The 115,343-nt window shown below is 68.8% G+C and carries 103 protein-coding genes, 2 tRNA genes and 1 pseudogene (1 of these 106 running past the window's edge); 50 read left to right on the forward strand and 56 right to left on the reverse strand.

The features are described from left to right. Positions 1-687: 687 nt before the first annotated feature. Positions 688-1,974: a hypothetical protein gene (locus D5S19_RS02475; RefSeq protein ID WP_233573676.1), complete on the reverse strand. Its 1,287-nt coding sequence runs from the start codon at positions 1,972-1,974 to the stop codon at positions 688-690. Positions 1,975-2,065: 91 nt separating this feature from the next. Here D5S19_RS02475 and D5S19_RS02480 point away from each other — a divergent pair, with 91 nt between their 5' ends. Next, a complete protein-coding gene (locus D5S19_RS02480) occupies positions 2,066-2,386 on the forward strand; it encodes a nucleotide pyrophosphohydrolase (protein ID WP_120021693.1) in 321 nt (106 codons plus the stop codon). On the opposite strand, the gene D5S19_RS02485 is transcribed toward D5S19_RS02480, so the two are convergent. Further along, positions 2,375-3,916 carry a 3'-5' exonuclease gene (locus D5S19_RS02485; protein WP_120021694.1) on the reverse strand — a complete coding sequence of 514 codons (1,542 nt, stop codon included), beginning with the start codon at positions 3,914-3,916 and terminating at the stop codon, positions 2,375-2,377. The two genes, D5S19_RS02480 and D5S19_RS02485, sit on opposite strands and share 12 nt — an antisense overlap. Before the next feature lie 219 nt (positions 3,917-4,135). Between D5S19_RS02485 and D5S19_RS02490 the strand changes: the two genes are divergently transcribed. Continuing rightward, positions 4,136-4,942, forward strand: a complete 807-nt coding sequence (locus D5S19_RS02490) for a thermonuclease family protein (protein ID WP_120021695.1) — start codon at positions 4,136-4,138, stop codon at positions 4,940-4,942. Positions 4,943-4,984: 42 nt separating this feature from the next. Here the strand turns inward: D5S19_RS02490 and D5S19_RS02495 are convergent, their stop codons facing one another. After that, the gene (locus D5S19_RS02495) at positions 4,985-5,836 is read right to left on the reverse strand and encodes a hypothetical protein (RefSeq protein WP_120021696.1); all 852 of its coding nucleotides are present in this window, start codon (positions 5,834-5,836) and stop codon (positions 4,985-4,987) included. Next, entirely contained in the window at positions 5,836-9,876 is a 4,041-nt protein-coding gene (locus tag D5S19_RS02500) for an AAA domain-containing protein (RefSeq protein ID WP_120021697.1), read from the reverse strand. Before D5S19_RS02500 ends, D5S19_RS02495 begins: the two co-directional genes overlap by 1 nt. 305 nt (positions 9,877-10,181) lie before the next feature. Between D5S19_RS02500 and D5S19_RS02505 the strand changes: the two genes are divergently transcribed. Together D5S19_RS02505 and D5S19_RS02510 are read left to right on the forward strand one after the other, a co-directional pair. Continuing rightward, positions 10,182-10,808 (forward strand): response regulator, encoded by a 627-nt coding sequence (locus D5S19_RS02505; RefSeq protein WP_120021698.1) that lies wholly within the window; start codon positions 10,182-10,184, stop codon positions 10,806-10,808. A gap of 27 nt (positions 10,809-10,835) precedes the next feature. Then, positions 10,836-12,368: a hypothetical protein gene (locus D5S19_RS02510; RefSeq protein WP_120021699.1), complete on the forward strand. Its 1,533-nt coding sequence runs from the start codon at positions 10,836-10,838 to the stop codon at positions 12,366-12,368. Here the strand turns inward: D5S19_RS02510 and D5S19_RS02515 are convergent. From D5S19_RS02515 to cutA, 6 genes are all read right to left on the reverse strand, one after another. Further along, positions 12,356-14,515: a hypothetical protein gene (locus tag D5S19_RS02515; protein WP_120021700.1), complete on the reverse strand. Its 2,160-nt coding sequence runs from the start codon at positions 14,513-14,515 to the stop codon at positions 12,356-12,358. The genes D5S19_RS02510 and D5S19_RS02515 overlap by 13 nt on opposite strands. 257 nt (positions 14,516-14,772) lie before the next feature. After that, positions 14,773-16,185 carry a GAF domain-containing sensor histidine kinase gene (locus tag D5S19_RS02520; protein ID WP_120021701.1) on the reverse strand — a complete coding sequence of 471 codons (1,413 nt, stop codon included), beginning with the start codon at positions 16,183-16,185 and terminating at the stop codon, positions 14,773-14,775. A 70-nt stretch (positions 16,186-16,255) separates the two neighbouring features. Further along, positions 16,256-19,516: a thiol reductant ABC exporter subunit CydD gene (gene cydD, locus D5S19_RS02525; protein WP_120021702.1), complete on the reverse strand. Its 3,261-nt coding sequence runs from the start codon at positions 19,514-19,516 to the stop codon at positions 16,256-16,258. 44 nt (positions 19,517-19,560) lie between these two features. After that, complete coding sequence (gene cydB / locus D5S19_RS02530) at positions 19,561-20,568, reverse strand: cytochrome d ubiquinol oxidase subunit II (RefSeq protein ID WP_120021703.1); 1,008 nt, start codon at positions 20,566-20,568, stop codon at positions 19,561-19,563. Between the two features lie 270 nt (positions 20,569-20,838). Continuing rightward, complete coding sequence (locus tag D5S19_RS02535; protein WP_120021798.1) at positions 20,839-22,326, reverse strand: cytochrome ubiquinol oxidase subunit I; 1,488 nt, start codon at positions 22,324-22,326, stop codon at positions 20,839-20,841. Positions 22,327-22,518: 192 nt separating this feature from the next. Next, positions 22,519-22,839, reverse strand: coding sequence for a divalent-cation tolerance protein CutA (gene cutA, locus D5S19_RS02540; protein ID WP_120021799.1), 321 nt, complete (start codon positions 22,837-22,839; stop codon positions 22,519-22,521). Positions 22,840-23,009: 170 nt separating this feature from the next. Here cutA and D5S19_RS02545 point away from each other — a divergent pair, with 170 nt between their 5' ends. Both D5S19_RS02545 and D5S19_RS02550 read left to right on the forward strand, forming a co-directional pair. Continuing rightward, complete coding sequence (locus D5S19_RS02545; RefSeq protein WP_199730294.1) at positions 23,010-23,609, forward strand: TMEM165/GDT1 family protein; 600 nt, start codon at positions 23,010-23,012, stop codon at positions 23,607-23,609. A gap of 121 nt (positions 23,610-23,730) precedes the next feature. Further along, on the forward strand, positions 23,731-24,399 hold the full coding sequence (locus D5S19_RS02550; RefSeq protein WP_233573677.1) for a DUF998 domain-containing protein: 669 nt from the start codon (positions 23,731-23,733) through the stop codon (positions 24,397-24,399). On the opposite strand, the gene D5S19_RS02555 is transcribed toward D5S19_RS02550, so the two are convergent. Further along, entirely contained in the window at positions 24,396-25,034 is a 639-nt protein-coding gene (locus D5S19_RS02555) for an IclR family transcriptional regulator (RefSeq protein ID WP_120021705.1), read from the reverse strand. The two genes, D5S19_RS02550 and D5S19_RS02555, sit on opposite strands and share 4 nt — an antisense overlap. Further along, the gene (locus tag D5S19_RS02560) at positions 25,031-25,885 is read right to left on the reverse strand and encodes a hypothetical protein (protein WP_267901061.1); all 855 of its coding nucleotides are present in this window, start codon (positions 25,883-25,885) and stop codon (positions 25,031-25,033) included. The genes D5S19_RS02555 and D5S19_RS02560 overlap by 4 nt, the downstream gene beginning before the upstream one ends. A gap of 211 nt (positions 25,886-26,096) precedes the next feature. On the opposite strand from D5S19_RS02560, the gene D5S19_RS02565 reads away from it, so the two are divergent. Further along, on the forward strand, positions 26,097-26,897 hold the full coding sequence (locus tag D5S19_RS02565; RefSeq protein WP_120021707.1) for a DUF2470 domain-containing protein: 801 nt from the start codon (positions 26,097-26,099) through the stop codon (positions 26,895-26,897). Here the strand turns inward: D5S19_RS02565 and D5S19_RS02570 are convergent, their stop codons facing one another. Next, positions 26,898-27,365: a PPOX class F420-dependent oxidoreductase gene (locus tag D5S19_RS02570; protein ID WP_120021802.1), complete on the reverse strand. Its 468-nt coding sequence runs from the start codon at positions 27,363-27,365 to the stop codon at positions 26,898-26,900. Between the two features lie 22 nt (positions 27,366-27,387). Between D5S19_RS02570 and D5S19_RS02575 the strand changes: the two genes are divergently transcribed. The 3 genes from D5S19_RS02575 to D5S19_RS02585 all read left to right on the forward strand — a co-directional run bounded on the left by D5S19_RS02575 (position 27,388) and on the right by D5S19_RS02585 (position 30,154). Further along, on the forward strand, positions 27,388-28,212 hold the full coding sequence (locus D5S19_RS02575; RefSeq protein WP_120021708.1) for a CPBP family intramembrane glutamic endopeptidase: 825 nt from the start codon (positions 27,388-27,390) through the stop codon (positions 28,210-28,212). 50 nt (positions 28,213-28,262) lie between these two features. After that, positions 28,263-29,486: an arginine deiminase gene (locus D5S19_RS02580; protein WP_199730311.1), complete on the forward strand. Its 1,224-nt coding sequence runs from the start codon at positions 28,263-28,265 to the stop codon at positions 29,484-29,486. A gap of 113 nt (positions 29,487-29,599) precedes the next feature. Then, positions 29,600-30,154: a ferritin gene (locus tag D5S19_RS02585; protein WP_199730295.1), complete on the forward strand. Its 555-nt coding sequence runs from the start codon at positions 29,600-29,602 to the stop codon at positions 30,152-30,154. Between the two features lie 425 nt (positions 30,155-30,579). Here D5S19_RS02585 and D5S19_RS02590 read toward each other — a convergent pair whose 3' ends face one another. The 4 genes from D5S19_RS02590 to D5S19_RS02605 all read right to left on the reverse strand — a co-directional run bounded on the left by D5S19_RS02590 (position 30,580) and on the right by D5S19_RS02605 (position 33,502). Further along, positions 30,580-31,419 carry a hypothetical protein gene (locus D5S19_RS02590; protein WP_120021711.1) on the reverse strand — a complete coding sequence of 280 codons (840 nt, stop codon included), beginning with the start codon at positions 31,417-31,419 and terminating at the stop codon, positions 30,580-30,582. Then, on the reverse strand, positions 31,416-31,976 hold the full coding sequence (locus tag D5S19_RS02595; protein ID WP_233573678.1) for a SigE family RNA polymerase sigma factor: 561 nt from the start codon (positions 31,974-31,976) through the stop codon (positions 31,416-31,418). Before D5S19_RS02595 ends, D5S19_RS02590 begins: the two co-directional genes overlap by 4 nt. 122 nt (positions 31,977-32,098) lie before the next feature. After that, positions 32,099-32,452: a DUF952 domain-containing protein gene (locus tag D5S19_RS02600; RefSeq protein WP_199730313.1), complete on the reverse strand. Its 354-nt coding sequence runs from the start codon at positions 32,450-32,452 to the stop codon at positions 32,099-32,101. Positions 32,453-32,626: 174 nt separating this feature from the next. Continuing rightward, the gene (locus D5S19_RS02605) at positions 32,627-33,502 is read right to left on the reverse strand and encodes a DUF5926 family protein (RefSeq protein ID WP_120021713.1); all 876 of its coding nucleotides are present in this window, start codon (positions 33,500-33,502) and stop codon (positions 32,627-32,629) included. Positions 33,503-33,579: 77 nt separating this feature from the next. On the opposite strand from D5S19_RS02605, the gene D5S19_RS02610 reads away from it, so the two are divergent. Then, a complete protein-coding gene (locus tag D5S19_RS02610; protein WP_120021714.1) occupies positions 33,580-34,734 on the forward strand; it encodes a cytochrome P450 in 1,155 nt (384 codons plus the stop codon). Positions 34,735-34,744: 10 nt separating this feature from the next. Here the strand turns inward: D5S19_RS02610 and D5S19_RS02615 are convergent, their stop codons facing one another. The 10 genes from D5S19_RS02615 to D5S19_RS02660 all read right to left on the reverse strand — a co-directional run bounded on the left by D5S19_RS02615 (position 34,745) and on the right by D5S19_RS02660 (position 45,680). After that, complete coding sequence (locus tag D5S19_RS02615; RefSeq protein WP_120021715.1) at positions 34,745-35,743, reverse strand: DUF4328 domain-containing protein; 999 nt, start codon at positions 35,741-35,743, stop codon at positions 34,745-34,747. A gap of 234 nt (positions 35,744-35,977) precedes the next feature. Further along, positions 35,978-36,328, reverse strand: a complete 351-nt coding sequence (locus D5S19_RS02620) for a rhodanese-like domain-containing protein (RefSeq protein WP_120021716.1) — start codon at positions 36,326-36,328, stop codon at positions 35,978-35,980. A 394-nt stretch (positions 36,329-36,722) separates the two neighbouring features. Next, entirely contained in the window at positions 36,723-38,516 is a 1,794-nt protein-coding gene (locus D5S19_RS02625) for a sodium/solute symporter (RefSeq protein WP_120021717.1), read from the reverse strand. A 69-nt stretch (positions 38,517-38,585) separates the two neighbouring features. Continuing rightward, positions 38,586-39,095 (reverse strand): hypothetical protein, encoded by a 510-nt coding sequence (locus D5S19_RS02630; protein WP_456061896.1) that lies wholly within the window; start codon positions 39,093-39,095, stop codon positions 38,586-38,588. Positions 39,096-39,098: 3 nt separating this feature from the next. Continuing rightward, a complete protein-coding gene (locus D5S19_RS02635; RefSeq protein WP_199730296.1) occupies positions 39,099-39,932 on the reverse strand; it encodes a LytR/AlgR family response regulator transcription factor in 834 nt (277 codons plus the stop codon). Positions 39,933-39,973: 41 nt separating this feature from the next. Beyond that, positions 39,974-40,819 (reverse strand): S49 family peptidase, encoded by an 846-nt coding sequence (locus D5S19_RS02640; protein WP_120021718.1) that lies wholly within the window; start codon positions 40,817-40,819, stop codon positions 39,974-39,976. 18 nt (positions 40,820-40,837) lie between these two features. Continuing rightward, positions 40,838-42,148: a sensor histidine kinase gene (locus D5S19_RS02645; protein ID WP_120021719.1), complete on the reverse strand. Its 1,311-nt coding sequence runs from the start codon at positions 42,146-42,148 to the stop codon at positions 40,838-40,840. A gap of 578 nt (positions 42,149-42,726) precedes the next feature. Beyond that, positions 42,727-43,587: an Fpg/Nei family DNA glycosylase gene (locus D5S19_RS02650; RefSeq protein WP_120021720.1), complete on the reverse strand. Its 861-nt coding sequence runs from the start codon at positions 43,585-43,587 to the stop codon at positions 42,727-42,729. A 38-nt stretch (positions 43,588-43,625) separates the two neighbouring features. Next, the gene (locus D5S19_RS02655; protein WP_120021721.1) at positions 43,626-44,066 is read right to left on the reverse strand and encodes a DUF983 domain-containing protein; all 441 of its coding nucleotides are present in this window, start codon (positions 44,064-44,066) and stop codon (positions 43,626-43,628) included. Between the two features lie 108 nt (positions 44,067-44,174). Beyond that, positions 44,175-45,680, reverse strand: a complete 1,506-nt coding sequence (locus tag D5S19_RS02660; RefSeq protein WP_120021722.1) for a sigma-70 family RNA polymerase sigma factor — start codon at positions 45,678-45,680, stop codon at positions 44,175-44,177. Positions 45,681-45,889: 209 nt separating this feature from the next. Here D5S19_RS02660 and D5S19_RS02665 point away from each other — a divergent pair. Then, positions 45,890-45,962 (forward strand) — tRNA-Gly (locus tag D5S19_RS02665). Positions 45,963-46,585: 623 nt separating this feature from the next. Here D5S19_RS02665 and D5S19_RS02670 read toward each other — a convergent pair. The 5 genes from D5S19_RS02670 to D5S19_RS32290 all read right to left on the reverse strand — a co-directional run bounded on the left by D5S19_RS02670 (position 46,586) and on the right by D5S19_RS32290 (position 49,622). Beyond that, positions 46,586-46,987: an immunity 7 family protein gene (locus tag D5S19_RS02670; protein ID WP_120021723.1), complete on the reverse strand. Its 402-nt coding sequence runs from the start codon at positions 46,985-46,987 to the stop codon at positions 46,586-46,588. 25 nt (positions 46,988-47,012) lie between these two features. Beyond that, positions 47,013-47,522, reverse strand: coding sequence for a DUF2716 domain-containing protein (locus D5S19_RS02675; RefSeq protein WP_199730315.1), 510 nt, complete (start codon positions 47,520-47,522; stop codon positions 47,013-47,015). A 168-nt stretch (positions 47,523-47,690) separates the two neighbouring features. After that, on the reverse strand, positions 47,691-47,990 hold the full coding sequence (locus D5S19_RS02680; protein WP_233573679.1) for a hypothetical protein: 300 nt from the start codon (positions 47,988-47,990) through the stop codon (positions 47,691-47,693). A gap of 58 nt (positions 47,991-48,048) precedes the next feature. After that, positions 48,049-48,519, reverse strand: coding sequence for a hypothetical protein (locus D5S19_RS02685; protein WP_120021725.1), 471 nt, complete (start codon positions 48,517-48,519; stop codon positions 48,049-48,051). Between the two features lie 452 nt (positions 48,520-48,971). After that, positions 48,972-49,622: a hypothetical protein gene (locus tag D5S19_RS32290; RefSeq protein ID WP_199730297.1), complete on the reverse strand. Its 651-nt coding sequence runs from the start codon at positions 49,620-49,622 to the stop codon at positions 48,972-48,974. Positions 49,623-50,031: 409 nt separating this feature from the next. On the opposite strand from D5S19_RS32290, the gene D5S19_RS32295 reads away from it, so the two are divergent. From D5S19_RS32295 to D5S19_RS02700, 3 genes are all read left to right on the forward strand, one after another. Further along, positions 50,032-50,955, forward strand: coding sequence for a flagellar basal body-associated FliL family protein (locus D5S19_RS32295; RefSeq protein ID WP_199730299.1), 924 nt, complete (start codon positions 50,032-50,034; stop codon positions 50,953-50,955). Positions 50,956-51,089: 134 nt separating this feature from the next. After that, on the forward strand, positions 51,090-52,244 hold the full coding sequence (locus D5S19_RS02695; RefSeq protein ID WP_120021727.1) for a hypothetical protein: 1,155 nt from the start codon (positions 51,090-51,092) through the stop codon (positions 52,242-52,244). Beyond that, positions 52,237-55,926 carry an FkbM family methyltransferase gene (locus D5S19_RS02700; protein WP_120021728.1) on the forward strand — a complete coding sequence of 1,230 codons (3,690 nt, stop codon included), beginning with the start codon at positions 52,237-52,239 and terminating at the stop codon, positions 55,924-55,926. Before D5S19_RS02695 ends, D5S19_RS02700 begins: the two co-directional genes overlap by 8 nt. 22 nt (positions 55,927-55,948) lie before the next feature. On the opposite strand, the gene D5S19_RS02705 is transcribed toward D5S19_RS02700, so the two are convergent. Continuing rightward, a complete protein-coding gene (locus D5S19_RS02705; RefSeq protein WP_120021729.1) occupies positions 55,949-57,088 on the reverse strand; it encodes a hypothetical protein in 1,140 nt (379 codons plus the stop codon). Positions 57,089-57,253: 165 nt separating this feature from the next. On the opposite strand from D5S19_RS02705, the gene D5S19_RS02710 reads away from it, so the two are divergent. Beyond that, entirely contained in the window at positions 57,254-58,786 is a 1,533-nt protein-coding gene (locus D5S19_RS02710) for an acyltransferase family protein (RefSeq protein WP_233573680.1), read from the forward strand. A gap of 93 nt (positions 58,787-58,879) precedes the next feature. Here D5S19_RS02710 and D5S19_RS02715 read toward each other — a convergent pair whose 3' ends face one another. From D5S19_RS02715 to D5S19_RS02725, 3 genes are all read right to left on the reverse strand, one after another. Further along, positions 58,880-59,548 carry a response regulator gene (locus D5S19_RS02715; RefSeq protein WP_120021731.1) on the reverse strand — a complete coding sequence of 223 codons (669 nt, stop codon included), beginning with the start codon at positions 59,546-59,548 and terminating at the stop codon, positions 58,880-58,882. Further along, positions 59,545-60,666, reverse strand: coding sequence for a sensor histidine kinase (locus tag D5S19_RS02720; RefSeq protein ID WP_120021732.1), 1,122 nt, complete (start codon positions 60,664-60,666; stop codon positions 59,545-59,547). Before D5S19_RS02720 ends, D5S19_RS02715 begins: the two co-directional genes overlap by 4 nt. Positions 60,667-60,751: 85 nt before the next feature. Next, positions 60,752-61,600 (reverse strand): helix-turn-helix transcriptional regulator, encoded by an 849-nt coding sequence (locus D5S19_RS02725; RefSeq protein WP_199730301.1) that lies wholly within the window; start codon positions 61,598-61,600, stop codon positions 60,752-60,754. Positions 61,601-61,703: 103 nt separating this feature from the next. On the opposite strand from D5S19_RS02725, the gene D5S19_RS02730 reads away from it, so the two are divergent. The 4 genes from D5S19_RS02730 to D5S19_RS02745 are packed head-to-tail and all read left to right on the forward strand — an operon-like array spanning position 61,704 to position 65,016. Beyond that, positions 61,704-63,146 carry an MFS transporter gene (locus D5S19_RS02730; protein WP_120021808.1) on the forward strand — a complete coding sequence of 481 codons (1,443 nt, stop codon included), beginning with the start codon at positions 61,704-61,706 and terminating at the stop codon, positions 63,144-63,146. A 44-nt stretch (positions 63,147-63,190) separates the two neighbouring features. Next, a complete protein-coding gene (locus D5S19_RS02735) occupies positions 63,191-63,709 on the forward strand; it encodes an RNA polymerase sigma factor (protein ID WP_120021734.1) in 519 nt (172 codons plus the stop codon). Beyond that, on the forward strand, positions 63,702-64,568 hold the full coding sequence (locus D5S19_RS02740) for a VOC family protein (protein ID WP_120021735.1): 867 nt from the start codon (positions 63,702-63,704) through the stop codon (positions 64,566-64,568). Before D5S19_RS02735 ends, D5S19_RS02740 begins: the two co-directional genes overlap by 8 nt. A 52-nt stretch (positions 64,569-64,620) precedes the next feature. Then, complete coding sequence (locus D5S19_RS02745) at positions 64,621-65,016, forward strand: hypothetical protein (RefSeq protein WP_120021736.1); 396 nt, start codon at positions 64,621-64,623, stop codon at positions 65,014-65,016. A gap of 153 nt (positions 65,017-65,169) precedes the next feature. On the opposite strand, the gene D5S19_RS02750 is transcribed toward D5S19_RS02745, so the two are convergent. Next, positions 65,170-66,489, reverse strand: coding sequence for a UDP-glucose dehydrogenase family protein (locus D5S19_RS02750; RefSeq protein WP_120021737.1), 1,320 nt, complete (start codon positions 66,487-66,489; stop codon positions 65,170-65,172). Positions 66,490-66,645: 156 nt separating this feature from the next. Between D5S19_RS02750 and D5S19_RS02755 the strand changes: the two genes are divergently transcribed. Beyond that, entirely contained in the window at positions 66,646-67,404 is a 759-nt protein-coding gene (locus D5S19_RS02755) for an SDR family NAD(P)-dependent oxidoreductase (RefSeq protein WP_120021738.1), read from the forward strand. A gap of 70 nt (positions 67,405-67,474) precedes the next feature. On the opposite strand, the gene D5S19_RS02760 is transcribed toward D5S19_RS02755, so the two are convergent. Continuing rightward, positions 67,475-69,121 carry a TM0106 family RecB-like putative nuclease gene (locus D5S19_RS02760; protein ID WP_199730302.1) on the reverse strand — a complete coding sequence of 549 codons (1,647 nt, stop codon included), beginning with the start codon at positions 69,119-69,121 and terminating at the stop codon, positions 67,475-67,477. Between the two features lie 88 nt (positions 69,122-69,209). Between D5S19_RS02760 and D5S19_RS02765 the strand changes: the two genes are divergently transcribed. Continuing rightward, complete coding sequence (locus D5S19_RS02765) at positions 69,210-69,674, forward strand: DUF6474 family protein (RefSeq protein ID WP_120021740.1); 465 nt, start codon at positions 69,210-69,212, stop codon at positions 69,672-69,674. Positions 69,675-69,736: 62 nt separating this feature from the next. Here D5S19_RS02765 and D5S19_RS02770 read toward each other — a convergent pair whose 3' ends face one another. From D5S19_RS02770 to D5S19_RS02785, 4 genes are read right to left on the reverse strand one after another with little or no spacing between them, the layout of a single operon-like run. Further along, positions 69,737-70,708, reverse strand: coding sequence for a glycine betaine ABC transporter substrate-binding protein (locus tag D5S19_RS02770; RefSeq protein ID WP_120021741.1), 972 nt, complete (start codon positions 70,706-70,708; stop codon positions 69,737-69,739). Continuing rightward, entirely contained in the window at positions 70,708-71,487 is a 780-nt protein-coding gene (locus tag D5S19_RS02775; protein WP_120021742.1) for an ABC transporter permease, read from the reverse strand. Before D5S19_RS02775 ends, D5S19_RS02770 begins: the two co-directional genes overlap by 1 nt. Then, entirely contained in the window at positions 71,484-72,689 is a 1,206-nt protein-coding gene (locus D5S19_RS02780) for an ABC transporter ATP-binding protein (protein ID WP_120021743.1), read from the reverse strand. Before D5S19_RS02780 ends, D5S19_RS02775 begins: the two co-directional genes overlap by 4 nt. Beyond that, complete coding sequence (locus tag D5S19_RS02785) at positions 72,682-73,329, reverse strand: ABC transporter permease (RefSeq protein WP_120021744.1); 648 nt, start codon at positions 73,327-73,329, stop codon at positions 72,682-72,684. The genes D5S19_RS02780 and D5S19_RS02785 overlap by 8 nt, the downstream gene beginning before the upstream one ends. A 276-nt stretch (positions 73,330-73,605) precedes the next feature. On the opposite strand from D5S19_RS02785, the gene D5S19_RS02790 reads away from it, so the two are divergent. From D5S19_RS02790 to D5S19_RS02805, 4 genes are all read left to right on the forward strand, one after another. Continuing rightward, positions 73,606-74,148 carry a hypothetical protein gene (locus tag D5S19_RS02790; RefSeq protein ID WP_120021745.1) on the forward strand — a complete coding sequence of 181 codons (543 nt, stop codon included), beginning with the start codon at positions 73,606-73,608 and terminating at the stop codon, positions 74,146-74,148. Between the two features lie 94 nt (positions 74,149-74,242). Further along, positions 74,243-74,983: a YcnI family copper-binding membrane protein gene (locus tag D5S19_RS02795; RefSeq protein WP_120021746.1), complete on the forward strand. Its 741-nt coding sequence runs from the start codon at positions 74,243-74,245 to the stop codon at positions 74,981-74,983. Beyond that, positions 74,983-75,543: a copper resistance CopC family protein gene (locus D5S19_RS02800; RefSeq protein ID WP_199730303.1), complete on the forward strand. Its 561-nt coding sequence runs from the start codon at positions 74,983-74,985 to the stop codon at positions 75,541-75,543. The genes D5S19_RS02795 and D5S19_RS02800 overlap by 1 nt, the downstream gene beginning before the upstream one ends. Continuing rightward, a complete protein-coding gene (locus D5S19_RS02805; RefSeq protein ID WP_120021747.1) occupies positions 75,540-76,568 on the forward strand; it encodes a copper resistance D family protein in 1,029 nt (342 codons plus the stop codon). The genes D5S19_RS02800 and D5S19_RS02805 overlap by 4 nt, the downstream gene beginning before the upstream one ends. A 171-nt stretch (positions 76,569-76,739) precedes the next feature. On the opposite strand, the gene D5S19_RS02810 is transcribed toward D5S19_RS02805, so the two are convergent. Together D5S19_RS02810 and D5S19_RS02815 are read right to left on the reverse strand one after the other, a co-directional pair. Next, complete coding sequence (locus tag D5S19_RS02810) at positions 76,740-77,630, reverse strand: phosphotransferase enzyme family protein (protein ID WP_120021748.1); 891 nt, start codon at positions 77,628-77,630, stop codon at positions 76,740-76,742. Between the two features lie 22 nt (positions 77,631-77,652). After that, positions 77,653-79,053: a helix-turn-helix domain-containing protein gene (locus tag D5S19_RS02815; protein ID WP_120021749.1), complete on the reverse strand. Its 1,401-nt coding sequence runs from the start codon at positions 79,051-79,053 to the stop codon at positions 77,653-77,655. 320 nt (positions 79,054-79,373) lie between these two features. On the opposite strand from D5S19_RS02815, the gene D5S19_RS02820 reads away from it, so the two are divergent. Continuing rightward, positions 79,374-79,715, forward strand: coding sequence for a hypothetical protein (locus tag D5S19_RS02820; protein ID WP_120021750.1), 342 nt, complete (start codon positions 79,374-79,376; stop codon positions 79,713-79,715). Between the two features lie 14 nt (positions 79,716-79,729). Further along, on the forward strand, positions 79,730-80,149 hold the full coding sequence (locus tag D5S19_RS02825) for a hypothetical protein (protein ID WP_098514929.1): 420 nt from the start codon (positions 79,730-79,732) through the stop codon (positions 80,147-80,149). 634 nt (positions 80,150-80,783) lie between these two features. Here the strand turns inward: D5S19_RS02825 and D5S19_RS02830 are convergent. Together D5S19_RS02830 and D5S19_RS02835 are read right to left on the reverse strand one after the other, a co-directional pair. After that, on the reverse strand, positions 80,784-82,043 hold the full coding sequence (locus D5S19_RS02830) for an MFS transporter (RefSeq protein WP_120021751.1): 1,260 nt from the start codon (positions 82,041-82,043) through the stop codon (positions 80,784-80,786). Further along, complete coding sequence (locus D5S19_RS02835; protein WP_120021752.1) at positions 82,036-83,358, reverse strand: GH1 family beta-glucosidase; 1,323 nt, start codon at positions 83,356-83,358, stop codon at positions 82,036-82,038. The genes D5S19_RS02830 and D5S19_RS02835 overlap by 8 nt, the downstream gene beginning before the upstream one ends. Positions 83,359-83,505: 147 nt before the next feature. Here D5S19_RS02835 and D5S19_RS02840 point away from each other — a divergent pair, with 147 nt between their 5' ends. After that, complete coding sequence (locus tag D5S19_RS02840; protein ID WP_199730304.1) at positions 83,506-84,132, forward strand: TetR/AcrR family transcriptional regulator; 627 nt, start codon at positions 83,506-83,508, stop codon at positions 84,130-84,132. A gap of 34 nt (positions 84,133-84,166) precedes the next feature. Here the strand turns inward: D5S19_RS02840 and D5S19_RS02845 are convergent, their stop codons facing one another. Beyond that, positions 84,167-85,354 (reverse strand): amino acid deaminase/aldolase, encoded by a 1,188-nt coding sequence (locus tag D5S19_RS02845; RefSeq protein ID WP_120021753.1) that lies wholly within the window; start codon positions 85,352-85,354, stop codon positions 84,167-84,169. Between the two features lie 102 nt (positions 85,355-85,456). On the opposite strand from D5S19_RS02845, the gene D5S19_RS02850 reads away from it, so the two are divergent. Beyond that, on the forward strand, positions 85,457-86,761 hold the full coding sequence (locus tag D5S19_RS02850) for a D-arabinono-1,4-lactone oxidase (RefSeq protein ID WP_120021754.1): 1,305 nt from the start codon (positions 85,457-85,459) through the stop codon (positions 86,759-86,761). A 53-nt stretch (positions 86,762-86,814) separates the two neighbouring features. Here D5S19_RS02850 and D5S19_RS02855 read toward each other — a convergent pair whose 3' ends face one another. Genes D5S19_RS02855 through D5S19_RS02865 form a run of 3 tightly spaced genes read right to left on the reverse strand, consistent with a single transcriptional unit; the run spans position 86,815 to position 89,114 of the window. Next, complete coding sequence (locus tag D5S19_RS02855; protein WP_120021755.1) at positions 86,815-87,759, reverse strand: ribose-phosphate diphosphokinase; 945 nt, start codon at positions 87,757-87,759, stop codon at positions 86,815-86,817. Positions 87,760-87,769: 10 nt separating this feature from the next. After that, positions 87,770-88,420 carry an SDR family oxidoreductase gene (locus D5S19_RS02860; protein WP_120021756.1) on the reverse strand — a complete coding sequence of 217 codons (651 nt, stop codon included), beginning with the start codon at positions 88,418-88,420 and terminating at the stop codon, positions 87,770-87,772. A 40-nt stretch (positions 88,421-88,460) separates the two neighbouring features. Next, positions 88,461-89,114 carry a hypothetical protein gene (locus D5S19_RS02865; protein WP_120021757.1) on the reverse strand — a complete coding sequence of 218 codons (654 nt, stop codon included), beginning with the start codon at positions 89,112-89,114 and terminating at the stop codon, positions 88,461-88,463. Between the two features lie 425 nt (positions 89,115-89,539). On the opposite strand from D5S19_RS02865, the gene D5S19_RS02870 reads away from it, so the two are divergent. The 7 genes from D5S19_RS02870 to D5S19_RS02895 all read left to right on the forward strand — a co-directional run bounded on the left by D5S19_RS02870 (position 89,540) and on the right by D5S19_RS02895 (position 94,679). Continuing rightward, the gene (locus D5S19_RS02870; RefSeq protein ID WP_120021758.1) at positions 89,540-90,400 is read left to right on the forward strand and encodes an HpcH/HpaI aldolase/citrate lyase family protein; all 861 of its coding nucleotides are present in this window, start codon (positions 89,540-89,542) and stop codon (positions 90,398-90,400) included. 669 nt (positions 90,401-91,069) lie between these two features. Then, positions 91,070-91,249 carry a hypothetical protein gene (locus D5S19_RS32300; protein ID WP_199730305.1) on the forward strand — a complete coding sequence of 60 codons (180 nt, stop codon included), beginning with the start codon at positions 91,070-91,072 and terminating at the stop codon, positions 91,247-91,249. After that, the gene (locus D5S19_RS31915; RefSeq protein WP_158605479.1) at positions 91,246-91,419 is read left to right on the forward strand and encodes a hypothetical protein; all 174 of its coding nucleotides are present in this window, start codon (positions 91,246-91,248) and stop codon (positions 91,417-91,419) included. Before D5S19_RS32300 ends, D5S19_RS31915 begins: the two co-directional genes overlap by 4 nt. A 178-nt stretch (positions 91,420-91,597) precedes the next feature. Further along, a complete protein-coding gene (locus D5S19_RS02880) occupies positions 91,598-92,077 on the forward strand; it encodes a PE domain-containing protein (protein WP_120021759.1) in 480 nt (159 codons plus the stop codon). Further along, positions 92,070-92,693 (forward strand): DUF3558 domain-containing protein, encoded by a 624-nt coding sequence (locus D5S19_RS02885; RefSeq protein WP_120021760.1) that lies wholly within the window; start codon positions 92,070-92,072, stop codon positions 92,691-92,693. Before D5S19_RS02880 ends, D5S19_RS02885 begins: the two co-directional genes overlap by 8 nt. After that, the gene (locus D5S19_RS02890; RefSeq protein WP_120021761.1) at positions 92,693-93,952 is read left to right on the forward strand and encodes a WXG100 family type VII secretion target; all 1,260 of its coding nucleotides are present in this window, start codon (positions 92,693-92,695) and stop codon (positions 93,950-93,952) included. The genes D5S19_RS02885 and D5S19_RS02890 overlap by 1 nt, the downstream gene beginning before the upstream one ends. Positions 93,953-93,956: 4 nt before the next feature. After that, a complete protein-coding gene (locus D5S19_RS02895; RefSeq protein WP_158605480.1) occupies positions 93,957-94,679 on the forward strand; it encodes an ESX secretion-associated protein EspG in 723 nt (240 codons plus the stop codon). 95 nt (positions 94,680-94,774) lie between these two features. Here D5S19_RS02895 and D5S19_RS02900 read toward each other — a convergent pair whose 3' ends face one another. Then, on the reverse strand, positions 94,775-95,806 hold the full coding sequence (locus D5S19_RS02900; protein ID WP_120021763.1) for a trans-sulfuration enzyme family protein: 1,032 nt from the start codon (positions 95,804-95,806) through the stop codon (positions 94,775-94,777). 59 nt (positions 95,807-95,865) lie between these two features. Further along, positions 95,866-98,706: a penicillin acylase family protein gene (locus D5S19_RS02905; RefSeq protein ID WP_199730306.1), complete on the reverse strand. Its 2,841-nt coding sequence runs from the start codon at positions 98,704-98,706 to the stop codon at positions 95,866-95,868. A 149-nt stretch (positions 98,707-98,855) separates the two neighbouring features. On the opposite strand from D5S19_RS02905, the gene D5S19_RS02910 reads away from it, so the two are divergent. From D5S19_RS02910 to D5S19_RS02935, 6 genes are all read left to right on the forward strand, one after another. Further along, entirely contained in the window at positions 98,856-99,230 is a 375-nt protein-coding gene (locus D5S19_RS02910; protein ID WP_120021764.1) for an FKBP-type peptidyl-prolyl cis-trans isomerase, read from the forward strand. A gap of 125 nt (positions 99,231-99,355) precedes the next feature. Further along, positions 99,356-100,111, forward strand: coding sequence for a S1 family peptidase (locus D5S19_RS02915; protein ID WP_120021765.1), 756 nt, complete (start codon positions 99,356-99,358; stop codon positions 100,109-100,111). A gap of 132 nt (positions 100,112-100,243) precedes the next feature. Continuing rightward, complete coding sequence (locus tag D5S19_RS02920; protein ID WP_120021766.1) at positions 100,244-100,990, forward strand: S1 family peptidase; 747 nt, start codon at positions 100,244-100,246, stop codon at positions 100,988-100,990. A 37-nt stretch (positions 100,991-101,027) separates the two neighbouring features. Further along, the gene (locus tag D5S19_RS02925; RefSeq protein ID WP_120021767.1) at positions 101,028-101,363 is read left to right on the forward strand and encodes a hypothetical protein; all 336 of its coding nucleotides are present in this window, start codon (positions 101,028-101,030) and stop codon (positions 101,361-101,363) included. Positions 101,364-101,397: 34 nt separating this feature from the next. Beyond that, the gene (locus tag D5S19_RS02930) at positions 101,398-101,835 is read left to right on the forward strand and encodes a hypothetical protein (RefSeq protein WP_147397313.1); all 438 of its coding nucleotides are present in this window, start codon (positions 101,398-101,400) and stop codon (positions 101,833-101,835) included. Further along, positions 101,835-103,043: a hypothetical protein gene (locus D5S19_RS02935; RefSeq protein ID WP_120021769.1), complete on the forward strand. Its 1,209-nt coding sequence runs from the start codon at positions 101,835-101,837 to the stop codon at positions 103,041-103,043. The genes D5S19_RS02930 and D5S19_RS02935 overlap by 1 nt, the downstream gene beginning before the upstream one ends. Here D5S19_RS02935 and D5S19_RS02940 read toward each other — a convergent pair. The 4 genes and pseudogenes from D5S19_RS02940 to D5S19_RS02945 all read right to left on the reverse strand — a co-directional run bounded on the left by D5S19_RS02940 (position 103,006) and on the right by D5S19_RS02945 (position 106,711). Continuing rightward, complete coding sequence (locus D5S19_RS02940) at positions 103,006-104,985, reverse strand: hypothetical protein (protein ID WP_120021770.1); 1,980 nt, start codon at positions 104,983-104,985, stop codon at positions 103,006-103,008. The genes D5S19_RS02935 and D5S19_RS02940 overlap by 38 nt on opposite strands. 267 nt (positions 104,986-105,252) lie before the next feature. Then, positions 105,253-105,357, reverse strand: a pseudogene (locus D5S19_RS34295) (IS30 family transposase); the annotation flags it as partial. A 437-nt stretch (positions 105,358-105,794) separates the two neighbouring features. Further along, positions 105,795-106,286 (reverse strand): hypothetical protein, encoded by a 492-nt coding sequence (locus D5S19_RS31560; protein ID WP_147397314.1) that lies wholly within the window; start codon positions 106,284-106,286, stop codon positions 105,795-105,797. Between the two features lie 342 nt (positions 106,287-106,628). Further along, a tRNA-Leu gene (locus tag D5S19_RS02945) sits at positions 106,629-106,711 on the reverse strand. Positions 106,712-106,841: 130 nt separating this feature from the next. Between D5S19_RS02945 and D5S19_RS02950 the strand changes: the two genes are divergently transcribed. The 7 genes from D5S19_RS02950 to pknB all read left to right on the forward strand — a co-directional run. Then, positions 106,842-108,104, forward strand: coding sequence for an FhaA domain-containing protein (locus D5S19_RS02950; protein WP_120021771.1), 1,263 nt, complete (start codon positions 106,842-106,844; stop codon positions 108,102-108,104). Between the two features lie 102 nt (positions 108,105-108,206). After that, positions 108,207-108,668: an FHA domain-containing protein FhaB/FipA gene (locus tag D5S19_RS02955; protein ID WP_120021772.1), complete on the forward strand. Its 462-nt coding sequence runs from the start codon at positions 108,207-108,209 to the stop codon at positions 108,666-108,668. Next, positions 108,665-110,044, forward strand: coding sequence for a PP2C family protein-serine/threonine phosphatase (locus D5S19_RS02960; protein WP_120021773.1), 1,380 nt, complete (start codon positions 108,665-108,667; stop codon positions 110,042-110,044). Before D5S19_RS02955 ends, D5S19_RS02960 begins: the two co-directional genes overlap by 4 nt. Next, positions 110,044-111,534 carry an FtsW/RodA/SpoVE family cell cycle protein gene (locus D5S19_RS02965; RefSeq protein ID WP_120021774.1) on the forward strand — a complete coding sequence of 497 codons (1,491 nt, stop codon included), beginning with the start codon at positions 110,044-110,046 and terminating at the stop codon, positions 111,532-111,534. The genes D5S19_RS02960 and D5S19_RS02965 overlap by 1 nt, the downstream gene beginning before the upstream one ends. Continuing rightward, positions 111,531-112,997, forward strand: coding sequence for a peptidoglycan D,D-transpeptidase FtsI family protein (locus D5S19_RS02970; RefSeq protein WP_120021775.1), 1,467 nt, complete (start codon positions 111,531-111,533; stop codon positions 112,995-112,997). Before D5S19_RS02965 ends, D5S19_RS02970 begins: the two co-directional genes overlap by 4 nt. A gap of 3 nt (positions 112,998-113,000) precedes the next feature. Next, the gene (locus tag D5S19_RS02975; RefSeq protein WP_120021776.1) at positions 113,001-114,227 is read left to right on the forward strand and encodes a serine/threonine-protein kinase; all 1,227 of its coding nucleotides are present in this window, start codon (positions 113,001-113,003) and stop codon (positions 114,225-114,227) included. Next, on the forward strand, positions 114,224-115,343 hold the 5' portion of the coding sequence (gene pknB / locus D5S19_RS02980; protein ID WP_120021777.1) for a Stk1 family PASTA domain-containing Ser/Thr kinase. 887 nt of this gene lie beyond the right edge of the window; 1,120 of the gene's 2,007 nt are visible here — the first part of the coding sequence; the start codon lies at positions 114,224-114,226; its stop codon lies beyond the right edge, outside the window. Before D5S19_RS02975 ends, pknB begins: the two co-directional genes overlap by 4 nt.

A 115,343-nucleotide genomic window follows, 5' to 3' on the forward strand; every position in this document is an offset into this window, starting at 1 on the left:
TGGAGTGGGTTTCCCGGTTCCGGCGGCTGGCACGCCGCTACGAGCGCAAGGCCGCCCATTTCCTGGGTTTCACCCAGCTGGCCTGCGCAGTGATCTGCTACCGCCGAGCCGTCAAGCTGGATCTTGTGACCCACAACAACCCCAAATGAGATGTGGTCTTAGCCGGACGGCCCGGGTATCCCGTTCTCGCGGGGACCCGGGCCGTCTACTGTGGACATAGGGGTCGTCCGAACCGGACAACCTGTACCGCAGCAGCTCTGCCCGCGACGTCGGCCATGCTCCTGCTCTCCGCGCCGAGCCTGCTCCCGCTTGGGGTATCCCGCGCCCTGATCAAGGCCTCCGCCAGGCCTGGCCCCTCGGACGGCCCGAATACCCCGCTCTCACGGGGACCCGGGCCGCGACTCCAGCCCTACTCCTACCTGCGGCGCCGCAGCCTGCTCGCATTTGGGACCCGCGCGGCCCCAGCCCCGGTCAGGGTCTCCCTCAGGCGTTGACCCCTCGGTTTCGCCGGACGGCCCGGGTACCCCGTTCTCACGGGGATCCGGGCCGTCTACTGTGGACGCAGCGGTCGCCCGGCCGGAAAACCTGTACCTCAGTCGTCCTACCCGCGACTTCGGCCCTACTCCCGCCTGCGGCGCCGATCCTGCTTGGCCATCCCCCGGGTCAACGCCTCAGCCCCTTCAGCCGTCAAGCCGTCGCTTTCGGCAGCGCGATCCGGGCCGCCCGGATCTCCGCGACCAGCCGCGTCTTGCGCCGGTGCACGGTCACCAACTCGGCCATGTACCCGGTGAACTCCTCCGCCGTCCCGGTCCGTTTGTGCAAGCTGCGCAGCTTTTTCAGATGCTTGGCCGCCTCACGGTAGGCCTGTGGGTCCTTCTGCTCGATGAGGTACTCGATCCGGTTGCGGTACACCGGGATCACCTCGTCCGGATGCGTGCCCTCCCGCACCGCGGCCAGTTCCAGCCGGCATTCGGGGGACGCGCCGAACCGCTGCCACGCCCGCCAGGCCTCGTCCGGCCGGTCCTCGGCAAGCAACGCTCGGACGAGTTCGCCGGCCCGTTCCTCGCCGTCGGTCGCGCGTTCCCGCAAGCGAGCCACCGCGGAAACCCGTTGCGCGGCCCAGACTCCGGCCTCCATCGCCACAGACCGCAAGGCCGCGTACGTCTCCGGGCCAGGATGTTCGTCGAACTCCTTGCGCCGCAACAGGACCACGTCCGCCACCGGATCCGGTTTGTGCGGGGTGAGCGCACGAGCCGCGTACGCGATGGCCTCGCTGTGCCGTCCCGCCGCCCGCAGCACCCGCACGATCTTCAGGCTGACCTCGACCCGCGGCGGTTTCGCGGAGAGGATCGCGACCAGCCCGTCGACGTCGCCGCTTACCTCCGCGACCTCCTCCTGGAGCCGCTGCGCAACGGCCAACCGGTGCCCGGCAGGCGCCCCGGCGAGCACCTCGTCCACAGTGGACTTGATCCGGGCGGTACCGGCTTCGCCGAGCGCGCCGGAGAAGTCGGCCAGCTCGATCACCAGCCGCCCTTCGAAGGAGACTTCGAGAATCCAGTCGGCGAGCTGCTCGGGATCAGGCGGCCGCGCCGCGCACGCCCGCGCGTACAGCGCGACCGCTCGCTCCAGCCGTTCCCCGAGGTCGCCGGAGGGATCACCGTGCCGCTCCAGCATCCCGGCGATGTCCTCGACCGCACGACGGGCGAGCGGCGCGAGATCCGCCCGGCTCCCGGCGTCCAGCAACCGGGCCACGGTATCCAGCACGGCCCCGGTTTTGGCCGCGTAGTCCGGATCGGATCCCGCCGCATCCAGTAACCGATGTGCCTCGCTCACGTCTCCGGACTGGGTCGCCGCCCGCAACTCGAGCGAATGCCGTAGCTCAGGGTCACGCCGAGTCTGCGCGTACAGCAGGTCGGCAAGCGTCCCCACGTCCAAGCCACGCAGGTAGGACCTCAAATCGGGGGGACCGCTCACAGCACCAGTCTGCCGTATCGGCCCGAGCGCGCGTGTGGGCCAACGGCGTAGTCTTTTCGGCCCAGCCGCACACCCGTGGTAGTCAGATCCGGTGACTCTCGACGATCTGACCCAGCGCCTCCGTGACTTCGCCGCCGCCCGCGACTGGGAGCCCTTCCACACCCCGAAGAACTTGACCATGGCGCTTTCCGGCGAAGTCGGTGAACTGATCGCCCTGTTCCAGTGGCTGACCCCGGAGGAATCCGCGGCCTGGCGCACCGACCCGGCCCGCGAGTTCAACGTCGAAGACGAGATCGCCGACGTCACGCTGTATCTGCTCCGCCTCGCCGACGTGCTCGGCATCGACCTCATCGCCGCCGCGAACGCCAAGGTCGACCGCAACGAGAAGCGGTTCCCGCCGTTACCGCGGTGAGCTGCGGAACCGGGCCTCCTCCGCCATATACCAGCCACCGACCAAGCTCCCCACACCGATGATCGCGACGACGATCCCGCCTGCGAGGCTCGAGCCGCCGAACAGCGCCAGCACTGTGACGAACATCAGGACCAGGCCCAAAGTCATCATCACGCGACCGCCGAGAACACCCCTCGGCACGGTCTGTAGCGTGCCGGGGGGTACTTCCGCGACCGAGAACGTCCCTGTTGTGAGCTCGGCGTGCCCCGGAGCAGGCAGCTCTGCTTGCACCGTGTCGGGCTGGATTCTCGGTGCAGGCTGGTCCATCGCCCCGGTGGGCGCCAAGCCGAGCGCCGCCGGGGCAGCCGCGATCTCAAGTACCTGAGCGCCCAGCTCGGCTGCGCGGGGGATCCGCGAGTCGGCCGGCTGCACGCTCGCGTCATAAACCAGGTGTGTCACCGAAGCGGTGAGCCGCTTGGCGAGTTGGACGCCTTCTGCCAGCACCCCCGCCCGCAGCCGGTCCGCACCAGCGCTCGTGCCGAGCACCAGCACCCGGGTCGCCTTGCGCCCGGAGCCGGTCGGCCGCAGGTCCGCAATCACCTCCGAAACTCCGAGCGCATCGGCGACTTGACGCAGCTCACGATGCTCGTCGGCAGTGACCACATCATCGGCCTCCGCAACTGCCCGCACTGCGGCAACGAACTCGACATGCAGCCGTCGCACCTCCGCTTCGGGCATCCCGGCCTCCGCCGCCAGCCCGGCGAGCGCCCGCGCCTCTTCCGCGGAGAGGAACTGATCTCCCACCGCTTCGGCAAGCAGGTCGAGATACACCTCGGCGGCCGGAGCGCCGATGCCGTGCGGATCGGCCATCACCCGGTCCACAACCCCTGCCATCCAGCCCTCTCCGGTTGCATCCTCGTCCGGACGGCGTTTGATCGGCCCAGCTGCGGCGAATCGTGGCAACGACGGGAACCGAGGTGCCATCGCGAAACCCAGCTCATGCGCGCCTGCCAGCGCGATCATCGCCTCGGCACACACTCGCACGGAGGGCGCTGCCAAATAGCCCGCGAAATCCTCGATGCCAAACGCGCGAGCAATGGTGGTGAGACGGTAGTTGGGCAACCGAAGAGCCACCCGGGCGGCGTTGACGAGCGAGACACCGGGTAACGCGGGCAGCACAACCCCGAGCCTGGCAGTTTCGGAAGCAAGAGAACCACTCGTCAGCGGGAGATCCCGCGCGACCACCACAGCGTCTCGGCACAGGTCCATCAGCGGTCCGAGAATGTCCCCGAACGCCGGCGCACCGTCCAGCTGCGCACCAGTGATCCGATGCGGGCCACGCCATCCGGTCGCCAGCCCTTCCCGCGGATCGACCAGGGTCGAGAACTCCCCGAGCAACGTCCCGTCACCCCGGTACCGCACGACTCCGGCTTCGACGATCCGCCCGGTCCGCAGTCCCGTCGTTTTCACCTCGATCGCGGCGAATTCGACCTCATGTGCGGGCACCTGGCCGCGCAGGGTCAAGGACAGTTCTTCGATCAACTCGGCCATCGTGCTCGCGTTTCCTCTCCGGAGACTCCGGAAGACATCGTCGAAGGCGGCCTCTTTGTCACCACAGTAAGTCCGAAACCGGATTTTGTGACGACTTCGTGACCACATTCCTCGGCTGTTCAGGTGATGATGGACAGTTGCGCGCTTCGGGCGTAACGCCGATCCGGTTCTCCGCGAGAACCCTTTGGCATATCACACCCAGGAACGAGGAATTCCGCCATGCACCCGACTCCGGACCACCCGGCGCGCCCCCGGAAGACGATGCCGAAGTGGTTGATGATCACACTCGGTGTTTTCGCGATTCTCTTCGTCCTGGGCGCAATCTTCGGCAAGGCACCGGAACCGGCGCCGCAGGCAGTGGCCGCACCAGCCACTTCGTCCACATCTGGCCCCGTCAGCACCTCGACGAAACCGCCGGCCACCTATCTGGTGAGCCAGGTAACAGATGGCGCCACTGTCGAGATTTCCGGAAGCGACGGGTCTCATCGCACCGCGCATGTCCTCGGCATCGCGGTCGCGACCGGCAGCAACTGTTACGCCAGCGAAACCGTCACGTGGGCAACCTCGAAGCTGCTCGGCTCGGCAATCCACATCACCACTGATCTTGCCAACGGCATTGCATTCACCTTGCCCGATGGCACCGACTACGCCACTACCGCCCTGCAAAGCGGCTACGCCCAGGTCGCCACTGACGCCGCCTCGACCGCCCTGCACAGCGCAGAAACGACCGCCCGTCAAGCGGCCACCGGTTTGTGGTCAGCACCCTGCAAGGGCGTGATCACCGCGCCCACTCCACAGGCCCTTCCCGCTCCACCGGCCCCGGCCACCCCCGAGCCTTCGGCACCTCCGAAGAGGACCACGACGCACGCAGCTCCCCCGCCTCGCACAACCGAGGAGGCACCGGCACATTCCTACTACAAGAACTGCGACGCCGCGCGGGCCGCAGGAGTCGCTCCGCTCCACGCCGGCGAACCTGGTTACAGCCGCAAACTCGACCGCGATGGTGACGGGATCGCCTGCGAATAGCATTGCTGGTGGCGCCGGTCTGCACCGGCGCCACCGGGTTGCCTACAACGGAGCGAGATTCTCCTCGAGATCGTTCAAGAGCGCATGCATCGGGCCCCAGCAGAGCATCACGCTGTCTCGATCGAACCGAGGCTGTTCCGACAACTCTTTACGCGGGTGTACGAAATTACGAAAATCACGCACAGTGTCCACGAACTTGGCGGCATCGAGCTGAATCCAGTCCTTGCCGTGCGCGATATCAATCAGCTCCTTGAGAGTGACCCGCCTTGCGTCTTTGCGCCCACCTTTCCCGCGGGGGTCCGGGAAACCCTTGTCACGCAGTTCCTCGTCGCGTTCCAGCAACAGCTGCAGCAGCAGTCCCTCGACCAGGCTGCCGATTCCGATCACAGCCATCGTGTAAGCACCCCCGGACTCACAGATCCGGGTCTCGTCCAGACGGCGCACCAGCATGTCGACCGTCACCGGATCAGCGAACAGCCGTTCCAGCCGGTCGCGGAAGTCCGCGGGTTCGGTGAACGTCGGCCGGTTCCCGTCCTTGGTCAGCTGCCCGATGACCGGCCGGCCGGATACATAGGTGACCACCAAATCCTCCGGTGCCAGCTTTTCGTTGACCGCCGACCGGAACTGTTCGGCGACCGCCGCACCACCGTCGTACTCGATCGGATCACAGACCCGGCACAGCAATCGTTCGGTCTCTGCACGGTTGTACCGCCGATCCTCGAGCTGTTCCCGCAGCCAAGGAATCCGCGGCGACCCGTCGTACTCCGGCGGATCCGCCCAGCCGGCGTTCGCCAACAGGTCCGCCAGTTCCGAGCCCCGGCGTTCGTAGGGACCCCCGAGGTCGGCGATCGTCTCCGCCAGCTTTCCGATCGTGCGCGGGTCGAGCGGGAACATCAATTCTCCTTCTTGGTCACATGATGCTGAGCGATCTCGATGGCCCGGGTGAGACGAGTGAGGATCTTCTGCCCACGCCGTTTGAACCCCAGTTCGGTCATCGCCTGCTGTAGACGGACATCCCGGTCGAGCAGCAATCGATCGGACATCAGCCAGACGCAGAGCCCGATCAGCTGCGTCTCGCTGTAGTCCTGAATGGACAGACCGGCCGGCACATCCGGTCGCGGCCCACGCTCGGTGGCGGCCGCGGAAGGCACGGCAACAGGCTGGAGCGGCACCTCCTCGACCGGCCCGACGTCCAGCTCGGCCATCGCCTGCTCCCAAGCCTTCACGATGCGATCGGTTTCGGCGCCCGGGTCTGCGAACCAAGCCGAGGACCACAGCCGATGGAACCGCCAGCCGAGATGCTCGAGGTGCGCCTGCCGAAGCCGATCCCGGTCCCGCGCACTCTCCGACCGGTGATAGCGGTCGCCGTCGGCCTCCACCGCAAGCACCATGCGGCCCGGCTCATCGCGGTGGGCGAGCGCAAAGTCGATGCGGTAGCCGGAAAAGCCCCACTGTGGGTGCACCGGAACACCGCGTTCGCGCAGCGCGGCCTCAATCGCCCGCTCGAACCCGTTGAGCTCGATCCGCTCGGTCCGGCCGACCTCGTCGATCCGTCCGTTCACGGCAGCGAACTCCAAGTACCTCCGCAGCAGCTCGGTCCCGGTGACCCGGTCCACGGGTTCGAGGTCTTGCGCGGTGAAGGACGACACCACGGTCATCCGTCGCTTGGCCCGGGTGACCGCGACGTTGAGCCGTCGTTCACTTCCGTCGTAGTTGAGCACACCGAAGCCGGTCCGGTTCACCTTTCCGGTCACGTCCCTGGCAACACCTACGCTGAGAATGATCGCGTCCCGCTCGTCTCCTTGCACGCTTTCCAGGTTCTTGATGAAGAACCGGCGGCCGACCGGGACCTCGGCGGAGAAGAACCCGGCCAGTTCCGGGTACTGCCCCCGAGCCTCCCGCAGCGCCCGTTCGATCCGAGCCTGATGGTTGACCCCGGGAGTGATCACGCCAAGGCTCTCCGCCGGCCTCGAGCGCGCGTGCTCGAGCACGAGTTCCACTACCCTGGCCACTTCGGCCGGGGCCGAACCGTGCTGCCCGGGGGAAGCCTCGCCGTGCACTACTTCAAGGGTGACCGGACTGTCCTGATGCGCGCCGGGAAAGGTGACCAGACGGTCGCCGTAGATCTCCCGGTTGGAGAAGGCGATGAGCCGCTCGTCAGCGCTGCGGTAGTGCCAGCGCAGCATCTGACTGTTCGGGATGACCGGACGCAGTGCGGTGAGCACCGACTCGTAGTCCGAGAGCTCGGCGGTATCCGCCGCGTCCTCCCCGGATTCCTCCTCGACCAGCACTTTGTCGAAGAAGTTGCTCGGTGGCAGCTGTCGCTCGTCGCCGGCGACCACCAGCCGATGACCCCGCATGATCGAAGTGATCGCATCGTGCGGCCGGATCTGGCTGGCCTCATCGAAAACCACCAGGTCAAACAAACGTTCGGCAGGTAGCATCCGACTGACCACCAGGGGTGACATCGCCCAGCACGGCCGGACGGCGAGCAGCACGTCCGACGCCTGCTCGACGAGCTTGCGGATGGGCAGGTGCCGGGAGCGCAGGCTCGCCTGCCGCTTGAGCACTTGGGCCTGGGCCGGGAAGCTGTCCCGCGCTTCCATTGCCTGCCGGGCCACCTGCCGCCGCACCCGGGCAGCGGACAGCCGCAGGTGTACCCGGTCGGATTCCCGGAAATCCGCCAGCGCACGGGTCTGCTCGTCGGCCATGAATTCGCGCAATGCAGGCACGGTCAACCTGAGTTCGTCCTCGATCGACTCCAGCCAAACCCGTTCGAACGCCACCCACGCGTGGTCCGGGCTGAGCCGCTGACCGGCGATCTGCTGTATCAGGCCGAGGAGTCCGAGCCGCCCGAACTCCTCGGCCAATGCGGTCAGAGTCGGCATCTGGATAAGCGTCTTGCGGTCTTCGTGCAGTTGCGACACCTCCCGCTCGATGTCCGGAGTGGAGCCAGTCTCCAGAACCGGGTTACAGGCCGAGGCCGCGACCGCGGCGAGCTGGCGACGCAGCTCGGTGTACTGCTCCATCATGTCAGCCAAGCCGGTCACGTGTGCGGGCTGCGTGTGCACGCCGCCCAATTCACGCCAGCGTTGTCGTTGCTGGACCACCTGGCGCAGCCGCGCGTGCAGATCAGCACGTTTCCGGAGACCTTGGGCGGACATCTCGCGTAGTTGTCTCAGGAACGCTCGCCGCTGCTTCCACGGCATTTTTCGCGGGTCCCTCACCCGGGTGGCTCGATCCGCGGTCGCGAACCAGAACGCATCGAGCTCGGTGCCGAAGATGTCCGGCCCGAACGCCTGCACCGTGCCGGAGACCTGGTCAAGCAGCTCGAGCACCACCTGCCAGCCGGAAATGTCCCTCGGCTCGGCCAATCCGGTCCTGCCCAGCAGGGCGCGCATGCCGTCCTTGCCCTGCCGCAGCGTCTTCCCGGCGAGTTCGTCGAGTTCCACGAGCACCCGCCGCACGTCGTCCTCGGACCGGATGTTCGCCTTGTGCCAGGGCGTTTCCCCATTGACCACGCTGAGTCCGCCGAGGCTGACATACCGCCGCAGCTTCTCCTCAAGGCCGAGCACGACGTCCCGGTCCAGCAGCTGGAGCTGTGCGCCGCGAAACCCTCCTTTTATCACCGGACCCGGACCGAGTGCCAGCAGCCGTTCGCGGACCTGGTAGGCGGACAAAGCCCACGGCTCGCGCATTTTGTGCAGTTCATCCGCATGTTCGAGCAGGTGGCAGCGCGACCGGACCAACCGGTCGTGAAGGTCCCCGGCGTCCACCTTCCCTTGCTGAGCCAGCCGTTCGAGGCTTTCCCCGAGCTGCCTCGCGACCTCTCGTTTCGTGGCCCGTTGCTGATGCAGATCGAGCACCAGGCCGTCCAGGTCGACCTCGGCCAGCCGATTCACCACTGCCTCGATGGCCGCCTGTTTCTCCGCGACGAACAGCACCTTCTTCCCCGTCGCAGCAGCTCCGGCGATGATGTTCGCGATGGTCTGGCTCTTCCCGGTGCCCGGTGGGCCCTCGATGAAGACATGCCGCCCGGCCAGTGCGGTGGCAATCGCTCGATGTTGTGAAGAATCGGCATCCTGAACGAGGAATTCCTCGGTCGGGTGTAGCCGGTCGGTAGATGGCGGCACGAAGGCTGCGGATTCCTGGGCCAGTTCCACGGCCGCTTGCCGATCGCCCGCCAGCGCGGCAACCAACTCGTGGCTCGCCAGCAGTTCGGTCGCCGCAGCCAGATCCTCGACCATCGGCAGCTTGGCGTAGTTGAAAACGCCGAGGACTACGGCCTTCTCCAAAGTCAGCTCGATGCCCTGGTCCGCCGCGGTCCGGGCAAGCTCACCGAACACCGCTTCGACCTGGGCATCCAGGTCAGCCTTCGCGACGAAGACCTTCTCGACGTGGGCAGCGAACTGCTCCGGCTCGATCGCGACCCCGTACTCTTCGTTGAGCACATGCAACAAGATCGGGTTGACCTCGATGTCGTCGGTGGCTTCGAGGGTGAAATCGCTCTCGGAAGCAGTCCGCGGCCGGACCGCCATCGGACGCAAGAGCAGTGGCGCGCGGAGCCGGAGCACCGGCTTCGCCCCTTTATGCTGTTCAGGGGACGTACGTACGAAACCGGACGCCAGCCGGCCTACCTCGACACCCTGTTCTTCCTCGAATAACTGGATCTTCCGGCTGAGCGCACGCGCACGTACGCAGGCCTCGCGGTGCCGTTCTTGATCCGGGAAGAGCCTGCGCAACGGCACCTTTTCGCCGGCCACGACCGCGGCGACCACGTCCGGAGCAGCCTCGGTAAGGTCGAGACAGCCTTGCTTCGTGTTCCTGAAGGCAAGCATCGTATTGGACGTGGTGAAGTCGATCAGTCTCTTGCGCCACCCGTCGGCGGCTTCCGTTACCAGCTGGAGCCGCCGTGGATCGATCTCCACCGTCATTCACTTTCCCCTCGGCAGAACTGTTGTCGGACCTGGCGTCGCCAGTGCCCGTCATTCTGCGACGAGCCGTACAGAATGGCAGAAGGGTGTGCCCGGCGAAAGAGCCACCCCGGCACACCATTCGGCGGCGCTGAGGGAAAGGATCGTCGAAGCGAGCGGATTCGTGTCCGCAACCGGACCTGATCCACTCGAACGGCCGCGTTCGACCGCAACGAGAAGCGGTTCCCGCCGTTACCGCGGTGAGCTGCCGGTGGCCTACGGCACCACCGGCGGACGCATGGCCCCGCCCCCCGTAACCTGGAGATATGCCGATCCAGGTGCTGCTCGTCGATGATCACGAACTGGTCCGGAGGGGGTTGCGCGACCTCCTCGGGGACGAGGCGGACATCGAGGTCGTCGCCGAGGCCGGGGGTGTCGAAGAGGCGCTCGCGGTGGCCATGCACCTGGAGCCGGATGTCGCCGTGGTCGATGTGCGGCTCGGGGACGGGGACGGCATCACCCTGTGCCGGGAGCTGCGGTCCAAGCCGAACCCACCAGCCTGCCTGATGCTGACCGCGTTCGACGACGAGGAGGCGATGGTCGGCGCGATCATGGCCGGCGCCTCGGGTTACCTGCTCAAGCAGGTCCGCGGCCAGGACGTGGTCAACGCCGTGCGCGAGGTGGCCGCCGGCCGATCGCTGCTCGACCCGGTGAGCACCGCCCGCGTGCTGGACAAGCTGCGCCACCCGCCCACCGACGAGCTGTCCGCGCTCACCGACCGCGAACGCGACGTGCTGGAGCTGATCGGCCAGGGCCTGTCCAACCGTGAGATCGCCGAACGCCTGTTCCTCGCGGAGAAAACGGTCAAGAACTACGTCACCTCGGTACTGGCCAAGCTCGGTATGCAACGTCGCACCCAGGCCGCCGCGTGGATCGCCCGCCGCGGCAAGTGATGGCCGAAAACGGCACCCCCCCCCCCGTTGTTCCGGCGAAAAGTACCGGTCGATCGCGATTACGACCACTGGCTCACCTACCAGGTACAGCGCCGCGTCCTGGTGGTCGCACGCACGGTCACCACGCTGACCCGGCTGCTCGACATCCACTCCTTGTTCGAGGACGACCACCGGGTGCAGGTCGCATTCACCTTCGACGACCGCAGCCGGGCGATCTTCGGCGCCGGTCTCGAGGAATTCCTCGCCACGCTGGAGGCCACGCTGCTGCCGTGGGAGCAGGCCGTGGATACGCCGTTCGACCTAGCCGTGGCCGCCAGCGAAAATGACGCGCTGGACAAGCTGAACTGCCCGGTTCTGCTCGTCCCGCACGGGATCGGCCACCAGAAGTTCTACCCGGACAGCACCACTGTCTCCGGCCTCAACCCGGACCGGCTGCGCGGCGAACACGTGCGCGTCGGCCTGTCACACGCCAACCAGCTGGACCGCCTCGAACCCGCCGCGGCCGCGCGGGCCGTCGTGATCGGCGATCCCTGCCATGACCGGATGCTGGCGAGCGCGCACCGGGTGCCGCACTTCCGGCGGGTACTCGGCATCGGCACCCGCAAGCACGTGGTACTCGTGTCAACCTGGGGACCGCAGTCCTTGATCGGTACCGATCCACTTCTGCCGCAACGGTTTCTGTCCGAACTTCCGCTGGACGAGTACCAGGTGAGCCTGGTCCTGCATCCAGGAGTCTGGTCGGCGCACAGTCCACATCAGATCCGGGCGAACCTGGCCACCGCGATACGTGCCGGACTCATCGTGATTCCCCCGCAACACGGCTGGCAGGCAACCATCCTGGCGGCCGACGTCTGCGTCGCAGACTGCGGATCGATGCCGCTTTACGCGACGGCCGCACGGGTTCCGGTGATTCTTGGCAGCCCGGTCGCGGATACCGTGGTCCCCGGCTCACCGCTGGCAAACCTGATTGCGGTGGCGCCCCAGCTCGGGCCTGCCCCGCTCTCCGATCAGCTCGACAACGCGATCGCCGCCGGGCCGATCGAGGACGTGGCCGGGCAGGCGGTGGAATACCCGGGCAAGTGCGCGGAAATCCTGCGGCCACTGCTGTACGAAACGCTCGACCTCCCCGCACCACAGTGGCCTGCGGTGTTCCCGCCCGTCGCCGATCCGGCGCCGGAGCGTCAGCCGGTCGCCGCGTTCCGCGTCGGAGTCGCTGCCGACGGCCACACCGTGGCCCGCTTCCCCGCCGCCGTCCCCGGTCCACCACTACCCGGCCAGCACGTCGTCGCGCACGCCGAACTCGCCACACTGTCCGAATTGGAGAGTGCGAGCGTGGTGTACCGGGAAGCCGCCGACGACTTCCTGTCCTGGGCACAGGCAACCGCGCGGCAACGTCCGCACGCCCGGCTCATCGCCGAGACCGCACCCGGCATCTGTCGCTTGTGGACAAAAGATCAGGTGGTGGAACTCCCTGGCCCCGAGCCACTGGTCACCGCGTCGCGAGCGCACTGGCGGGTCGTGCGCCGCTTGCCGTTGACCGGCGAGGTTCAGATCCCGTAGTAGAGCTTGTGATACAGCCGGGCCGCCCGCGGATGCCGGGAAAGCTGGTATCGCCGCCAGACCCCGGACCAGTACTGCCGAGCCTGGGCCGGATCGCCCGCCCGCCAAGCCGCGTCGCCGAGCGCTTCACCGATCTCAAGGTCGTACTGGTCGCTGCGAGCTTGGTTCGCCAGTCGCCAGACCTCCGGCAACAGCCCCAGCGCCTCGGCCGCCTGTCCGGTCTCCGCGAACGCCTTGGCCCGCACGAGCCAGACCTGGGCGACGTTGCGAGTGTCATCGTCCTTTGTGTTCTCTTCGGCTTCCCTCAGCAGACCGAGCGCTTCCGGCGCCCGGCGCAGCCCGACGAGCACATTGGCCAGCATCCGGGCGCTCAACCCACGCCCACGATGCGGTATCCCGGGTATACTCAGCTCGCGAGTGAGCAGGAGCGCGCGGTGATAGCGCTCCGCCGCCTCCGCGAGCTGCCCTTGCTCCCGATGGAACAGCCCGCGGAACTCCTCGACCGACGCGGCCAGCTGCCGGTGGCGAGCCGTGCCGGGGTCAGGAATCCGGCGCAGCTGCTCGGCAGCGCGGTCGAAGTCCTGCGCGGCCAGCGCGAACTCGCCCAGCAGGGACAACACCCGGCCGTGCTGGCTGACCATCCTGGCAAGCAAGGCCGGATCGGTCGTCACGGCGATGCCGCACCGGAGGATCTCCTCGAACTCACGATGCACATTGCGGTGCAGTGGCACGATTTCAAGCGCACCGCACAGCTGCTTCAGCTCGTCGTGAAAGCCCCGCTGGTAAGCCGCCACGGCGAGCGCACGAAACACCGGCATCTCGGCGGCGAGCCAGTCGACTTCCGGAACAACGACGTCCGTACTGACGGGCACCGTCGTGTCGTAGACCCGGAACCGGTCCGGCTTCCGCAGATCGGCCTGGACGGCCCGGGCGGTGTAGGACCTGAGCAGGCGAGCGAACGCCGCATCGGTACCGGTGGTGTTCCCGGTGCGCGAGACAGCCTGGCGGGCTTGGCTGCCGAGCCGCAACCAACCGTCCGGATCCGCGGTGACCAGTACGTGCGCATGGAGTTCCGCCAGCGCTTTGCCGCTCTCCCGTCCGAAGAGGACATTCGCCGTCTCGGGAGTGAAGCTGGGCCCGGGAATTGCGGTGAGCAGACGGCACAGCTCGCCGGCTTCCGGGCCGAGCCCGGCCACCAGCTCGTCGTAGGCCTGGCTCACCTTGTCCGGCCCGGCACCGTTCGCGAATTCCTTCGCCACGACGGCAAACGGCTGCGGAGTGAAGCCTGCCCGCTGCCGGACCGCTTCGCCCGCGGCCACCAGCAACGGTGGCACCCGGTCGCACTGCGCGAGCAGTGCTTCGACGCCCTGTGGATCCCGCGCGAGCAGCTCGGCTCCGCAGATCGCTTCGAGCAGCTGCCGATCGGTGCCCGGTTCGAGCTGCCCCAGCGGGATGTGCGGAGCGAAGTCGAAGACGAAATCCTCGGCCGGCCCGCAGGTGAGCGCGAGGATCAGGCTCATCGGCGCCGGTGGCACCAGGCCGTGCAGCTCTTCGGCGCTCTCGGCCTGGTCGAACACGAGCAGCAGCCGCAACGGTTCGAGGGCCGCCTCGTACTGCGCGGCCAGCTCTTCGGTGGTGGCCGCGACGATGGCGATGCCGAGCCTGGACAGCACGTAGGTCATGATCCTGGCCCGCGCCAACGGCATTCCCGGACCGTCGCGGAAGCGGTCGAGATCCACGAGCAGCGCACCGTCGGGGTAGGCACCGCCGGCGCCAGTGGTCTCCGTGGCCAACTGGCGGATCAGCGCGGTCTTGCCGATCCCCGGCGGGCCGGACAGCACAGCGGTACCGGTGCGCCCGGCCAGCTGCCGCCAGGCCTCGTGCCGGTCGACGAACGGGCCGGAATGGGCCACGATCCGTGGTTTCGAGAGGCCGGAGGGCAGCTCGCCGGCCAGTAGCTCACGCAGTTCGCGGGCCGCTTCGGGATCCTCGTCGAGCAGCCGGCGCACGGCACGCTCCAGCTCGGCGGGCGAGGCCCGCACCCGGCCGGTGAACCGTTTCCACAAGTAGTCGGCGACTTTCCCGGTCGCAGTGAACGCCATCGCGACGCACTGCTTGACGAACTCCGCTCGCCACTCCTCACTCACGTACTTCCCCCTCGTGCTTGATGTTCGCCATCCACGCTAGCAGCGCGCATGAGGGGCGTCACGGTCCGTGAACCGGTCGGTGGAAATCCGCCGGACGGCCGTTGCGGCTTCATGGCCCGCCACCAGCCGTTCGACGGGAGCCCTGCCAGGTTCACCCCATCGAGAGTCGAATGTATGTTCGATCCTCCAGTATCATCGGAGAGGTGGCGGAAAGGAGCCGTGACAGCTGGCCCATCTGATTTCTTCGGAAGAACCGTTCAGTCCACAGGAAGATCGAACGCGACGAGCGTACCGAGACTGGGAGAGGAGTTGATGTAGAACCGGCCACCGGCAGCATCGGCGCGCTCGGCCAAGTGGCGCAGTCCGCGGGTCGCAACCCCTTGGGGCACACCGGATCCGTTGTCCCGCACGCGGAGCTTGACCCCCTCCACGTCGCGCGTGAGCGTCACCCGCGTCTCGCTCGCACCGGAATGGCGGACCACATTGGACAGTGCCTCTCGCAGGGCGGCGCGGATGTGATCGCCCCGTTCCGCCGGGATGTCCGCGAACTCACCGGAGAGTTCGAGGGTGGGCGGATAGCCGAGCAGCTCCCCGGCAATGCGCACCTCACCCCGCGCGGATTCGGCCAGATCCGTTGGCGTGCCCGGGTCGTGGCGCGGTTCCGGCGAGCGGAGGGCACGCACCGTGCCGCGAATCTCCTCGATGGTCTGGTCCAGCTGGTCGATCGCGTCGGACAGCCGGGCTCCGTCGGCCTGGGCAAACCGCTTGCGCATATTGCGCCGTACGCGGTCCAGTTGCATGCCCGTGCCGTAGAGCCGCTGCACTATCACGTCGTGCAGCTCGCGGGCGATCCGCTCACGCTCTTGGTAGAGCGTGACACGATGCCGCGCGTTGGCGCCCTCCGCGAGCGCGAGCACGACACCCGCCTGCGCCGCGAACGCTGCAAGCATTTCCACCGTGCCTGCGGAAAACGGCTCCCGCCCCTGTCGCCGATACACCGTCAACGCACCGAGCACCCGTCCACCAGACCCGAACGGAGCAGCAGCGAACGGTCCGTACCCCCGCAACTCGTCCGGCACGTACGGTGCCGTCCGCGGATCCACCAGAAAGTCCACCGCGGACACCGGTGCCCCACCCCGCGCCACCCAGCCGGCCGCCGAGTCCGCCTGCAACGTCAACCCACGCAACTCCCCGACCGGCCCCGCCGCCCCCACGTCAGCCCGTTCCGCCCGCCCGGATTCACCAGCACGCCCAGCTACACCACCGGAGGCACCAACGCTCGCAACCCCACAGTCATCGACACCAGCACCGGCGCGGCCGCTGTCCTCGGCACCACCACTCGCACGGCTACTCTCGTCGGCACCCTCACTCGCACGGCCACCGTCCTCAGCACCAGCACCCGCGCGGCCACTCTCACCAGCACCAGCATCAGCACCCTCAGCCGTCACGCCGGACTGGTCACCGTCATAACCGGTCAGCCGGTAAGCCGCCTCGACGACGACCCGGCCGTCGTCGGCGCTCACCATGGCCAGGCCGAGGTCGGCTTCGGCGAGTTCGGCAGCCCTGGCCACGACCGTTTCCAGCACCCCTTCCGGATCATCTCCGGACAACGCGGTGCTGGTGATCTCGGTGGCGGCGGACAAGGCGCGCGCGGCGAGTGTCGGGTCCATGAGCAACCTTGACCCTAGCGCGTGCCGCCACCCGGCACCCGTAATCGTGACCGTCACCAAAGGCTCCTCGTCAGGCTGTAACCAGCGGCGCGACGCGGCGCACAACACGACCGTCACGCACCTCGAACACGACGTCGGCCTGGACTTCTTCTTCCGCGCTGTGCGTCACATGCACAACCGTGCGGCCGGCCAGTCCGGAACGAAGCGCCGCTCGCAACGCACGCGCGGTCGGCTCGTCGAGCTGGGACGTCGGCTCGTCCAGCAAGACCAGATCTGCCGCGGGCGCGGCCAGCAGTGCCCGCGCGACGGAGACCCGCTGCGCCTGCCCACCGGACAACCCGGCACCCGCGCTGTCGAGCACTGTCGCCAAGTCAAGATTGGGCGACTGCGCTTGATCGAGGACCCGCCGCAGCTGGTCAGGATCCGCATGAGGATCCGCGAGCCGCAGATTCTCCGCGACCGTGGTCGAAACCAGCATCGGCTCCTGAGGCGCCCACGCCACCCGGCCCGGAGCGACGACCTCCCCCGCCCGAGGCGTGAGGAATCCCAGCAAAGCCGCGACCAACGTCGATTTTCCTGCCCCGCTCGCCCCAACCACCGCGACGTACGCCCCGGCCGGCACCTCCAGATCGACACCTTCCAGCACCGCCGGTCTCCCCGGCCAGCCCAGCTCGGCCCCGCGAAGCCGCACTACCGGCACGCTCTCGTCCCGGCCTGCCGCATCGGTTCCATCCACAGCGTGTTCAGCCAAGCTGTCCACATGTGGATGACCGTCCGTGAATGTGTCCACAGCGGCCAAGCGGATCCGGGCTGTGCGCAAGGTGTCCCCATGCGCTGCCGATTGTGGAAGCATCGCCAAAACCTCGGCCAGCGCCAAGGGAACCAACGCCAGCAACGGCGCCATTACCCCAGCGAGTTGACCCGCGGTAACGGCCTGCGCAGCCAACATCGCGCTCACCACCGCAGCCGCGCCCATGACGAGTGTGATCAACGCTTCCCCCGCGCCGGCACCGAGAGCCTGCCGCCGGATGGCGGTCGTCAGCCGAGTGTCGGTGTCGCCCAGCGTTCGGCGGCGAGTGGCCGCCGATCCGTACGCGAGAAGCTCCGCGGCGGAAGAGAACAGCACCAGCACCTGGACGCCAACATCACGCCGTCCAGCTGCCAATGTCGAAGTCGCACGGCGCTCCACTCGCACTGCGACAAGTGGCGCGGCCAGCCCGACCAGCACTGCCACGGCAAGCACCAAACCGGCCGAGGGCAACACGGCCGTCTGCACGGCAATCGCTCCGATAGCGACCAATCCGACCACGATCGGCGGGGAAACCACCCTGGGCAAGAGGTCACGCACCGTATCGACGTCAGTCACCAACCGCCGTTGACTCTCGCCTGCGCTGAGGCTTCGCGCCGGACCTTGGCGTACCAGCGCGTTCCACAGCCGAACCCGCAGCCGCGCTGCGATCCGAAACGCGGCATCGTGCGTCACAAGGCGTTCTGCATAGCGGAGACCAGCTCGGCCCAGGCCAAACGCGCGCACACCCACGACGGCAACGGTGAGCGTGAGGATCGGCGGCTGCAGCGACGCCTTGGCGATCAACCACCCGGACGTCGCGGTGAGCGCGATTCCGGCCAGCAAGGCGACCGCGCCGAGGACAGCGCCGCCGAGCAATCGACGATCCATCACCAGCCGCCACGGCAACGGCTTCTGCCCTGGCAATTCATCCACAGGGTTTTCCACAGCACGTAACGGCTTTTCATCCACAACCGTGACGGCTGTGGACCGTTCGTGGGCGGCAATCACCGCGGCTGCCCCGTTCGCGACCGCCTTGTCCACAGCGTCGAGAACCCGGCGGGCATTGGCTTCGTCGAGGTGCGCAGTCGGCTCGTCCAGCAAGAGCAGCCATGCCCCGGAACGCACTCGCAGCAGCGCCCGTGCCACTGCAACGCGCTGCCGCTGGCCGAGAGAAAGCTGGTCTACCGCACGGTCCGCAAGGCCGGATAATCCCAGGTCAGCGAGCACTTCACCGATGTCTGCACCGGTGACGGCCAGCTCTTCACGCACGGTGCCGCCAGTAAAGACCGGCGACTGCGGCACCCAAGCGACGTCTGCGCGCCACCGTGCAAGATCGACGTCCGCAAGGGGAACGCCGCCGATGTGCACCAAGCCGGCATAGGACGGCACGAACCCCAGCAACGTCGCCAAAGTGGTCGATTTTCCGCCACCGCTGGGCGCGCGCAACCACACGATCTCCCCTCGCTGTACCGAAAAGCTCTCGCCGTCGGGAGCAAAACCCTGGCGTCGAGCGACTTTCAGGTCCGCGACGACCAACGATCCCTCGGGCGCGATCCGGTTTCCCGCGGGCGGAGCCGGTTCCGCGAGCACCGCGCTCACCCGGCGGACCGCTTCCACGCCGTCCTCACTCGCGTGGAACGCCGCGCCGACCGCACGGATCGGCTGGTAGCACTCGGGTGCCAGGATCAGCACGGCCAGCCCGACAGCCAGCGGCAACGATCCCGACACGAGCCGGACACCGATCACCACTGCGACGAGCGCGACCGACAACGTGGCCGCCAGTTCGAGCACGAAAGCCGAGGAAAACGCCACTCGTAACGTTTTCAACGTCGCACGCCGGTGGCGTTCGGACAGCTTCCGGACGGTCTCCGCCTGCGCGCCGGCCCGCCGGAACGCCGTGAGAACCGGCAGCGCACGCACCAATTCGAGCAGGAGGCCGGACATCCGGTGCACCGCATCCGTCGCCCCGGAAACCCGGTCCGAGGTGAACTTCCCTACCAGCACGGCGAAAAACGGCAACAGCGGAACAGTGCCGGCGATGATCACCGCGGACGGCCAATCGGTCCACAGGATCGCCACGCCGGTAGCGAGAGGGACCACCGCAGCGGTAATCAGCGCCGGGAGGTACTCACGGAAGTAGGCGTCGAGTGCGTCGAGACCGCGGGTGACGAGCGTGGTGAGTTCGCCGTGCCCGCGCCGGGCGAGCCATTCCGGGCCGAGACTAAGTGCGTGGTCCACCACGCGGGCACGCAAGTCCCGCTGTGCCGTGGCAGCGGCGCGGGCCGACACTACGCGCACCGCCCAGCCGGCCAACGCTCGTCCGGCGACGAGCCCGAACAGCGCGGCCAACTGGACGGTACGACCCCCAGTACCGGAAGAGACAATGGATGCGAGCACGTCGGCCAGTAGAATTGCTTGCGCTACAACGAAAGCTGCATTCAGCAGCGAGAGCAGCGCAACGAGGATCAGCGCTCGGCGCGCGGCCGGCCCGAGTGCCGGGAGCGCGCCGAGCGGACCCTTGCCCGGCCGCACTGGGTCCACTGTGGACCACGTGGCGGAAAGGGGTGCGCGGCCGGGAAGCGTGGTCACGGTGCGTGCACCGCCGGGATGTGCTGCACACCAATGCGCTTGCGGAACACCCAATAGGTCCAACCCTGGTAGATCAGCACCACCGGGGCACCGAACGCGCCGACCCAGGTGATCACCTTCAGCGCGTACGGGCTGGCTGCCGCGTGCGCGATGGTCAGCGAGTTCGCCGGGTCACCGGTGGACGGGAGGACGTCCGGGTACAGCGCCCCGAAGAACGTGACCGCCGCCGCGGCGATCAGCACCCCGAGCGCGGCGAACGCCTGGCCGTCCCGGTCGGCGTACAGCCGCAGCCAGGCCACGACTCCGGCAAGGACGCTGACCACAAGTGAGATGAGTGTCCACAGCGCACCTTGGCGGGCCTGCACGACGATGAGGAACGCGAGCATCGGCAGCAGCCCGATCGGCAGTATCCGCATGGCCAGCTTCCTTGCGCGGGCACGCAGTTCGCCGGTGGTCTTGAGAGTGAGGAACGCCGCGCCGTGCACGAGCGAGAACCCGACCACGGCGAGCGCGCCGAGCAGGGTGTCCCACCGCACCGCTTCGAAGGCCGAGCCCACCCGGTTGCCTTGCGGATCGAGCGGCAACCCGAGCACGGTCGTGGCCAGCAGGAGCCCGATTCCCAGCGGCGGCACCCAGGAGCCGATCATGATCACGCGGTCCCAGGTCCGGCGCCAGCGCTCGGAATCCACCTTGCCGCGATACTCGAAGGCGACCCCGCGCCCGATCAGCGCGAGCAGAACGAGCAGCAGTGGAAGGTACGCCCCGGAGAACAGCGAGGCATACCAACCGGGGAACGCGGCGAACGTCGCCCCCGCGGCCACGATCAGCCAGACCTCGTTTCCGTCCCAGACCGGGCCGATGGTGTTGACCATGACCCGCCGCTCGGTGTTGCTCCGGCCGAGTACCGGCAGCAGCATCCCCACCCCGAAGTCGAACCCTTCGAGGAACAGATACCCCAGCCAGAACACCGCGATGATCGCGAACCAGACCGTTTCGAGCGTCATCGCCCAGCACCTCCCCGAACCACGTCGCACGGAGTTATCCACAACCCGGCAGGTTGTCCACAGATTCGCTGTGGGTAACCCGTGAGAGCAATCACCCGACTACACTGGGTGCGGGGCCGTCCCCCGGGACGGGTGGGGGCTGCGTTGGGAGCGGCGGCGCCATCGGAGCCAGCAGCGGCGGCACCAGAGGCGAAACCCGGCCGACCCGGCAATGCCCCGATCGAGAAGGTGGCCGGTGAGGTGGGTCGCACCCATCCCCACCCCACCGGGTCAGTAGGCGAACGAAAGGGCATCGTCATCGGAGTCTTCCTTCGAGGAGGACGAGGTGGGTGGCATGACCGCGTCGACGCCGCCGCGGACGTACTTGCGCATGAGGTACAGCTCGACCACGCCCAGGACCAGGTAAAGCGCGGTCAGCGCGATCAGTGAGGTCAGCACCTCACCGGCGGTCAGCTTCGAGACCGCCTGCGCGGTGAACATCCACATGCCCTCCACGCCGGTCGGGTTGGGCGCGACCACGAACGGCTGACGACCCATCTCGGTGAAGATCCAGCCGGCGCTGTTGCCGATGAACGGGGTCGCGATGCCGCCCAACATGAGCAGCGGGAACCACCGGTTGCCCGGGATCCGGCCGCGGCGGGTGAGCCACAGCGCCAGCACGCCGATCCCGGCCGAGATCGCGCCGAAGCCGATCATCACGCGGAATCCCCAGTAGGTCGCCGGCAGGTTCGGCACGTAGTCGATCGGTTTTCCGGCCAGCGGGCCGAGATCCGGGTCGTTCGGATAGTTCGTGCCGTACTTCGCCTGGTACTCGCCGATGAGGTTCTCCACCCCCTTGACCTCGGTGGAGAAGTCGTTGTGCGCGAGGAACGACAGCAACGCCGGCACGGTGAAGGTCTTGACGTCCTCGCAGTTCGCGTTCGCCACGTCGCCGATCGCGAGAATCGAGAAGCTCGCCGGTTTTTCCGTGTGGCACAACGCTTCCGCCGAAGCCATCTTCATCGGCTGCTGCTCGAACATCAGTTTGCCCTGGGTATCGCCGGTGATCGCCAGCACGGCGAACGCGACAACCCCGACCCAGCCACCCAGCCGCAGCGAGGAACGCCACACGTCGCGGTGCTCGTCCGACGCGGTGCGCTTGCGCCACAGGTGCCAGCCGGCGACCCCGACCAGGAACGCCGCCGCCACCGAGAAGGCACCGGCCAGCGTGTGCGGGATCGCAGCCAGTGCGGTGTTATTCGTGAGTACAGCGCCGATCGAGTTCATCGTCGGCTTGCCGTTCACGAATTCGACACCCACCGGATGCTGCATCCACGAATTCGCAGCCAGGATGAAGTAGGCCGAGGCCACCGTCGCCAGCGAGAACGCCCACGCGCACGCCAGGTGCACCTTCTTGGGCAGCCGGTCCCAGCCGAATATCCACAGGCCGAGGAAGGTCGACTCGACGAAGAAGGCGACCAGCCCCTCCATCGCCAGCGGCGCGCCGAAGACATCGCCGACGAACCGCGAGTAGGCGCTCCAGGTCATGCCGAACTGGAACTCCTGCACGATGCCGGTGACCACGCCCATCGCGAAGTTGATCAGCAGCAGCTTGCCCCAGAACTTCGTCATCTTGAGGTGCCGCGATTTCCCGGTGCGCACCCACGCGGTCTGCATGGCCGCGACAAGCACCGAGAGTCCGATGGTCAGCGGGACCATCAGGAAGTGGTAGACGGTGGTGATGCCGAACTGCCACCGCGCGAGCTCCAGGACATCCACGTGTCCGATCCTGCGCGCGAGCCCGTTCCCGAGCCAGTTCAACACGTCCTGAGCCGTGCGGGACCAACGTCCCGCACCACCATCCGCAGCAGAACCCGGACATGTCGCCCGACCAGGGCGCCACCCCAGGGTGGTGCCCAACCAGGACCGGTTGGGGACAACTCGTAGATACGCCCGATCAGGTGGCGAGGCTCAGCGGGTCTCGTCCACCAGCCACCCCAGATACCGCGGGCTGCCGCCGCTGATCGGCATGACCACCACCTCGGGCAGGTCGTAGGTGTGGCGCACGTTGAGGAACTCCTCCAGCGCACCCGCCCGATCCGCCGGCGTCTTGCACTCGATCCGCCACTCGGTCCCGGTCTGCACCTCACCCTCCCACCGGAAAACGCTGGTGATCGGGCCGACGATCTGGGCACATGCGGCGAGCCGGGCCTCGACCGCGCTTGCGGCGAGCGTGCGGGCAGCGGCCTCGGAGTCGACCGTCGTGAGGACGACGACGTGGTCAGCAGGCATGGCCGCACCGTACCGCACCCGGATTCCGGAATTCGGTGCGCCGAAAAAAATAATCAGCCGGCCCTGCACGGCCTATTCACGCGGACGTATCCGGCAATTCGAGAAACCCATCAGCTTGCCCCATTCTGAACCCGTCCTTTATCGTTGCAGCGAAAGGGGGTGTCACGCTCATGTCTTCCGCTCTGATAGCGCTTGCCAGCGCGTTCGGCCTGGTCCTCGCTGTCGAACTGCCGGACAAGACGCTCGTTGCCACCCTGGTGCTGACGACCCGATTCCGCGCCTGGCCGGTATTCGCCGGGGTCTGCGCGGCATTCGCTCTGCAATGTGTTATCGCGGTCGCATTCGGCAGTATGCTCACCCTGCTTCCGGACGCGTTGGTTTCAGTGCTGGTCGCTGTGATGTTCGGCATCGGCTCGTTCATGTTGCTGCGCGAAGGCTTCCGCGAAGGCGACGAAGCAGGCGAAGACGCTTCGCGCTCAGGCCCGACCCAGCTGTCCTTCCTCCGCTCCGCGCTGACGTCGTTCGGAGTGCTGTTCGCAGCGGAGTGGGGAGACGCCTCACAGCTTGCGACAGCCGGCCTCGTCGCGCGCATCGGCAACCCCGTCGCGGTCGGCATGGGCGCCTTCGTCGCGCTGGTGTCCGTCGCCGGGCTCGCAGTGTTCCTCGGCGCCAAGATCCGCAGCCGGATCCGGCCGAAGCTGATCCAGCGCGTCGCCGGGTTCGTCTTCGCCGGCTTCGCAGTGTTCGCGTTGGCCCAGTTGATGTGGTGACCGCTCTACGGTGGTTTCACAGGAACAGCAGCTAACCTCTGCACAACCCATGGATGAGGGCAAGGTGAACCGGCGATGAAGCCGGGCCTTGCCCTTTGCCATGATCGCAGAGGAGCAACCCGTGCCGACATCCGCGATCCCGCGTACGGCCGTGTCCCCCGTACACGGCCGGCTCGCGCTCGTGGGTATTGGTGTCGCCGTAGTGATCGCAGCCGACCTACACCTGCGGCTGTCGACGCAAGTCAGCCCGGTGTGGCAGACGCTGTCCGAGTACGTCTACGGCCGGCTCGGCGACCGCTCGGCGGCACCGCTGTTCGGCACCATGTGCCTAGCGCTCGCCCTGGGATCACTCGCGCTGCTCGCCGGGCTGGTGCGGGCACGGCGTTCCCCCGCCGTCGTCGTGCTGCTTGGCGTGTGGTGCGCGGGCCTCACAGTGTGTGCGACGGTCCCGGTCGATCCAGACGGACAAGCGCGCACCTTCGACGGACAGCTGCACAACGTCGCCGCGCTCACCGCATTCCTGGCACTGCCGACAGCCGCCTTGCTACTCACCCGTCGCGGCCAGTTGACCTGTCCGTGGGAACAGCGCCGTACGGCAATCCGCTGTCTGGCCCTGGGTAGCTTCGCGAGCGTCGCAGTGGTTCTCGGCGGATTCGTGCTGACGCTGCTCACCGACCCGACGCAGCAAGAGGTGACGCTCGGCCTGTTCGAGCGCCTGCTGTTCACCGTCGACCTGGCGCTGCTACTCACCATGGTGCGGCCACTGCTCGCCGTCTCCCGGAAGGCTTAAGCCTCGACGCGCAGTACCTCGGCAAGCTTCTTCGCCGCGGCCACGACCCGCGGCCCGACGACGCTGCTGTCGAACTGTTCCAACGAGACGACGCCAACGCTCGCGCGTAGCCCAGCGACGCCGCGGACCGGCGCAGCCACGCCCGACGCACCGGCTTCGAGTTCGCCGGTGGAGCTGACCCAGCCGTCGCCGCCAGGTCGCAACGCCATCGCACGCCCTGCCGCGCCCACGTTGAGCGAGTGACGGCTGCCCACGCGGTAGGCAACGTGGTAGTTCGTCCAAGACGGCTCCACCACGGCGACAGCCTGCGCCTGATCGCCCTGCGCCACCGTCAGGTGCGCTGTCGCACCGACAGCCTCCGCAAGCTCGCGAAGCACCGGACGAGCTGCTTCGCGAAGCTGAGGGAGCACCTGTCCGGCGAGACGCAGTACGCCGATGCCCAACCGCACCTTCGCGCCGTCGCGCCAGATCAGGCCACGCTCGGTCAACGGAACCAGCAGCCGGTACACCGCTGCCCGGCTGGCACCGATCGTGACCGCCAGTTCGGAGATGGTCGCCGCCTGATCTCCCGAGTCGGCCACCGCCTGCAACAGCGCCAGCCCCCGATCGAGGGTCAGCGACCCCTCCCGGCTCACAACAGCTCGAGTTCGCCCAGATCGGCTACCGGCTCGTCGAACGAAGCCGCCGCGTACGACGCGAAGAGCTCTCGAACCGACTTCGCAGCCGGCTCGGGCAACGAGCGTGCTTCGTCGGCCAGCGACTGACCGTCCGTCGATTCCAGCGCTTCGCGCACGTCGCCGCCCGACAGGCAGCGCGCGGCAGCGACGAGGATGTTGAGGAAGCCGTGGTGGGTGAAGCCGCTATCCGGGTCGACGTGCCGGACCGCGCGGTGCAGGCTGTTCGTCGCCTTGAACGACGCTCCGGGCGCGCCGCTGACCACCGACAGGAAGTCCGCGACCTCGTCCACGCTGGGGAAGTTCTCACCCGCCTGTCCGCCACAGCGGATCTTCGGCCAGCTGCCGTGCTCGATCACCTTGCGTACGCCGTCCAGCCAGCCGACGCCGCGACGCGGCTCGACCACCCGGATGACGTCCTCGGGCACGAATTCCGAGACCCGCTCCAGCCACACCTCGTCGACGTCCGACGGCGCGGGCATCTCCACCATCCGCAGCGACAGCAGCTCACTGCGCGACTCGACGATCGAGATGGCCTTCGGCACGCCGCCGAGGCCGGTATCGATGATCAGGGACAGCGGCAACGGCTCCTTCGGCTTGATCTTGATCAGCTCGGTGATCAACTCGGGCAACCGGGAAGCCTGGCAGAGGAAAACTCCGAGCACCCCCGCGTGTTCTCCGGTGCGCGAAGCGAAGTGCGCACGGAGAGCGTCGGGCATGGCGGCGTCCGCGGGCGGGAACAACGCCGAGTCATCGACGAGCCGCGCGAACAGGGGCGGAATTCCACGAGGGCCGGGGGGCGTGAGTTCCACAGCGCTTGACACGACTGACACGCTAGTAGCGTACGACATGAGGACAAAATCGTTCGCTCTGCGGACACCCTCAGCGAGCCCCGAAGCCAGGCATCCAGGCCTCCCGTGGCGGACCCAACCACAGCTCGTACCCCCTGAGTGAACCCCTCGGGATCCACCCTTCCCAAGACCGGGATAGTCAGGTTAGGCTCACCTAAGTAGGAGGTGAGCCGTGACCGAGGCCCCGACATCCGTCCGCCGCCCGCCCGCGCCGAACCCCGCCGAGCGGGCCAAGACGATCGCGACGCGAAACGGTCCGGCGACGATCATCCCGACCGTCGAACGCGCCGGCTGCGACGTCGAACGTGTGACCCCCGTGTTGCATCACGTGCACCACAGCGGCAGCGTCAGCATTCTTCTGCCGGATGAGCACCCGATGGTGCAGGCATCCCGGCAGTCTCAGCGCGGCGAGCTCGCCGTCATGGTCGAGCTCGCCGACCACGCCCCGGTACCGCTGCGGGAACCGATCCGCGGCCTGCTGTGGATAACCGGGTGGCTCCGGCCACTGACCGCGGTCTCGGCGCGGGCCCGCGCGATCGCGATCGCCGACGAGCGACCGGACTACCGGCTGCTCGACGTCGGCCACGGCGTCACCCTGCTCCGGCTGACCCCGGCGTCCCTCGTGCTGGCGGACGCGGAGGGCACGCACTCGCTGCGCCCGCACATGTTCAGCGCGGCCCCACCGGACCCGTTCCACGATTACGAGGCCGAGTGGTTGCGGCACTTGGAAAGCGACCACCCCGACGTCGTGGACCAGCTCGCCCGCCACCTGCCTCCGCAGCTGCACGGCGGGCGCATCCGCCCGCTCGGCCTCGACCGCTTCGGCCTGCGTCTGCGCGTCGAATCCGCGACCGGCGACCACGACGTTCGCTTGGCGTTCTCCCGGACGGTCGAAGGCCCTCCGCAGCTGGCTGCGGAACTCCGCCGTCTGCTCGGCTGCCCGTTCCTGCACCACCGGCATTCCAGCGGCTGATCAGCCGTCCCCAAGCTCCGGCGGGAAACCACCGGTCGCCAACGGCCCCCAGCGTTCGATGGTGATGCGGATCAGGCTCTTCCCCTGCGTCCGCATGGCCTCGCGGTACTCGTCCCAGTCCGGGTGCTCGCCCGAGATCGCGCGGAAGTACTCCACCAGCGGCTCGACCGAATCCGGGAGATCGAGCACCTCCGCGGTGCCGTCCACCTGGACCCACGGACCGTTCCACTCATCGGACAGCACGCACACCGAGACCTTCGGCTCGCGGCGGAGATTGACGACCTTCGCCCGCTTCGGGTAGGTCGCGATGACGATCCGGCCCCGGTCGTCGACCCCGCAGGTGTTCGGCGACAGCTGCGGACGGCCGTCGGCGCGGGTGGTGACCAGGATCGCGCGGTGGCGGGACTTGAGGAACTCGACGAGTTCGGCCCGCTCGACCTTCGTGTTGGTGGCGATAGTCCTCGGCATAACCCGACGGTAGCGTGCGGTCATGAGCACCACAGAGCGATCGGGCCTGCGCTCCTGGCTTCGGCCCGCGCTGCCGGATTTCCCGGCGCAGGTCACCGACCCCGGGCAGCGCCGGGCGATCAAGGTCGAACTGGTGCTCGTCTTCGGCATCACCCTCGGCCTGTCCGGGGCGCGCAGCCTGCTGTCCCTTATGGACTCTCTGCTCCGACCGGTCCCGCTGGCACAGCAGCAGGCCCAGCTGAACGTCCCGCGGGCCGCGGCCAGCCTGCTGGACCTGCTCCAGCAGCTGCTCAACGCGGCGCAGCTGATCGGCTGGGGCGGGCTCGGCCTGTACCTGCTCTGGCGGGCCGGGGTGAAGCTGCGCGACCTCGGCCTCGACCGCCGCAGCCCGCGTTTCGACACCCTGGTCACGATCGGTATCGCCGCGGTGATCGGGATTCCCGGCCTCGGCCTGTACTTTCTCTCGTACCATCTCGGCTTCAGCCTGGCGGTCCAGCCCTCCACTTTGGACAGCAGCTGGTGGCGGCCGATCGCGCTGACCGCCTCCGCCTTCGGCAACGCGTTCGCCGAGGAGGTGCTCGTCGTCGGGTACCTGCTGACCAGGTTGCGCCAGCTCGGCGTCCGCGAGAACGCCTCGCTGCTCGGCGCGGCCGTGCTGCGCGGGTCGTATCACCTCTACCAGGGCTTCGGCGGATTCGCCGGAAACCTGGTGATGGGACTGGTTTTCGGCCGGGTCTGGCAGCGCACCAACCGGCTGTGGCCGCTGGTGGCCGCGCACACCCTGTTCGACATCGTGTCTTTCGTCGGGTATTCGCTGTTGAAAGGCCACGTTTCCTGGCTCCCGTGACGCGCGCTCATTAGGCTCGCCTGGTGAGCGAGATGACAGCACCACCACGAGTGGACAGCGAAGTCGGGCCTCTCCGTGCGGTTCTGCTGCACCGACCGGGTAACGAGCTCAAAAGGCTGACCCCGCGCAACAACGACCAGCTGCTGTTCGACTCGATCCCCTGGGTGGATCGGGCACAGCAGGAGCACGACGCATTCGCCGAGGTATTGCGCAGCCGCGGCGTCGAGGTCCTGTTGCTCTCCGACACGCTCCGGACCGCGCTCGAAGATCCCCGGGCGCACGCCGCGGGCGTGCACGCGGCGGTGGACGACCGCCGGCTGGGCACCGATCTGGCGGACTCGCTGAGGTCGCACCTGGCGTGCGTCGACGCGCGCAGCCTCGCCGAAGTGCTGATGGCCGGGATGACCTTCGAGGAGCTGCCTTCGGCGGAAGGCGCGTCGCTGGTGCGGATGATGCACGGCCCGCGCGACTTCGCCGTCGACCCCCTGCCGAATCTGCTATTCACGCGCGATTCGTCAGCGTGGATCGGAGACCGTGTCGCCATCTCGTCGCTGACCATGCCCGCTCGGATGCGGGAGACGGCGGTGCTGGATCTCGTGTACGCCTACCACCCGCGGTTCCGGCATGCGGCACGCGCGTACGGCGCGCATTCCGCACCGATCGAGGGCGGCGACGTGATGCTGCTGGCGCCCGGAGTTTTGGCCATCGGCGTCGGTGAACGCACCACTCCGGCCGGCGCGGAATCATTGGCGCGCTCCGTTTTCGCAGACGGTCTCGCACATACTGTCGTCGCGGTGCCGATCGAACAATCCCGCGCGACAATGCATCTCGACACCGTATGCACAATGGTCGATACCGACGCCGTGGTGATGTATCCGCTCGCGCGCGATTCCCTCACCGCTTTCACTATCCGGCCGACTGGCGACGGCGGGGTAAAAGTAGCCGGCCCCGCGCCATTTCTCGACGCGGCCGCCGAAGCAATGGGGATCGAACGGCTGCGCGTGATCGATACCGGCCTCGACCCGGTCACCGCCGAGCGCGAACAATGGGACGACGGCAACAACACACTCGCACTCGCGCCCGGCGTGGTCGTAGGGTACGAACGGAACGTGGAGACCAACGAGCGGCTGACCGCGGCGGGCATCGAGGTGCTGCCGATCACCGGCTCCGAACTCGGCTCCGGCCGGGGCGGGCCGCGGTGCATGTCCTGTCCGGTCCGGCGGGATACCGGCACCACCCAAGTTAGCCTTTCCTCATCAATCCTCAATCATTAAGGGAAGGCTAACCGAAATAATCACCGTGGCTCATTAGGAATGGTAAACCTAATAGGGTGGAGATCACCAGATCACAGTGGAAAACAATGGCTCCGTGTCGTACCGTGATGGACATGGCCGTCACGAAGAAAGAACCCCGCTCGAAGTTCTACGAACTGCTGCAGGCGCAGATCCACAACGAGTTCAACGCCGCCCAGCAGTACATCGCGCTGGCCGTCTGGTTCGACAACGAGGATCTGCCCCAGCTCGCGAAGCACTTCTACCAGCAGTCGGTGGAGGAGCGTAATCACGCGATGGCGCTCGTCCAGTACATGCTCGACCGCGACCACCACGTCGAGATCCCCGGCACCAGCGAGGTCCGCAACGAGTTCTCCGCGCCGATCGAGCTGATCGAACTCGCCCTGGAGCAGGAGAAGGAGGTGGCCGCGGACATCTCGGCGATGGCGCGGGCCGCCCGGGCCGAGGAGGACTACATCAGCGAGCAGTTCACGCAGTGGTTCCTCAAGGAGCAGGTGGAGGAGATCTCGCAGATGTCCACGCTGCTCACCGTCGCCCGCCGCGCGGGTGAGAACGTGTACGAGATCGAGAAGTTCCTGCACCGCGAATCCGTCGGCGACAGCGGCGCCGCCGATGCCGCCATGCCCCCGGTCGCCGGTGGCGCACTGTAAGCAGCACAGACTCCGGAGCCCGGGTTGTCCACATGTGGACAACCCGGGCTCTTGTCATGACGGGATTTGTCCACCTGTGGATGCCGCACTGCGATTCTGGGGATGGCCGGGGCGAGCCGACGTGCCCATCCCCAGCACGGGATGGGCACGCCAGGTGGCCAGACCAGGTGATCGCACCGGGGTCTCACCGGATGCTCAGACCAGATGGCCACACCGGGGTCTCACCGGATGTTCAAACCAGATGACCACACGGGATGTCACGCCGGACGTTCAAACCAGATGACCACACCAGATGGTCGCACTGGACGTTCAACCAGATGACCGCATCGGATGCTCAGAGCAGGTGATCGCAGTGTGGTCGCGCCAGGTGGCCACACGACGGATGATCACGCCAGATGGTAACGCCAGGTGATCAGAGCCGGGGGTCAGTTCAGGCAGGACTGCGCCGCCGTGCGGACCTCGACGCTTTGCACCGCCCCGTTCGAGCTGAGGGTGAACCGGTAGGTGCCTTGATCGCCGGTCGGAGAGACCAGGGCGCCCGAGGCTTCCGACGTACCGGGATACGCGGCGGCGACGTCGTCCTTCGTCGAACCGTCGCCGACGCCTTCCGGAGTGTGCGCGGCGCCGACCGGCTTCACCGCGACCACGCCTTTACCGGAGGACACCACCGCGGTCGCCGCGGGAACACCTGCACCGGTGACGTCGTAGTACTTGCAGCCCGAGGATTCCTTCACCTGTGTGAGGGTGACGCCCTTGTCCGCCAGCTGTTGCTCGCTCATCCCCAGTTGCACAGCGCCGAGACCGCTGGCTGTCACCAACGCGCCGGACAACGCCGGGACGGTCGTTCGGCCGGGCGAGGGCTTCGACGTCCCTGGCTTCGACGGTTCGAGCGAAGAGTGCATCTCGGCTGACGGAGGCGGCACCGCGACCGCCGACGACGACGGTTCGGGCTCCTTCGACGTGGTCGACGGGGGTGCCGACGATGAAGTCGGTGCCGCAGACGCGCCACTGGCCGCCGCCGGCGGGGCGGACACCGCGACACCGGTGTCCTGCGTGCGCAGCTGGAACGCGACGAGGCCGCCGGCACCGATCGTGAGCACGCACACCACGCCCGCGGCCGCGTTCAGCATCCGCCGGTGACGACGGCGACGGGCCACACCCGCCACGATCACCGACGTGGCGTCATCGGCCGGTTCGACGGCGAGGCGTTCGTCGGCGAAGAGGGTGCGCAGCCGCTGGTCCAGCTCGTCTTCGGGTCCGGTCACCCCGCCTCGCTCCCTTCCTGTTGCCCCAGCTTCCCCCGCAACGACGCGATCGCCTTGCTCGCCTGGCTTTTCACCGTCCCCTGGCTGATGCCCAGCGCCTCGGCAATCTCCACTTCGGACAGTCCCTCGTAGTAACGCAGCACCAGCACCGTGCGTTGCCGTGGCGGCAGATTCCGCAGCGCCTGCCACAACGGCTCGTGCTCGAAGGGATCCTTCGGCGCGCACGGGCTGGTCTCCGGCGGATCCGCGACGAGACTTTCCCGCCGCGTCCGTCTCCACCGGCTGACGTGCGCGTTCGCCATGGACCGCCGCACGTAGGCGATCGGGTCGCCGGTCTTCTGGTAGACGTTGGCCCAGCGGGTGCCGATCTTTTCGAGCACGGTCTGGACGAGGTCCGCGGCGTCGTGCGGATTGCCGGTCAGCGCGTGGCCATACCGGAGCAGGCCGGGCAGCGCGGCCCGCACGAAGTCGGCGAAGTCGGCCTGCCGCGCCCCGTCGACCTCGCGCTCCGTCCACACCTGGCCACCACCCGCGACGAGCGATGCGGCTGCCGTCACCGTATCGCCCCCTCCCCGGATGGCCTTGCCGGACGGCGGTTCCCCGTCATCCTCAGCACGCATGGGCGCCCCCGCAGGTTGTCCACACCCGCGTATTACTTTCCGTACACTGGAGATGACTCTCAGCGCAGCGAAAGCGACGCGGGCAGCTTCCGCAAACCGTTCGGCTCAGTTGGGAAATCGTGGACCGCGACCACAGCGTTTCGCGGAACGGGCCCGTAAATGTGCGGAAACCAGATTCCGTCCGGGTGCGGCGGGGCGCCGTCCTCCCAGCGGACCGGTGCAGGCACCAGCGCTGGATCGATTTCGAGGAGCACCAGATCGGTGCGATCCCGGTAGATCCGGTTGGCTGGCAGAACGGCGGTGCCCGGGTCTGAACAGTGGATGAACCCGACGTCATCGAGGGACGGCGCACGATATTCGCCGCCGGCGGGCACCGCCGCCCATTCGTCCCGGCTGCAGATGTGGAGGATCACGGACCAATCGTCGCATCGCATTGCCCGCATCGAGTTGTCCACCGGTGGACAACTCCGTACGGCGTCGATTACTTCGGGTGCAAAAGCTGTGAAGGGACCCTTCACAGCCTCAGAGTCCGTGAAGGTCCCTTCACAGACCAGCCGGGGGGCGGTTCGGCTTAGCTGGCCGAGGGGTCAGCGGATGGTGAGCTGCCGTCCGATCAACCCGTCGCGGGCCCGGCGTTCGGTGGCGTTCAGTGGTTCGGCGTCGAGCGACTTGAGGGCCTCTTGGAGGCGGGCGCCGAGCTGGTCCTTCGGCTCCGCCCACTCGCGTGCGTGGGCCTCGGGGTCGAGGTCCCAGACCGGAACCAGCAGGCCGTGCGCCCGGAACGAACCGGCGTAGCGGGTGCCCTCGCCGAGGCCGAGCGTGCCGCCCGCGGACAGGCGTGCAAGCGCTTGCAGCAGCAGGTTCTCCGGTTCGGGCCGGACCCAGCGCAGGTGCGCCTTCTCCCCGGCGAGCACCCAGTAGGCGCCGGCGCCGAGCCGTTCGGTCGGCATGATCGCCGCGTTGGCGCGTTCGAGGGAGACCGCGACGTCACCGCTGGCGTCCGCGTCGTCCGGGAGCCACCAGCCGAAGTCGGTGTGCAGGGCCACTTCCAGCTCAGCGCTGGGCGTGAGCAAGTCCTGAAGCCGGCTGTGCTCGTCGGGGTCGGTCGGCGTCGTCGTGTCCGGTACGGACAGCACCGCGCCCGGCTCGGCATCCTGCAACCAGCGCAGCGCACGGCCGAGGTCCCGGCTGATGTCCGACGAACGAGTCTGCACCTGAAGCCCGAGGTAACGCTCCCCGTCGGACCGGACGAACGCCGCCGCGGCCATGGGCAGCACCGTGCCGAGAGTAACGTCGCCGCCGTCGGCGAGGGTCAGCTTCGCCGTGGCCGACGGGACGAACTCGCGTAGCGCGATCAGCTCCGGTTCGGCCGCCAGGCCCTCGAAGGGCTGGCCGACGAAGACGTCGCGCACCTTCGGCTTGCGGTCCTGCTTAGGACCCTTCTTACGCGCGCCCTTACCCACTGCAGCCTCCTCAAAGCTTCGACGCCCGACGCTATCGAAGCGGCCGCGTACGGAGGCGCGCGGGTTAGAGTCGGCCAGTGTTCGACCCTCGCGATCCTGCGTTCCTCGCCGACCCGTACCCAGCCTTCGCCGCGTTGCGCGCAGAAGCAGACGTACACCACCACGGAGGCCTGAACCTGGCGATCGCGGTTTCGCACGCGGCCTCGGCGGCAGTACTACGGCATCGCGGGCTCGGCCGGATCTGGACCGACGCCCAACCGCTGGAGCGGTTCGCCTCGTTCAACCTCCTGCACCGCAATTCCCTCCTGGAGAACGAACCTCCAGCGCACACCCGGTTACGCCGGGTGATTGCCGGCGAGTTCGGCCGGGGTCACGTGCAGCGGCTGCGGCCGATGGTCACCGACCTCGCCGAGTCCATGGTGGACACGCTGGCCGGCAAGATCGCCGCGGACGGAAGCGCCGACCTGCTCGAACATCTCGCGCAGCCGCTGCCGGTAGCGGTGATCGCGGAGCTGCTCGGTGTGCCGATCGAGGCCGGGCCGCAGCTCGTGGCCTGGAGCAACGCCATCGTGAAGATGTACGAGTACGGCCTGCCGGAGTTCGGGCGCGACGAAGCCGAGCAGGCCGCCGCCGAATTCGTCGACTACCTGCGTGACGTCGTGCGCAACGGACCTGGCGGCATCGTGCGGGATCTGACGGCCGGCGAGCTGAGCGCGGACGAGGTGGTCGCGACGGCGGTCCTGCTGCTGATGGCGGGCCACGAGGCGACTGTGAACGTGATCGGCAACGGCGTGACGGCTTTGCTCACTTACCGTGACCAGTGGGAGCGGCTGAAGTCCGCGCCCGCGCTGCTCGACTCGGCCGTGGAAGAGCTGATCCGCTTCGACGCGCCGCTCCAGCTGTTCGAACGCACCGCGACCGAAGACGTGGAGATCGCGGGTTTCCGGGTGTCCAAGGACGAGAAGATCGGCGCGCTGCTCGGCGCCGCGGCGCGGGATCCGAAGGTGTTCGACGAGCCGGACCGGCTGGACATCGGCCGGTCGCCGAACGCGCACCTCGGCTTCGGCATGGGAATCCACTATTGCGTCGGCGCGCCGCTGGCCAGGGTCGAGATCGCCGCGGCGCTCACCGCGCTGACCACCCGGCTGCCCGGACTTCGCCTGGCCGCGATGCCGCAACGGCGACCGGAATTCGTCATCCGAGGCTTGCGGACGCTGCCGGTGACCGTCTGACGGAGTGGCTTCAGCGCGCAGCACCCACCGGACGTGCGGTGCGCAGCTGCGGCTCGGGTGCCCCATCGACCTTGAGGACGCGCATCTCGCGCAGCCGGTCCGTGGCGATCGGGATCAGCAGGCGGGAAAGCCGGCGGATGACCAGTGCCGTGGCGATCGCCAGGCCGGCCGCAGCCAGATCGGTCAGCGCGACCAGGACCACGCTGTCGGCCATCGCCTGGACACCGGAGTGGGTGCGCCAGATGATCGTCGCGGCGAGCAGGACCCAGTTCACCAGCCACACGGCCCACCACACCAGCACCAGCCGGCTCGGCTTCGGACGCTCGTCGCGGGGGCGGCGCAGGACGCTGTGCTCCAATTCGCCGACCACCGACAGTGCGAGCGGCAGGTTCGCGAGCGGCACCAGTATCCCGACGAGTACCTGCCAGACCGGACGGGCCGGACGCTCGTCGGCCTGTTCGGCAGCGGCCTGCCGGGCGACCAGCAGCCACCAGACCGACAGGCCCGCGGGCAGCAGCGACATGATCGTGGTGAGCAGGCCCGCCGTGACGACGAACGCGTCGGAAAAGGCGACCACGTCCGTGTTCAGCGCGGAGTTTCGGCTCTGCACAAGGAGCACATAACGCCAGATCTCGGCCCCGGCAGCGATCACCGCGAGAGCCGCGAACGTCCAGAGGATCGTGGCGAGGCTCTGCGCGAGGACCGGGATGCGCTCGATCGGCCGGACCCTGCCGGAAGCCGTCCCCGGCACGGTGGTCGGCCGGCGCCACACGAGATTCGGGAATCCCCAGCGCGGCGTCGTCGGGTACGACGGCGGGCCGGCGTACGGCGTCACTGGCACCGCGCGGCGCAGACGAACCGCTCCCGGCGGCGGCGAGGCGACCCAGCGCAACCGGGCCGCCGTCCGACGCTGCGGCGTCTGCGGGGCGGCGGAGCGGTACACGTGGCCCTGCGGCGCGGCCGTGAACGGGTGCGGATAGCCAGGTGACTCGGTGAATGACGACGTCATCCCAGTGATCGGCGCACGTGCAGCGGTCACGTGATCTTCTCGCCCAGCGTAGGCGGTTTGTGGAGCTGCCTGCCCCGGCAAGCCGGGGTGGGCGAGATCCGGCCGACCTGCGGACGGGCCGCCGGACGCCGGCGGACGACCGGCGGCACCATCGCCACCTGGGCTCAACGGCCTCGCGGCCTCGCCGTTGGCGGGGTCGGGGGCTCTGCCGGGCTCAGAGGGCGAGGACATCCGTCAGAGGACCTCGGGGGTCGCATCGGGGTTTTCGGCCACCATGTGGCGGCCTTCCCGGGCCCAGGCACCCATGCCACCGGCTACGTTGACCGCGTCCCAGCCGGTGGCGTTCAGCCAGGCCGCAGCGCGGGCCGAGCGGCCCCCACTGCGGCAGATCACGTACACCGGCTGGTCCTCGGGCAGCTTGTCCAGCTCGCCCACCCTCGACGGGAGTTCGCCGAGCGGGATGTGCAATGCGGCCGGGGCGTGCCCGGCGGCCCATTCGTCGTCCTCGCGGACGTCGAGCAGGGCCAGGCCGTCTTTGGGCAGGTCGCGGACCTCGGAGGTCGGCAGTTCGGCGGGACTCACCACAGTTCCATGCTCCCATGTCGTGACGTTGTGCGCGTGTGAGGAACGCTAACGCTCGTGCTCCGCGCGCAACCGTCCGGCCGGCGCGTCCAGCCGATGACGCGCGTCCCTACCCGGAGGCTGTGAAGGGAACCTTCACAGCCTCCGATTCCAGGGTGTCGGCAAAGTCGGTCGGGGACCCGGCAGTGGGCGATGCGGAGGTGTGTGCGACCACCTCGTGGCGTGCGCCGGACCGGTTTCGGGTCTGTGAAGGGAACCTTCACAGACTCAGAGTCCGTGAAGGGTCCCTTCACAGACCTCTACACCGACTTTGCCGGAACCCTGACCCGGAAGGCTGTGAAGGGAACCTTCACAGCGCTGTAACCTCCGCTACCACCGCCGGTCGGGTGAGGCGGCGCTACGCCTTGCGGTGCCGTCCCCGGCCGGTGCGGGCCTTGTCGTCCACCTGCCCGAACCGCGCGACCACCCGGTCCTGCACCAGACCGAGCGGATCCGGTGCGTGCAGCCGCAGCATGATGTCGTTCACCAGCTCCGGCCGTCCGGACCGGGTCAGCCTGCTCACCACATAGGTCACCAGGAAAGCGGCGGGCACCGAGATCAGCGCGGGCTGCACGGTCCACCACGGCGGCACCGTCCCGGTGTATCCGCACACGGTGTCGTAGATCAGCGCGGCGAGCACCGAACCACCGCCGGCGATCATCCCGGCCATCGCGCCCGGCCAGCTGAGTTTGCGCCACCAGATGCCCAGCAGCAGCAACGGGCTGAACGTCGAGGCGGCCAGCGCGAACGTAATCCCGATCGAGAGCGAGAGATCCTCGGTGCGGACCAGGAAGGTCAGCGCGAGCGGGCAGAGCGCGACGAGCACCGTGGCCACCCGGAAATCCCGGATCCGGCCCGGCAGCAGATCGGTGAACACCACCCCGGCCACGCTCATCAGCAGGCCCGAGGAACTCGACAGGAAGGCCGCGAACGCCCCGGCCGCCACGATTGCGCCGAGGAGTTGACCCGGCAACCCGGGCAGCAGCGCACTCGGGAGCATCAGCACCGCGGCGTCCGTATCGCCGGTGACCAGTAGTTGCGGCACGTACATCCGGGCGAGCGCACCGAGCATCGTCGGGAACAAGTAGAACAGGCCCAGTAGCAACAGCACGTGCACAGTGGTGCGACGCGCGGACCTGCCGTCCGGGTTCGTATAGAAGCGCACGAGCACGTGCGGCAGGCCCATGGTGCCGAGGAACAGCGCGAAGATGAGCGAATATGTCTGCAGCAGGTCAGTGATCTTGCCAGATGCCGGATGTAGCCAGGTGTCGTTGGTCGCTGGTATGTCACTCACGACCGGCACCGGCGTGCCCGCGGCGAATTTCAGCGTGGTGCCCGAGGCGACCTTGTGCGGCACGGCCGGTGACCAATGCGCCGCACCGCGCGCCGGGCCGTCGTCGATCTCACCGTAGGCGTAGAAGTAGGTCTCGGTGTTGACCTTCACCGTCACGTTCGTCTTGACCGAGACGGTGGTGTCCTTCGGGAAGACGGGCGGCGCCGGCGCGCCGAGCGAACGCATCCCGGCTGGGCCGCCGCCGGCGAAGAAGACCATGCACAGCACGAAAGTCGGCACGGCGATCGCGAACAGCTTGAGCCAGTACTGGAATGCCTGCACCAGGGTGATCGCCCGCATCCCGCCGAACATCACGTTCGCCCCGACGAGCACCGTCACCACGACTGCGCCGGCCCAGGCGGGCGCTCCCGGCACGATCTCACCGAGGGTGAGCCCGGCGCCCTGCAGCTGGGGCACCATGTAGAGGATGCCGATGAACACCGCGAACGCCGTCGCGAAGCGGCGCAGGCCGAGCGAGCCGAGCCGCATCTCCACGAAGTCCGGCAGGGTGTAGGCGCCGGACCGGCGCAGCGGCGCGGCGACGAACAGCATCAGCGCGAGATAGCCGGCGGTGAACCCGATCGGGTACCAGGTGGCGTCCGCCCCGTCCTTGAGCACGATGCCCGCGACGCCGAGGAAAGAGGCCGCGGACAGATACTCACCGGAGATGGCGGCGGCATTTCGGCGCGATCGCACTGTGCGCCGGGCGACCAGGAAATCGTGCGTGCTGGTGGCCGAACGCGACGAGTGGTGCCCGAGGTAGTAGGTCACCAAGGCGACCAGCACGAGGCCGGCCACCGCCCACGGGTTCAGCTCCACGGCTGGAATCCTCGCACGAGTACCCGGTTCGGCAATGCCCCGCCACCGGGGACTTTTCGCCGGTGGGCCTCAGTTCTCGATCATGTCCACGAAATCCCGTTCGTGCCCTTCGGCCAGCCGGTTGTACCAGAGGCCGACGGCGAAGAGGAACGGAAACGGCAGCAGCCCCAGCAGGATCCACGGAACCGGGATGCCGATCACGGTGAACCGGGCGAAGCCGGGCAGCAGGAAGAACAGCACCGGCAGCGCGCCGAGCACCCCGACCACCAGCACCGCCAGCAGCACCGAGGTCCGCAGCTGGGCCTTCACCAGGTCGCCGACCAGCCGTTTTCCCCAGCTGGTCTGCTCCTCCAGTTCGATCCGGCCCCGCATCCGACCCGGGACCTGCCGGGCGTCGGCGAGCACCACCCGCTCCCGTTTCGGCCGCACATGCGCCGGTTCCCCGGCCCGCAGCGGCTCCGGAGCCGGCGGCACCGGCTCCACGATCGCGCGCTCCTCCTGGCGCGTGCCCAGCGTCGGGTCCGGTTTGCGGACGCCGTTCGCCAGGCGGTGGTAGGGGTCTTCGGAGGAGGTCACCACGGGCTAGCCACCCCGCCCGGTGCCGACCAGGCGGTCCTTCAGTGCGCGGGTGTGCCGTCTGCTGACCGGCAGGACCTTCTCCTCGTTGCCGATCACCACCTGGTAGCCGCCCTGCCCCATCCGCAGCTCGGTGATCAGCGGCAGCGCGACCAGGAAGGACCGGTGGATCCGCACGAAACCGGCTTTCTCCCAGCGTTCTTCCAGCTGGGCGAGCGGGATGCGGACCAGGTGGCTGCCCTCGGTGGTGAACAGCCGCGCGTAGTCGCCCTGCGCCTCCACCCAGCGCACCGAGGAGCGCGGGATCAGCTTCGTGGTGCCGGCCAGCTCGACCGGGATCACCTCGTCGTCGTTCTTCACCGGCTCGGCGCCCGCGCCCGGGGCCGGTGCACCGGCCAAGGCTGCGAGCTTCTCGCGCACCCGCGAGACCGACCGGTCGAGCCGGTCCTGCTGGAACGGCTTGAGCACGTAGTCGACCGCGCCGAGGTCGAAGGCGTTCACCGCCTCCTCCGCGTTCCCGGTGACGAAGACCAGGATCGGCGACGGGTTCATCGCGGCGATCACCCGCGACATCTCCATCCCGGACAGCCCGGGCATGTTGATGTCCGCGAAGACCGCGTCGACGGTCGGCAGCCCACGGGCCCGGCGAGCGACCAGCTCCGGATCGTCATGCGAGAACAACCGCAGCGCGTCGGAGGCGTCGGAGGCGCTGAACACCCGGTGCACGTGCGGGTTGTTCTGCAGGCCGTGGGTCAATACGTCCAGCCCCTTCAGCTCATCGTCCACAGCGAGGACGATGAGCTGCCGGGTGTCTTCGTGAGCACTCACAGTGAAATGCATCCTGCCGACAGCCGAGTGCAATGTCCAGCCCCCGACTGGCTCTACAAGCCGTACCGCGACCACGCCGCCTTGGTGCTCACCGCGTCGAGCACCGCGCTCGCCGCCGCCGGCGCACCCAGCCCGAGCCGGGCCAGCAGTGGTTTCTTGGGCTCCGCCACGGCGATCTCCGCGTCCGGGTACCGCTGCTCGATGACCTGCCGCAGCGAGCCCAGTCCGTCGATCAACCCGAGGTCGAGGGCCTTCTGCCCGAGCCAGACGTCGCCGGTGAACAGATCCTCGGAGTCGGTGAGCCGTTCGCCGCGGCGCTCCCGGACCCAGGCGACGAAGAGTTCGTGCAGCTGGCCGTGCATTTTCTTCAGCCACTCGACGTCTTCGGGCTTCTCCGGGCTGAACGGGTCGAGCCGGGACTTGTTCGCGCCCGCGGTGTGCAGCCTGCGCTCGATGCCGAATCGCTCCAGCAGCCCGGTGAACCCGAACCCGCCGCTGATCACGCCGATCGAGCCGACCATGGACGTGCGGTGCGCGAAGATCTCGTCGGCCGCGCAGGCCAGCCAGTACCCGCCGGAGGCCGCGAGATCCTCGGCGAAGGCGAGCACCGGCACGTTCTTCTCGTCGGCCAGCCCGCGGATCCGCTCGGCGACCAGGCCGGACTGGGTCGGCGCGCCACCCGGCGAGTTGATCTGCAGGGCGACCGCCTTGAGCCGCTCGTGGCCGAACGCGCGGGTGAGCGCCGATTCGAGCCCGGCCAGGTTGATCGAGCCGCGGGCCAGGGGCGACGGCGTCGGGGTGATCACGCCGTGCAGCTTCACCACGGCGACCACGTCCTTGCGCTCGCCGCGATCACCGAGCACGGGCAGGCGGGCGGTCAGTTTGTCGGCAACGCTCATCTGCCAAGGCTAACCAGTTCAGTGGGTGGGCAGCATGCCCGAACGCGAGCCGTGCACGGAGTCGTGCTCCTCCTCCGCCTGCGGCTGAGGTTGCGGCGCGGGCTGCGGTGGCACGTCCGCGGAGTAGTCCGGCATGTTCGGCCGCACCCCGAGCTTGAACTTCGGCACGCGCAGGGTCACCTTCATCCCGGCGCCGGGCGCGGTGTCCACGGTGAGCGCGTAGTCCTCGCCGAACACCTGGCGCATGCGCTGGTTGATGTTGCCGAGACCGACGTGCGCACCGGTGCGGTGCGCGTTCTTCAGGTCGGTCAGCTGCCGCGGGTCCATGCCGATGCCGTCGTCCTCGACGCTGATCACCGCCTCCTGGCCGCGGTCCTCGGCGATCACCGTGACGCATCCGCCGCTGGGCTTGCTGGCCAGCCCGTGCTTGACCGCGTTCTCCACCAGCGGCTGGATGATCAGAAACGGCACCACGACGCTGAGCACCTCGGGCGCGATCTTCATCCGCACCTCGAGCCGGCCGCCGAACCGGGCGTTCTCGATGGTCAGGTAGCGGTCGATGTTGCGCAGCTCCTCGGCGAGCGTGGTGTACATGCCGGAGCTGCGGAACGAGTAGCGGGTGAAGTCGGCGAAGTCCTGCAGCAGTTCGCGGGCCTCTTCGGGATCGGTGCGGATGAGCGCGGAGATCGTGTTCAATGCGTTGTAGACGAAGTGCGGTGAGATCTGCGCGCGCAGCGCCTTGATCTCCGCCTGCTGCAACTGGTTTCGCGATTCCTCCAGCCGCGCGAGCTCGAACTGCGTGCAGACGAACTGGCCGACCGCTTCGGCCATCTGCACCAGCTTGTCGCGCGTGCGGCCGACCACGATCAGCGTCGCCTCCGCCTCGCCCTCGACAAGAATCGGCACGATCGCGGCGGTCTTCATCTTGCAGGTGCCGCGGTGGTTGCACGGCATCTTGTTGTGATCGGCGACGGCCCGGCGGTGCTTGCGCAGCGCGGTGCCGACGTCTTCCACGAGGTCGAGGTAGTGGTCGGTCGCCTCGCCGGCCCAGGACAGCAGCGTGCCCTCACTGTCGGTGATCCCGACGGCGAGACAGTCGAGCACCTCCAGCAGCTCGGCGGTCATCCGGTTGGCCGCGTCCTCTTCGAGCCCGGCCCGCAGGTTCGGCGTCGCCTTGGACATCCGGTGCACGGCCTGCAGCACCGCGTCCTGGATGACCCCCTTGGGCCGGCGCGCCTTGAAGACGAGGGCCAGCACCACGATCACCAGGATGCCGACCAGTGCCCAGGGCACGACCTGCGCGAGAGGGAAAGCGGACACGCCGTCCATGCTCTGCGCTCGACCGACCGGGTGCAAGGTTTGCTTCCCACTTTCTGCCCGGGTGCTGTCCAGGCGCGATGACCGAGCGTGGACAAACCCTACCGTCGCTCCCGGTTAGCGTGAGGACCTTGCACCGACTGGGTGACTGACCTGGCCCTGGGTCACCGTCAGACGGAGGCCCGGTCCCGATGCCGACGACTGTCCGCAAGTAACGAGAGGGACCTTCACGACCTGGTTACTGCGGACGGGGGGTTGCGGTGCCGCGGGCGTGGCGCGAAGGGCGTGCTCTTGGGTGTTGGAGTGGATATCGGTGTGCCTGATGGCGTCAGATGATGTGGACATGCGGATGTTGGAGGCATGCGCACGTCTCGATGTGAGGGTCATGGGGGGGATTGCTGGCCGATGTCGGGTGTATCGCGCTCGCAGCGACGCTCAGGCTCCGTGGGCATGCCGGGCGCATGGGGTTGATGATCCGTCGTTTCGTGGCGATGTTGTGGTGCATTGGTGGGTGCGGGGTGGGCAGCACTGCACCACCCCCGCCCGGACCACTTCACCGAAACCCACCTCGACTGGGCCACCTCACCGGGCTACTTCAGAAGGCGGGACATTCGCCGGTCCGCCAACGGTTTGCCGCCGGTCTGGCAGGTCGGGCAGTACTGGAAGGACTTGTCCGCGAAGGAGATCTCCCGGATGGTGTCGCCGCATACCGGGCAGGGCAGGCCGGTGCGAGCGTGCACCCGGAGGCCGGATCGCTTCTCGCCCTTGAGCCGGGCGGCCTTCTGGCCTACCGAGCGTGCGACGGCGTCCGATTCGATTTCGTGGATCGCCTCGGCCAGCACCTCCAGGGCGGCCTCGTCCAGTTTGCCGATCGTCGCGTACGGGGAGAGTTTCGCGCGATGCATGATCTCGTCGGAATACGCGTTGCCGATACCGGCGATCAGGGACTGGTCGGTCAGCGCCCACTTCAGCCGAGTGCCCTTGCCCGCGAACAGGTCACGCAGCTGCGGCGCGTCCACGGCCAGCGCATCCGGGCCCAAGCGGGCCACGCTCGCCACGGCCGACGGGTCGGGCACGACCCACACCGCCAGGCCCTTCTTCGTGCCTGCCTCGGTCAGGTCGAAACCCGGGCCGGACGCCGACTCCAGATGCACCCGCAACGAGATCGGGCCCTTCCCCGGCTTCAACGGTGCCGGGGCCAGCGCGTCCGACCAGCGCAGCCAGCCCGCCCGCGCCAGGTGCACCACCAGATGCAGCTCGCCGAGCACCACGTCCAGATGTTTACCGTGCCGGGTGGCGCCGGTGATCTCACGGCCGTGCAGCGCGGTATAGGGCGGATCCGCCGTCTTCAGCACGCTCAGCGACGCCACATCGAGCCGGAAAACGGTGCTGCCCACCGCGTTCTCCCGCAGGTAGTGGGCCAGCGCTTCGACCTCGGGCAACTCGGGCATGCCCCCAGTCTCGCTCGCCGGGAGCGTTCCGGCCAGGCCTATTCGACCGGATGCAGTGGCCCGTCGAAGTCCGGCAGCGAATGCTTCTGGATCGTCCTGGAGATCCGCTTGACCTCGCCGGACACCGTGAACATGCCGCGGATCGTGCCCACCCAGCGCTCCGAGGGCCGCTCACCCGCCGCATCGCCCTCGGTCTCCGCGACCACCGTCCACGGCCTGCGCAGGATCCAGCGCAGCGGGAAGAACAGCATCACCAGCACGATCGCCAGGTACACCCAGGCAGGCACGCGCACCTGATCCGGGGTCCACGCCACCAGCGACACCGCGAGCACCGAGGTGACCGCGATCATCGCGATCCCCGGACCGTAACTGCCCGCCACATCGTGCTCGAAATCGTCCGCGGTGGCGGGGGCACGCCATTCCATCTGGGCACGGACCACCCAGTCGCGGCCGTCCTCGCCGCGTACCAGCCGGTTCATCAGTTGCCTCCCGGGCGACGCTGAAGCTCGGTCAACGCTACCGTGCCCGCACGGTGCAGCGCGAGGTGCTCACGCAACGTGTTCACCGCTTCGTCCGGTTTTGGCTGTTCAGGGCTTCGCGTGCGGAACGGAATCGGCCGAATCGGTGACGTCTTTCCGGGCACCGGGCGACGACAACGCGGCCTTCGGACCGGTCGGCGTGCTGGTCACCGAGGGTGGCAGGTACGACTCCGGCGAGGGTAAGTAACCCGAACTCGGCGGCGGGAAGGACTTCGTGGCACCGGTGTGCCCCGGGACGGGCTGAGTCGATTCGATCGACGGGACGCTGTCGGTGGTGACCGAACCGGACGGATCGGTGTCCGATCGCGACTCGGTCGACGTTTTCCGGGTGGGTGGAGCGGCCTTCGTCGAACTGCCCGGCAGATCGTCCCGCCGTGCCGGATCGGGCACCGACGAGGACGGCGCGGCGGGCACCGAGGTCAACGGAGTGGGCAGGCTCGGCACCTCGTTCGCACCGAGGTGCGCGCCCTCGGGCTCCCGTTTCGGACCCATCTCGCGAGCCGCGCCGTGCAGCATCCCCGTGACGGTCCGTGGACCTTGCCGGACCTGCGGGGACAGCCGCGGTGACGGCGGTTGCAGCGCCAACTCCGGCGCCCCGCCGCCGAGGCCGATGTTCTCCACCGGACGGGACCCGAACACCAACGGCCCCGCAGTGACACCGGCCGCGCCCGCCGCGACAGTCGACGCCAGCGCCATCCCGACCTTCATCTTCGAGCCGAACACCAGGCTCTTCACCGCGGCCACGACCCCGCCGCCGGCCTTGCCGATGCCGATCAGCGCGGGCATCGCGACCACCAGCACCTCCGCGTGCGCCCGCAACGTCGAGCACACGTCACGCAATTCGTCCTGCGTCGCCCGGCACGACGCGCAACCCAGCAGGTGCGCCCTGATCCGCTCGGCCTCGGCGCCGGTCACGCTGCCGACGGTGAACCCGCCCAGCTTCTCCACCACCGCACGGCAGGTCTCCGGCCCGCGATTCACCGAAAGATGCGCCTGCAGGTACGCCGCGCGCAGCCCCTGCCGCGCCCGCCGCGCCAACGCGGCGGTGGCGTTGGCGGAAAGCCCGAAACTCGGCGCGACCATGGCGGGCTGCTCACCCTCCACCTCGGTCTGCCACAACACCGTGCGCCACCGCTCGGGCAGGCTGGTGAACGCCGTGGTGATCAAGGTGCGCTCGGCGGCATGCGCATGCGTGTCCGCGCCCGCACCGGCGCGAAAAGTCAGCTCGTCATCGCTGACCGGCACATCACGACGCGCCCCGTGCCACTCCCACGAGACCCGGCGGGCGACGGTCAGCAGATACGCGCGAAGGTAGTTGCGCGGCCCGGCACCGCGACGCAACGCCTGCAGCACCCGGAAAAACGTCTCCGCGGTGATGTCCTCGGCTTCGGACCGATCCGCCGCCAGGCTCGCGGCGAGTCTTCGGACCGCCCCGGAATGGAGTTCGAACAGCTCCCCGAACGCCGCGTCCTCGCCCTCGCGGAGCCGCTTCAGGAGTGCCTGTTCATCGGATTCCGAGGCCGCTGGTGGCGGCGCCGTGCCCAGCTCGGTCATCCGGCAAGGCACCTCCTCCCCGAAGGACTCACCATTCGGTCGAATGGGGACACCATACGGAGAGAGCAGCCCCTCGTCACCCCTTGTACGCCCGACGTGACAATCGCGCCACCCCGTCACAGCAGGTCGACCCGTCGCCCGGGGGCCCCGAAAGTGTCCGCCATCGCCCGGTATAGAGTGTGTTCAACACCGAGCACCACATGGTTAACGCGGATGTAGCGCAGCTGGTAGCGCATCACCTTGCCAAGGTGAGGGTCGCGGGTTCGAATCCCGTCATCCGCTCAGGGTCTGGGGTCACTGTGTCCACGGGGAGCGTGGACGGGTGGCCCCTTCGCCATATTGCCCGGGGGCCGAGCCCCCGGAGCCCCGGCGGTGCGGTGGGGGCGTAGGGATGTAGCGGAGCGCAATCCCGAATGGTGAGTTGACTGCGCAGGTCTTTGAGCGCCGGTGACGTGGCCGGGTCAATCTTGGAGTGCCGGTGGGCTTGTGGACGGGTGGCCCCTTCGCCATATTGCCCGGGGGCCGAGCCCCCGGAGCCCCGGCGGTGCGGTGGGGGCGTAAGGATGTAGCGGAGCGCAATCCCGAATGGTGAGTTGACTGCGCAGGTCTTTGAGCGCCGGTGACGTGGCCGGGTCAATCTTGGAGTGCCGGTGGGCTTTGCGGAGTGAGTCTTGGAGCGCTGTCGAGGTGGCGAACCAGATCTTGGGATGACGGTGGGATCCGGACTGCCTCCGTGCCGGACACCTCCGGTCCCCTGACGTTGTCACGGTACGAGGCGGCGCATCTGCCCGCTCCGGAATTCCCGAAGCCACCGCACCAGGAGCCGGGTCACCGGCCGCAGACGCCACGCGGCTGACCGCAGGACGGCGTTTGCCCGCCGGGGGGCGGCGGGCAACGGCGATCGCTCAGAGCTCGTAGGAATCCAGGACGGTTGGCGCGACGGGTGTCAAATGTGGGTCGCGTTGCTCGGTGACCTGGCCGCGGGCCATCCGGAACACCCGGAACTCGTTGTCACACTCGGGATCCTGGTCGTCCCACACGTGCAGCAGGCCGTACGAGCCGGGGGCCAGCTCACCGACCCTCGCGAAGGTCTCCAGCAACTCCGGCGAAATCGCGCCGCCGTGCTTGTCCAGACCACCGAGATGCAGCATCGGCAGCCCGGAACTCCACCGGAGGTCGACGAGATCGAGCGTGCCGGCATCGCGGAGGGTGCGGTGCACGCGGTCGACGAGACGCTCCAGCAGCGCCGCGTCGTCGTCGCCGCTCGCGGTAGTGGCGATGGTCACCCAGCCGTGGTATTCGAACACGCTGGAAACGGTAGCAGCGCCAAGATCAGCGGGTCAGCGCCGACGGCCTGCCGTCGCGGCGGAGCACCGTGCTGAGCACCCCTTCGCCGTGTTTCTCCACGGCGGGCAGGAGTTCGGCGCCGAACACGCAGAGCGTGCGCTCCCACGGGTGGCCGAGCGTGCCGTACCGGAAATCCCCGGCGAGGAACAGGTGGTAGTCGCCGCGGGGGAACACCGGCACCGGCCACGTGTCGCTGCCGGACATCCGGTGCGGCCAGAACTTGAACGACTGGTGCTGCCAGTGCAGCACCCACAGCCACTCGTCCGGTGCGACGGTCTCCTTCAGCGCGGCCAGCACGATCCGCGCGACGTCGTGCTCCTCGACCGCGTACGGGCCGAGGCGGAACTCCGCGGAATCCCGGAGGTACTCCCCCGTGGACAGATCCCAGGTGGCCGACGGCGCGGGCTCGCGAAACCCCGGCCAGTCGTGCGCGAAGGTGCTCGGCCAGAAGCCGAGCTTCTCGTGAACCCAGTACCAAGCAGGTTCGTCGACCACTCGGGAGAGCGGTTCCCAGGCTGCAGCAGCGTCCACTTGTCGACCTCGAAGTCATCCGCCGGGCTCGAAACTGCGCAAAGCTTCGTTTCCGGGGACCGGATTGTCCAGTCCACGTCCGGGCCGCAGTAGTTCCGCCACTCGACCGGGTGAAATCGCTGGTCTGCGCCCTCACGCCGCGTACCAGAGGGTGAGGAACGCGGACGCCTCGCTGAACGCCCACGGCCGCAACCGCTGCGGGGCACTGGTCGGCAACGTGAATTCCTTCGCCCGGCGCACGTCGACCACGAGCGCCTCGCCGCCCGGCAGCAGCGCCGGCATTCCCTCGGTGAGCAGCCACAACGCGAGCGCGCACCGCGTTGGCCGCCCGGCGGTAGTAGTTGAACGCCGCGCGCGCCGGGTCTTCGTACTGCCGGCGCTGCCGCCGGACGAACGACGACCGCGACGGGCCGCCTTCCGGTCATGGGACACCTGATGTTTCCCCGGAACACGACCAATTTTAGAACATATGTACGACAGTTTTTGCCGCCTAACGGGTGATGGGCGGCCACGATCCGGCGAGCAGCTGGCGGATCTGCTCCTCGCAGAAGCTGACCGGCGTGACGTCCGTCTGGATCCAGACGGCGAGCATCGCGATCCAGCGGCGGAGTTCGGTCAGCGCCTCCGGACGGCCGAGGCGGTGGTCCAGATCGTGGAACACGGCGGTCGATTCGCCGAACGACACGTCGCCGCGGACCAAGCTGCCGAGGCATTCGCCGAGCAGCTGCCAGCGCGCGGTCTCCGCGTCCGCCGGCAGCTCCAGGTCCAGCTCGTCGACGACGCGGGTGAAGAGCGCGGCGGCGTCCCGATGGTCGCTGCCGGCCAGCTCGGGCAGCGACGGCGAGTCGAGGCCTTCGACCACCGCGCGCACTCCGGCCGCCACCAGCTCGCCGGACGGGACGTCGAGGCCGGCCAGCCGGTCCACGGCCAGGGCGGTCAGTTCACCGCGCGCGGAGGACATACCTCGATCCTACGGACGCAACGCCCACCCTGGACGGCACGCGCGTCGGCGCGAAACGATCGCGCCGTCCGAATGAGCGGACCGGAACCTGCCCAGGTCCGGGCACGTGGAACACTGTCGCCCGAACCGGTGACAGGGGGTTGCGTGATGAGCTGGCAGGAAGAGCTCCGGCGACTGGATGCCGATCTGGCCGCAGGACGCATCGGGCACGCCGAACACCGGCACCGCCGCGACGATCTGCTCGCGGAGGCGTCCGGGGGTGCCGGCCCCTCGCCCGTGGCGTCCCCACAGCGCTCGACCGGGGGACCTGCATCGGTGGCGGGCGCACCCTGGTCCCCCGGCACCGGCCCTGCCGCACCTGGTTCGCCGTGGGCGCCGGACACCGCGCCCGGTGCCGCGTGGTCAGCGGGTACCGACTCTGTAGCGGGCACGCCGTGGGGCGGCGGCTCGGCTCAGCAGCCGAACCCGGCCTGGACCCCGGACACTTCCGGCGCTTCGGAGCCGACGGAGAGCATCCCGGGCCGGCCGTCGGCCGGTGCTGCGACGGGTGATGACTCGGCGAGTGGTTCTGCGGGCAGCGGCTCGGGGAACTCGGCTGCCGTTGAATCCGCGACCGGCTCGGCCAGTGGCTCCGCGAGCCTGGCCGCCGGTCCGGCCTCTGGTTCGATGGGCACCACGACCAGTCCCTCCGGGTCGGGGGGTAGCGGCGCTGGCAACCCGGGCGCTGGTGAATCCGCCAGCGGGCCGGTCACGAATTCCGGCGATACCGCGGGTGGTACCGGCAAGACCGCGGCTGGTGATCCGGAGGTCACGCAGGCCGTCGATTCCGCAGGCATTACGGCAGCTGGTGCGGTCGGCGCGGCGAGCACCCACGCCATCGATTCCGCAGGCGGTTCAGTCGCGGCGGCAGGTAATTCGGCGAGCCCGTACGTCGCAGGTTCCGCAAGCAGCCCAGCCACCGGTGCGGCGGGAAACCCGGCTGCAGGCGGGCCAACGTCCGGCAGCCCAGAGAGCCCCGCGACCGGTGCGGCCGTCCCCGCGGCGGGCGCGGCTGCAGGTATCGCGGCCAGCAGCTTCGCCGAGCCGACCCCCACTGAATCCATCAGCAATCCGGGCAACCCCGCGGGCAACGGTCCGGTCGCCGGGGGTGCGGCGGAGCCCGCGGCCGGTCGTCCGGCGAGTGGTCCCGGTGGGGCGTCGAGCGGGCCGTCGGCGGCAGGTGATCCGAGTGGGTATCCGAGCAGGGGGACCTGGCACGGCACGCCTCCGGTGCAGTGGCATGCGGCGGGGACGGCCGGCTGGTCCAGTGCCAATCCCGCGATGCCCCAACCGGGTGAGCCAGGACAGGCCACGCCGAATCAACCCGGTCAGTACGGACAGCCCGGTCCGCAAGGTCAGGGCGTTCCGGCAGGCATGCCGGGCAAGGGCGGCCTGGGCGGCCAGCCGATCCAACCGGGCCAAGGCAGCCAGCCGAGTCAGCAAGACCAAGCCGGACAGCAGGGTCAAGCCGGTTTGCCGGGTCAGCAAACCCAAGCCGGTCACCAGGACCACGAGGGTAAGCAGGGTCAAGCCGAGCAGCCGGACCTGCCGAATCAGCCCGGCCAGCCGGATCAGCCACAGGCCGCGCAGACCGCCGAGGCCGGAAGCAGGAAAACGCGGGGCCGGCAGTGGGAATCGGGCACCGAGCCCGGTGCCGAACCGACGACCACTGCCCCCAGCCCGGCCGACGTGAAGCCGACCGACAAGTTCGACGCGGTAGGCGGGCAGCCGGAGCTGCGGCGGCTGTGGGAGGAGGATCCCCGGTCGAAGAAGGCGCGGCCGAGCTGGTTGTTCCTGTCGGTCGGAGTGCTGGTGGTGCTCGCGTTGATCGTGGGCGGCATCTGGTACTTCGGCAGCAAGTCCGACTCGCCGGATGCTGCCGATCACGTGTCGCCGCCGCCGGTGCCGAGCTCGAATCAGCCTGCCGCGCTTGAGGACAAGCTGCCGAAGCTGCCCGGTACCCCGAGCCAGGACAATTCCACGATGGCCCTGGCCAAGGCCGTGCAGGTCAAGGCCGTGTCGCAGGCGGACGCGGACCTGATGCGCGCGTCCGGTGCGGACGAGCTGGTCTATCACTCCTACGCCGGCGACCCCGGCGGCACGTTGCTGATCGCGGTACCCTCCGCTTCCCCGGCGCAGGCCGCGCAGCTGGTGAAGGGGCTGCGGCAGAACCTGGTCACCGGCGGGTTCGACAGCAGCCCGCTCGGGCCTGCGGCCACCGACCTCGTCTACACCGGCAGCAGCCCCGCCGGGAAGGTCACCGCGTACTGGTACACGTCCGGATCGGTCGCGGTCGGCGTCGGTGTGTCGGCCCCGCTGGACCGGGACCCGGCGGCGCTGCGCTCGCGGATCGAACAGATCCGGGCGCAGGTCGCGGCGACCCTGCCGGCCGGCTGAACCGCCGCCACGACGGAAGGCGACCCGCGAGGTCACGCGGGGTCGTGGCCGTGCACAATGACCACGTCGTCACCCACATCGGGTCGCGGTGACGCGCCGAAATGTCGCCATGCCGACAGATAAGGGGGGCACTGGTGTCCTGGCAGGAGGAGCTGCGCCGGCTGGACGAGGAGCTCGCGTCAGGGCGGCTGTCCGCGGACGACTACCGCATCCGCCGTGATCAGGTGCTGTCCTCGGCCGTCGGCCAGCAGGACCAGCCCGCCGCCCCGCAGCAGCCGTCGAGCGCGGACTCGACCCAGGTGATCGCCCCGGTCAGCCCTCCCGGTGGCCTGCCGCAGCAGCAGCCCCCGGCCGATGTCTCGGCCGAGCGCACGCAGGCCGTGCAGTCCTGGCAGATGCCCTCGGCCGGTGCCGAGGGGAACGAGCGCACCCAGTACGTGCAGCCGGGCCAGCAGCCTCCGCCGTACTCGCCGCCGGGCGGGTTCCAGCAGCAGGCGCCGATGTCCCCCGCGGCCGGGTTCCCGCAGGCACCGCAGCAGCCGTGGAACGCGCCGGAGACCGATCAGACCCCGCCGTGGGGTGGCAGCGATCTGCCGTTCGGCTCCGGCGGCGGTGGCAACGAGTGGGCCGGCCAGGGCCCGGAGTACTTCAACGACAAGCCCAAGCAGGGCAACGGCAAGAAAATCGGCGCGATCGTCGGCGCCGTGGTGGTGCTGGCCGCGATCGCGTTCGGCGCCTACTGGCTGTGGGGGCGCGACAGCGGCGGCGACAAGCCGCGGGAGGCCCAGCCGCAGCAGTCGTCCCAGGCGCCTAAACCGCCGGACCCCCTGGCCGTGGCCAGTATGCCGGGTGTGGCCGAAATGCATGACGACATCTCGTCGTTCGCGCAGGTCAACGGGCTCAAGTACCTCAACGACAAAGAGATCTCGGCCTACCAGACCGCGGGTGCGGGCAAGGTCAAGTTCGTCGTGTACCACCTGCCGGACGGCAACAACATCACGCTGCTGCTCGCCCAGACGAGCACCCCGGCCGCCGCGAAGAACGCGGCCGAGCAGCTGCAGCAGGTGCAGACCGCCAACGGCGCGAAGCTCTTCACCGGCAGCCAGCCCGGCGTGCGGGCCACCGCGATCGACCCGAAGGACGGCCAGTCCGCCCAGGTCCGCGGGCACTACTCGCACGGCAACGTCATCGTCCGGGTCGAGGTGTCGGGTCAGGAGAGCACCTCGGTGAAGACCGATTTCGGTACCGCGCTGAACCAGCAGCTGACCGTGCTGACCGCCGATGCCTGAGCCGGGTACCACCGCCTGCACCATCGTCGCCGGCAACTACCTGCCGGCCGCGCGAGTGCTGGCCCGCTCCTACCTCCAGCAGCATCCGGCGGATCGGTTCGTCATCGCGGTGATCGACGCGCCGCGCGGCGAAGCGCGCCACGACGAGTCGGGTGCGGACCTCGTCGGGCCTGCCGCGTTCGGCATCGACGAGGACGACTACCTGCGGATGGCCACCGCGTACTCGGTCACCGAGCTGGCCACCGCGGTCAAGCCGTACCTATTGCGTGAGCTGCTCGCCGAGACCGAGGTGGCGATCTACCTCGACCCGGACATCGAGGTGTTCTCGTCAATCGGTGAGGTCGCCGAGCTGGCCCAGGCGCACGACATCGTGCTCGCCCCGCACTTCCTGCATCCGCTGCCGAAGGACGGTCTTGAGCCGGACGACGCGGTGATCATGGGCACCGGCATGTTCAACCTCGGCTTCATCGGGGTCGGGCAGGGCGCGGTGCCGTTCCTGGATTTCTGGGCCGGACGCCTGCGGCACGACGCGATCGTCGCCCCCGAGCAGCAGCTGTTCACCGACCAGCGGTGGGTGGATCAGGTGCCTTCCCTGTTCCGGCACCACGTGGTCACCGACCCGGGTTACGACGTCGCGTACTGGAACCTGCACGAGCGTCCGATCGCGCGCGAAGCCGACGGCGTGCTCACCGCGGGCGGCGCGACGCTGCGCTTCTTCCATTACAGCGGCTACCGGCCGGAGAAGCCGTGGCTGCTCAGCTTCCACTGCGCGCGCAAGCCGCGCGTCCTGCTGTCGCACAGCGATGATCTTCGCGCCATTTGCGACGCGTACGGCGCGAAGCTGCGCGAAGCGGGGTACGCGGAATCGCTCGACTCGATCCCGTACGGCTTCAAGGACTTCCGCGACGGGACGCCGGTGCCGAAGCTGGCGCGAAGCGTGTTCCGCGAAGGCTGGATCAAGGCCGAGCGCAAGAACAAGCCTGCGCCGCCGCACGCGTACGCCGAGGACGGCGGCCAGGCGCTACGGGAATGGCTGGCCACCCCCGAGGACCAAGCGCAGGCCGCGGCCGGGCTGAACCGGCTCACGCACGCGATCTGGTCGTCGCGGATCGATCTGCAGATGGCATTCCCGCACCCGTACAGCGACGACGCGGAGAACTTCCGTCACTGGTGCACCGGTTCCGGCGTGACCGAGGCCGGGCTGCCCGAGTGGGCGCTGCCCGGCGAACCGGTCGTCACCCATCCGCCGCAGGACGAATTCGGTGTGAACCTGCTCGGCTACCTCACCGCGGAGCTGGGGCTCGGGGAGATGGGCCGGATCGTGCTGGAGGCCATCGAGACCGGTGGCGTGCCAGTGGCTTCGGTACTGGAGGAGAAGGCGGTCTCGAACCGCACGGGCATCGAGCGGCCCGCCACGGTCGGCGATCCGCGGTTCCCGATCAGCGTGCTGGCGGTGAACGCGGACCAGACCCGCACGATCCTCACCAACCACCCCGAGGTGGGTGCGGGCCGCTACCGGATCGGGCTGTGGGCCTGGGAACTCGAAGATTTCCCGCAGTGGCAGCACGAAGCGTTCGGGATGCTCGACGAGGTCTGGACGGTCAGCGAGTTCTGCCGCCGGGCGATCGCGGCGCATTCGCCGATCCCGGTGAAGGCCATCCCGGTGCCGGTACGCGATCCGGGTGAGCCGTCGCCGCCGGCTCGCGAGCAGGGCGAACCGGTGCGGTTCCTGTTCGCCTTCGACTTCAACAGCGTGGCCGAGCGGAAGAACCCATGGGGCGCCGTCGAAGCGTTCCAGCGGGCGTTCCCCGGCCGTGACGACGTACGGCTGACGATCAAGGCGATCAACGCGAAGCTGCATCCGAACGCGGCCGAGCGGCTGCGCGCGCTGGTACGCAGCGACGAGCGTGTCGAGCTGGTAGAGCGCTACCTCAGCGTCGCCGAGCTGCACGCGCTGTACGAGAGCAGCACCTGTTACGTGTCGCTGCACCGTAGTGAAGGCTTCGGGCTCACTGTCGCCGAAGCAATGGCGCGCGCGATGCCGGTGATCTCCACGGACTACTCAAGCACCACCGAGTTCCTCGACGCGAGCACCGGCTGGCCGGTGCCGTACCGGCTGGTGGAGGTGGGTCCGGACAGCCACCCGTATCACGCGGGCGCCATCTGGGCCGAGCCCGATCTCGGCGTGGCTGCGGCCGCGATGCGCCAGGTCGCCGACGATCCGGACGAAGCCGCGAAGCGCGGCAGCAACGCGCGAAGCGCAATTCTTCGCGACCGTTCGATGGCTGCTGCCGCCAAGTGGATGCGTACGGAGCTGGAGCAGGCGTACCGCGCGTGGCAGGACAAGCGGCACACCGCGGCCACTCCGCCACCCGCGCACCCGCTCACGCCGCTGCAGGAAGCTACCGAGGCGCTGCGCTGGCGGCCGGAGGCGAGTACGCCGTCACGGCTGCCGTTGGCGCCCGCGCTGCGCAAGGCCGTGCTTCGCGCGATCGACCACTACGACGTGCACCAGCGCAACGTGATGGGCGCGCTGCTGTCGGCCACGGAGGAGAGCAACCGGCGGTTGCTGGACCGGGTCGAACGGCTGGAGCGCGACCTCACCGAGAGCCGGCATGTCGCAGCAGCCGCCACGGAGAGCGTCAGCGAGCGGCTCAAACGGTTCGAGCCGTTGCGTGACACCGTCGACGAGCTGAAGCGGCGCGCGCCGGATACCGAGCTGGCGCTGGGGAATCTCGAAACCGACGTAGCGAAGCTTCGCGAGGGTTACGGCGGTATCGGCTCCGAGATCGAAGCCAACACGGCCGCTGTGCACAAGATGTTCACTTCGCGCGACGAACGGCTCGACGCGGACGAGAAGGCCATTCAGCGGGTAACTCTCGACGTCGGCGCGATGCGGGACGCGGCCCGGATGTCGCACGCCCCGGTGCCGCGCGGAGCCGATGTGGTCCCGTGCGACGTCGGCGCGCTGCTCATGCCGGTGGACGAGGTCATGCTGCCGTGGATCGTGTTCCACCGGTCCTGGGAGGACAGCGAAGCCGAGCTGATGGCGAAGCTGGCCGAAGGCGCGTTCCTGGACGTCGGTGCACACGTCGGGTATCACACGCTTCGGCTGCTGCGGGCGACTCCTGACGTGACGAAAGTGGTCGCGGTGGAGGCCGACCCGGTCAACGCCGGGTTCCTTCGCCGGAACGTGGCGGTCAACCTGCCGCCCAGCGTGGCCGAGCAGGTCACCGTGGTCGAGTCGGCCGCGTGGGACGCTCCTGGCACCGTCCACCTCACGCAGGCGACGCCGGGCAACAGCGGGGACAACCGGGTGACTGCAGACGGTCCGGGCGTCGCGGTGCCGGCCGTACGGCTGGACACGGTGCCGGAGGTGACCGCGCAGCGGATCGGGCTGGTGAAGGTCGACCTGCAGGGCCGCGACCACCGTGCGCTCAGCGGCCTCACCGAGGTGCTGCGTCGCGACCGGCCGCACGTGGTGTGCGAGTTCGACCCGGGCGCGATCGCCGAGCTGGGCGACGACCCGTCGGCGGTGCTCGTCGGCTACCGCGCGCTGGGCTACACGCCGAAGATCGTCACCGACGAAGGCCCCGCCGCGGAAACCCTCGACGACGCAGCGCTGATCGCGGCGGCGAATGCGGACGAGAAGAAGTTCGTCACGCTCTGGCTGGCGCCCTGACGCTTTGGACGCAGGGATGCGGTCAGGGCGCGAGGTGCGTGATGGTCATCATGTACGCGCCGTACCAGCCGCTGAGTACGGCCGTCGCGGGTAGTAGCACGGCCAGGGCGCGGTTCGAGAGCCTCGCCAGCACCAGCGCCAACGGCACGGTGAGTACGAAGGCGGGCAACAGGAACCGCGCGCGGGACTGGAAGTAGTTCGACGAGCACAGCGCTATCACGACGGTCAGCGTGCCGTAGATCTGCCACGGCAGCGGCAGCCGCGTTGTCCACGTCCACAGTTGCAGCGCGACGGCGATCAGCACGATGAGCGCGGTCACGGTGATCCAACTGGAATGGTCGGACGTCAGGCCTTCCTTCACCTGAATCCAGGTGAAGACGCCGAAGTCGAAGTGCATCTGCCAGGCGTTCTGCAGCCAGAACCAGCCGTCCACGCGGTCGGCGCGGATGCCGACGTACGCGAGATAGCCGAGCAGCCCCAACGGCGCGAGCAACCCGCCCGCCCACGGTCGCCAGCCGTCACGACCGCGGAAGACGGCCACCAGGGCCGCCACACCGACTGCGGCGATCAACGCTCCCGCGCTCGCTCTCGTCAACCCGGCGAACAACGCCAGCGCGCCCGCGAGCAACCACTGTCGCCGCGCGACGGCGACAAGCGCCCAAGCCACAAGCGCCATCAGCACTGCTTCGGAGTACGCGAGGTGCAGCGCTGTGGAGCCAGGGCCGATCGACCACAGCACTGCCATCAGCAACCCGACGCGTGGGCCTGCGAAGTCGCGTCCCAGCACGTACAGGCCCCACGCCGCGGCACAGCCGGCGAGCATCGACACGGCGATCCCGGCAGGCAACGCCGGAATGCCGACGAAGGTGAGAACTGCCACGAGCGCCGGATAAAGCGGGAAGAACACCATGCTGTTCTGTGCCGGGGCACCGCCCGGGCCGGCATGCACCGGCTGGTCGTACCCGTGCTGCGCGACGGACAGGAACCAGTTGGCATCGAAATCGTCGAGGAACCGGCCAGGCGAGACGTCCGCCTTCCAGCTCATCAGCCACAACAGGCCGAAGGAGACCAGCTGGAAGAGCAGGTAGAGACCAATGGCGGGCAACGCCTGCCGGGACGGGGACAAGGGTTCGACGGTGCCGTCGAGAGTGGACTGTGGCACGCTCCCCCGACTCCTGCACTGATCGCGTGACGGACGAATTGCGGCCCGATCGTACCTGCGGCGGGCATATTCCGAGGCCAGCCCGGGTTCGGTGCCCAGTCGCACGTTCCGGGTATTTCCGGGGAGTCGTCCACCGGCCGGCGGCGAGGCGCTACTCTGCTCGCAGTGCCAGGCCGGAAAACGGGGGTGGTCGCGCTGGCCGAGCAGTCCTCTGCCGTGCCGGCCGAGCAGCTTCCCGCCGAACCGAAGAAGACGCGGATCGTCTTCATCGACATCGGCCGTGGGCTCGGCGCGCTGCTCGTGTTCTACAGCCACATCGCGCACCCGTGGGTGCTCGCCAAGCACGACGACGCGCCCTACATCAGCTTCATCGAAGCGCTCACCAGCGATCCGATGCACATGGCCAAACAGGGCATCGGGCAGATCGCGGTGCCGTTCTTCTTCCTGGTCAGCGGGTTCGTGGTGACACCGATCGCGCTGAAGCAGGGCACCGGGCGGTTCGCGCTGAACCGGCTCATCCGGGTGTACGCGCCGATGCTGTTCGTGGTGCTGCTGACCGCGTTGCTGATGGCGGTGAGCCTGCATCCGCCCTCGACCGGGCAATCGCAGGACCTGAACCCGCTCACCATCCTGACCAACACCTCGCTGGTGAACTACCTGATCTTCCCGCAGGTGGTGCTGATCCCGGTGGCCTGGTCGATGATCATCGAGGTCATCTTCTACGTGCTGCTGATGGTCGTGCTGCCGGTGCTGCGGCGCTCGGTGTGGCTGGCCATCGCGGTGGAGCTCACCTTCATCTTCGTGGTGCTGATGAGCCGCTCGCAGTTCGGCCCGTCGTGGTCGTTGTTCGCGGTGAACGTGTCGTACCTGCCGGTGATGATCATCGGGCAGACGATCTGGGCCACCACCTCGAAGCGGATCCCGCTGTGGACCGGCGCGCTGTTCGGCGGCTGCGCCTGGTCGCTGTACGTGCTGGCGGACATCATCGACGTGGGCCGCGTCGACACCTCGTACAACCTCGCGATGGCGTTCGCGGTGATCTGCTTCCTGATGGGCATGTTCGCCGAGGACAAGCTGAAGCAGCGCAAGATCTGGACCGCGCTTTCGGAGCGCAGCTACTCGATCTATCTGCTGCACATGCTGGTCACGTTCGTGCTGCTGCAGCTGCTTCGCCCGGCGGTGCCGCTGCCGATCGCGCTGCTGATCGTCATCCCGGTGGTGTTCGGCGTGGTCGAGATCAGCTACCGGTTCGTGGAACGGCCGAGCCATGCGCTGGCCCGGCGGCTCTCGCACAAACCGAAAACCCCGCCCAACCCGGAACCCGCGCACGAACCGAAACCGGAGCCCGGACCCGAGCCGCGGCAGGCACCGGTCGAGGACACCGAGGTCACCACCGAACTTCCCCGGATCGCGGAGAACCCGCGTCGTCCACAGCACGCGCCGAACGACAGGCGTCCGCCGATGCATCGCAGTGACCAGCGGAGTCGTCCGGCCGGTGGCGCCCACCGGGCACGCCCCGTGCCGGACCAGGCACCGGACCGAGTGGCCGAATCGCCGAGACGCCGCCCGGCCCCGCCCCGCTGGCCGTCAGCTCCGCCGGAGCTGCATCACCAGCCTGACCAGGAAAACCACGGCCAGCGTGGCGACGAGGACGACCTCCCAAGCCATCGGGACTCCTTCCGCCGAACACCTCGCTGAGTGCCGATGCTCTGTCGGTAAGGCGTCCAAAGGGGGGAGGGCGTTCACTGACACGGCGCAAGTCACCCGTACGACTTAGCTCAAGCGTGCGAATCAGCCGCGCCGGGGGGTGACGAGGCCGGATTCGTAGGCCAGCACCACCAGTTGCGCCCGGTCGCGGGCGCCGATCTTCGTCATGATGCGGCTGACGTGGGTGCGTGCGGTGGCGGTGGAGATCACCAGGTGCGCGGCGATTTCGTCGTTCGACAGGCCCCCCGCGACCAGCGCCAGCACCTCCCGTTCCCGGTCGGTCACCTCGGCCACCGCGGACGGGTTCACGCGCCGGTGCTCGGGACGGCCGACGAATTCCGTAATGAGCCGCCGGGTGATCGTCGGCGCGAGCAGTGCCTCGCCGTCGGCAACCACGCGCAAGGCCCGCAGCAGCTCGACCGGTTCGGTGTCCTTGAGCAGAAAGCCGCTGGCACCCGCACGCAACGCCTCGTAGACGTACTCGTCCACGTCGAAAGTGGTCAGCACCAGCACCTTCACCTCGGAGAGTTCGGGATGGCCGGTGATCCGGCGGGTGGCCTCCAGCCCGTCGGTGCCGGGCATCCGCACGTCCATCACCACGATGTCCGGCCGATGTTCCAGCGCGAGCGCCACGGCCTGCTCGCCGTCACCCGCCTCGCCCGCGACCTCGAAACCGTCCTCGGTTTCCAGCAGGACCCGGAACCCGGCGCGGACCAGTGCCTGGTCATCGGCCAGTACGACGCGGATCGTCATGTCTCCCCTTCCACGGGCAGTTCGGCGCGAACCTCGAAGCCTCGTCGGGTGACGCCCGCCTCGACCGTGCCACCGAGCGCGGACGCCCGCTCCCGCATGCCGCGCAGGCCGTGTCCGGGAGTCGGCTGATCTGTGCCGCGGCCGTCGTCACGCACGGTCAGCGCGAGCGTGCCGGGCCGCCGCTCCAGCCGCACGTCCACTTCCTGCGCGCCATCCGCGTGCCGGACGACGTTGGTCAGCGACTCCTGCAGGATGCGGTAGGCCGCACCGTCGACCGGCGCGGGCAGGTCGCCGGCTTCGCCGTGCACCGTCACGGTCAGGCCCGCCGTACGCGCGTGGTCGAGCAGTTCGCCGATCTGCGCCAGGCTCGGCGCGGGCGCCCGGTTCTCCCCCGACCTGAGCACGGCGAGCGTGGCGCGCAGGTCTTTGAGCGCCGACGCGCTGGCCGATTTGATGTTCAGCAACGCCTCTTTCGCCTGCTCCGGACGCCGGTCCGCGACGTGTGCGGCGACACCGGCCTGCACGTTGATCATGGCGAGGCTGTGTGCGACCACGTCGTGTACCTCGCGGGCGATCCGCAGCCGTTCTTGCTCGGCGAGCCGGTGCCGGTGTTCGGTGTCCTGCGCGCGACGTGCCGCGACGGCGGCGAACTGGTAGCGCACGGCCGTGGCGATCCCGATCACGGCCGCCGCCCAGAGCACGACGAAACCGGTCGAAACACTGATCGCAAACGTTTGCTTGCTGATCACGTGCACGCCATAGCCGACCAGCAGCACCCCGGCGGCGACGCTGCCCGCGACCACCGGCCCCCGCCTCCGGGTCAGCATGAACAACGCGATCGTGGGGACCACGACGACCGGGCCGCCGGGTTCCGACGATGCGTAGTAGACAGCCGCCGACAACGCAGTCAGCACGAAGACCGGCAACGGATACCGGTGGACGAGCAGCAACAGGAGCACGGTCGCAGCGAGCCACACCGCGCCCAGCAAGCTCAGCGGCTGCCCGAAACGGTCCCAGCGACCGGTCGCACTCGTCGCACCGAGCACGAAGGCGAGCACCACGAGGGTCCGGAACACCCGCCCGAACCACGGGTTCCGCTCGCGCCACCAGTCCTGCATGAGGCGAAAACTACTCGCCGGAACGGGCCCGCGCGTCCGCTCGGAAGCGGGGAATTCCGCTACGCCCGGCGCGGTACCGGGCGGCTCAGTCGAACGACGCGGGCAGCTTCGCCGCGGTCTCCTCGTCCGCCGGGGTGTAGGTGGACATCAGGATTTCCGAGCGGCGGCCGGTGTAGAGGTAGGTGAAGCGGAAGGTCAGCAGCCCGGCTTCCGGGTGCCGGTAGCGCTTGATCGGGATCGCCGCGGAGTTCACGTCGTGCCGGCTCCACAGGTCGGCGAAGATCGGCGACTCCGCCTTGAGCCGTTTGACCAGCGCCTTCCACGCGGGCTCGCCGACGTGCTCGGCCATCGCGGCCCGGAAGGAGGCGACCGACCTCGGCACGTTCTGCTCCCAGTCCAGCAACCGTTCCCGCAGCTCCGGGTTGAGCAGGCACTGCACGAGCGTGTTGCGGTCCTCGAACGGGATGCTGTCCACATCCCCCATCAGCCAGTTGTACGCACGGTTGTAGCCGAGCAGGTCACAGCGCGCGTTGCGGATGGTGACCGGGAACGGTTCGAGCTTGGTCATCATCGCCCGCATCGACTCGGTGACCGCGGAGCACTCCTTCTCCTCGGTGGGCGGCTCCGGCGCGCCGGCGAGGGTGAACAGGTGCACGTGCTCGTGCGGATCGAGGCGCAACGTGCGGGAGATCGCACCGAGGACTTGTTCGGAAGCATTGATGTCCCGGCCTTGTTCAAGCCAGGTGTACCAGGTGACGCCGACCCCGGCGAGCTGCGCGACCTCCTCACGGCGCAGGCCCGGCGTGCGCCGCCGGCCGGACAGCGGCAGGCCGACCTGCTCCGGCGTGATCCGCGCGCGACGGCTCCGCAGGAAGGCACCCAGCTCGCTCCGGCGGAGCCGGTGCTGGAGGGCGGGTTCGACGGCGCTGGGCACGAATACCAGGTAAACACAACCGGGACCCTGTTACCAGGTACTCCTGATACCTGGATGAACTCACATCTGGTACCAGGTTGTGAATGCCCCGAAGGTGGTGGTCATGACGACTTCCACCGCGGCCCCGGCGTCGGCCACCGTCGCCGCCGGGGCACCTGCCAGTCCGGGACTCACCCAAGCCGGCCTGGTCACCGTGCTGCTGGGGGCGGCACTCCCGATCATCGACTTCTTCATCGTCAACGTCGCACTGCCCACCATCGACGCCGATCTGCACGCCTCCACCGCGACGCTCGAACTCGTCGTCGCCGCCTACGGCATCGCGTACGCGGTCCTCCTCGTGCTCGGCGGCCGGCTTGGCGACGCATTCGGGCGCAGGCGGCTGTTCCTGCTCGGCCTCATGCTGTTCACGGTCACCTCGCTGGCCTGCGGAGTCGCCCCGGACGCCAGCACGCTGGTGCTGGCCAGGGCCGCGCAGGGAGCAGCGTCGGCGATGCTGCTGCCGCAGGTGCTCTCGATCATCCAGGCCGGCACGACGGGCGAACGGCGGGCACGCGCGCTCGGCATGTTCGGCGCGACCGGCGGCATCTGCACGGTGGTCGGCCAGCTGCTCGGCGGGCTACTCGTCGCGGCCGACCTGTGGGGTGCGAGCTGGCGGCCGATCTTCCTGGTCAACGTGCCGATCGGAATCGCCGGGCTGCTGCTCGCCCGGCGCACGGTGCCGGAGAGCCGGTCGTCGAACCCGCTGGGTGTGGACCGCTGGGGTACGTCGTTGCTCGCCGTCTCGCTGCTGTCGCTGCTGATCCCGCTGATGGAAGGTCGCGCACTGGGCTGGCCGTGGTGGACGATCGCGCTCCTGGTGCTGTTCCCATTCGCCGTCTACGGCTTCGCTCGCGTAGAGAGCCGGCTCGAACGCGCTGGCGGTAGTCCGCTCCTGCCTCCCGCGTTGCTGCGTACGCCCGGCGTACGGCATGGGTTGACGCTGGCCGTGCCGTACTTCGGCGTGTTCGGTTCATTCATGTTCGTGTACGCGGTGACACTGCAAAGCGGCTTGCACCTCGGGCCGCTCGGCGCCGGGCTCGCCCTGACGCCGCTGGCCGTCGCGTACTTCGTCACTTCGCTGCTCACCAGTCGCCTCGTCGCACGCTTCGGGCGGAGAGTCGTGCCGACCGGCGGGCTCATCCTGACGGCCGGACTGGTGGTACTCGCCGTCTCGACGCTGCTGGCCTGGCCGGACGTGTCGATCTGGCAACTCGCACCGGCCATGGTGCTGATCGGGATCGGCAACGGGATGACGACGAGCCCGCTGTTCCGAGTGGTTCTATCCCAGGTGCCCGCCGACCTGGCCGGAGTCGGCGGCGGGGTGCTCACCACGACCCAGCAGACGTCGCTGGCGCTGGGTGTCGCGGTGTTCGGCAGCCTGTTCGCCAGTCTGAGCGTGCCCGGATCGGCCGGTTACGAAGGTGCGTTCGTCCTGATCATCGGCCTTCTTGCGGGCCTGGCGCTGCTGATCAGCGCGCTGGCGCGGAAGCTGCCCGACCCGCGGTAAAAATTCACCCGACGGAAAACCCGTTCCCGGACGACGATAGGGATGTGACGGAACCGCGGGTACAGGGAGACCCGGCCTTCGTGCTGCTGCGCCTTTACGAGAAGGCGCTGCCGGAGGTCTACGGCTACCTGCTCGCCCGTTGTGGCGACCGCGCGCTGGCCGAGGAGCTGACTTCGGAGGCGTTCCTCGGCGCGGTCGCCGCCTGTCGCAAGGAGAACGCGCCCGTGGTGAGCACGGCGTGGCTGATCGGTGTGGCCCGGCACAAGCTGGCCGACCACTGGCGGCGTACCGAACGAGAGCAACGCGGGCTCCGGCTGGTGCCGGACGTGAGCGTCGAAGATCCGTGGGACGAACGGCTCGACGCGCTGCGGGCGAGGCAGGTCCTCGCGTCGCTTTCGGTGCCGCACCGGGCCGCGCTCACCCTGCGTTATGTCGATGGTCTTCGGGTGGGCGAAGTCGCCACCCACCTCGGCCGGACCGTACCCGCGACGGAGGCGTTGCTGACGCGGGCCAAAGCCGCGTTCCGCCGCAGCTACCAGGAGAAGGAGGGGCGCGATGACTGACCCGTTCGACGCACTCGCGCTGCCCTCGTCGCCGGTCGACCCCGACCCGGCGTTCGCCGAGGAGCTGCGGGACGACCTGCGTCGCCTGATCCTGAACGGAGCGGAAATGACCACCAGTACCACTCCCGACACCACCACCCTGCGCGCGCTCACGCCGTACCTGGTGGTGACCGACGCCCGTGCGGCGGCCGAGTTCTACGTCTCGGTCTTCGATGCCCGCCGCCGGGGCGAACCGATCGTGATGGACGACGGCCGGATCGGGCACGTCGAACTCGCCATCGGCGACAGCGTGCTGATGTTCGCCGAGGAATTCCCGGAGCTGGGCAACGTCGTGGCCCCCGTAGGCGGTGCACTGATCCGCGTCGAAGTCGAAGACGTCCGGCGCAGCGTGCAGCGGGCCGTGGAGCTGGGTGCGGAGCTGCTGCGCCCGGTCGAAGATCGCGGCTACGGCCTGGGCGGCACGATCAAGGACCCGTACGGCCAGCGTTGGCTGGTCGGGCAGGCCGCGCCGCGGGAAAAGCACGGCGAAGCGATCTACTTCACCTTCCAGGTGCCTGACGACGCGAAGGCCAAGGCGTTCTACGGCGCGGTCCTCGGCTGGCAGTTCTCGCCGGGACGCGTGCCCGGCGGCTGGGGCATCGAGGGCCACGGCCTCACCGGCGGCCTGTGGGGCGGGCCTGGACGGCAGACCGGCTGGAAGCTGATGTACGCCGTGGACGATCTCGCTGCCGCACGCGAGCAAGTGCGCGAACTCGGTGGTACCGCAGGCGAAGTGGAGCATCACCCGTACGGGCAGACCGCGGACTGCGTTGACGATCAAGGCATCGAATTCTGGCTCTGGGAGCGGCCGGCCGAGTGAGATCGGTCAACTCCGCGGCGGCAATCCTGCGGCCGGGGCGCACACTCGGGGGATGACCGGGCAGTGGAAGCCCCGCGACGACGCGGAACTGGCCGCCGGCTGGCGTTTGTGGCTGGAGCTGGGCTCCTGCGCCTGGCCGGGTGCGGACTGGGACGGCACACCCGCCGAGGCGGTCCGTGGTCTGGACCGGTGCTTCGCCGCCTGTGACGAGATCCTGGACGGCTACCACCGCGGCGGCGGACCGGGCGACGCCGCGGCGGCCGGCCTGGTCCGTTCGATGATCCTGGCCGCGAACTGGACGCTGGAACTCTGGCGCGACGACACCGTTCCCCTGGACGCGGAACGCGCCGCGTTGCTGCACGCCGACCTCGCCGGTTTCGCCGACCACGCGGCAAGCGTCCGCACCATCCTCGCCGACGGTGGAGGTTGGGCTTCGCTGCCGATCTGAAGCTCACCAGTCGCCTCGTCGCCGATCAACGCGCGCCGGGACCAAAGCTGTGAAGGGACCCTTCACAGACTCAGAGTCCGTGAAGGGTCCCTTCACGGACCTCTACACCGACTTTGCCGGAACCCTGGCCCCAGAGGCTGTGAAGACATCCCTTCACAGCGCATCGGCGGTGAACGCGATCTGCCGCTTAGCCGCGCGCGGGCGGCCAATGCCCTGCCAGGAGAGCCCGGCGTCCAGGATCACCCGTGGGTCGAGCAGGTTGCGGGTGTCCACCACGTCGTCGCCCTCCATCGCCTCGGCGACGGCGAGCCAGTCGAGGTTGCGGAACTCGGCCCATTCGGTGAGCACCACGACCACATCCGCGTCCTTGGCCACCTGGTACGGGTCGTCCACCACGGTCATCCCGTCGATCCCGCCGGAGACCGCGGGATCGTAGGCGGTGATCTCCGCGCCCAAGGCGCCGAGCACAGAGGACACCGCCAGCGCGGGCGAATCTCGCAGATCGTTGGTGCCTGCCTTGAAGGCCAGGCCGAGCACGCCGATCCGGGCGCCGGCCAGGGTGCCGCCGCAGGCACCGGCGATCTTGGCCACCACCCGGTCACGCTGCGCGATGTTCTCGCCGATCGCCGAGGTCAGCATCCGGAAGTCGTAGTCGACCGACTCGGCGACCTTGACCAGCGCGCTGGTGTCCTTCGGCAGGCAGGAACCACCCCAGCCGGGGCCGGGCTTGAGGAACGTGCGGCCGATCCGCCGGTCGTAACCCATCCCCTCGGTGACCAGGTCGATGTCCGCGCCGAGCCGTTCGCACAGCTCGGCCATCGAGTTCACATAGGACAGCTTGAGCGCGAGGAAGCAGTTGGCCGCGTACTTCACCAGCTCCGCGCTGGCCGCATCGGCGAGCACCACCGGCGCGGCAAGATCGGCGTACAGTTCGCCGACCCAGCGTGCCGCGGTGGGCGAATCCGAGCCGACCACGATCCGGTCCGGGTTGAGGAAATCCCGCACCGCGGTGCCTTCGCGGAGGAACTCCGGATTGGCCACCACCGGCACGTCGCGCCGCCCGATCATCGCGCGGATCCGTTTGGCCGTACCGACCGGCACAGTGGACTTGGTGATCACCGCGCAGCCGGCGGGCAGCGCGTCGCCGATTTCGGCGGTCACCGCCTCCACCGCGCGCAGGTCCGCGGAACCGCCCGCGCCCATCGGGGTCGGCACGCAGAGGAAGACCCCTTCCGCCTCGCGCACCGCGGCCCGCGCGCCGACGACGAAGGACAATCGCCCGTTCGCCAGCCCACGCTCGACCAGATCGGCCAGCCCTGGTTCGAGGATGTCCACCCGGCCCATCGACAGCCGCGCCACCTTCGCCTCGTCGACGTCCACGCAGGTGACGCGATGCCCGAGGCTCGCGAGACATGCCCCCGTGGTCAATCCGACGTATCCGGTCCCCACCACGACGATCCGAGCAGCGCCCATGACGTGAAGGTGACAGCCGGAGTTGACCAGGGCACTAACGGAGGTGGGCGTGGCCGCATACTCCTCGCGACCAGATGCGGGTGAGCCTGAACACGTCTGCCCGGTGCGAACGAGCGTTAACCTCTTGGACGGGGGCCTGGCACTGGAGGAGACAGAATGCAGATCACCGATACCGCAGCGCTGGTCACCGGCGGTGCCTCGGGCCTGGGCGGAGCCACTGCGCGGGCGCTGGCGGGCAAGGGCGCGCGAGTGTTCGCGCTCGACCTCGCCGCGTCGATCGAGCAGGCCGAGCAGGTCGACGGCGTCACCTACGTCGAGGCCGACGTCACCGACCCGGACCAGATCCAGACCGCGGTCGACACCGCGGCCGGCTCCGGCGTCCCGCTGCGCACCGTGGTGAACTGCGCCGGCATCGGCCCGTCCGCGCGGATCCTGTCGAAGAAGGGCCGCCACGATCTCGCGCTGTACGCGAAGGTCGTCCAGATCAACCTGGTCGGCACGTTCAACGTGCTCACCATCGCCGCGGAAGCGATCGCGAAGACCGAACCGCTGACCGACGACGCCCGCGGCGTCATCATCAACACCGCGTCCGTCGCCGCTTACGACGGGCAGATCGGGCAGGTCGCTTACTCCTCATCGAAGGGCGGCGTCGTCGGCCTGACCCTGCCGGCCGCACGTGACCTCGCCTCGCACGGCATCCGCGTGCTGACCATCGCGCCCGGCATCGTCGATACGCCGATGCTCGCCACGGTGAGCGACGAATTCCGGGCCGGGCTGGCCGCCGGAGTGCCCTTCCCGAAGCGCCTGGCCCGCCCGGACGAGTACGCGCAACTCGCGCTCTCCTTGATCGACCACGACTACCTCAACGGCGAAGTGATCCGAATGGACGGCTCGCTGCGGATGGCGCCCCGCTGACCCCTCGCAATCAAGGCTGTGAAGGGACCCTTCACGGACGCTGCGTCCGTGAAGGGTCCCTTCACAGCTTTCAGAGGTCGAGCATGTAGGGGACTTCGGCGTTCGCGCGGGCAGTCATCCACTCGCGCAGCGCCCGGGTGGCCAGGACGTCGTCCTCGTTGTAGCGCAGCAGGCGGGTGCGCTGGGTCTCGTCCGGCACCGCACCGTCCATGCCCACCGCGTCGCGGTACCAGCGCATGGAGGCCTCGCCGCCCGCCTCCGGATCCCGCCAGGTGAAGCCGGCCACCGGGGCGATCACCTTGAGGCCCTTGCCGCGGGAACACAGGAACTGGTCGGTGACGCTGCGGAACAGGTCCACCCACTCGTCGGAATCCACAAAGGACTGGATGGCCGCCTTGGCGGGAATCCCCGGGTACTCGCCGAAGCGTTCCGCCGAGCCGAACAGCCAGCGGTTCTCCGCGAGGGCGTTGTAGCAGTAGGCACGGAAGGTCAGCCCGGCCGCGTGCGTGCGCTCGCGCAGGTCGGTGAACCAGGTCCAGAACTCCGCGAAGGAGCGCGCCTCGTCGGCGGTCGGCAGCGGCTCCCAGGTGACGAAGGCGCGGTAACCCCGCGGCACGCCCAGATCCACCCCGGACAGCCAGGTACCCCAGAGATAGGCCCCGGAGTCGCCGAAACTCTCCATGTCCACGTCGACTTCCACGTCCGCTCGCGGCACCCGGACCTCGGGCGTGCGGCGGACCACGGTCAGCTCGGCCAGCCACGCCCGGCCGAGCATGATCGCGTCGGTGAAGGTGCCCCCGGTCCAGTTCATCGACGGCGGTTCGGCGGCCGGGTCGAGCGCGGCCAACTGGTCCACAGTGGACACCCCGGCGCGACGCAGCTCCCCCGCATCCTCACCGCGCACCACCAGGCTCACGTCGCGCGCTTCGGTGAGCGCGACCTCGCAGGTCGGCCAGAACGGGCACCGGCGGCACTCCAGCACCCGGGACGGTTCGGCCAGCGGCTCGGCACCGGTCGCGGCCGCGGTGGCCACCGCGATCCGGTCGGCGAACCGGGCGTCGTACTCGTCCAGCGCGGTGCGCCCGCCCGGCCAGGTGCCCGCGGTGAGGTCGTGCCACACCACCACATCGGCGTCCAGCCCGATCACACCGCCGACCGCGCGGCCGGGCTCGGCCTTCCCGTGGGTCTGCAGGATCCGGCGCAGGTGTGCGAGCCGTAGCTGGTCCCGCGGCTGCGAACGGACCTTGCGCGCCTCGTCCGGCCTGCGGTGCGCCGGGTCGAGGTCGGTGAGAGCGGTGGTCGAGGCACCCTGTCCGCGGTCGGTGATCCGGTGCCGCACCACGAGCACCGGGACGTAGCCGTCCTCGGTGCGCACGAGCAGATCCACCCCGCCCCTGCGATGCCCCACCGGATCGGCGGGGAACAGCGCGCCCCAGATGTAGTCCGCCTTGTCCTCGAACGCCGCCTCGGTGCGCTGCACGCGTTCCGCCGCGGGCAGCACCCGCGGGATGTGCACCCAGGTCGCCTCCGGCCCCGCGGCCTCGGCCAGCTGCCCGGCGATCGCCTCGCGATGCGCGGTGGCGTCTTCGATCCGTTGCTGGGTAGTGGGATCCGGAGGCGGCAGCGGCACCTCGCGCATGGCCGGATCGTGCTCCAGATGCACCCGGCGACGGCATCGGCTGACCGCGCCCGCGTCGAGCAGCACCTCGTCTCCCATGCCGAGCACTCTATCCGCCGCGAGCCGACATGCTCGCCACCATCGGGACCAGTAAGTTCGAGCCTGACACGGCGTTGGAGGTAGGGCCATGGCGCGCAAGGCCAAGCACGAAGTGGGTGAAGCCCGGATCACCCCGAAGAAGGCGAAGAACGCGGTCGCGGTGGCCAAGGTGCTCGGACCGGCGGTGCTCCCGGTGGTCGCGCCGTACGCGGTCCGCGCGGCGGGCGCGGCGCGTGAGCTGTACGACCGCTACCAGGCCCGGAAAATGGGTGTGGCGGTGGATCAGCTCGGCGAGTACACCGGCCGCGGCGCCGCGCTGCACGCGCGGATCGCGGGTCTGGTGCAAGGGCTCGGCGAGCTGCGAAAGTCGGCGAAGGCGACGGACGCGGACCGGAAGTTCACCGAGGAGACGCAGTCCACGTTGGAGCAGCTGTCGGCCACCGTGCGCGCTGCCGAGCGGATGCCCGCGGCACGGCGCAAGGCCGCACACCGCGCGGTGAACGGCGAACTGGAACGCCTCGAGGAGCAGCTGCTGCACCGGCTGGGAGTCTGAAATGCTGTGAAGGGACCCTTCACAGACGCTACGTCCGTGAAGGGTCCCTTCACAGCTTTGGGCTACTTGATGAAGCCCTTGGAGAGCATCCAGTCGTGCGCGACGGTGCCGGCGTCCTTGCCTTCCACGTCGACCTGCTTGCACAGCTCGACCATCTGCTTGTTGTCGATCGCCGCGGTCACCTTCTCCAGCGGGCCGCGCAGCTGCGGATGCTGGTTCAGGAAGTCGGTCCGCAACGTCACCGCGGCGTTGTACTGCGGGAACGCCTTCTTGTCGTCCTCGAGCACCCGCAGGTTGAGCCCGGAGATCCGGCCGTCGGTGGTGAACACCTCACCGACCGGGCAGGTCCCGTTCGCGACCGCGGAGTAGATGGTGCCGATACCGAAGTTCTCGATCTTCGGCTGCTGGAAGCCGTAGGCCTTGACCGCGGCCGGGAACCCGTCCTGCCGGCTGGTGAACTCCGTCTCCAGGCAGAACCGCGCCTGGTCCGGATTCGACTTGAGGAAGTTCGCCAGGTCCGTGGTGGTCTTCAGGTTGTTCTTCGCGGCGTAGGCCTCGGTGGTGGCGAAGGCGTACTGGTCGTTGAGCGGCGAGTAGTTCAGCCAGGTGATGCCGAACTTCTCCGCGTCCGCCTTCGCGGTCGCCTCGTACTGCGCCTTCTCCCCGCCGGGCACCGGCAGCTCATTACCCTGGTAGTTGATCCAGCCGGTGCCGGTGTACTCCCAGGCCAGGTCGCTCTGCCCGTTCAGCAGGGCCTGCCGCGACGAGTTCGAGCCCTTGATGTCGGTCAGGTCGACCACGTCCGCCCCGGCCGCGGACAAGGCCATCTCGGCCATGTAGCCGAGCAGGATGTTCTCCGTGAAGTCCTTCGACCCGACCACCACCCGCTGTCCCTGCAACTGGGGGATCGGCTGGATGGAACCTGGCTTGATGGAGTAGGGCAGCGCGGTGTTCAGGTCGAGCCCGCACGCCGAAAGCGTCACGGCGAGCGCTGCGGCGCCGAACAGGGCGCCGGCTTTCCGGAGCACCTTCATCAGCGCAACCCCTTCGGTCCGAAGAACTGTTCGGCCACCGCGCCCAGCCAGTCGACCAGCAGGGCCAGCGCGACGGCCAGCACCGAACCGGTGATCAGCACCTTGGTCAGGTTGAGCTTGTAGCCGGTGTCGATGAGCAACCCGAAACCACCCGCGTTGACGAACATGCCGAAGGTCGCGGTGCCCACCGCCAGCACCAGCGAGGTGCGCAGGCCGGCCAGGATCAGCGGGATGGCCAGCGGGAACTCCACCCGCCAAAGCACCTTCGAGGTGGACATGCCGATCCCGCGGCCCGCGTCCACCAGCGACGGGTCCACCTGCTGGAGCCCGACCATGGTGTTGCGCAGCACCGGGAGCAGCGAGTAGAAGGCCAGCGGCAGCGCGGCCACCCACAGCCCGCCGGTCGCCCCGGTGACGATGAACCACAGCACCAGCACACCGAGCGCCGGAGCGGCCTGCCCGATGTTCGCCACGGCCAGGAAGACCGGCGCCAGCCAGCGCGCCCACGGCCGGGTCACCATCACCCCGAGCGGCACCGCCACCAGGATCACGATCGCGATCACCACGACCGTCATCGCCACGTGGTCACGCAACGCGGTGAGCAGCGAGGACGCGTTCAGCGTCTCCTTCTCGGTGGCGGTCAGCCCGCTGGCGAAGACCCAGATCAGGGTGACCGCGACGATCAGCACGACCGCGGCGGGCTGGGCCAGCAACCGGACGCGCTCGGCGCGCCGGGAACCGGATTCGGTGCTGAACCCGGCGTCGACGGTCGCGGTCATGCGGAAACCCCTTCGCCGGCGGCCTCTTGGTCGTCCGAGTGGTCGTCCGAGTGGTCGTCCGAGTGGTCCTCGCGCAGCTGCTGGATGGTCGCGATGACCGTCTCCAGCTTGATCGTGCCGGCGTACTCGCCACGGGAACCGGTGACCGGCACCGAACCACCCTCGGCGAGCATCGCCTCCAGCGCGTCCTGCAGGGTCGACTGCACGCTGACGAGGTCACGCAGCGGCCGTCCGGCCGCACCCAGCGACGTGGCCTTGGTCAGGTCACGCACATGCACCCAGCGGATCGGCCGCCGCCGGTGGTCGAGCACCAGCGCGAACTGCTTGCGCTGGGTGGAAAGCTTCTCGCGCACGTCGGCCGGGGACTCGTTGACGCTCGTGGTGAGCGCGTCCTGCTGCAACTCGACGTCGCGCACCCGCAGCAGAGTCAGCTGCTTGAGCGAGGCACCGGCGCCGACGAACCCGGCCACCGTGTCGTCAGCCGGGTTCGCCAGGATCGACTCCGGCGTGTCGTACTGCAGGATCCTCGACTGGTCGCCGAGCACCGCGATCTTGTCGCCGAGCTTCACCGCCTCGTCGAAGTCGTGCGTGACGAACACGATCGTCTTGCGCAGCTCGGTCTGCAGCCGCAGCAGCTCGTCCTGCAGGTTGCCACGGGTGATCGGGTCGACCGCGCCGAACGGCTCGTCCATCAGCAGCACCGGCGGGTCCGCCGCGAGCGCGCGGGCCACCCCGACCCGCTGCTGCTGGCCACCGGAAAGCTGGCGCGGGTAGCGGTCGCGGAAATCGGCCGGGTCGAGCCCGACCAGGTCCATCATCTCCTCGACCCGGTCGGCGACCTTCTTTTTCTCCCAGCCGAGCAACCCCGGCACCACGCCGATGTTCTGCGCCACGGTGAAATGCGGGAACAGCCCGGCCTGCTGGATGGCGTAGCCGATCCGGCGGCGCAGCGTGTCCACGTCCAGCTTCAGCGCGTCGTCGCCGCCGATGGTGATCCGCCCGGAAGTGGGCTGGACCAGCCGGTTGATCATCCGCATCGTGGTGGTCTTGCCACAGCCCGAGGGGCCGACGAACACGACGATCTTGCCCGCGGGCACGACCATGGAGAAGTCGTCCACCGCCGGGGCACGGGTTCCGGAATAACGCTTGGTGACGTGCTCCAGCTCGATCTCGACGCCGGAGACTTCGTTGGGCTCAGACACGGACACCCCTCGAGATGGTGAAACGCTTGATCAGGACATAGATGCCGTCGAGCAGCAGGGCGAGGATGACCACGCCGAGCGTGCCGGTCAGGGCTTGGTTCGCGGAGTTGGTGCTGCCCGCGTTGGTCAGGCCGGAGAACACCTCGGAGCCGAGGCCCGGTCCTTTCGCGTAGGCCGCGATCACCGCGATGCCCATCAGCATCTGTGTGGCGACCCGCATCCCGGTGAGGATGGCCGGCCAGGCGAGCCGCAGCTCGACCCGGGTGAGCACGGCCAGCCTGCCCATCCCGATCCCGCGCGCGGCGTCGGTGATCGCCGGATCGACGGCGTCCAGCCCGACGATCGTGTTCCGCACGATCGGCAGCAGCCCGTACAGGACCAGTGCGATCACCGCGGTCGTCGAGCCGAGGCCGGACAGCGGGATCAGCAGGCCCAGCAGGGCGAAGGAAGGAACGGTCAGGATCGTGCTGGCCAGCGCGGTGGCGACAGCGGAACCGATGGGGCTGCGGTACACCGCGATGCCGATCAGCACACCCAGCGCGGCGGCGAGGATCGTGCATTGCACGACCATGCTGGTGTGGAGATAGGCCTGCAGCAGTAGTTTGTCCCATCGATCCGAGATGTACTCGAAGAGATTCATCCGTATTCGCACTCCCGCTGCGTCTGTACTCCGAACTCACTCGTTCGGAGTAGCCCGTCAACCGGCAGGGTGGGTACCCGGCATGACGGCGGGTGAAACCCTGCAGCGGTCCTTGGTGATCCACCGTTTCGCATCCTGGGAGCTACGGCAACCGAAACGGCCGTCCCGGCCGGGCGGTTTTCATCCGATCGAAATGGGTTCACCGGTAGGTTTCGAGGCGAATTTCACCTTGTGAAGGGCTTCGATCACCCAGCGGAGTGCCGTTACGCTGCCCCGGTGAGCACTCCCGGCAGGTACGGCGGCGCATTCGCGGCCGCTCGCGGCGTCCTGCTCGCGGTCAGTTCGGCATCACTCACCGTAACCGCACACGCGGCCGGGGACGGCGGGCTGCCGGACCCCGCGCTCACGCTCCTGCTCACCGGGCTGCTCGGCTGGACCGGTACCGCCCTGGCCCGGCGCGCCCGTGGCCGGCTGGCCACACTCGCCGTGCTCGGCGGCGGTCAGGTCGTGATGCACCTCGTGCTCACCACCCTGAACGAGCACCAGCACGGCTCCCCGCCCGGTCACCCGGACGCCTGGGCGATGACCGCCGCGCACGCGGTCGCCACCCTGCTCACCGCACTGTTGCTGGCCCGCGCGGACGCGGTACTGCTCGGTCTCCTGCAGCTACTTCGCGTGATCCTGCCGGTGCTGTCCCCGCCGCTGCCGGTCCCGGCCGCGGCGGGCGTATCGCTGCCGCCGCCGGTCGAAGCCACCGCGCTGCGGAAGATTGATCTCCACCACGTCCGCAGCCGGCGCGGGCCGCCGCGACGCTCCTGAACACCTTCGTGCGGGTTCCGGACCCACACCTTCCCCCTTTTCTTTCCGGCGCACGGATACCCCGGCGCCGGCTCACCCCTGTTCAGGAGCAGTTGTGTCCCATCATGTCTTCCGCCGTGCCGGCGTGCTCGCCACCACCGTCGCCGCCACCGGCCTGCTCGGCGCGGGCATCGCGTCGGCGCACGTGTCCGCCAACATCTACGGCGACCAGCCCGCCAAGGGTGGCTACGGCACGATCTTCTTCCGCGTCCCCAACGAGGACGCCGCCCAGGGCACGGTCAAACTCGAGGTGGACGTCAAGCCGGAGTACGGCATCGGCAGCGTGCGCACCAAGCCGATCCCCGGGTGGACCGCCGAGGTCAGCTCGTCGCCGCTGGCCAATCCGGTGACCACCGCCTCCGGCACCAAGATCACCGAGGCGGTCACCAAGATCGTCTGGACCGCGCAGGCGGGCACGAAGATCGGCAAGAACGAGTTCCAGGAGTTCCAGATCAGCGGCGGGCCGCTGCCCACGGACGTGGACCAGCTGGAGTTCCCGGCCATCCAGACCTACGACGGCGGCAAGGTGGTTTCGTGGAACCAGCCGACCCCGGCGAGCGGCGAGGAGCCCGAGCACCCGGCACCCACGGTGAAGCTGGCCGCGGCGAAGGGCGGTCACGGGCACCCCGCGGCCACCACCGAAGCCAAGGCGACGGACGCCCCGTCCTCGGACACCACCGCGCGCTGGCTCGGCGGGGCAGGCATCCTCGTCGGCGCGCTGGGGCTCGGCGTCGGGGCGGGTTCCCTGCTGCGTCGCCGCCCGTCCGCGGCGAAGAAGACCGAAGGAAGCGAGTAATGCGGAAGACCCTTTTCGCACTGGCGATCACCGGGCTGGCCCTGCTGGGCACGGCCACCCCGGCGCTGGCGCACAACGTGCTGATCAGCTCCGACCCCGGCAACGGCGCGTCGGTGGCGAAGGGACCGGCGAAAGTCACGCTGACCTTCGACCAGTACGTGCAGGACGCGGACGTGAACCAGATCGCGGTGACCGGACCGGGCGGCGGGCAGTGGGCCGAGGGACCCGTCACCGTGACGAACAACGTGCTCAGCGCGCCGCTTCGGCCGCTCGGACCGGCCGGGAAGTACACGATCGGCTACCGCGTCCTGTCCGCGGACGGACATCCGGTGTCCGGCGAGATCCCGTTCACCCTCACCACCGCGGGCACCGGCACCCCGGCGAACATCGACGCGGCCAAGGCGGCGGGCGCACCCGCGGCGGCGCCGTCCTCGGATTCCTCCTCCACCGGGGTGCCGATCTGGGTGTGGATCGCCGGCGCGGTCGTGTTGCTGGCGATCGGGATGACCGTCGCGCTGCGCACCGGGCGGGAACCGGGCACGGAGAAGGACGACCGGTGACCAGGGCCGAGACCACCTCGCAGGTCCGCTGGGCCACGCTGCTGTGCGTGGTCACCGCGGGGCTGCTCGGCGCGCTGATCGGCGTCGCGCTCACCGCGTCCGCACCGATCCCGGGCGTGGTGGAACCCAGCGAGGTGGTCTCGGCGGCCATCCCGATCGTGCGGGTGCTGATGGACCTGTCCGCAGTCGCCACGATCGGGCTGGCCCTGCTGTCGGTGCTGGTCGGCTACGACCGGCCGAAGCTCACCGAGCCAGTACTGCGCAAGGCCCGGCCCGCCGCGGTCGCCGCCGCGCTGGTGTGGGCGGCCACCTCGGTGGTCGCGCTGATCCTGCAGACGGCGGAGTTCAAGCCGGGCACGGCGACACTCACCCCGAGCGACATCGGCACCTACATCGCCGAGGTCGGCGCGGGCAAGGCGCTGGTCATCGTCGCGGTCCTCGCCCTGCTGCACGCCGGGCTCGGCGTCTTCGCGCTGCGCAAGGGCGAGAAGGTCCCCGCCGAGGTCCGCGTGGGCCTGGGGATGTTCGCGCTGCTGCCGTTGCCGGTCACCGGCCACGCGTCGAACTGGAGCTACCACGACTACACGATGATCTCGATGGAGCTGCACGTGATGAGCGCGGTCGCCTGGTGCGGCGGCCTCGGCGCGATGATCGTGCTGCTCACCGCCAACCGCACGCTGCTGGCCTATGCGCTGCCGCGGTTCTCGAAGCTGGCCACGCTGTGCCTTGCGCTGTCCGCGGTGACCGGCCTGTTCAACGGCATCGTGGAAATCCTGGCCAACCCCACCATCGGCTTCTGGGCCGGGCTGTTCACCACGCCGTACGGGCAGCTGATGCTGCTCAAGGTGCTGTGCACCGGCGTCATCGCGGTGCTCGCCGCGAACCTGCGGTGGCGGCTGATGCCGCGGATCATGCGGCACCAGCGGACCGCGATCGCCTCGTGGGCCACGGTCGAGCTGGCCGTGATGGGGCTGGCGTTCGGCTTCGCGGTGGTACTCACTCGTGCCCCCGTCACCGCATCATGACCAGGCATGTGACATTCTGTAGTGGCAAGTTGCACTATGGAACCAGCCCTTGCTCCGGACAGGGCGATCTGCCCGGCTGAATTCTCTGCGCTGGGCAGCACCGGGTAAGCCATTCACGGGGAAGCGACGAACGGTCGTCTGCGGTCTGCGAATGCACGTGCAGAAATACCCTCACCGATACCGGCTCCACTGCGCCTGCGACCGGCCGCGGCGCAGGTCGGCGAGCCGGCGGCGCAGCTCGGCGCGCACCGGCGGATGACTGCGCAGGATCGGCAGCACGCTCGTGGTGAGTTTCAGCTCCCGCACCGCCCGCAGCACCGCGAACCCGGACCACCTCGTCACGTCGAAGCCGTACGCGCGGGCGAACTCCGCGTACCGCTCCGGCGGGTCGCCGAACCGCTCGCGGCCGACCGCCAGCGGCGTCAGATCCCATTCCGGCGGGCCGACGCAGGAGGAGTCGAAATCGCACAGCACCGGCCCCTCCGGGCCCGGCAGCACGTTGCCCGGATAGGCGTCCCCGTGCACGAACCCGGTGGCCAGCGGAAAGTCCAGCCCGGCCAGCTGATCGGCCAGCTCGGCGCAGCGCGCCAGCAGGAACCGCCGGTCGTCCTCGGCCAGCTCCTCCGCGTCCTGCACCCGATCCCGGACGGAACGCAGCGGCTGCCACTCACCGAGGCCGTCCGGCGGCGCCAGCGCGTGCACCCGGCGCAGCAACGCGGCCAGATCGGCGGTGGAGGCGGGCGGGCCGGTGAACGGGACCCGATGCCACACCGTGACCAGGTGCCCGTCCACGTCCATCGGCTGCTGCACGCCCTCGACCAGGCGAACCGCGGGGATCCCGTGCCGGGCGAGATGCTCGGCCACCCGGACGACCGTGGCCGCCCGGTGGCGCAGCCGGGTGGAGCCGACGATCCGCACCACCACCGGCGTGCGGACCAGCGCGTACACCGCGTTGTTGGTGAACCGCAGCAGCTGGGCGCCCCGCGGATCCAGGTCGAGCCGCGCGCAGGTCGCGGTCAGTACCCGGCGGAGTTTCCCGGGGGTGAACCGCCCATCGCGCACCGGAGCAGCGGGATCGGCCGGCTCAGGCGGCGTAGAAGAGCTTGAGCCGCTCGGCGAGTTCCCGGGCGTCCGCGTTGTTCCGGCGCCGCTCGGCCTCCACCAGCAGCGGCCGCAACCGGTCCTTGACCCGCTCCGACTTGATGCTCTCCGCGGTGTCCAGCGCCTTGCCGCCGACCCGCGCGCCGTGATCGATGTCGCCGTCGAGCAGGTGGTTGGTGGCCAGCGCACTGAGCATGAACGCCTTGCTGCGCGCCATGTCGTCGGTGTAAGCCTCGACCGCCTTGGTCAGCGCCGGGATCGCGTACTTGGTGTGCTCGGGGTTCTTCTGCGCCAGCACGGTGTGCACGGTGCCGGTCATCGCGTAGACGTCGGTCTCGTTGAAGAACTTCACCCAGGACTCGGCCGCGGCCAGATCGGCGCGGGCGAACTCGTCCTTGCTCCGGCCGAGCAGCTTCACGGCCTGGTCCTCGTTGCCCATGATCGCGTAGGCCCACGCCTCGTTCGCGCAGAGCACCGCGACCGACAGCTCGGAACCGGATTCCTGGGCTGCGATCTGGCCGAGCTGGAACAGCTTCAGCGCGTCGTTCGCCGCGTCCTGGTGCAGGTAGACCCGGCCCATCCGGTACAGCACGTTCGCCACCAGATGATGGCTCTCCCCCTGTTTGGCCAGGTCGAGCGCCTGCGCGAAATGCCCGCGCGCGGAGTCCATCAGCCCGGTGTCGAACGAGGTCCAGCCGGCCAGGCTGTGCAGGTCGGCGATCGCGGTGAACAGGCGGTTCTTGACCGGATCGGTGGCGCTGGCGTCGAGCATCTGCTGGCCCCAGGTCAGCTGCGCGACCACCGCGTCCCGGCAGAACCCGCCGCCGTACTGGTAGTCCAGGGAACGCAGGGCTCTGGTCGCCGCCTCCACCTGACGGACGTCGGTGACCCCGACCCGCCCGGGGGCGGGCGTGCGCGCGGGAGCCTCCGACCAGGTCCCCGACTCCGATCCGAACACCGCCGCACCCATCGTGACCTGGGCGGCGTGCGCGAGGAACCTCCGTCGCTTCACGGACTCGTCCTCCTCAGCCTGCCGGCCGTCGGCAGCGCCGACGACCCGTATCGCCGTGGTCTCGTCGTAGGCGAGACCCATGTATCCACGGGGGACACCCAGGCCGTCGGCGATTCTCGTGAGCACGTCGTAGGCCATGACCTGGCGACCCTTGAGGATCTCCGACACCTCGGACTGCGATTGGCCGGTCATCGCGGCGATCTGGCGCTGCGACACTCCGTGTTTGCGCAACAGGCGGTACACGGCACTGATCTCGCGGGCGGCCAAGACCTCCCGCATCTCCGGCTGCTCCCATGCGTCGGCCGGCACCGGGTTACCCGGGCGGACCAAGGCACCGGAAGACCCGGAACCACTGCCAATGCTGGCGTCCATTGCGCCCCCTCACCGTCTTTCGGGCGTCTGCGGCAACCCTAAGCACACTGCGAGAACCTTGGGAAACGAACCGGCAGCGGGTCTGATCGGCCGAACTGAACTCCACTGACCGTTTACCGTGGAACCTCGCCCGGTCACCGCTATGACGCGGTTTCGACCTTCTCTCGCACCCGGTTTCACTTCACTGTAGTTGTCAGATCTCCGTCACCGCCCGGACACCGGCCGCGATCACGGAGAGCGATCAACCCGACGACACAGATCTGCCGGTGGACGTGCATCCCGCAAGGTGCACACCACGGACGAGAGAGCGTGGAGGGCCAGTGGAGTTCATGGACTCGCCCGGTGGAGGACAAGCCGCGACCGCGGTGCGGTCGATCCGGCCGGCCGTCCCCGGCGCCCAGGGAATCGTCACGGCGGCCCGTCCGATGATCCCGCCCGCGGACCCCCGCACCGCGGGGGTCCGGCACTACGAAGGCGGGCAGCTCGTCTGGCGCGTCCAGTGCGGTGACCTCATCAGCCGCGAACGGGCCGTCATGGTGTTCGTCGAGGACGGCGAGGTGGTGATGGTCTCCCCGCCGGGGGAGACCGCTCGTCTCACGTCCGGTCAGCTCGGCCAGCTCCGGGCCGCGCTCAACGAGGCCGCCAAGCTGGCGGAAAGGTAACGGTGAGCTCCTCCATGGATCAGGTACTCGGGCAGGTCCTCCGCAACGCGGTCTGGGAACGCCTCGATCTGCTGACCGAACTGGCCGACCGCGCCGACGCCCCGTCGCTGGTCTCGGTGGCCCGCTCGGAGCTGCCCCGGCTGGCCGAAGGCTGGCGGGCGATGCTGCAGGCCCACGAGCCGGACGAACGCGGCGACTGCCCCACCTGTTCGACCCGCTGGCACCGCTGCAAGGCGCCTTGCTCGGTCTGGCAGGTCGCGCACGAGCACCTCGTCGCGGGCGGGCTCGCCCCGCAGGCCGTGTCCACCGGGCAGCACACCGCCATCCGCACCGTCCGGCGGGTGCCCGGCCAGGTCCGGCGCGCCGAGCGCCCGTCGCCGGCCGAGACCACCGGCCGGCACGCGCTGGTGACGCCCCGCCCGGTCACCGCCTGACCGTTCTGCCGCGCCGCTCCCGCCGACCCCGGCGGTTCCGTGCGCAAGCACCATCCGTGACCGGCTCCGGCCGGCTCACCCTGTGACTCGGGCGCCGGTTGTCCCCCGACCGACCGGCGCCCGACCCCCGGGCCGATCACCGTCCGATCCGATGACCGGCCCCGGCCCGACCGGCGAGCGCGCGGTGCTCCGGAACGCCCCTCCGGAGCATCGCCTGGCACCTCGCCCGGCCGAGGGCAGGTTTCGTCCGTACCCCCGAACGCGACGAAATCCGCCCTCGGCCACCCGGCTTCTACGATTAATCCAAAAATGTCCGCGAGACACCTAGCGGATGCAGCAATCCGCCGATAGGTTGAAGATCATCCGCTGCTGGCCGAACGCCAAGTAGTGAACCCTGAACTCCGCGGGCCGGTGCCGTAGCACTCCCCTCCCCCGACCGGCACCGGCTCGCGGTTCCAGGATCCGACTGGGTGGGGTGTGCCGGCGGAAAGCGCCGGCCGCGCCGGATCCCTCGTGTCTCCTGGGGGTGCAACCCCCAGACCCCGCCCGGCGGGCAAGCCCCCGGACCCCCGGTCGTGGTTGCGTTGGGGTGGATTACTTGCGTTGGGGTGGTTCGCCGGCGGTGGGTTTTTGATCAGCCCACGGATGTGACCTGGGTGACCAGGGCGGCGGCTAGCACGGTGGCGATCGCGGATGCGGCGAACAGGGCTGGGTAGCCCCCGAGCCAGTGCAGGATCAAGGTGGTCAGCAGTGGGGCGACGACCTGCGGCAGCGAGTTCGCGATGTTCACCACTCCGAGGTCCTTCGCCCGGTTCTGCGCGGCGGGCAACACCTGCGTCAGCAACGCCAGCGCGACCGCCATGTACACGCCGAACCCGACGCCGAGCAGCGGCGACGCGATCAACGCGACCGGCCAGGACTGCCACACCACGAGCAACAGCGCCGCGAGCGTCATGACCGCCGCGGACAGCAGCACGTACGGCTTACGGCGGCCCGAAGCGTCCGAGAACCGCCCCGCCAGCACGGCGCCGATCACCAGCGCCACCCCGTACAAGCCCATCATGATCAGCAACCCGGTATCCGGATCCGGGTAGTGCACCGCGTCCTTGAGGAAGAACAGCAGATACAGCGTCCCGAAGGCGTTGCCGAGGTTGATCATGAAGTGGCAGCCCCACGCCCAGGCGAAATCCGGGTGCCGGCGCGGCGAGACCCAGAGGTCCGCGAGCACCTCGCGGACCCGGCCGGTCGGCCGGAACTCCACCGGCAGCCGCGCGTCCGGGGTGCGCAGCACGAACGCGGCCGCGCCGACGAGCACCACCACGGCGCACACTGCGTAACCGAGCGGCAGACCGGCCAGCTCGAGCATCACGACGACGACCACCGCGCCCAGCACCGTGCCGAGCATCTGCGCGATCCCGACCAGCCCACCGACCTGTGCCCGCTGCACCACCGGCACCCGGTCGGCGATCCCGGACATCAGCGTGGCGAGCATGCCGTTGAGCCCGGCCTGCACCAGGCACCAGCCGACCGTCATCACGACCACGTTCGGCGCCTGGCCGAGCACCAGCAGCCCGGCCGCGCCGAGCACGGCACCGGCGACCGTCCACGGGTGCCGGCGACCAAACCGTGCACAGGTGCGATCCGACAGCAGCCCGAACGCCGGGTTGGCGATCAGCGCGACCGCCGCGCCGACCCCGGTGACCACCCCGAACACGGTCTCCTTGTGCGCCGCGTCGAGCAGTTCCGCCTGCTGGGGCAACAGGACCTGGATCGGCGCGTAGACCCCGAGCCAGAGCGCGATGTTCGCGAGGAACAGCAGGCTCATCCACCCGGCCCGCACCCGGTCGAGGGGTTCGGCGAGCGCCGCGGGCAGCCCGGTCGTGGTCTCACTCATGGCGCACCAGCTTCCGGTACCAGGCGAAGGAATCCTTGGGGGTACGGCGCTGGGTCTCGTAGTCCACGTGCACCAGCCCGAACCGCGGCGCGTAACCCTTGGACCATTCGAAGTTGTCCAGCAGCGACCAGACGAAGTATCCCCGCACGTCCACCCCGGCGACCATCGCTTCCCGCACGGCACGCAGGTGCGCGTCCAGGAAATCGATCCGCGCCGAGTCGTGCACCCGGCCGTCAGGGCCGGGTTCGTCGGCGAGACTGCAGCCGTTCTCGGTGATCTGGATCGGCGGCAAGTTCTCGCAGTAGCGATCCCGGAGAGACACCAGCAGCTCGCACAGCCCGTCCGGCACGATCGGGGAATCGTTGGTGGTCATCGGATAGCCCTCGATCGCCCGCGGCTGGAACGGCAGCGGGTTGCCCTCGCCGGGTGCGGTCACGCCCTGCGGCTCGTAGTAGTTCACGCCGTAGAAATCCAATGGCTGCGCGATGATCGCGAGATCGTCGGCGAAATTTCCCGGCAGGTGCGGGTGCACCTGCTCCGGATAGCTGCCCAGCAGCATCGGATCGGCGAAGGTCCGGTTGATCAGTGCGTCGAGCCAGTCGGCGGCGGCTTGTTCGGCCGGGGTGTCGTGGGCGGGCCAGATCGGCGAATGGTTGTTGGCCGTACCAATCGAGGTCGCACCCGCGGCTCGCAGGGCCTGCACGGCACGGCCGTGCGCGAGGTTCTGGTGGTGCGCGGTGGGCAATGCGTCGAGCAGCAGGAACTTCCCCGGCGCGTACTCGCCGACGCCGTAACCGTAGATCGACATGACCATGGGCTCGTTGACCGGAATCCACTGCGTCACCCGATCGGCGAAATGCTCGGCAAGAATCGTGGCGTAGTCGGCGAAGCGGTCGGCGGTGTCGCGGGAAAGCCAGCCACCGGCGTCTTCGAGCGCCTGGGGCGTGTCCCAGTGATACAGCGTGCCGACCGGGGCGATTCCCGCCGCGCAGACCGCGTCGAGCAGCTTGTCGTAATAGGCGAGGCCTTCGGGATTCGGTTTCCCGGTGCCGTCCGGCTGGATTCGCGGCCAGGCGAACGACATCCGGTAGGCGCCCACACCGAGTTCCGCCAGCAGGGCGACATCTTCCGAGTAGCGGTGGTAGTGATCGGCCGTTACCTTGGCGTCCTCGCCTCGCGCGATCTTGCCCTCGGTCGCGGTGAAGGTGTCCCAGATGGACGGTCCACGGCCGCCCTCGGCCACCGCGCCCTCGATCTGGAACGCCGAGGTCGAGACGCCCCACAGGAAGTCGGCCGGGAAGTTCGGACGGGCCACGCTGATCCCCTTTTCCTCCGGCCACCCGGAAGGGTGAACATGAAAAGTTCTCATATTCTAGGTCGTCACTCGCCGAGGGGGAAACCTGCGAGGGCGCTAAAGTCCCCGATCAGATGAGCGTTTCGGGAGAGAGTCCGAGGAAGCACTGTGGCCGACACCCAGACCGAACCGACCCCGCTCCGGCGCAAGCCCGTGCAGCAGCGCAGCGCGCGCCGGGTGGAGCAGATGCTCGACGCCAGCGCCCAGCTGATCGACGAGCTGGGCTATGACGCGCTGACCACCACGCTGATCGCCAAACGCGCCGGCGTCGCGGTGGGCTCGCTGTACCAGTTCTTTCCGGACAAGCGCGCCGTCGTCCAGGCCTTGACGCAGCGGAACCTGGAAGGCTTCGTGGCCGCGGTGAACGAGCGGCTGACCGAGCTCAGCCCCGAGCACTGGTGGAACGTCGTGGACTCGGTGCTCGACATCTACCTGCGGATGCACCGCGAGGTGCCGGGCTTCTCGAAGGTCCACTTCGGCGACGTGATCGACCCGCAGCTGCTGGACACCGAACGCGACAACAACTCGGTGATCGTCGATTCGCTGGTGGACATCCTGCAGGCGCATGTGGACCGTTCCGCCGAGGAACTCCGCTTCGCCATCGCGATCGCCAACGAAACCGCGGACGCCCTGCTGAAACTCGCCTTCCGCCACGAGCCGCAGGGCGACGAGCGGATCGTCGCGGAGGCCAAGCACCTGGTGAAAGGCTATCTGGCGAGCCGGTTCGGAGAGTGAACCGGTGGTGCGCGCCAGGCGATCCTGAGCCAGGTCATCCGAAGTTCCGCCCCTCGCCGCGATAAGTGGGCACGGTGCGGTCCCGCTGACCGCCGCGGAGCAGGTGGTACTCGGCGAATCGCTCGGCCAGTTCACCGGCTTTCGCGTGGCGGAGCCAGACCCGGTCGCCCAGGCGCAGGTCCCGGACGGCGTCGCCGGTGACCGGGGTCTGCACCTCGCCGGCACCTTCAAAACCCAGCAGGCGCAACCCTTTCGGGAAATACGGGGATGGCACCCGCGAAGGGCCGGCCGGACCCGAAGCGATGTACCCGCCGGAAAACAGCGTCGCGACGGTGCGGGAAGGACGGCGCACCACGGGCAGCGCGAACAACGCGGCCGGGCTCGGGTGGAACCGCGAATAGCCGTCGAACAGCGTCGGCGCCAGCAATCCCGAACCGGCGGCGATTTCAGTGATCACGTCCTCCGCGCCGGTGGTTTCGATGCTTCCGGTCCCGCCGCCGTTGACGAATTCCAGCTCCGCGATGGTCCGCACGGCCCGGACCACCGTGCCCCGCCGCCGCACCAGCTCCGCGGCCGAATGGCGGTGCATCCAGCCGATCACCCGATTGTGCAGTGCACGGCCCGCCGCGTCACCGAGTCCCGCGATCTGTCCCTCGTAGGCCATCATCCCGACGAGCGAGAATCCGGGCCTGGCCACGATTTCCTGCGCGAAGGCGACGGCCTGGCGCGCGGTGAACACCGGGGAACGCCGGGTGCCGACATGCACCCCGGGCACCGGCCGCCACGACGCGTCGAGTTCGAGACACACGCGGATCCGCGGATGTCCGTGTCCGAGCGCGGCGTCGATCAGGTCGAGATGCTCGGGCGAGTCGACCATGACCGAGATCGCCGCCCGCGCCCGGTCGTTCGCGGCAAGCAGGCGCAGCGCCTCGTGGTCCGCGGTCGGGTAGGCGACCACGATGTCGTCGGTGGTGCCTTCTTCGACGTGCCAGACCGCTTCCGCCAGCGAGTAGCACATCAGGCCCGCGAACCCGGGGCGCGCGAGCACCCGGTCCAGCAGCTCCCGGCAGCGCACGGATTTGCTGACCACCCGGATCGGCTTGCCCGCGGCCCGGCGGCGCAGATCGTCCGCGTTCGCGTCGAAGGCGTCCAGATCGACGATCGCGAACGGCGGATCCAGGTCCTTCGTCGCGAGGTCGTATCCGTACGCGGTGCTGGTCACGTACTTACGGTACGACAACAAGGCTTGAAACGCGAATACTATTCACTTACGGTTCGGAGAACTATCGTGAAGAGTCCGCACTGCCGACACGACGAGGCGCCGATGACTGCGTGGACCAACTGGGCCGGCACCGCCAAGGCGAACCCGAGCCGGGTGCACCGCCCGCGCAGCACCGCGGAGATCGCCGACGTCGTGCACGGGGTGTCCACCGCCGGACGGCGAGTGCGCCCGCTGGGCAGCGGGCATTCGTTCACCGCGATCGCGGCCGCCGAATCGGAGGCGCTGGACCTCACCCGCTGGACCGGAATCGAACGGGTCGACCTGGAAACCCACCAGGTCACCGTGCGCGCGGGCACCACGCTGCGCGCGCTCAACGCCGCGCTCGACGGCATCGGCCTGGCCATGACGAACCTCGGCGACATCGACGCGCAAACCATCGCCGGCGCGATTTCGACCGGGACGCACGGCACCGGCGCACGATTCGGCGGCATCGCGACCCAGATCGTCGCGCTGGAACTGGTGCCGGCGGACGGTTCGGTGGTCACCTGCTCCGCGGACGAGCGGACGGACCTGTTCCACGCGGCCCGGGTCGGCCTCGGCGCGCTGGGCGTGCTCAGCACCGTGACATTGCAGTGCGAACCGTCGTTCGTGCTGTCCGCGCAGGAACGTCCGGAGCCGTTGGAGCAAGTGCTGGAGGACTTCGACGCTGCCCTGACGAACGACGACCACTTCGAGTTCTACTGGTTCCCGTACGACCGCACCGCGCTGGTCAAGCGCAACAACCGGCTGCCGCTGGACGCGGAGCGCGCGCCGCTGTCCCGGGTGCGCCAGTTCGTGGAGTATGAGCTGGCCGAGAATCTGGCCTTCGGCGGGCTGTGCCGGGTCGGCCGGGCTTTCCCGAAGCTGGTGCGGCCCCTCAGCGGATTAGCCGCGCGCATGCTGTCCACCCGGGAGTACTCCGACCTGTCCCACCGGGTGTTCGTCACCCGTCGCGGGGTGCGGTTCGTGGAATCGGAGTACGCGATCCCGCGCGAAACCTTGCCCGATGTGCTTGCCGAGCTGCGTGCGCTGGTACCGCGCCTGGCCGACCCGGTGATGTTCCCGGTGGAGGTCCGGGTGGCCGCGGCCGACGACATCTGGCTGTCCACTGCGTACGGACGCGATTCCGCGTACGTCGCCATCCACCAGTTCGCGGGCATGCCCTACCGCGAGTACTTCGCCGGGTTCGCCGCGATCGCCGACCAGGTCGGCGGCCGTCCACATTGGGGCAAGCTGCACGACCTCGACGTGCACACGCTCCGCACGCGATACCCGCACTTCGAGGATTTCCTGCGGGTACGCAAGTCCTGCGACCCGGCGGGCACGTTCACCAACACCTACCTGGACCGGGTCCTTGGCAAACCGTAGCTGTGAAGGGACCCTTCACAGCCTCAGAGTCCGTGAAGGGACCCTTCACAGCCTTAGGCCGGCTCGAACAGCGAGCTGACCGACTCGCCGTTGTGAATCCGCCGCATCGCCTCCGCGAGGGCCGGGGCGATGGACAGCACGCGCAGCTTGTCCGTGCGTTCCCCGGTCGGAATCGGAACCGTGTTGGTACACACGATCTCCAGCACGTCCTCCTGCCCGCCGATCCGGGCCAGCGCCTTGTCCGCGAACAACCCGTGCGTACAGGCCACCCGGATCGAGCGCGGCCCCAGCTCGCGCAGGCGGTCGAGCAGCTCCAGCACTGTGCTGCCGCGGGCGATCTCGTCGTCGAGCACGATCACGTCGCGACCGGTGATCTCGCCGATGATGGACGTGATCTCCACCCGGTCATCGGCGTAACGCTGTTTGGCGCCGGCCGCGACCTTCGCACCGAGCAACCGGGCGAAGTGCGCGGCCTCCTTCGCGTTGCCCAGATCGGGCGACACGACGGTGGTGGTGGACAGGTCGTACTGCCGGAAGTGCCGGGCCAGCTCGTGCAGCGCGTGCAGGTGGTCGACGGGCACGCTGAAGAACCCGTGCACCTGCGGCGAGTGCAAGGTCATGGTGAGCACCCGGTCCGCCCCGGCGGTGACCATCAGATCGGCGACCAGCCGGCCGCCAATGGAGATCCGCGACGCGTCCTTCTTGTCCGAACGCGCGTACGAGTAGTGCGGCATCACCACGGTGACCCGGCCCGCCGAAGCGCCGCGCGCGGCGTCGAGCATCAGCAGCAACTCGACCAGGTGCTCCTGCACCGGCTTGACCAGCGGCTGGATCAGGAAGACGTCGCGCTCCCGGCAGTTGGCCTCAAGCTGGACCTGCAGGCAGTCGTTGGCGAACCGGTCGATCTTGACCGGCAGCAACGGCACGCCGAGGTTGCCGCAGATCTCCTCGGCCAGCTCCGGATGGGCACTACCACTGAAAACCGCGATATCCCGCACGGGAGGGATCTTAGAGTGCGGACACCGCGTCCTCGATCGAGTCCTCGCCGGAGATCAGTTCGAGCGTGCGGCCCGCGGTGGCGGGGGCGTCCAGCAACGCGAGCAGCACCGCCGCCACGTCCTCGCGGGGTACGGAAGCGCGGCCGGTCTGCTCCGCGATCTTCACCCGCCCGGTGCCGGAATCGTTGGTGAGCGCGCCGGGCCGCAGGATCGTCCAATCCAGATCGCGGGTCTTCAGGTCCTCTTCGGCAGCCCGCTTGGCACGCAGGTACAGGGCGAACACCGGGTCGAGACCGGGTGCGTCCGGGTTGTCCGCGCCCATGGAGCCGACCTGCACGAAACGGCGGACCCCGGCCCGCCCGGCGGCCTCGGCGAAGAGCACCGCGGCCCCACGGTCGACGCTGTCCTTGCGGGCTTCCCCGCTGCCGGGACCGGCACCCGCGGAGAACACCGCGGCGTCCGCGCCCCGCAGCACCCGCGCCACCGCGTCCACATCGGACTTCTCCAGGTCGAGCACGACGGTTTCGGCGCCGACCGCGGTGAGGTCCGGTTCGTGGGCGGGATTGCGCACGAGCCCGACCGGCTCGTCGCGCCGCTGCGCGAGCAGCTTTTCCAGGTGCAGGGCGATCTGGCCGTGTCCTCCGGCGATAACGACGCGCATGGACCCGACTGTAGTGCCCGCGGGGGATCGCTGCCGGGGCTCAGTCCGACTCGGCGGCCACCAGGTCGGCGCGCAGCAGCTGCTCGTAGGCCATTTCGTTGACCCAGCGCGAAACCGGGTCCTCGTCCAGCAGGAGGCGCTCGGTGCGCCCTTCGAGGTCGAGGTCGCTCATGGCATATGGGTCGGCGGTAACCACCGCGAGGCCGTACGCACGGGCGCGCGGCAGGCAGTTGGCGACGTAGTCCTCGGTCAGTACGGCAAGCGATGGGAGCACCATCGCGGCCTCGCCGTAACGTGCGAAAGGAACCGCGGAGGCCATCGCGGTCCGCCAGTGCCGGGCGACCGCGAGGACGCCGATGATCTCGGCGGCCGGCGCGGGTGCGGTCGCAGCCAGCTCTGGCCAGGTCCAGGTGTCGACGGTGGCGCGATCGGCGACGGGACCGACACCCATCGCGATCCGCTCCGCGTGCACGTCCGTCCGAAGCCTGGCGACGATGCTGACCTTGCGGCCGAGCAGAGTCGTCACCGGCAGCACGACGCCGTTCCAGCCCAGCAGGGCGGCGGCCTTGCGTGCCAGCTCGTCGGGGCTCGCGGGGAGCTCGATCGGCGGCAGCACCCGGCTCGCCGTCGTCCGGCTGCGCTTCGCGCTTCCGGCGACCGTCGAGCGCTCGGTGTTCTGGGGGGTAGCCGCCACGAGTCCGCCTCCTTCACTCACCTGTACCCAGGGTGGCCGGGGAAAACCGGCACATGACTTGAGTACCAGTGCGGCGGCGCCGAATCTGCAGGTAGCGCGATCGTCTGCGATCGGCGGCGCTCAGCGGTCGGTGACCGGTCGACGGGCGGTCGGCCGACTTCAGCCCGACCGTGCGGCCAACCGAGTGACCAGCAGACGAGTGGTGTTACCGAGCGCCCACGGGCGGCTGTCCGGAAGCCGGCCCGGATGCCCCGCGAACGCCGCGGCAGGCTAGCCCGTTCAGCTCAATCCCTCGGCGTCTCCACTGTGGACATCGCAGGTCAGCGCCGTCACCGGGTCGTGGTGACCTGATTCGCAGCCGAGTACCACGTGCCCGGATTAGGGTTGTTCCTCTCGTACGGCGCCACGACGAAGGAGCTTCAGCCATGACGGAACTACGGCCGCGGCGTTCGGTGCTGTACATGCCCGGCGCGAACGAGCGCGCCCTGGAGAAGGCGAAGACGCTGCCCGCCGACGCGTTGGTCCTCGACCTGGAAGACGCCGTCGCACCCGACGCGAAGGAAGCCGCGCGCGAACGCGTGTGCGCCGCAGTAGGCACGTACGGGTCGCGCGAGGTGACCATCCGCGTCAACGGCCTGGACACCGAGTGGCACGACGCAGACCTGCGCGCAGCAGCCGCCGCCGGCCCCGCCGCGGTCGTGGTGCCGAAGGTGAACTCCGCCGCCGAAGTCCACAACATCGAACGCGCGTTGGAACTGAGCGGCGCCCCTGAGCACACGAAGATCTGGGCGATGGTCGAAACCCCGGTCGCCATGCTGCACGCCGAGGAGATCGCCACCGCCTCGGATCGCCTGACAGTATTGGTGATGGGCACGAACGACCTGGCGAAGGAACTCCACGCGGAATTCGTCCCCGGCCGCGCACCACTGCTGGGCGGACTGTCATTGTGCCTGCTGGCCGCCCGCGCGGCGGGCAAGGTGATCCTCGACGGCGTGTACAACGACGTGAAAGATGATGCCGGTTTCGCAGCGGAATGCTTGCAGGGGCGGCAATTCGGGTTCGACGGAAAGACACTGATCCACCCGTCCCAAGTGGAACCGAGCAACCGGATCTTCGCCCCGTCGGCCGCGGAGATCACCCACGCCCGCCGGGTGATCGCCGCCTTCACCGAAGCCGAGGCCGAAGGCCGCGGCGTGGCGATCGTGGACGGGCGGATGATCGAGAACCTGCACGTGGACAACGCCCGGCGAGTACTGGCCCTGGCAGCGGCGGTGGGGACGGCGTAGGCCGGTTCGGCGCCGGTGTCGACGCGCCACCGAAAGGTGTGGCAGCCGCTCAGGAAGTGCGGATCGAGGAATTCACCTCGATCCGTTCGGCGACCGTCGACCTCGGCAGGCTGAACATCCTGGTGGGCGCCAACGGTTTCGGCAAGAGCAACTTCGTCCAGGCATTCGAGCTGTTGGGTCGGATCGTGAGCGGCGAACTCTGGCTCTTCACGGGGCTCGCGAAGTCACCTGCTACCGGGGCGAGGGGAACGAAACGCCGTTCAACGAGGTGCCAGGAATCGGCCACCGGCAACCTCGCCGCTTGTCTGCTCCGGCTGAAGGAAAGCGACGAGCCCCGCGAGCGGGCTCGCCTACCGGCGAATCGTCGGGGCCATCAAGACTGGTGGCCCCGTTCTTCCGGGACTTCATCCTCGTGCCGGAGAAAAGCGACCGCGTCCGGCTCCGCCGGCAACAGCAGGATTCGGACCGCATTTTCTCGGCCAACCAGATGTCCGACGGGACCCTCCGCTTCGTCTGCCTGGCGACCTTGCTGTTGCAACCCGAACTCCCCGCGCTCGTCGTGCTGGAACTCGGCCCGCACCCCGTTCGCGATCGTGCAACTGGCGGGGGCTGCTCCGGCAAGCCGCGGTGCGCAGCCAGGTACCGGTCGACACGCAATCGGTCACCCTGATGAACCAGTTCGAGGTCGACGAGCTGATCGTGGTCGAGCGCAAAGCAGGCGCGTCCGAGTTCACCAGGCCGGACCACGACTCGCTCAGCGCCTGGCTGGCGGAGTACTCGCTCGGGGAGCTGCGGGTGAAGTACCTGCTCGGCGGTCGCCCGGTTCGTGAGGACGCCGGCCGCGCATGAAATACCGGCGGTTGCACCTGCGTGTGGAAGGTCAGACCGAGGAAATCGTGGTCAGCACCGTCCTCGACTTCAGGCTTCTGCTCCGCAACACCGACCTCGGCAAACTGCGCTCGTCGATCTCCGAAGTCGCCGACGAACTGGCTGTGCTCAGCGGGAATCCGTTGCGGTGAACCGCCGTCCCGGCTCACCCGGCACGTACTCAACGCTCGCTGCTGTCCGGCCCCGATGCACCTTGACCGTCCAGCTTCTCGCCACGCCTTGATCACAAATTCTGGCGAAGCTGTCACCGATTGCGGACACCCGTGATACCGTCCGTGTCGTTCGTCGAGAAGGCTGGGGAGGGCTTTCATGACTGATGACGCCGTCGAGCGCGTCCGGCACCTGCCCGCGGATATGCAGGGTCCATTGGTACCGGGATACAAATATGTCCGGGACAAGACACCGGAGCAGGCGGCGCAGGAAGCCGCCGACGCCCAGGCGAAAGCCAACGAGGGCATGGCCAGCGGCGGTGGCGGATATCGGCTGACCCCGGAACTGCTCACAGAGCTCGTCACCGAGATCGACGACATCCTCGCCTGGATCAGGACCGATGTCAGACGACACGCAGAGCAACTCGTCTCGTTCAAGCCGATGGGCGATGAAGTCGCCAGCATCGCCTACGTGGAGGACGCCAACGCAGCCGGCCGGTCCTACAAGAACTTCCTCGACTCCTTCGTTGCCGAGTTGACGCGCCAGAGGGACGCCTTTCACCAGGCCCTGGATACTTACCAGAAGCAAGAAGCCCGGGCCGCCGACCACCTGAAAGGCCTCCGACCCCACGATGACTAACCGTCACACCGTCACAGCCAGTCTCGCCGCAGCCACCGTCCTCCTGCTGACCGGGTGCGCGAGCGAGGCCGGTAACGCCGCCCCAGCGTCTCCAGCGCCACCGGCCTCCACCGGGCTTCCCTTCGGCGCACCACCGGTACCCGCCCCGCTCGACCCTGCGCCACTGAAAAAGGCACCCTGCGACGCGATGACCGCGGACCAGGTCGCCAGCCTGGGCGCACCACTCAAGACCGCGAGGTCAAAGCCCGCGGACCCGACCGGACCCGCCTGCAGCTGGATCTTTGACTACGAAGACATCGTCTCGGCAGTAAGTGGAGCAGTGTTCACCGGGGACCCCACCCACGGCGGAATCAGCGGACTTTACGGCCAGAAACAGTTCAACGGGCTGACCCGGTTCGAGCCGTTCTCCGCCAACGGCTACCCAGGCGTGATCTACGATGTGGGAACCAACTCCCTGCGAGGAAGCTGCGCCCTGGCAGTCGGTCTCCGCGACGACCTCACCTACACCATCAGCGTGGCTCTCGACGGGCTCAAGCACCCTTTCGCCGAAGGCTGCGAACTGGGCAAAAAGGTCGCCGGATACGTCGTCCAGTATCTCCAGAAAGGAGGCCGCTGATGCCCGACGGCTACACCGGAGCGGACGTCTACACCCGGATGCATCGTTACGGCGGTAACACCGCTTCCCTCGACGTCGGGCAGCAGGCGGCCGACGCACTCAAAGCGGCCCACGAAACCCTGATGACCAGGATCGCCCGCCTGCAAGGCAAGATGGACGCCTCCTGGGAAGGTGACGCCGCAGGCAAAGCTCGGGCCGGGTTGACTCCGCTGCTGGAAACCTCTCAGCAGGCGTCCGAAGATCTCGGGCGCAGCGCCCAGTCGCTTACCGCGCAGAACGGCGGATTCCACGGCACGCTGAACAAGCTCGCGCCGATGGACACCAATCGTCCCGACACCAACGATCTGGCGAGCTACAACCCGTTTCACGCAAGCGATTCGGAAAAAGCCGCAGCGCGGTGGGATGACGCGGACAGGAACAACAAGGAAGCCTATGGGGCTTACGTCGCCACCACCAATGGAAACCGCAGTTCCTCGGCCAAGGACTATCCGGTTCTGAACGCCGCGCCGGCGGGGCTCTCCGTCGGCCCCACCCCGAGTGGCAAAGGAGCGCCGGGGGGTATCGGCGGAACTGGCGGCAGCGGCGGACACCGCGTGGGCCGCCACGGCGGCGGGTACTCGCCCAACGCGGGCAGCATCGGCAACACCGGCCAGGTCGGCAGTTCGGCGCCGCCGCCTGTCGTCGACTCCGTTCCCGGTAGTGGGAATTCTCCTGCGCAGCACGCCACGGCACCGGATTCCACGACGATGGCCGGGTACACACCCAAAGCGCCGGTCAGCAATGCGCCCGGGTTCGGTACCGGGTTGCTGCCGACGTTCGGTCCGAACAGCAGCGGCACGGATCCGGTGGTTGGCGGCGGCTTCGGCGGCCCAGGAGGCAGTTTCGGCACTCCGGGCAGTGGGTTCGGCGCGCCGGGCAGCGGTGGGGAAAGCAGTGTCGGCGGGCGGACCGGCGCCGGAGGCAGCGCTGGTGCGCGCAGCGGAGCCGGCGGCGGGCGGCAGCTCGGCGCCGGAGCGGGAACGGGTACGGGAACCCCGGCCGGCGGCCAGAGCGCCGCACGCGCTGGCGGTGTCGCAGGAGGGCCTGGCGCCAAGGGTTCGCCGGGCATGGGCGGCATGGGTGCCGGAGCGGGGAAGGGCAAGAGCACCGAGGACGAGGAGCACCAGCGGAAGGTGACTTACCTCGACGAAGATGTCGACGAGCTGTTCGGTGGCTATCCCGACGGTATGCGTCCCACCCCACCCACCATCGGAGCATGACACCTTGCTTCGATCTCCCCTGCGGTTTTCCCGCGCCGGTTACCAGAATCTGGTCCGCCGTCTCGACCGTACAGACCCGCACCCGACCCTGATCGGCGGGGAAAAGTGGTACCCGGCGGAAGAACAGGTCCGGCAGGACTCGAATGCGGACGCCGAACTGGCCGCCGCGGGCTGGCCGGCCCGCGACTTCTCCGAGGTCATCGGTCTCCTGCAACGGCCTTCCGTCGACCGCTATTGCTGGGCCCGGATCAACGGCCGCGACCTGACTTTGCAAGCCGCGTCGGCCGGGCGCGACGCGGTCCTCGCCATCGCCGACCACGACACGATCACCCTTTTCCCCAGCTCCGCGGAAGCAGCTGCCCGGGATCTGGTGGCCGCGCTACCGGACACCCCGCCGGCAGCGAACCTGCATTCGCTGTCCTGCTCGGAAGCCGATTACCGCGCGGCGCTCTCCGGCAATCCGCCGGCGACCCGCACGAACAGCGCCCGCGACGCACGTCGCGCCGTCGAGTGGATGCAGGCTCCCCGGGTCCACACCGGACGGCTGTACGTCGCGATCCGCCGTGGTACCGAACGGATCCGCAATGAACACCCGCCCTACTGGATCGACACCGAACAAGGCCGGTTCACCGCAGCGGTCACCAACGGCTGGCTCAGCATCGGCCGAGCCCGAATCGACGACCTCACCCGGATGCTGCACACCATCGAAGCCGGCCTACGCACCTGACCACTCTCCGCCGGCAACGGGCCATGAGGATTCACGCGCAAGCACTGCGGAAACGGTAACGAACCCGGCGAGTCCCAGTGAAAACGTGACGTTGTTCAGCCCAGCGCGGTCAGCAGATCCTGCCAAAGATCCTCGGGATCCTCCAGCCCGACCGAGAACCGGATGAGCCCCGGCGGCACCCGGTCCTCGCCCGGCAGCCAGGCACGCCGCTCGATCAGGCTTTCCACCCCGCCGAGGCTTGTCGCCGGGCGAATCAGCCGCACAGCCGCGCACACCCGGTCCGCAGCGTCCGCGTCCGGCAACTCGAATGCCACCATCATCCCGAAACCCGGGTAGCGAACCTTCGTTATATGGGGATGTTCCGACAATCGCGAAGCCAGCAGCTCCGCGGTACGCGTTTGTTCTGCCAATCGCACCGGCAACGTACGCAACCCGCGCAACGCGAGCCACGCTTCGAGTGCGCCAGGAGTGGAACCGAGCCGCGTACGCGCCTCGCGCAGGTCACGCCCCGCTGCCTCGTCGCGCGCGACTGCGACGCCGAGTAGAAGATCGCTGTGTCCGCCGATCAGCTTCGTCGCGCTGTGCACCACGATGTCCGCACCCAGTGACAACGGCTGCTGGTGCAACGGCGTCGCGAAGGTGTTGTCGACGACGACACGGCCTCGCGTACCCCGCGCAATGGTCTCGATCTCCATCACGTCGAGCGTCGGGTTGGTCGGTGACTCAAGCCAGAGAAGGTCGGCGTCACAGCCAAGCCACGCCTGTGTGTCCGTGGGCTCCAGCTCGGTGACGGTCAGCCGCCCAAGCTGCTGCGCGTGCTGAAGCGCGCCACGCGTGACGGCGTAGCTGAACGTCGGCACCGCGACTGTGGACCCGACCGGCAACGAGTCCAGGACAGCGGACAACGTCGCGACGCCCGATCCGTACGCCGTCGCGTAGCCGCCTTCGAGCGACCCGACGACTTCTTCGAACGCAGCCCAGGTATCCGTCCCGTCCGAGCGCGCGTACACCGAGTCCCCACCGGCTTCGTACGTGCTCGTGGCCACGATCGGCGTGTTGAGCGGCTCACCGGGACCGTGCGGCCGCCCCGCCACAATCGCCCGTGTACGCGGAGTCCAGTCGTCCATGCAGACACGGTAACCAGGTGCTTGTCCGGTCGCAGCGACGAAAGTCACCGAGCAGCATGTCAGTGCGCGTACACCGGAGTAACGGAGTCCCCGCGGTGGGCGGGGTACTCCACCACCTGCTGGAAGGTCGGCCGGTTCTGGGTGCTGATCTTGCCGTGCGCGATGCCGCCGAGCGGCCGCTGGATCACCGTGTCCGCGCACCACTGGTCACCGGCCGAGCAATCGCTGTCACCCGGGTACACGGCGTTCGCGGGCTGAGCCGCGGCCTGCGTGAGCGAATCGACGAGCGCGGTGCGGCAAGCGCCGAGGTCGCCGCCCCCGCAGAACTTCGCGCCCAGCGGCCCTGCCACCGGCTGCCCGAGCACCGTACGCAGGTCCTTGCTCACGTACCCCCACCAGCCGTGCTGGTAGGAGGAACCCTGGTGCGGCTGGCCGACGTGCTTGCCCGGCACCTCGTTCTGGAATCCGGACGGGCTTTCGTTGATCTGCAGCACATTCGTCATCGCGGTGAACGCGGCGTCGCCCATCGCCGGTTTGAACTCCGCGCTGACCAGCAGCGGCCACCAGGCGTCCATGATCCGGATCGCGTCCGCGTCGTTGTATCTCTTGCTGCCCCGAGCCGATTCCACGCGCTGGTGCCCGTGCTCCAGCCAGGTTTTCAGCTTCGCTTCGGCATCCGCGGCCGCGCCGGTGAGCGGGGCCTTGTCCAAGATCTGCACCAGCAACGGCAGGATCCTCTCGGCACGCAGGTCGGCGAGCGCGGCATCCGCCATGGCCTGCGTCAGGTTCACCCGGGTCACCTTGGTGCCGCTGGAGATCAGCGCCTTGACCCGGGCATCGAGCAGATCCGCACGGTGGACGGTGGACTTGTCCGCGCCCCCGGAGGCGTACTCGTCGGCCTGTGCGTTGTTCCAGCTGACGTAGTAGTCCTGGTTCACCGACTGCGGATGCTGCGCCGCCGGCGTGTAGTCCGCCTTGTTCCCGGCAGGGTTCCAGCCCTGCCAGTCGAAGCCGCGATCGCCCCAGGCCGGCATCATCGGGTCGGCCTTCGGGCTGCGCACCGGGTTCGCACCCGAGTTGAAGTACGCGACGTCCTCCGAGTCGGCGTAGAACCAGTTGAAGGTGAAGTTGACGTCTCCGGCGGCCTTCTGGAAGTCCGCGGCGGAGTGGACGAAGTCCGGGTCGTTGAACTCCTGGAACCCGATCAGCGAGTCCGCCTCGTGGAAGTACGAGGAGCGCGACGACGAGTAGGCCACCGGTTTCCCGCCGACCGTGGCCCGCGCGGTGACCGGGCCGTACTTCGTGCGGTAGCTACGCAGCGTGTACGAACCGGCGGCCGTGCCGTCGGCCACCGTCGGCGTCCAGGAATCCTTGCGCTCCACCGTGTCCATCGGGACGCACTTGCCCTGGTACAGGTAGTAGTTCGAGTCCTTTGTGGCCGGTTGACCACTCGGCTCGCACAGCGGCAACGCGAACGTGTCGGTGATGTCCTGCGCCGAGGTTGTCGCGCTCCACGAGTAGTCCTGGCCACGACCGAGCAGCACATACAGGCTCAGCCCGGCGAACGAAGCGCCGCGCGCGCTGATCCCTGGCCCCTGCAACTCCTGCAGCATCAGCAGCTGCGGCGCGAAATACCCGGTCTGCGGACCGAACACGGCCACCGGGTGCCCGCTGGCGGTCTTCGAACCCGACACCACGAGCGCGTTGGACATGCCGTGCTTGTCCTTGAGCATGTTCCCCGGCAGCACGCCGTTGTCGAACATCCCGCGCGCGGCTTCCTGCCCCTTCTGCGCGGGCACGGCCACCTTCGCGGGAGTCGAGCCGGCCGCGGAACCGGTCCGGTCGTACACGAGCTGCTGGTCGGTCACCGAGCCCGGATCCGGCATCGCCAAGCCCTGCGGATGCGCCGGAGTGTTGCCATACGGGAACTTCTGCCCGTCGTGCAGGGTCTTCACGGCCTCCGGGTCGCTCTCCGCGCGCAGGCTCTGCCAGACTTTCTCACCTTGCTCCGCGCCGTACTTCTCCTGCAGCGCCAGCTTCGCGACCGCGTTCTGCACCTCGCCACCGCCACCGGCGCCGAACTGCGCGCCGACCACCGAGGCGAGCACCACGAGGTCGGTCAGCTTGAATGGCTCGATGGTGCCCGCGTTGGTGATCGCGTCCACGTGTCCGGTCAGCACGTACTCGCCGGGGAAATACCGGCCGTTGTGGGAATCGGTGATGTACTTGTTGATCCCGTCGAGGTAGGCCTGCGCGTCGGAGAGCCCCTGCTTACCGCGCGAGCCTCTCGCGGCGACCGCGTCGATCTGCTGCTGCAGCTCGTCTTCGGTGTACGGCGCAGCGACGAAGAAGGACTGCTCCAGCTCGCGGTTCGCGGGTGCCCCACCGGCGTAGGAAGTCAGCTGGCCGCGGCCGACCCGGCGCATGATGTCCATCAGCCACAACCGGTCCTGCCCGGCGGCGTACCCGGCGCCGAACTCCGTGCCCGCACGCGTCGTGCCCTGGATGTGCGGCACGCCAGTCGCCTTGTCCCGGGTGATCGTGACGTCGGCACGTGGTTTGAGCGTGCTCGCCACCTGGTCGGCCGCCACACCGAAGGACGAGTCGTTGAAGAACTTGCCGATCGTGGCCGTGGTCAGCTTCTTGTACCCACCGGCCAAATCGGCGTACTTGCGGAGCTGGTCGTCAGCGTGCGCGGGCTGGGTGCCGAACACCTTGTTGGCCAGGATCTCGGCGACTGTCGCACTGCCGTTTTCGCCTGGCGGCAGGATGTCGTTGCACTGTCCGGCGCAGTAGTCGTTGCCGGGCACTGCGGCCACGGCCGGGGTAACGGCCTGCGTCAGGCCGGTGACCAGCATCGCAAGCACCGGCACGGTCAGGAAACGGATGCGTAGTCGCATGCCTGGTGCTCCCGTCCACAGTGATTTCCCCAGAGGAACCCAGCGCACGCTACTTGCCGGTAGAGCATGCGTGAAGGCTTTTCGCGTTTCTCCCGCCGTTGAGCGTAGTCCGATCGGCGCAGTCGGGACTCCGTCGGTACGGTGAGCCCATGACCTTGCAAAAGCCCGAAATCGACCGCCCGGACGGGCCACCGCCGGCCGACCTCGTGATCACCGACCTGACCGTCGGGAACGGCGCCGAAGCCGTCCCGGGCAACAACGTCTCGGTGCACTACGTCGGAGTCTCGCATTCGACCGGCGCACAGTTCGACGCGTCCTACGACCGGGGCGCGCCGCTGGAGTTCGAACTGGGTTCCGGCCAGGTCATCCCCGGCTGGGACCGGGGCGTGACCGGGATGAAGATCGGCGGCCGCCGCAAGCTGGTCATCCCGCCGCACCTCGCCTACGGCGAACGCGGCGCGGGTGGCGTGATCAAGCCCAACGAGACGCTGATCTTCGTCGTCGACCTGGTCGACGCGAGCTGAACCACGACGAACAGGCAGCAAGGGTGACCGTAGGGGCACCCTTGCTGTTGCCCACGTTCGGAGTAATTGGTTCCCCTGTCACCCTCTGAGGCACATCACGTTCATTTCCCCTCGGAGAGTTCTTGATGCGCATTCGCGCCGCAGTTTATGCTGCCGTTCTCACCGTCGGCTTCGCAGTGATCTCTGCCATGCCGGCCTATGCAGTCGCCAACGGCGAAGACGTTCCGCAAGGAAAGTTCGCCTTCGCCGCAAAACTCACCATGACCGACATCCCGAAGCCGGACGGCAGCAAGTACGACAGCGCCTGTTCCGGCGCGCTGATCGCACCGCAGTGGATCATCACCGCCGGACACTGCTTCCACAATGCGCAGCGCGACCCGGTCTCCGGCCCCGTGCCGTACCCGACCTCGGTACTGCTCGGCACGACCGTGCAAGGGGACGGGCTCGGCGAGACCCGCACCGTGACCGACGTACTCCAGTCAGGCAAGAACGACATCGCGCTCGCGAAGGTGGACAAGCCGGTCACCGACATCACTTCCTTGTCGGTGCGGAGGAAAGCGCCGGCCCTCGGCGAGAAGCTCACGCTGGCCGGCTGGGGCAGCCTCACCGCGACCCACCGGGCCCCGTCGGCCAAACTGCGGCAGGGCCGGATGAAGGTCACCGAGGTCGCCGAGACCACGGTGGCCGTGCAGGGCAGCGCCCCGAAGAACGACACCAGCGCCTGCAGCTACGACTCCGGCGCCCCGTACTTCATTCCGGAGGGCGATGGCGGCAAGCTCGTCTCGATCGAGTCGACCGGCCCGGAGTGCCCGCATACCGAAGCCGAGACCACGGCACGCGCAGACGTGGTAGAGGACTGGATCTGCGAACACATCGCGTGAGGACGTCCACCCGGTCAAGTACCTGAACGGCGCTTTTCCTTCGCTCGACAAGGGAATTTCGCGTCGAGACCAGGCTGGTTAGCGTGGATGGCCGAGCATCGGCACGCCGCCGGTGACCGACGAAGGGACAGAATGCGCGTCCGCGCCGCCATCACCGCAGCAGCTTTCCTGCCCATCCTGACCGCGGGGCCGGCCTTCGCCGTGGCCCACGGGTCCGACGTACCGGCCGGCCAGTACGGCTTCGCCGCCAAAGTGACCATGACCGGCATCCCGAGCCCGAACGGCGGAGCGTACGGGAGCGTCTGCTCGGGCGCTCTCGTTTCGCCGGGATGGATTCTCACCACCGGACACTGCTTCCACGACGCACACCGCAACCGCGTCTCCGGCCCGGTGCCGTACCCGACCACGGTGACCCTCGGCCTCGTCGACGAGCAGAAGGAGAAGGGCGTCACCCGCAAGGTCACCCAGGTGCTGCAGGCCGGGCCGAACGACGTCGCGCTGGCGAAGCTGGACAGCCCGGTCACCGAGGTGACCCCGCTGACCGTGAACAAGCTCGTCCCCGGCACCGGGCAGCAGCTGACCCTGGCCGGCTGGGGCAGCCTCACCGCGACCAAGCCGACCCCGTCGACCAAGCTGCAGCAGGGCACGGTCAAGATCACGACGGTCGGCGCCGCCACGGTCACCGTGCACGGGGTTTCGCCCGCCGCGGACACCAGCGCTTGCGCTTTCGATTCCGGTGCCCCGTACTTCGTGCCGTCCGGCGCGGGCGGGCAGCTGATCTCGATCGAGACCAACGGCCCGGACTGCCCGCACACGAGCACCGAGACGACCTCGCGGGTGGACGTGCTCGCGGACTGGATCGCCGCGAACGCGAAATGAGTACCGTGGTCAGGGACTGCCGACCCGAGGAGCGCCGATGCCCGAGCCGATCCTGACCGCCGTCGCGACCGCACTGGCCACGAAGGCGGCGACCGGACTCTACGAACTGGTCAAACGCAGGTTCTCGAAGGACGAGAAGGCGGTCGCCACCCTGGAGGCGGCGAACCCCGGCAATCCGGCCAGCATCCAGGCCCTCGCCGAGCGCCTGGACACCGAAGGCAGGCAGGACCCGGCCTTCGCCACGGAACTGCGCAGCACGTTCGAGGTCCACCAGTCGGCAGGCGGCACCGCGGTGCACAACCACGTCGGCCAGGTGGCCGAGGGCGCCAAGGTTGTCCAGATGGGTGACGTACACGGCAACGTCAATCTCTGACCGGCACGGAGAGCGCTCAGTAGGATCGCTCTCCGTGCCATCGTTGCCCGTGCCATCCCGCTGGCGGACCGTGCGAACCGAACGCGCCGTCCTGGGCGTGGTGCACAACGTCACCGCCGCCACCCGGCTGCTCGACGTGCTCTCCCTGTTCGCCGGGGACCACCGGCTCCAGTTCGTCTTCACCTGCCCCGGCTCCAGCGCATTCACCGGCGGCACGGCCGAATATCTTGCCGCCCACGGTATCCGGCTGCTGCCCTGGAAAGAGGCCGTGCAGGGCGGATTCGATTGGACGGTGTCCGCCAGTTATGGCGGTGACCTGCACAAACTGCGTGGCCCCTTGACCGTGCTGCCACACGGAATGGGATACAATAAATTCTTGGAAAGCGGGAAAGCGGGAAAGCGGGAAAGCGGGAAAGCGGGAAAGCGGGAAAGCGGGAAAGCGGGGTCTTCGGGCTTTCTCCGCACTGGCTGATGCACGGCGGTTCGGTGGTGCCGGCGCATCTCGTGCTCTCCCACGAGGAGCAGCTCGACCGGCTCCGGCTCAGCTGCCCGTCCGCGGCCGACCGGGCGATCGTGGCGGGCGATCCCTGTCTGGACCGGTTGCGGGCCAGCCTGCCCTTGCGGGAAACGTACCGGCAGATGTTCGGCGTGCACGGCGGGCGGAAGCTGCTGTTCCTCACCTCGACCTGGGGCGCCGATTCGCTGTACGGCACCGATCCGGACCTGCCCGCCCGGCTGGCCGCGCACCTGCCGCTCGACGAATTCGCCATCGTGGTCGCGCTGCACCCCAATATCGAGCAGGGCCACCAGTCGTGGCAGCTGAATCAGTGGCTGTCGCATTGCCGCCGATCCGGGGTCACCGTGCTGCCGCGAGAAGACCTGTGGCAACAAGCCGCGGTGGCCGCGGATGTGACCGTCGGGGACCACGGCTCGGTGACGTTCTACTCCGCGTGCCTGGGTACTCCCGTCCTGCTCGCCAACGCTCCACATGAGACAGTCGACCCGGCATCCCCGATCGCCGCCCTGCTACGGACTGCGCCCCAGCTCACCACCACCGGCTTCGCCGCACAGGTCGCCGATGCAATGGCTTTTCCGGCCGTACTGGACAAAGTCGTCACCCTCGCCACCAGCGCGCCGGGGGAATTCGCCGCCCGCATGGTCGACCTCGGATACCGCACGCTGCGCTTGACTCCGCCGAAACGGACGCCGAGCTTCACCGCGTTCCCCATCGTCCAAGTCCCGCGCCAGGAGCCAGCGGCCCACTGGGTACGCGTCATCGACGACGAAGTGGTCCGGTATGCGGCCGTCGACGACGTGTTTCCGGCGGACGCGCACCTCGTGGTCACCACCGAGGCACCGGATCCGCGTCTCCTGGAACAGGCGAGCGTCATCCTCGGCGGCCCCGCCACCGATCCGGCGCGGTGGATTGCGGCCACCTTGTGTGCCCTCCCAGGCTGCGAATGGGCCGCCTGCCCAGCCGAAACCGGCTGGTGGGCCGGAAATCACGACGGGTTGCTCGTCGGGTTCACCACCCCGGAGCTGCCGCAGGTGGTTCCGTCAGTGCTGCACACTCTCGGTTCGATCCCCGACGAACTCTCGTTCACCGCCGCCGGCGTTCGCCATCAGGTACGGCTGACCGTGCTCATCGATGATCGTCCAGCCGCGCCAGCCACTCCATGAACTCGGCCGCTTCGGCGGTGTATCCCCGCAGCTGGGCGATGTTCAACCCGTCCTCCGCGTAGGCCCGAGCCTGCTCGACGTCGGCCCGCGTGCGCGCGATTTCCGCGAGCCCGCGGTGGGCGGAGATCCGTTCGAGATACGCCTGCTTTTCCTCCGCGACGCGGGCGAACAGTTCCACCGCTACGTCCAGGTCGCCGGCCGCCATCGCGGTCCGCCCTCGCCACAGCAGGATCTTGACCCGATTCGACGGCTCCGACCCCAACACCCGCTCGGCGCTGTCGAGCAACCCCACCGCTTCCGCCGGCGCGACGACCTTTGCCAGGTGCATTTCCGCCACCGCGATCCGGCGCTCGATCCCCAGCCTTTCGGCGACTTTGAGGTTGTGCCGCAACGTTTCTTCCGCTTCCGGCGCACCCACGTCGACGTATGCCAGCCCAAGCCCTTCGACCGCACTGGCTTCCGCGGTCACCGAACCCGCCTCACGCGCCAGCTCGGCCGCTCGGCCGAACTCGGTGTACGCCGTGTCCCAGTCCCGCGCCTGACGCGCCGCAAATCCGCGCTGGGTACGAAGAACCGACTCGGCGACCTTCGATCCCCACACCTGCGCGGCGCGGATACCCAGCTCGTTCACCGCGATCATTTCGCTGGTCCGCCCACCGGCCTGATGCACCGGCCACAACGCCAGCGCAAGCCGGCAAACGTCCTCGGGTTCGGCGTTTTCCATGGCCGCGACCAGATTCCCGCGCTCCACACGCAGCCAGCCACGGGCGGCTTCCGCGCTGCGCCCGTCCACTGGGAACCCCGGCCAAAGCGCCTTGTTCCATCCTCGCGCCCCGACCCGCTCGGCGACCGCCAGCCCGGTCGCCGCGTAGTACGCGACCAGCGTTTCCCGGAGTCCGCCTGCTTTTTTGGCCGCGTGCAACCGGGTCAGCCCGGTCATCCGGTACCGGCCACCGCCGGTGGGCTCGATCAGGTTGGCCCGGCGCAGCTGCCGGAGCGCGTCCTGGACGTCGTCGAGGTCCAGGCTCAGGACCGCCATCAGGGTTTCCGGCGCGAGGTCACCGTCGCCGGGATGCGCGCCGAATGCCCGATAGCAGGCTTGCGAGCCCTCGACCAGCCGGTCGTAGGCGACGTCGAACACCGCGCTGGCGAGCCCGCCTTTGCGTTTGATCCGGCCGATCAGGTACTCGATCGACCATTCGGTGGCTTCCGCGAGCATGGCGCCGGCGACCGTCAGCTCCGCCGCCGAACCCCCGCAGATTTCCAGCAGCGCGGCCAGCCGCCCAGGCTCCTCCGTGAGCCGCTCCGCGCCCGCCAGCTCGGTGAGCACCCCGAGCGCCGCTTCGTCGGTCAACGGATCCAGCCGCACGTCACGCGCGGAATGCCGGCGCCGCAACTCCGCCAGCCCACCCGCCTCGACGACCAGCACCATCGACCCGGCCCCCGTCGGCATCACCGCCCGGACCTGCGCGGCGCTCGTGGCGTCGTCGAGCAGCAGCGCGATTTTCTTGTCCCCGCTCCAGCGCTGCCACATCGCCGACCGCGCCTCGAGACTGGCCGGCAGCTGCTCAGCCTTGTGCCCACTCAGCTCCAAAAGCTCGGCGAGCACATCGGTGACCGCCCGCCGCCCCATCCGCACCGAAAAACATCCGTCGGGGAACCGCTCCCGGTTGCGATACGCCCAGCACTGCCCGAGCGTGCTGCGCCCACTGCCCGGCGCCCCGAGCACGATCGCCACCGCGACCCCGTCCGCGAATTCGTCGTGAATCCGCCCCAACTCACCCAGCTGGACCTCGTTGTTCCGATAATGCCGCGGCGGCTCCAGCACCCGAGCCGGCGCCACCACCGGCCCGGCGGGCGGATGGAAGTGCACACCGCCGTAGACATCCCGCCCTTGGAAGACGGTATGCGCTGTGCCGTCGAAGAAGTTGCCGTCGCTCATGCTCCCCCGCCCTGGACGTCCGTGGGCTCAGAGTACCGGAAAGATCACGATCCGTGCCGGGGTTTGCGGGCGTGCTGATAGCGCGGTGACACGTGCAGCGGGGTGCGTGTCTTCATTCGAATCGTGACCACCCTTCCCCGTGCACCAGCGCGTGATTTTTGACAGCTACGTCTTCCTCTTCACTCAGCTTCAAGACCGCTATACCGTTCCCCGGCCGGCAGATTCGCAATACGCCCTCCATACAGGCGGAGCCGTTGCGTTATCAGCGGCGAGGTAGTGCGGGTCACTCGTGATCTCAACCCCTTTTTGGGAAGTACTCGCGGACGATCCGGTTGAGGTTCTCGGTGCTGCCCCGCTCCAGGGTGAGTACGGGGCGCGGAGAAAGTCGGCAACCCGTGGCCGCGTCATTATGCAGTGCGCCGGGACAGACCCCTGACAGATCGCCTCGCGACTCACCGTCCCAGCGACGCGGGCGACCACGTGCGCAACAACCGGATCACCGTCTCTCGGCACGCTGGCCCACACGTCCACAGCCAGCGACTTCGGGCGTGCCCGCCCGACAACCGCCGCCTCCATGACGAGCCACCTCACCCGGCACCATTGACGCGTCACGACCAACCCGGACCGTAATATCCTTATACGGCAGCGCCTCCACCAGGCCACGGGAGATCTTCTCCCGATCAACCAAAGTCAACATCCGGCGCACGATGAGACCATCCTTACCCACCGAACCCAAGACCACATGCTACTACGGGCCGACAAGTCGACTGACGATGCGTCGTGGAACAGCGAAGCCTTCACATCTGTTCTCAGATTGTAGATTGTTGGTCCACCTGACAAGTCGCCTCAACTTTTCGAAATTCTTCTGATACCCGAAAATTCTGCAGACCACCACCTTGAGGTAACAGTGCAAGGAGTTGCCCGCGCAGGTATCGAGCATTGACTCGCGTGGATACACGGATATGCATGCGAACGGGTGAGATATTCGCATCAACCGGCGCGCCGGTCGGAACCACCTGAACAAGATCGAATCCCCAGCCGACCGCTCGAGCTGATGGCTGCAAAAGCAGGCGAAGCGGGCGGAACAGCAATTTGACCAAGTATTCAAGTGTGCCGAGGATGATCGGAATCAATACGACCAGCACAAGGAGAGCCAAGAACGCCAGCTCAACGAAATCGCCCGTCAAGCCGCCAGATGGCAGCAGCTCACGGGGATTCTTGATAGGTATCCATTGTCTCGTGCCCAACCATCGGACACGACCGACGCTCCAGACACCGCCCTGCGCGTCCTTGAGGATCACGACGACGGTTCCTCCTGGTTCTCCCATACGAATGAATCGAAGAGACCGAGAGCAAGGTCGCAGACATGCTCCCAGTCCCGCCACGACGGTGACGCTATCGACACAACCGCGATTGTTGTACCGTTTGGTTCCGGAATCCAGGCCGTGACCTGCCGGTTGATGAGGTCTGCTCGCGGTCCTGCTTCCTGCCCCGACGGACTGAGCTGCCCGCCCACCCCGTGAGACAAACCCCACGCCCCCACCGCCCCGCGGGGCTCCGGGGGCTCGGCCCCCGGGCAAACACCACGACCGACCAACGGGAAGAGCCCCCGGTCGCGCTAGCGGCTGGGGGCTCGAACACGGTGGGCGAGGAGGGAGTTGAACCCTCACGTCCTTTCGGACACACGGACCTGAACCGTGCGCGTCTGCCATTCCGCCACTCGCCCGAGTGCTTCTCTCTGACAGCCCGCAAAGCGTAGCAGGGTCCGTCAGCCGGTTTCGCCGGGGGTCTGCTGAACCCTTCCTCTCCCGGATAGGATCGGGTGCGGAAGCACACGTGTGAGGAGGTCAGTCCCGGTGGGCCGCGTTGAGCGTTTCGACAGACGACTCGAGAAGCTGGTCGGGAACACCTTCGCGCGCATGTTCGGTGGCAGTGTCGTCACCCAGGAAGTAGCGGCGGCACTCGAGCGGGAAGGCGAGGAAAACGTACGTGAGCTGGCAGGCGGTCGGCAGCTCGCCCCGAATCACTACATCGTGTCGTTGGGGTCGTCTGATCACGAGCGCATGGCCGGAGACGAACAACGGGTCACCGGAGTTCTCGCCAGAGCCGTCGCGGAACACCTCGCCGCGCAGGGCTGGGACACCTATGGTGACGTCGTCGTATCACTCGAGCGCAACGAGGCGCTGCATACTGGACAGTTCAAGACCCGTTCGTCCGTCGATCCCGACGCCCGCGCCAGCGCGGACGGTGGCTCGTCACGGTCGGCACGACCCAGCAACGCAGGAGACCCAGCAATGAGCCAGCCCCCCGGATACGGCCAATACGACCAGGGTGACCAGTACGGCCAGCAGGGCCAGTACGGATACGGACAGCAGGGTGGCCAGCAGCCCGGGTACGACCAGGGCTATGGCCAGCAGGGTGGCTACGACCAGGGTTACGGTCAGCAGCCCCCGCAGCAGGGCGGGTACGACCAGTACGGCCAGCCCCAGCAGGGGGGCTATGCCCCTCCGCCGGGCGGCGACCCGTACGGCCAGCAGGGTGGTTACGACCAGGGCTACGGCCAGCCTCCCCAGCAGGGCGGGTACGACCAGTACGGCCAGCCCCAGCAGGGGGGCTACGACCAGGGCGGCTACGCACCGCAGCAGGGTGGCTACGGCACCCCGCCGGGCGGTCAGCCCGCGTACGACCAGGGCTACGGTCAGCCCCCGCAGCAGGGTGGTTACGACCAGTACGGCCAGACCCAGCAAGCGGGCTACGCTCCTCCGCCGGGCGGTGACCCGTACGGCCAGCAGGGTGGTTATGGCCAGCCGCCGGCCCCCGCCGGCCGCCCGGTCGCGGCGAGCCTGCAGCTCGACGACGGCTCCAACCGCACCTACTCGCTCAAGCAGGGCGGCAACGTGGTCGGCCGGGGCCAGGACGCCGACTTCCGGCTGCCCGACACCGGGGTCTCCCGCAGGCACCTGGAGATCACCTGGGACGGCCAGAGCGCCACACTCGCCGACATCGGCTCGACCAACGGCACCACGGTGAACGGCACCCCGGTGCAGACCTGGCAACTCGCCGACGGCGACGTCATCCGGGTGGGTCACTCGTCCCTGGTGTTCCGAACCCAGGGCTGAGCGCAGCCGGTCGACGGGGTTCCCGCAGAATTGTCGTGCGGGGGATCCGTGGTGCGCGCGCACCTCGGGCTTGCAGGCAAGAGGCGGGAGCGGACACAACAAGTGCCAGAGCTGGTCGTTCAACTCACCAGGGTGGGCTTTCTCGTGCTGCTCTGGCTCTTCGTGTTCGCCGCGTTGCGGGTCGTGCGCTCGGACCTGTACGCCGCGTCCGGCATCCGGGTCCAGGTACCGTCCTTTCGCCGTAACAAAGAAAAGAAGCCGCGGGGTGGCAAGGCCCCGCAGCAGCTGCTGGTGACCCATGGGGCACTGGCGGGCACCCGCATCGCGCTCGACGGCAGGCCGATCCTGATCGGCCGGGCCGACGACTCGACGCTGGTCCTCGACGACGACTACGCGTCGACCCGCCATGCCCGCATCGCCCTGCGCGGGGAGGACTGGTACGTGGAAGATCTGGGTTCGACGAACGGCACCTACCTCGACCGGGCTAAGGTCACTGCACCACTCCGGGTCCCGCTCGGAGTCCCCATCCGGATCGGCAAGACGGTGATCGAGCTTCGCCCATGACTCTCGTCCTCCGCTACGCGGCCCGCAGCGACCGGGGCCTGGTGCGTTCGAACAACCAGGACTCCGTGTACGCCGGCCCCCGCCTGCTCGCACTCGCCGACGGAATGGGCGGGCACGCCGCGGGCGAGGTGGCCAGCAAGGTCGTCATCGCCTCGCTCGCCCCGCTCGATGACGACGAGCCCGGCGACGACCTGCTCGCCCAGCTCCGCGACGCCGTGCAGAACGGCAACGCGGCAATCGCCGAACTGGTCGCCCAGGACCCCGATCTCGACGGGATGGGCACCACGCTGACCGCGGTGCTCTTCGCCGGCAGCAGACTCGGGCTGGTGCACGTCGGCGACTCGCGGGCCTACCTGATGCGCGGCGGGCAGTTCGCGCAGATCACCCGCGACGACAGCTTCGTCAACGAACTGCTCGAACAGGGTCGCATCACGCCCGAGGAGGCGGCGGTGCACCCGCAGCGGTCGCTGCTGCTCAAGGCGCTCACCGGGCACGAGGTGGAGCCGAGTCTCACCGTGCGCGAGGCCCGTCCCGGTGACCGGTACCTGATCTGCTCGGACGGGCTGTCCGGCATGGTCAGTGACGAGACGCTGGCCGAGGCGGTCCAGATCGCCGACCCGCAGGACTGCGCCGATCGGATGATCGAGCTGGCGCTCAAGGGCGGCGGCACGGACAACGTGACGGTGATCATCGCGGACGTGGTGGACGTCGACTTCGGCGACGACGCCCCGATCGTGGGCGGCGCGGCCGGCGACGGCAGCGACGAGTTGCACCAGGGCGATTCGCCCGCGGCACGGGCCCGCGCGCTGACCCAGCCCGCGCCGGTAGCGCGGCCGGAACCGGAACCGGGCCCGGATGAAGACCCGAAGACCAAGCAGCGCAAGCGGTTCCGCTGGCTGGTCGGTGCGGTGGTAGTGCTCGTGGTGCTGGCCGCGGCGGCCATCGCCACCCGGTACTTCGTGCTCAGCCAGTACTACGTCGGCGAAGGCCCCGACGAGGAGGTCGTGATCTACCGCGGCGTCCCGGGCAGCGTCCTCGGCATCCAGCTGCACACCCTGGAGCAGGGCTCGTGCCCGCCCGGTCAGCTGTGCACCGACAAGCTGCGCGTGCCCGCCCTGCAGGAGGACGCGCGGTCGCTGGTGAAGAACGGGGTCAAGCGCGACAGCCTCGACGACGCCCGCAAGTACATCGACGACTTCCTCCGGCTGAAGAAGCAACTCGTGAACTGCAAGCCGGCGCAGTCCGCTCCGACCGGGGCACCGCAGGGCAGCAGTGCCGCTCCGCCCTCGCCCGGCGAGCCGACGTCGGAGAACCAGTTTCCGGGGAGGGACTGCGCGACGTCGGGTACGACGCCGTCGACAGGAGGCGGAAACTGATGGGCCAGCCGCTGGCCGACCCGGCCTCCGCGCAGTTCACCACCAACCCGCCGCGGGATCTGCCGACCCGCCGGAACACCGAAATGCTGCTGCTCGCGTTCGCCGCGGGCCTGGTCACCATCGCGCTGGTGCTGGTGGAGGCCAACCAGGAGCAGGCACTGACGCTGTCCATCCTCTGGCTCGGGCTGGCCTACCTCGGCATCCTCGCCGCCGCGCACCTGGCGGTACGCCGTTGGGCGCCGTACGCGGATCCGGTGCTGCTGCCGTGTGTGGCTCTGCTCAACGGAATCGGCCTGGTGATGATCCACCGGATCGACCTGGCCAAGGCGGAAACCGCCGCGCAGGCGGGCAGGGACTACAGCCCCGGCGTCACGAACCAGGTGCTGTTCACCGTGGTCGCGCTGGCGCTGTTCGTGGCCGTGCTGATCGTGGTGAACGACCATCGCACGCTGACCCGCTACGGCTACATCTTCGGCCTGGTCGGCATCGTCGCGCTGGCGCTGCCCGCGATCCTGCCCGCCAGCCTGTCCGAGGTGAACGGCGCGAAGGTGTGGGTGAAGCTGCCGTTCTTCTCGATCCAGCCGGGTGAGTTCGCGAAGATCCTGCTGATGATCTTCTTCGCCTCGTTCCTGGTCTCGAAGCGGGACCTGTTCATGGTGGCGGGCAAGAAGTTCCTCGGGGTGGAACTGCCGCGTGCCCGGGACCTGGGCCCGATCCTGATCGCCGCGGCCGCCGCGGTGATCATCCTGGTGCTGGAGAAGGACCTCGGCAGCGGGCTGCTGTATTTCACCATCATCCTGGTGATGCTCTACCTGGCCACCGAGCGCGTCATCTGGGTCGTGGTGGGCCTGACCTTCTTCGTGGCCGGCTGCCTGATCGCGTTCAACCTCTTCGAGCACGTCCAGCAGCGGGTGGAGAACTGGCTGAACCCGCTCGGCCCGCGCTACGACGCGCAGGGCGGGTCGTACCAGATCGCACAGGCCCTGTTCGGGCTCGGCACCGGCGGGGTCGGCGGTACCGGCCTCGGCGCCGGACGGCCGGACATCGTGCCCGAGGCGAGCAGTGACTTCATCACCTCCTCGATCGGCGAGGAGCTCGGCTTCGTCGGGCTGGCCGCGGTGCTGATGCTGTACCTGCTGATCGCCATGCGCGGGATGCGCAGTGCGCTCGCCGTGCGTGACACCTTCGGCAAGCTGCTCGGCGGCGGGCTCTCCTTCGCCATGGTGATGCAGATCTTCGTGGTCATCGGTGGCGTGACCGCACTGATCCCGGAAACCGGCATCACCGCGCCGTTCCTGTCCCAGGGTGGTTCTTCGCTGCTGGCGAACTACATTCTGGTCGCGCTGCTGCTGCGCATTTCGGACGCGGCACGGCGCCCGGCCACCCGGCCGAAGCCGCCGCAGACGCGGCAGGCCCCGATCTCCGACGCGCACACCGTGCTGGTGCAGCGCCCGCCCGCACGCGACGAAAAGAACGGGAGGATGGCGTGAACACCCCCCTGCGCAAGGTGGGCATGGCGATGCTCCTGATGATCGTCCTGCTGCTGGCCAACGACACCTTCGTGCAGGTGATCAAGGCGGACACGTACCGCACCGACTCGCGTAACCGGCGGGTGCTCTACGACGAGTACTCCCGCCAGCGCGGCCAGCTCGTGGCGCCGGACGGCACCATCCTGGCCGGGGTCAAGCCCTCGGGCGACAAGCTGAACTTCACCCGCAACTACACCGACGGGGCGATGTATGCACCGGTGACCGGGTACTACTCGATCAACTACGGCGCGGGCGGCATGGAGCGCATCGAGGACGACGTGCTCAACGGCTCGGACCCGCGGCTGTTCGTGCGCCGGCTCTCGGACATGGTCACCGGCCGTGATCCGCGGGGCGGGAACGTGAAGCTGACCGTCGACCCGAAGGTGCAGAAGGCCGCCTACGACCTGATGACCAAGCACGGCTACACCGGCTCCGTGGTGGCGATGGAGCCGAAGACCGGGCGCATCCTGGCGATGGTGTCCACGCCGTCCTACGACCCGAACGCCCTGGCCACGCACAACGGCAAGGAACAGAACGCCTCCTGGGACAAGTACTCCAAGGACAAGGCGCAGCCGATGCTGAACCGGGCGACCAACGAGAACTACCCGCCCGGGTCCACCTTCAAGCTGGTCACCGCGAGTGCCGCGCTGGAGGCGGGGATCGGCCCGGACACCCAGGTGAGCACGGCGCCGAACGTGCAGCTGCCGGGCACGAGCACGACGCTGGAGAACTACGGGGGCGAGACCTGCCCCGGCCACACGTTCAAGGACGCGTTGGCGCACTCGTGCAACGTGCCGTTCGCGACCTTCTCCGGCCAGCTCGGCGCGGAGAAGATGAAGGCGACCGCGGTGAACTTCGGCATCGGCCAGAGCGATCTCGCGGTGCCGCTGAAGGTCGCGCCCTCCACCGTCGGCCCGCTCGACTCGCCGCCCGCGCTCTACCAAAGCGGCATCGGCCAGCGCGACGTGCGGCTCACCCCGTTGCAGGACTGCATGCTCTCGGCCACCGTCGCGAACGGCGGGATGGCCATGAAACCGCAGCTGGTGCAGTCGATCCTGGCCCCGGACCTGTCCACCATCGAGGACGTGGAGCCCGAGCAGCTCACCGGCAAGCCCGCGTTGTCCCCGGACAACGCCAAGATCCTCACCGACATGATGATCGGCTCGGAGAGCTTCACCAAAGGCAACGGCAAGAACCCGGCGCTGAAGATCGCGTCCAAGACCGGCACCGCCGAGCACGGCACCGACTCCAAGAACACCCCGCCGCACGCCTGGTACACCGGTTTCGCCCCGTCGGACAACCCGCAGATCGCGGTGTCGGTCATCGTCGAGAACGGCGGTAACCGCGGGCTGGCCGCGACCGGTGGCTCGGTGGCCGCCGAGATCGGCCGGGCCGCGATCGCCGCCCGCCTCGGGGGTGGATAGCCGATGCTGTCCTCGGGTCAGCTGCTGGCCGAGCGCTACAAGCTGACGAACCGGATCGCCGTCGGCGGGATGGGCGAGGTCTGGCAGGCGAGCGACACCCGGCTGGACCGGGTGGTCGCGGTCAAGGTGCTCAAGGCCGAGCTGTCCGGTGACGCGGAGTTCCTGCACCGGTTCCGGACCGAGGCGCGGATGACGGCCTCGCTCAACCACGCCGGGATCGCCGCGGTGCACGACTACGGCGAAACGGTCAGCGAGGACCTGTCGATCGCCTACCTGGTGATGGAGTTCGTGGAGGGCGACCCGCTGGCGGGCATCCTCGCCCGGCACGGCAGGCTGACCGCCGATTACACGCTGGACCTGCTGGAACAGGCGGGCAACGCGCTGCAGGCCGCGCATGAGCAGGGCCTGGTGCACCGGGACGTGAAACCGGGCAACATCCTGGTCACCCCGGCCGGCCGGGTGAAGATCACCGACTTCGGGGTGGCGAAGGCCGCGGACGCGGCCCCGGTCACCCGCTCCGGCATGGTCATGGGCACCGCGCACTACATCGCGCCGGAGCAGGCGCTCGGGCACGACGCGGAGCCGGCCAGCGACGTGTATTCGCTGGCCGTCTGCGGGTACGAATGCCTGGCCGGGCGCCGGCCGTTCCTGTCCGAGAACGCGGTGACGGTCGCGATGATGCACATCCGCGACGTCCCGCGGCCGCTGCCGCCGGACGTGCCGCCGGGGCCGCGCGCGGTGATCGAAGCGACTCTGGTGAAGGACCCCCGGCAGCGCTACCGCAGCGGCGGCGAGTTCGCCGCCGCGATCGCCGCGGTGCGGGCCGGGCGTCCGCTGCCACCCCCACGCGGGCTGCTCGGCGCCGGTTTCGCGGCGCCGGTCCCGCCGCACCAGGTACCGGGTGTGCCCCCGGCTCCGGGCGGCCCGATCGGGCCCGGCTCCAACCCGGCCTTCCGGCCGCTGCCGCCCGCGCCGGTGCCGCGAAAGCGCAGCCAGTGGGGTTGGTGGGTGGCACTCGCGGTGCTCGTCGCGGTGGCCCTCGCCGCCGCGGTGTTCGTGTTCACCCGGACGCTATCCGACGGCAACGGAGCGAGCGCCCCGAGCGTGCACACCACGAGCGGACCGACCACAGGAAGACCGAACCAGGCCCGGAGCGGATCGAGCGAGCACGGCGGCCAAGCGGGCATGATGACCACACCCTGGACGGAATGGAACGGCACACAGAGATGAGCACACCCAGACTGCTCTCCCATCGGTACGAGCTGGGCGACACGCTCGGCTACGGAGGTATGTCCGAGGTCCACCACGGGCACGACGTGCGTCTGGGCCGGGAGGTGGCGATCAAGGTCCTGCGCGCGGACCTCGCCCGGGATCCCCAGTTCCAGGAGCGGTTCCGCCGGGAAGCCCAGAACGCCGCGGCGCTGAACCACCCGGCGATCGTGGCCGTCTACGACACCGGCGAGACCGGCACCGATGTGGGGCCGCTGCCCTACATCGTGATGGAGTACGTCGAGGGCAGGACGCTGCGCGACATCGTCAAGACCGAGGGTCCGATGTCGCAGAAGCGGGCCATGGAGGTCATGGCCGACGTCAGTGCCGCCCTCGACTTCTCGCATCGGCACGGCATCGTGCACCGGGACGTGAAGCCGGCCAACATCATGATCACGAAGAACGGCGCGGTCAAGGTGATGGACTTCGGCATCGCGCGCGCGATGCACGACGGCCAGTCCGCGATGACCCAGACCGCCGCGGTGATCGGCACCGCCCAGTACCTGTCGCCGGAGCAGGCCCGCGGTGAGTCGGTGGACGCCCGTTCCGACGTCTACGCCGCCGGGTGCGTGCTCTACGAATTGGTCACCGGGGAGCCGCCGTTCACCGGGGACTCGCCGGTCGCGGTGGCCTACCAGCACGTGCGGGAGGATCCGAACCCGCCGTCCTCGGTGAACCCGGCGGTGTCGCCGGAGCTGGACGCGGTGGTGCTCAAGGCTTTGGCCAAGGGCCCGGCCAACCGCTACCAGTCGGCCGCCGAGATGCGCTCGGACCTGGTGCGCACGCTGTCCGGGCAGCGTCCGTCGGCGCCGATGGTGATGTCCGAGGACGAGCGCACCCAGGTGATGGACGCCGACCGCCGGGTTCCGCAGCGCTACGACGAGTACGCCGAGGAGGCCGCGGAGGACCCGAAGGCCAAGCGGCGCCGCCGGATCATTCTCGCCGCGGTGGCCGCGCTGCTCGTGGCCGGTGTGGTGCTGATGGTGATGTGGCTGTCCAACGCGTTCAGCGACACCAACAAGACCGCACAGATCCCGTCCGTGGTGAACCAGCCGGTGGTTTCGGCGAAGGCGGCGC

Source organism: Amycolatopsis panacis, from assembly GCF_003600245.1.
Classification (GTDB): Bacteria; Actinomycetota; Actinomycetes; order Mycobacteriales; family Pseudonocardiaceae; genus Amycolatopsis; species Amycolatopsis sulphurea.

Excerpts from the sequence above, each read along its gene's own strand:
- D5S19_RS02485 (WP_120021694.1), bottom strand. The coding sequence starts at position 3,916 with ATGGCCGAGTTGATCGAAGAACTGTCCTTGACCCTGCGCGGCCAGGTG.
- D5S19_RS02490 (WP_120021695.1), top strand. The coding sequence starts at position 4,136 with ATGCACCCGACTCCGGACCACCCGGCGCGCCCCCGGAAGACGATGCCG.
- D5S19_RS02495 (WP_120021696.1), bottom strand. The coding sequence starts at position 5,836 with ATGTTCCCGCTCGACCCGCGCACGATCGGAAAGCTGGCGGAGACGATC.
- D5S19_RS02500 (WP_120021697.1), bottom strand. The coding sequence starts at position 9,876 with ATGACGGTGGAGATCGATCCACGGCGGCTCCAGCTGGTAACGGAAGCC.
- D5S19_RS02505 (WP_120021698.1), top strand. The coding sequence starts at position 10,182 with ATGCCGATCCAGGTGCTGCTCGTCGATGATCACGAACTGGTCCGGAGG.
- D5S19_RS02520 (WP_120021701.1), bottom strand. The coding sequence starts at position 16,185 with ATGGACCCGACACTCGCCGCGCGCGCCTTGTCCGCCGCCACCGAGATC.
- cydB (WP_120021703.1), bottom strand. The coding sequence starts at position 20,568 with ATGACGCTCGAAACGGTCTGGTTCGCGATCATCGCGGTGTTCTGGCTG.
- cutA (WP_120021799.1), bottom strand. The coding sequence starts at position 22,839 with ATGCCTGCTGACCACGTCGTCGTCCTCACGACGGTCGACTCCGAGGCC.
- D5S19_RS02545 (WP_199730294.1), top strand. The coding sequence starts at position 23,010 with ATGTCTTCCGCTCTGATAGCGCTTGCCAGCGCGTTCGGCCTGGTCCTC.
- D5S19_RS02570 (WP_120021802.1), bottom strand. The coding sequence starts at position 27,365 with ATGCCGAGGACTATCGCCACCAACACGAAGGTCGAGCGGGCCGAACTC.
- D5S19_RS02575 (WP_120021708.1), top strand. The coding sequence starts at position 27,388 with ATGAGCACCACAGAGCGATCGGGCCTGCGCTCCTGGCTTCGGCCCGCG.
- D5S19_RS02585 (WP_199730295.1), top strand. The coding sequence starts at position 29,600 with ATGGCCGTCACGAAGAAAGAACCCCGCTCGAAGTTCTACGAACTGCTG.
- D5S19_RS02615 (WP_120021715.1), bottom strand. The coding sequence starts at position 35,743 with ATGACGTCGTCATTCACCGAGTCACCTGGCTATCCGCACCCGTTCACG.
- D5S19_RS02635 (WP_199730296.1), bottom strand. The coding sequence starts at position 39,932 with ATGCATTTCACTGTGAGTGCTCACGAAGACACCCGGCAGCTCATCGTC.
- D5S19_RS02640 (WP_120021718.1), bottom strand. The coding sequence starts at position 40,819 with ATGAGCGTTGCCGACAAACTGACCGCCCGCCTGCCCGTGCTCGGTGAT.
- D5S19_RS02645 (WP_120021719.1), bottom strand. The coding sequence starts at position 42,148 with ATGGACGGCGTGTCCGCTTTCCCTCTCGCGCAGGTCGTGCCCTGGGCA.
- D5S19_RS02650 (WP_120021720.1), bottom strand. The coding sequence starts at position 43,587 with ATGCCCGAGTTGCCCGAGGTCGAAGCGCTGGCCCACTACCTGCGGGAG.
- D5S19_RS02655 (WP_120021721.1), bottom strand. The coding sequence starts at position 44,066 with ATGAACCGGCTGGTACGCGGCGAGGACGGCCGCGACTGGGTGGTCCGT.
- D5S19_RS02660 (WP_120021722.1), bottom strand. The coding sequence starts at position 45,680 with ATGACCGAGCTGGGCACGGCGCCGCCACCAGCGGCCTCGGAATCCGAT.
- D5S19_RS02685 (WP_120021725.1), bottom strand. The coding sequence starts at position 48,519 with ATGTCCTCCGCGCGCGGTGAACTGACCGCCCTGGCCGTGGACCGGCTG.
- D5S19_RS32290 (WP_199730297.1), bottom strand. The coding sequence starts at position 49,622 with ATGGATTCAGTGGGGGTCGGCTCGGCGAAGCTGCTGGCCGCGATACCT.
- D5S19_RS02700 (WP_120021728.1), top strand. The coding sequence starts at position 52,237 with ATGCCTGAGCCGGGTACCACCGCCTGCACCATCGTCGCCGGCAACTAC.
- D5S19_RS02715 (WP_120021731.1), bottom strand. The coding sequence starts at position 59,548 with ATGACGATCCGCGTCGTACTGGCCGATGACCAGGCACTGGTCCGCGCC.
- D5S19_RS02720 (WP_120021732.1), bottom strand. The coding sequence starts at position 60,666 with ATGCAGGACTGGTGGCGCGAGCGGAACCCGTGGTTCGGGCGGGTGTTC.
- D5S19_RS02730 (WP_120021808.1), top strand. The coding sequence starts at position 61,704 with ATGACGACTTCCACCGCGGCCCCGGCGTCGGCCACCGTCGCCGCCGGG.
- D5S19_RS02740 (WP_120021735.1), top strand. The coding sequence starts at position 63,702 with ATGACTGACCCGTTCGACGCACTCGCGCTGCCCTCGTCGCCGGTCGAC.
- D5S19_RS02745 (WP_120021736.1), top strand. The coding sequence starts at position 64,621 with ATGACCGGGCAGTGGAAGCCCCGCGACGACGCGGAACTGGCCGCCGGC.
- D5S19_RS02750 (WP_120021737.1), bottom strand. The coding sequence starts at position 66,489 with ATGGGCGCTGCTCGGATCGTCGTGGTGGGGACCGGATACGTCGGATTG.
- D5S19_RS02755 (WP_120021738.1), top strand. The coding sequence starts at position 66,646 with ATGCAGATCACCGATACCGCAGCGCTGGTCACCGGCGGTGCCTCGGGC.
- D5S19_RS02760 (WP_199730302.1), bottom strand. The coding sequence starts at position 69,121 with ATGGGAGACGAGGTGCTGCTCGACGCGGGCGCGGTCAGCCGATGCCGT.
- D5S19_RS02765 (WP_120021740.1), top strand. The coding sequence starts at position 69,210 with ATGGCGCGCAAGGCCAAGCACGAAGTGGGTGAAGCCCGGATCACCCCG.
- D5S19_RS02770 (WP_120021741.1), bottom strand. The coding sequence starts at position 70,708 with ATGAAGGTGCTCCGGAAAGCCGGCGCCCTGTTCGGCGCCGCAGCGCTC.
- D5S19_RS02775 (WP_120021742.1), bottom strand. The coding sequence starts at position 71,487 with ATGACCGCGACCGTCGACGCCGGGTTCAGCACCGAATCCGGTTCCCGG.
- D5S19_RS02785 (WP_120021744.1), bottom strand. The coding sequence starts at position 73,329 with ATGAATCTCTTCGAGTACATCTCGGATCGATGGGACAAACTACTGCTG.
- D5S19_RS02800 (WP_199730303.1), top strand. The coding sequence starts at position 74,983 with ATGCGGAAGACCCTTTTCGCACTGGCGATCACCGGGCTGGCCCTGCTG.
- D5S19_RS02815 (WP_120021749.1), bottom strand. The coding sequence starts at position 79,053 with ATGGACGCCAGCATTGGCAGTGGTTCCGGGTCTTCCGGTGCCTTGGTC.
- D5S19_RS02825 (WP_098514929.1), top strand. The coding sequence starts at position 79,730 with ATGGATCAGGTACTCGGGCAGGTCCTCCGCAACGCGGTCTGGGAACGC.
- D5S19_RS02830 (WP_120021751.1), bottom strand. The coding sequence starts at position 82,043 with ATGAGTGAGACCACGACCGGGCTGCCCGCGGCGCTCGCCGAACCCCTC.
- D5S19_RS02850 (WP_120021754.1), top strand. The coding sequence starts at position 85,457 with ATGACTGCGTGGACCAACTGGGCCGGCACCGCCAAGGCGAACCCGAGC.
- D5S19_RS02860 (WP_120021756.1), bottom strand. The coding sequence starts at position 88,420 with ATGCGCGTCGTTATCGCCGGAGGACACGGCCAGATCGCCCTGCACCTG.
- D5S19_RS02870 (WP_120021758.1), top strand. The coding sequence starts at position 89,540 with ATGACGGAACTACGGCCGCGGCGTTCGGTGCTGTACATGCCCGGCGCG.
- D5S19_RS32300 (WP_199730305.1), top strand. The coding sequence starts at position 91,070 with ATGAACCAGTTCGAGGTCGACGAGCTGATCGTGGTCGAGCGCAAAGCA.
- D5S19_RS31915 (WP_158605479.1), top strand. The coding sequence starts at position 91,246 with ATGAAATACCGGCGGTTGCACCTGCGTGTGGAAGGTCAGACCGAGGAA.
- D5S19_RS02880 (WP_120021759.1), top strand. The coding sequence starts at position 91,598 with ATGACTGATGACGCCGTCGAGCGCGTCCGGCACCTGCCCGCGGATATG.
- D5S19_RS02885 (WP_120021760.1), top strand. The coding sequence starts at position 92,070 with ATGACTAACCGTCACACCGTCACAGCCAGTCTCGCCGCAGCCACCGTC.
- D5S19_RS02890 (WP_120021761.1), top strand. The coding sequence starts at position 92,693 with ATGCCCGACGGCTACACCGGAGCGGACGTCTACACCCGGATGCATCGT.
- D5S19_RS02900 (WP_120021763.1), bottom strand. The coding sequence starts at position 95,806 with ATGGACGACTGGACTCCGCGTACACGGGCGATTGTGGCGGGGCGGCCG.
- D5S19_RS02905 (WP_199730306.1), bottom strand. The coding sequence starts at position 98,706 with ATGCGACTACGCATCCGTTTCCTGACCGTGCCGGTGCTTGCGATGCTG.
- D5S19_RS02910 (WP_120021764.1), top strand. The coding sequence starts at position 98,856 with ATGACCTTGCAAAAGCCCGAAATCGACCGCCCGGACGGGCCACCGCCG.
- D5S19_RS02915 (WP_120021765.1), top strand. The coding sequence starts at position 99,356 with ATGCGCATTCGCGCCGCAGTTTATGCTGCCGTTCTCACCGTCGGCTTC.
- D5S19_RS02920 (WP_120021766.1), top strand. The coding sequence starts at position 100,244 with ATGCGCGTCCGCGCCGCCATCACCGCAGCAGCTTTCCTGCCCATCCTG.
- D5S19_RS02925 (WP_120021767.1), top strand. The coding sequence starts at position 101,028 with ATGCCCGAGCCGATCCTGACCGCCGTCGCGACCGCACTGGCCACGAAG.
- D5S19_RS02935 (WP_120021769.1), top strand. The coding sequence starts at position 101,835 with ATGCACGGCGGTTCGGTGGTGCCGGCGCATCTCGTGCTCTCCCACGAG.
- D5S19_RS02940 (WP_120021770.1), bottom strand. The coding sequence starts at position 104,985 with ATGAGCGACGGCAACTTCTTCGACGGCACAGCGCATACCGTCTTCCAA.
- D5S19_RS02960 (WP_120021773.1), top strand. The coding sequence starts at position 108,665 with ATGACTCTCGTCCTCCGCTACGCGGCCCGCAGCGACCGGGGCCTGGTG.
- D5S19_RS02965 (WP_120021774.1), top strand. The coding sequence starts at position 110,044 with ATGGGCCAGCCGCTGGCCGACCCGGCCTCCGCGCAGTTCACCACCAAC.
- D5S19_RS02975 (WP_120021776.1), top strand. The coding sequence starts at position 113,001 with ATGCTGTCCTCGGGTCAGCTGCTGGCCGAGCGCTACAAGCTGACGAAC.